Origin of the sequence: Hyphococcus lacteus (genome assembly GCF_041058985.1) — a bacterium.
GTDB lineage: Bacteria > Pseudomonadota > Alphaproteobacteria > Caulobacterales > Parvularculaceae > Hyphococcus > Hyphococcus lacteus.
The window spans coordinates 1445044-1560386 of the sequence record NZ_JBEHZE010000001.1; the positions used below are offsets into that span (position 1 = coordinate 1445044).

At 50.0% G+C, this 115343-nt stretch carries 97 protein-coding genes and 1 tRNA gene (2 of these 98 only partly in view); 64 read left to right on the forward strand and 34 right to left on the reverse strand.

What is annotated here, in order from left to right:
• The 3 genes in view from ABFZ84_RS06980 to ABFZ84_RS06990 are tightly spaced (each overlapping or abutting the next) and all read left to right on the forward strand, a layout consistent with a single transcriptional unit that may run on beyond the window.
• Window positions 1-266: the 3' portion of an ATP-dependent zinc protease family protein gene (locus ABFZ84_RS06980; RefSeq protein WP_369313246.1), read on the forward strand. The gene continues 259 nt to the left of window position 1, outside the view; the window shows 266 of its 525 coding nt (coding positions 260-525); the start codon falls outside the window, past its left edge; it ends in the stop codon at window positions 264-266.
• The gene (locus ABFZ84_RS06985) at window positions 256-1803 is read left to right on the forward strand and encodes a UUP1 family membrane protein (protein WP_369313247.1); all 1548 of its coding nucleotides are present in this window, start codon (window positions 256-258) and stop codon (window positions 1801-1803) included. The genes ABFZ84_RS06980 and ABFZ84_RS06985 overlap by 11 nt, the downstream gene beginning before the upstream one ends.
• On the forward strand, window positions 1803-2774 hold the full coding sequence (locus ABFZ84_RS06990) for an alpha-L-glutamate ligase-like protein (RefSeq protein ID WP_369313248.1): 972 nt from the start codon (window positions 1803-1805) through the stop codon (window positions 2772-2774). Before ABFZ84_RS06985 ends, ABFZ84_RS06990 begins: the two co-directional genes overlap by 1 nt.
• Here the strand turns inward: ABFZ84_RS06990 and ABFZ84_RS06995 are convergent.
• Window positions 2758-4377 (reverse strand): GMC family oxidoreductase, encoded by a 1620-nt coding sequence (locus ABFZ84_RS06995; protein WP_369313249.1) that lies wholly within the window; start codon window positions 4375-4377, stop codon window positions 2758-2760. The two genes, ABFZ84_RS06990 and ABFZ84_RS06995, sit on opposite strands and share 17 nt — an antisense overlap.
• 6 nt (window positions 4378-4383) lie before the next feature.
• Window positions 4384-5811 carry a coniferyl aldehyde dehydrogenase gene (locus ABFZ84_RS07000; RefSeq protein ID WP_407067105.1) on the reverse strand — a complete coding sequence of 476 codons (1428 nt, stop codon included), beginning with the start codon at window positions 5809-5811 and terminating at the stop codon, window positions 4384-4386.
• 285 nt (window positions 5812-6096) lie between these two features.
• On the opposite strand from ABFZ84_RS07000, the gene ABFZ84_RS07005 reads away from it, so the two are divergent.
• The 10 genes from ABFZ84_RS07005 (at window position 6097) to purH (ending at window position 15626) form a co-directional block, all read left to right on the forward strand.
• Entirely contained in the window at window positions 6097-7371 is a 1275-nt protein-coding gene (locus ABFZ84_RS07005; RefSeq protein WP_369313251.1) for an O-acetylhomoserine aminocarboxypropyltransferase/cysteine synthase family protein, read from the forward strand.
• Between the two features lie 101 nt (window positions 7372-7472).
• Window positions 7473-7868 (forward strand): hypothetical protein, encoded by a 396-nt coding sequence (locus tag ABFZ84_RS07010; protein WP_369313252.1) that lies wholly within the window; start codon window positions 7473-7475, stop codon window positions 7866-7868.
• Window positions 7869-7931: 63 nt separating this feature from the next.
• A complete protein-coding gene (locus tag ABFZ84_RS07015) occupies window positions 7932-8228 on the forward strand; it encodes a YggT family protein (protein ID WP_369313253.1) in 297 nt (98 codons plus the stop codon).
• Window positions 8229-8273: 45 nt separating this feature from the next.
• Window positions 8274-8573, forward strand: a complete 300-nt coding sequence (locus ABFZ84_RS07020; protein WP_369313254.1) for a DUF167 family protein — start codon at window positions 8274-8276, stop codon at window positions 8571-8573.
• Window positions 8557-9435: a bifunctional methylenetetrahydrofolate dehydrogenase/methenyltetrahydrofolate cyclohydrolase FolD gene (folD, locus tag ABFZ84_RS07025; RefSeq protein ID WP_369313255.1), complete on the forward strand. Its 879-nt coding sequence runs from the start codon at window positions 8557-8559 to the stop codon at window positions 9433-9435. The genes ABFZ84_RS07020 and folD overlap by 17 nt, the downstream gene beginning before the upstream one ends.
• 124 nt (window positions 9436-9559) lie before the next feature.
• Window positions 9560-9619 carry a hypothetical protein gene (locus tag ABFZ84_RS07030; protein ID WP_369314550.1) on the forward strand — a complete coding sequence of 20 codons (60 nt, stop codon included), beginning with the start codon at window positions 9560-9562 and terminating at the stop codon, window positions 9617-9619.
• Between the two features lie 752 nt (window positions 9620-10371).
• Window positions 10372-11034: a ribulose-phosphate 3-epimerase gene (rpe, locus tag ABFZ84_RS07035; RefSeq protein ID WP_369313256.1), complete on the forward strand. Its 663-nt coding sequence runs from the start codon at window positions 10372-10374 to the stop codon at window positions 11032-11034.
• A 4-nt stretch (window positions 11035-11038) separates the two neighbouring features.
• Entirely contained in the window at window positions 11039-12688 is a 1650-nt protein-coding gene (locus tag ABFZ84_RS07040; protein WP_369313257.1) for a heparinase II/III family protein, read from the forward strand.
• 78 nt (window positions 12689-12766) lie between these two features.
• Entirely contained in the window at window positions 12767-13966 is a 1200-nt protein-coding gene (locus ABFZ84_RS07045) for a UDP-N-acetylglucosamine 4,6-dehydratase family protein (RefSeq protein ID WP_369313258.1), read from the forward strand.
• A 73-nt stretch (window positions 13967-14039) separates the two neighbouring features.
• Window positions 14040-15626, forward strand: a complete 1587-nt coding sequence (gene purH / locus ABFZ84_RS07050; protein ID WP_369313259.1) for a bifunctional phosphoribosylaminoimidazolecarboxamide formyltransferase/IMP cyclohydrolase — start codon at window positions 14040-14042, stop codon at window positions 15624-15626.
• Between the two features lie 38 nt (window positions 15627-15664).
• On the opposite strand, the gene ABFZ84_RS07055 is transcribed toward purH, so the two are convergent.
• From ABFZ84_RS07055 to ahcY, 6 genes are all read right to left on the reverse strand, one after another.
• Window positions 15665-20560 carry an NAD-glutamate dehydrogenase gene (locus tag ABFZ84_RS07055; RefSeq protein ID WP_369313260.1) on the reverse strand — a complete coding sequence of 1632 codons (4896 nt, stop codon included), beginning with the start codon at window positions 20558-20560 and terminating at the stop codon, window positions 15665-15667.
• A 136-nt stretch (window positions 20561-20696) separates the two neighbouring features.
• A complete protein-coding gene (locus ABFZ84_RS07060; protein ID WP_369313261.1) occupies window positions 20697-21446 on the reverse strand; it encodes a hypothetical protein in 750 nt (249 codons plus the stop codon).
• A gap of 168 nt (window positions 21447-21614) precedes the next feature.
• Window positions 21615-22259: a tetratricopeptide repeat protein gene (locus tag ABFZ84_RS07065; RefSeq protein WP_369313262.1), complete on the reverse strand. Its 645-nt coding sequence runs from the start codon at window positions 22257-22259 to the stop codon at window positions 21615-21617.
• 72 nt (window positions 22260-22331) lie between these two features.
• Window positions 22332-25040, reverse strand: a complete 2709-nt coding sequence (locus tag ABFZ84_RS07070; RefSeq protein ID WP_369313263.1) for a sensor histidine kinase — start codon at window positions 25038-25040, stop codon at window positions 22332-22334.
• A 182-nt stretch (window positions 25041-25222) separates the two neighbouring features.
• Window positions 25223-25798: an energy transducer TonB gene (locus ABFZ84_RS07075; protein WP_369313264.1), complete on the reverse strand. Its 576-nt coding sequence runs from the start codon at window positions 25796-25798 to the stop codon at window positions 25223-25225.
• A gap of 239 nt (window positions 25799-26037) precedes the next feature.
• Window positions 26038-27444 carry an adenosylhomocysteinase gene (gene ahcY / locus ABFZ84_RS07080; protein WP_369313265.1) on the reverse strand — a complete coding sequence of 469 codons (1407 nt, stop codon included), beginning with the start codon at window positions 27442-27444 and terminating at the stop codon, window positions 26038-26040.
• A 189-nt stretch (window positions 27445-27633) separates the two neighbouring features.
• Between ahcY and ABFZ84_RS07085 the strand changes: the two genes are divergently transcribed.
• Window positions 27634-28080 (forward strand): DUF6491 family protein, encoded by a 447-nt coding sequence (locus tag ABFZ84_RS07085; protein ID WP_369313266.1) that lies wholly within the window; start codon window positions 27634-27636, stop codon window positions 28078-28080.
• On the opposite strand, the gene ABFZ84_RS07090 is transcribed toward ABFZ84_RS07085, so the two are convergent.
• The gene (locus ABFZ84_RS07090) at window positions 28077-28952 is read right to left on the reverse strand and encodes an SDR family oxidoreductase (protein ID WP_369313267.1); all 876 of its coding nucleotides are present in this window, start codon (window positions 28950-28952) and stop codon (window positions 28077-28079) included. The genes ABFZ84_RS07085 and ABFZ84_RS07090 overlap by 4 nt on opposite strands.
• 69 nt (window positions 28953-29021) lie before the next feature.
• Here ABFZ84_RS07090 and ABFZ84_RS07095 point away from each other — a divergent pair, with 69 nt between their 5' ends.
• Both ABFZ84_RS07095 and thpR read left to right on the forward strand, forming a co-directional pair.
• Window positions 29022-29543, forward strand: a complete 522-nt coding sequence (locus ABFZ84_RS07095; protein WP_369313268.1) for a redoxin domain-containing protein — start codon at window positions 29022-29024, stop codon at window positions 29541-29543.
• 37 nt (window positions 29544-29580) lie between these two features.
• Window positions 29581-30123 (forward strand): RNA 2',3'-cyclic phosphodiesterase, encoded by a 543-nt coding sequence (thpR, locus tag ABFZ84_RS07100; RefSeq protein ID WP_369313269.1) that lies wholly within the window; start codon window positions 29581-29583, stop codon window positions 30121-30123.
• Here thpR and ABFZ84_RS07105 read toward each other — a convergent pair.
• Window positions 30099-30566, reverse strand: a complete 468-nt coding sequence (locus tag ABFZ84_RS07105) for a low molecular weight protein-tyrosine-phosphatase (protein WP_369313270.1) — start codon at window positions 30564-30566, stop codon at window positions 30099-30101. The two genes, thpR and ABFZ84_RS07105, sit on opposite strands and share 25 nt — an antisense overlap.
• A gap of 162 nt (window positions 30567-30728) precedes the next feature.
• Here ABFZ84_RS07105 and ABFZ84_RS07110 point away from each other — a divergent pair, with 162 nt between their 5' ends.
• From ABFZ84_RS07110 to ABFZ84_RS07120, 3 genes are all read left to right on the forward strand, one after another.
• On the forward strand, window positions 30729-31439 hold the full coding sequence (locus tag ABFZ84_RS07110; RefSeq protein ID WP_407067077.1) for an NAD-dependent deacylase: 711 nt from the start codon (window positions 30729-30731) through the stop codon (window positions 31437-31439).
• Between the two features lie 196 nt (window positions 31440-31635).
• Window positions 31636-32325, forward strand: coding sequence for a sulfotransferase family 2 domain-containing protein (locus ABFZ84_RS07115; protein ID WP_369313271.1), 690 nt, complete (start codon window positions 31636-31638; stop codon window positions 32323-32325).
• Between the two features lie 198 nt (window positions 32326-32523).
• The gene (locus ABFZ84_RS07120; RefSeq protein WP_369313272.1) at window positions 32524-35718 is read left to right on the forward strand and encodes an amidohydrolase family protein; all 3195 of its coding nucleotides are present in this window, start codon (window positions 32524-32526) and stop codon (window positions 35716-35718) included.
• A 34-nt stretch (window positions 35719-35752) separates the two neighbouring features.
• Here the strand turns inward: ABFZ84_RS07120 and secA are convergent, their stop codons facing one another.
• Complete coding sequence (gene secA / locus ABFZ84_RS07125; protein ID WP_369313273.1) at window positions 35753-38611, reverse strand: preprotein translocase subunit SecA; 2859 nt, start codon at window positions 38609-38611, stop codon at window positions 35753-35755.
• A 168-nt stretch (window positions 38612-38779) separates the two neighbouring features.
• Here secA and ABFZ84_RS07130 point away from each other — a divergent pair, with 168 nt between their 5' ends.
• From ABFZ84_RS07130 to ABFZ84_RS07140, 3 genes are all read left to right on the forward strand, one after another.
• Window positions 38780-40039: a peptidylprolyl isomerase gene (locus ABFZ84_RS07130; protein ID WP_369313274.1), complete on the forward strand. Its 1260-nt coding sequence runs from the start codon at window positions 38780-38782 to the stop codon at window positions 40037-40039.
• Between the two features lie 94 nt (window positions 40040-40133).
• On the forward strand, window positions 40134-40535 hold the full coding sequence (locus ABFZ84_RS07135; RefSeq protein WP_369313275.1) for a (deoxy)nucleoside triphosphate pyrophosphohydrolase: 402 nt from the start codon (window positions 40134-40136) through the stop codon (window positions 40533-40535).
• Window positions 40535-40753 (forward strand): Flp family type IVb pilin, encoded by a 219-nt coding sequence (locus tag ABFZ84_RS07140; RefSeq protein ID WP_369313276.1) that lies wholly within the window; start codon window positions 40535-40537, stop codon window positions 40751-40753. Before ABFZ84_RS07135 ends, ABFZ84_RS07140 begins: the two co-directional genes overlap by 1 nt.
• A 7-nt stretch (window positions 40754-40760) precedes the next feature.
• On the opposite strand, the gene ABFZ84_RS07145 is transcribed toward ABFZ84_RS07140, so the two are convergent.
• Window positions 40761-41609, reverse strand: coding sequence for a class I SAM-dependent methyltransferase (locus ABFZ84_RS07145; protein WP_369313277.1), 849 nt, complete (start codon window positions 41607-41609; stop codon window positions 40761-40763).
• A 48-nt stretch (window positions 41610-41657) separates the two neighbouring features.
• Here ABFZ84_RS07145 and ABFZ84_RS07150 point away from each other — a divergent pair, with 48 nt between their 5' ends.
• From ABFZ84_RS07150 to ABFZ84_RS07170, 5 genes are all read left to right on the forward strand, one after another.
• Window positions 41658-42434, forward strand: a complete 777-nt coding sequence (locus ABFZ84_RS07150; protein WP_369313278.1) for a ComF family protein — start codon at window positions 41658-41660, stop codon at window positions 42432-42434.
• A 32-nt stretch (window positions 42435-42466) separates the two neighbouring features.
• Window positions 42467-42724: a glutaredoxin 3 gene (grxC, locus tag ABFZ84_RS07155; protein ID WP_369313279.1), complete on the forward strand. Its 258-nt coding sequence runs from the start codon at window positions 42467-42469 to the stop codon at window positions 42722-42724.
• Window positions 42717-43562 (forward strand): carbon-nitrogen hydrolase family protein, encoded by an 846-nt coding sequence (locus ABFZ84_RS07160; RefSeq protein WP_369313280.1) that lies wholly within the window; start codon window positions 42717-42719, stop codon window positions 43560-43562. The genes grxC and ABFZ84_RS07160 overlap by 8 nt, the downstream gene beginning before the upstream one ends.
• The gene (locus tag ABFZ84_RS07165) at window positions 43559-44041 is read left to right on the forward strand and encodes a DUF1178 family protein (protein ID WP_369313281.1); all 483 of its coding nucleotides are present in this window, start codon (window positions 43559-43561) and stop codon (window positions 44039-44041) included. The genes ABFZ84_RS07160 and ABFZ84_RS07165 overlap by 4 nt, the downstream gene beginning before the upstream one ends.
• A gap of 72 nt (window positions 44042-44113) precedes the next feature.
• A complete protein-coding gene (locus ABFZ84_RS07170; protein WP_369313282.1) occupies window positions 44114-45862 on the forward strand; it encodes a patatin-like phospholipase family protein in 1749 nt (582 codons plus the stop codon).
• On the opposite strand, the gene ubiG is transcribed toward ABFZ84_RS07170, so the two are convergent.
• Complete coding sequence (gene ubiG / locus ABFZ84_RS07175; protein ID WP_369313283.1) at window positions 45857-46639, reverse strand: bifunctional 2-polyprenyl-6-hydroxyphenol methylase/3-demethylubiquinol 3-O-methyltransferase UbiG; 783 nt, start codon at window positions 46637-46639, stop codon at window positions 45857-45859. The genes ABFZ84_RS07170 and ubiG overlap by 6 nt on opposite strands.
• Window positions 46640-46750: 111 nt before the next feature.
• On the opposite strand from ubiG, the gene ABFZ84_RS07180 reads away from it, so the two are divergent.
• The 8 genes from ABFZ84_RS07180 to ABFZ84_RS07215 all read left to right on the forward strand — a co-directional run bounded on the left by ABFZ84_RS07180 (window position 46751) and on the right by ABFZ84_RS07215 (window position 56378).
• Window positions 46751-48016, forward strand: a complete 1266-nt coding sequence (locus tag ABFZ84_RS07180) for an aspartate kinase (protein ID WP_369313284.1) — start codon at window positions 46751-46753, stop codon at window positions 48014-48016.
• A 9-nt stretch (window positions 48017-48025) separates the two neighbouring features.
• Window positions 48026-50317 (forward strand): phosphoenolpyruvate--protein phosphotransferase, encoded by a 2292-nt coding sequence (gene ptsP / locus ABFZ84_RS07185; protein ID WP_369313285.1) that lies wholly within the window; start codon window positions 48026-48028, stop codon window positions 50315-50317.
• A gap of 120 nt (window positions 50318-50437) precedes the next feature.
• On the forward strand, window positions 50438-51244 hold the full coding sequence (locus ABFZ84_RS07190; RefSeq protein ID WP_369313286.1) for a TonB family protein: 807 nt from the start codon (window positions 50438-50440) through the stop codon (window positions 51242-51244).
• Window positions 51245-51389: 145 nt separating this feature from the next.
• Window positions 51390-52520, forward strand: a complete 1131-nt coding sequence (ispG, locus tag ABFZ84_RS07195; protein ID WP_369313287.1) for a flavodoxin-dependent (E)-4-hydroxy-3-methylbut-2-enyl-diphosphate synthase — start codon at window positions 51390-51392, stop codon at window positions 52518-52520.
• Window positions 52521-52609: 89 nt separating this feature from the next.
• Window positions 52610-53683 (forward strand): peptide chain release factor 1, encoded by a 1074-nt coding sequence (gene prfA / locus ABFZ84_RS07200; protein WP_369314552.1) that lies wholly within the window; start codon window positions 52610-52612, stop codon window positions 53681-53683.
• On the forward strand, window positions 53676-54572 hold the full coding sequence (prmC, locus tag ABFZ84_RS07205) for a peptide chain release factor N(5)-glutamine methyltransferase (protein ID WP_369313289.1): 897 nt from the start codon (window positions 53676-53678) through the stop codon (window positions 54570-54572). The genes prfA and prmC overlap by 8 nt, the downstream gene beginning before the upstream one ends.
• Window positions 54573-54879: 307 nt before the next feature.
• The gene (locus ABFZ84_RS07210) at window positions 54880-55458 is read left to right on the forward strand and encodes a DUF4167 domain-containing protein (RefSeq protein WP_369313290.1); all 579 of its coding nucleotides are present in this window, start codon (window positions 54880-54882) and stop codon (window positions 55456-55458) included.
• Between the two features lie 128 nt (window positions 55459-55586).
• Entirely contained in the window at window positions 55587-56378 is a 792-nt protein-coding gene (locus ABFZ84_RS07215; protein ID WP_369313291.1) for an SDR family oxidoreductase, read from the forward strand.
• Between the two features lie 3 nt (window positions 56379-56381).
• On the opposite strand, the gene ABFZ84_RS07220 is transcribed toward ABFZ84_RS07215, so the two are convergent.
• From ABFZ84_RS07220 to ABFZ84_RS07230, 3 genes are all read right to left on the reverse strand, one after another.
• Window positions 56382-58127: an aminopeptidase P family protein gene (locus ABFZ84_RS07220; RefSeq protein ID WP_369313293.1), complete on the reverse strand. Its 1746-nt coding sequence runs from the start codon at window positions 58125-58127 to the stop codon at window positions 56382-56384.
• 175 nt (window positions 58128-58302) lie between these two features.
• Window positions 58303-59196: a 50S ribosomal protein L11 methyltransferase gene (locus tag ABFZ84_RS07225; RefSeq protein WP_369313294.1), complete on the reverse strand. Its 894-nt coding sequence runs from the start codon at window positions 59194-59196 to the stop codon at window positions 58303-58305.
• Window positions 59193-61532 carry a DUF3553 domain-containing protein gene (locus ABFZ84_RS07230; protein ID WP_407067078.1) on the reverse strand — a complete coding sequence of 780 codons (2340 nt, stop codon included), beginning with the start codon at window positions 61530-61532 and terminating at the stop codon, window positions 59193-59195. The genes ABFZ84_RS07225 and ABFZ84_RS07230 overlap by 4 nt, the downstream gene beginning before the upstream one ends.
• 133 nt (window positions 61533-61665) lie before the next feature.
• Here ABFZ84_RS07230 and ABFZ84_RS07235 point away from each other — a divergent pair, with 133 nt between their 5' ends.
• Window positions 61666-62001: a YegP family protein gene (locus ABFZ84_RS07235; protein ID WP_369313295.1), complete on the forward strand. Its 336-nt coding sequence runs from the start codon at window positions 61666-61668 to the stop codon at window positions 61999-62001.
• Between the two features lie 83 nt (window positions 62002-62084).
• A complete protein-coding gene (locus ABFZ84_RS07240; RefSeq protein WP_369313296.1) occupies window positions 62085-62633 on the forward strand; it encodes a GNAT family N-acetyltransferase in 549 nt (182 codons plus the stop codon).
• A gap of 8 nt (window positions 62634-62641) precedes the next feature.
• Here ABFZ84_RS07240 and ABFZ84_RS07245 read toward each other — a convergent pair whose 3' ends face one another.
• Together ABFZ84_RS07245 and ABFZ84_RS07250 are read right to left on the reverse strand one after the other, a co-directional pair.
• Window positions 62642-63415: a hypothetical protein gene (locus tag ABFZ84_RS07245; protein ID WP_369313297.1), complete on the reverse strand. Its 774-nt coding sequence runs from the start codon at window positions 63413-63415 to the stop codon at window positions 62642-62644.
• 334 nt (window positions 63416-63749) lie between these two features.
• Window positions 63750-64463 (reverse strand): SIMPL domain-containing protein, encoded by a 714-nt coding sequence (locus ABFZ84_RS07250; RefSeq protein ID WP_369313298.1) that lies wholly within the window; start codon window positions 64461-64463, stop codon window positions 63750-63752.
• A gap of 176 nt (window positions 64464-64639) precedes the next feature.
• Here ABFZ84_RS07250 and ABFZ84_RS07255 point away from each other — a divergent pair.
• A tRNA-Ile gene (locus tag ABFZ84_RS07255) sits at window positions 64640-64716 on the forward strand.
• A 76-nt stretch (window positions 64717-64792) separates the two neighbouring features.
• On the opposite strand, the gene ABFZ84_RS07260 is transcribed toward ABFZ84_RS07255, so the two are convergent.
• From ABFZ84_RS07260 to ABFZ84_RS07275, 4 genes are all read right to left on the reverse strand, one after another.
• Window positions 64793-67063 (reverse strand): arylsulfatase, encoded by a 2271-nt coding sequence (locus ABFZ84_RS07260; RefSeq protein ID WP_369313299.1) that lies wholly within the window; start codon window positions 67061-67063, stop codon window positions 64793-64795.
• 172 nt (window positions 67064-67235) lie between these two features.
• Window positions 67236-67622 carry a nuclear transport factor 2 family protein gene (locus ABFZ84_RS07265; protein ID WP_369313300.1) on the reverse strand — a complete coding sequence of 129 codons (387 nt, stop codon included), beginning with the start codon at window positions 67620-67622 and terminating at the stop codon, window positions 67236-67238.
• Between the two features lie 178 nt (window positions 67623-67800).
• Window positions 67801-68469, reverse strand: a complete 669-nt coding sequence (gene nfsB / locus ABFZ84_RS07270) for an oxygen-insensitive NAD(P)H nitroreductase (protein WP_369313301.1) — start codon at window positions 68467-68469, stop codon at window positions 67801-67803.
• A gap of 354 nt (window positions 68470-68823) precedes the next feature.
• Complete coding sequence (locus ABFZ84_RS07275; RefSeq protein WP_369313302.1) at window positions 68824-69738, reverse strand: LysR family transcriptional regulator; 915 nt, start codon at window positions 69736-69738, stop codon at window positions 68824-68826.
• Between the two features lie 403 nt (window positions 69739-70141).
• Between ABFZ84_RS07275 and ABFZ84_RS07280 the strand changes: the two genes are divergently transcribed.
• The 12 genes from ABFZ84_RS07280 to gabT all read left to right on the forward strand — a co-directional run bounded on the left by ABFZ84_RS07280 (window position 70142) and on the right by gabT (window position 90072).
• Entirely contained in the window at window positions 70142-72661 is a 2520-nt protein-coding gene (locus ABFZ84_RS07280) for a TonB-dependent receptor (protein ID WP_407067079.1), read from the forward strand.
• A gap of 94 nt (window positions 72662-72755) precedes the next feature.
• The gene (locus ABFZ84_RS07285; protein ID WP_369313304.1) at window positions 72756-74753 is read left to right on the forward strand and encodes a tetratricopeptide repeat-containing sulfotransferase family protein; all 1998 of its coding nucleotides are present in this window, start codon (window positions 72756-72758) and stop codon (window positions 74751-74753) included.
• Window positions 74750-76351, forward strand: a complete 1602-nt coding sequence (locus tag ABFZ84_RS07290) for a BCCT family transporter (protein WP_369313305.1) — start codon at window positions 74750-74752, stop codon at window positions 76349-76351. The genes ABFZ84_RS07285 and ABFZ84_RS07290 overlap by 4 nt, the downstream gene beginning before the upstream one ends.
• A 33-nt stretch (window positions 76352-76384) precedes the next feature.
• Window positions 76385-76870, forward strand: a complete 486-nt coding sequence (locus tag ABFZ84_RS07295) for a MarR family winged helix-turn-helix transcriptional regulator (RefSeq protein ID WP_369313306.1) — start codon at window positions 76385-76387, stop codon at window positions 76868-76870.
• Window positions 76871-76873: 3 nt separating this feature from the next.
• Window positions 76874-78745: a MocR-like pyridoxine biosynthesis transcription factor PdxR gene (pdxR, locus tag ABFZ84_RS07300; RefSeq protein WP_369313308.1), complete on the forward strand. Its 1872-nt coding sequence runs from the start codon at window positions 76874-76876 to the stop codon at window positions 78743-78745.
• 121 nt (window positions 78746-78866) lie between these two features.
• Window positions 78867-79781, forward strand: a complete 915-nt coding sequence (locus tag ABFZ84_RS07305; protein WP_369313309.1) for a carbon-nitrogen hydrolase family protein — start codon at window positions 78867-78869, stop codon at window positions 79779-79781.
• 43 nt (window positions 79782-79824) lie between these two features.
• A complete protein-coding gene (locus ABFZ84_RS07310) occupies window positions 79825-82212 on the forward strand; it encodes a TonB-dependent receptor (RefSeq protein WP_369313310.1) in 2388 nt (795 codons plus the stop codon).
• 43 nt (window positions 82213-82255) lie between these two features.
• The gene (locus ABFZ84_RS07315) at window positions 82256-83824 is read left to right on the forward strand and encodes a tetratricopeptide repeat-containing sulfotransferase family protein (protein ID WP_369313311.1); all 1569 of its coding nucleotides are present in this window, start codon (window positions 82256-82258) and stop codon (window positions 83822-83824) included.
• Window positions 83811-86006 (forward strand): serine hydrolase domain-containing protein, encoded by a 2196-nt coding sequence (locus tag ABFZ84_RS07320; protein ID WP_369313312.1) that lies wholly within the window; start codon window positions 83811-83813, stop codon window positions 86004-86006. The genes ABFZ84_RS07315 and ABFZ84_RS07320 overlap by 14 nt, the downstream gene beginning before the upstream one ends.
• Window positions 86003-87205: an MFS transporter gene (locus ABFZ84_RS07325; RefSeq protein WP_369313313.1), complete on the forward strand. Its 1203-nt coding sequence runs from the start codon at window positions 86003-86005 to the stop codon at window positions 87203-87205. Before ABFZ84_RS07320 ends, ABFZ84_RS07325 begins: the two co-directional genes overlap by 4 nt.
• A gap of 93 nt (window positions 87206-87298) precedes the next feature.
• Complete coding sequence (locus ABFZ84_RS07330; protein ID WP_369313314.1) at window positions 87299-88756, forward strand: NAD-dependent succinate-semialdehyde dehydrogenase; 1458 nt, start codon at window positions 87299-87301, stop codon at window positions 88754-88756.
• The gene (gene gabT / locus ABFZ84_RS07335; RefSeq protein WP_369313315.1) at window positions 88756-90072 is read left to right on the forward strand and encodes a 4-aminobutyrate--2-oxoglutarate transaminase; all 1317 of its coding nucleotides are present in this window, start codon (window positions 88756-88758) and stop codon (window positions 90070-90072) included. The genes ABFZ84_RS07330 and gabT overlap by 1 nt, the downstream gene beginning before the upstream one ends.
• 47 nt (window positions 90073-90119) lie before the next feature.
• On the opposite strand, the gene ureG is transcribed toward gabT, so the two are convergent.
• From ureG to ABFZ84_RS07375, 8 genes are read right to left on the reverse strand one after another with little or no spacing between them, the layout of a single operon-like run.
• Complete coding sequence (gene ureG, locus ABFZ84_RS07340) at window positions 90120-90761, reverse strand: urease accessory protein UreG (RefSeq protein WP_369314555.1); 642 nt, start codon at window positions 90759-90761, stop codon at window positions 90120-90122.
• Window positions 90755-91417 (reverse strand): urease accessory protein UreF, encoded by a 663-nt coding sequence (locus ABFZ84_RS07345; protein WP_369313317.1) that lies wholly within the window; start codon window positions 91415-91417, stop codon window positions 90755-90757. The genes ureG and ABFZ84_RS07345 overlap by 7 nt, the downstream gene beginning before the upstream one ends.
• Complete coding sequence (locus ABFZ84_RS07350) at window positions 91414-91860, reverse strand: urease accessory protein UreE (protein WP_369313318.1); 447 nt, start codon at window positions 91858-91860, stop codon at window positions 91414-91416. The genes ABFZ84_RS07345 and ABFZ84_RS07350 overlap by 4 nt, the downstream gene beginning before the upstream one ends.
• A gap of 1 nt (window position 91861) precedes the next feature.
• Window positions 91862-93571, reverse strand: coding sequence for an urease subunit alpha (gene ureC / locus ABFZ84_RS07355; protein WP_369313320.1), 1710 nt, complete (start codon window positions 93569-93571; stop codon window positions 91862-91864).
• A 1-nt stretch (window position 93572) separates the two neighbouring features.
• Entirely contained in the window at window positions 93573-93878 is a 306-nt protein-coding gene (locus ABFZ84_RS07360; RefSeq protein ID WP_369313321.1) for an urease subunit beta, read from the reverse strand.
• A complete protein-coding gene (locus ABFZ84_RS07365) occupies window positions 93875-94042 on the reverse strand; it encodes a hypothetical protein (protein ID WP_369313322.1) in 168 nt (55 codons plus the stop codon). The genes ABFZ84_RS07360 and ABFZ84_RS07365 overlap by 4 nt, the downstream gene beginning before the upstream one ends.
• Before the next feature lie 34 nt (window positions 94043-94076).
• Window positions 94077-94379, reverse strand: coding sequence for an urease subunit gamma (locus tag ABFZ84_RS07370; RefSeq protein ID WP_369313323.1), 303 nt, complete (start codon window positions 94377-94379; stop codon window positions 94077-94079).
• 23 nt (window positions 94380-94402) lie between these two features.
• Window positions 94403-95251, reverse strand: a complete 849-nt coding sequence (locus ABFZ84_RS07375; RefSeq protein WP_369313324.1) for an urease accessory protein UreD — start codon at window positions 95249-95251, stop codon at window positions 94403-94405.
• 443 nt (window positions 95252-95694) lie between these two features.
• Here ABFZ84_RS07375 and ABFZ84_RS07380 point away from each other — a divergent pair, with 443 nt between their 5' ends.
• The 7 genes from ABFZ84_RS07380 (at window position 95695) to ABFZ84_RS07410 (ending at window position 103019) form a co-directional block, all read left to right on the forward strand.
• Complete coding sequence (locus tag ABFZ84_RS07380; RefSeq protein ID WP_369313325.1) at window positions 95695-96591, forward strand: hypothetical protein; 897 nt, start codon at window positions 95695-95697, stop codon at window positions 96589-96591.
• 231 nt (window positions 96592-96822) lie between these two features.
• Complete coding sequence (locus tag ABFZ84_RS07385) at window positions 96823-97251, forward strand: nuclear transport factor 2 family protein (protein WP_369313326.1); 429 nt, start codon at window positions 96823-96825, stop codon at window positions 97249-97251.
• A gap of 10 nt (window positions 97252-97261) precedes the next feature.
• Window positions 97262-99073 carry an AMP-binding protein gene (locus ABFZ84_RS07390; RefSeq protein WP_369313327.1) on the forward strand — a complete coding sequence of 604 codons (1812 nt, stop codon included), beginning with the start codon at window positions 97262-97264 and terminating at the stop codon, window positions 99071-99073.
• Between the two features lie 5 nt (window positions 99074-99078).
• The gene (locus ABFZ84_RS07395; protein WP_369313328.1) at window positions 99079-99636 is read left to right on the forward strand and encodes a nuclear transport factor 2 family protein; all 558 of its coding nucleotides are present in this window, start codon (window positions 99079-99081) and stop codon (window positions 99634-99636) included.
• 4 nt (window positions 99637-99640) lie between these two features.
• Window positions 99641-100399: an SDR family oxidoreductase gene (locus ABFZ84_RS07400; RefSeq protein WP_369313330.1), complete on the forward strand. Its 759-nt coding sequence runs from the start codon at window positions 99641-99643 to the stop codon at window positions 100397-100399.
• Between the two features lie 11 nt (window positions 100400-100410).
• Window positions 100411-101208, forward strand: coding sequence for a DUF1295 domain-containing protein (locus ABFZ84_RS07405; RefSeq protein ID WP_369313331.1), 798 nt, complete (start codon window positions 100411-100413; stop codon window positions 101206-101208).
• A gap of 104 nt (window positions 101209-101312) precedes the next feature.
• Window positions 101313-103019 (forward strand): class I adenylate-forming enzyme family protein, encoded by a 1707-nt coding sequence (locus ABFZ84_RS07410; protein ID WP_369313332.1) that lies wholly within the window; start codon window positions 101313-101315, stop codon window positions 103017-103019.
• 24 nt (window positions 103020-103043) lie between these two features.
• Here ABFZ84_RS07410 and ABFZ84_RS07415 read toward each other — a convergent pair whose 3' ends face one another.
• Both ABFZ84_RS07415 and ABFZ84_RS07420 read right to left on the reverse strand, forming a co-directional pair.
• A complete protein-coding gene (locus ABFZ84_RS07415) occupies window positions 103044-104516 on the reverse strand; it encodes a carotenoid oxygenase family protein (RefSeq protein WP_369313333.1) in 1473 nt (490 codons plus the stop codon).
• Between the two features lie 219 nt (window positions 104517-104735).
• Entirely contained in the window at window positions 104736-106961 is a 2226-nt protein-coding gene (locus tag ABFZ84_RS07420) for a TonB-dependent receptor (RefSeq protein WP_369313334.1), read from the reverse strand.
• A gap of 231 nt (window positions 106962-107192) precedes the next feature.
• On the opposite strand from ABFZ84_RS07420, the gene ABFZ84_RS07425 reads away from it, so the two are divergent.
• A complete protein-coding gene (locus tag ABFZ84_RS07425; protein ID WP_369313335.1) occupies window positions 107193-107618 on the forward strand; it encodes a nuclear transport factor 2 family protein in 426 nt (141 codons plus the stop codon).
• 1 nt (window position 107619) lies between these two features.
• Here the strand turns inward: ABFZ84_RS07425 and ABFZ84_RS07430 are convergent, their stop codons facing one another.
• Entirely contained in the window at window positions 107620-108825 is a 1206-nt protein-coding gene (locus tag ABFZ84_RS07430; protein ID WP_369313336.1) for an acetyl-CoA C-acyltransferase, read from the reverse strand.
• 148 nt (window positions 108826-108973) lie between these two features.
• On the opposite strand from ABFZ84_RS07430, the gene ABFZ84_RS07435 reads away from it, so the two are divergent.
• The 5 genes from ABFZ84_RS07435 to ABFZ84_RS07455 all read left to right on the forward strand — a co-directional run bounded on the left by ABFZ84_RS07435 (window position 108974) and on the right by ABFZ84_RS07455 (window position 113964).
• Entirely contained in the window at window positions 108974-109489 is a 516-nt protein-coding gene (locus tag ABFZ84_RS07435; protein ID WP_369313337.1) for a limonene-1,2-epoxide hydrolase family protein, read from the forward strand.
• On the forward strand, window positions 109489-110853 hold the full coding sequence (locus ABFZ84_RS07440; RefSeq protein ID WP_369313338.1) for a spinster family MFS transporter: 1365 nt from the start codon (window positions 109489-109491) through the stop codon (window positions 110851-110853). The genes ABFZ84_RS07435 and ABFZ84_RS07440 overlap by 1 nt, the downstream gene beginning before the upstream one ends.
• Before the next feature lie 120 nt (window positions 110854-110973).
• The gene (locus ABFZ84_RS07445; protein WP_369313339.1) at window positions 110974-111930 is read left to right on the forward strand and encodes a winged helix-turn-helix transcriptional regulator; all 957 of its coding nucleotides are present in this window, start codon (window positions 110974-110976) and stop codon (window positions 111928-111930) included.
• A 67-nt stretch (window positions 111931-111997) separates the two neighbouring features.
• On the forward strand, window positions 111998-112897 hold the full coding sequence (locus ABFZ84_RS07450) for an SDR family NAD(P)-dependent oxidoreductase (protein ID WP_369313340.1): 900 nt from the start codon (window positions 111998-112000) through the stop codon (window positions 112895-112897).
• A gap of 14 nt (window positions 112898-112911) precedes the next feature.
• Window positions 112912-113964 carry an NAD(P)H-dependent amine dehydrogenase family protein gene (locus tag ABFZ84_RS07455; protein WP_369313341.1) on the forward strand — a complete coding sequence of 351 codons (1053 nt, stop codon included), beginning with the start codon at window positions 112912-112914 and terminating at the stop codon, window positions 113962-113964.
• On the opposite strand, the gene ABFZ84_RS07460 is transcribed toward ABFZ84_RS07455, so the two are convergent.
• The gene (locus ABFZ84_RS07460) at window positions 113961-114935 is read right to left on the reverse strand and encodes an NAD(P)H-dependent flavin oxidoreductase (protein WP_369313342.1); all 975 of its coding nucleotides are present in this window, start codon (window positions 114933-114935) and stop codon (window positions 113961-113963) included. The two genes, ABFZ84_RS07455 and ABFZ84_RS07460, sit on opposite strands and share 4 nt — an antisense overlap.
• 125 nt (window positions 114936-115060) lie before the next feature.
• On the opposite strand from ABFZ84_RS07460, the gene ABFZ84_RS07465 reads away from it, so the two are divergent.
• On the forward strand, window positions 115061-115343 hold the 5' end (the start) of the coding sequence (locus ABFZ84_RS07465) for an acetyl-CoA acetyltransferase (protein WP_369313343.1). It continues 947 nt past the right edge of the window; only the first 283 of its 1230 coding nucleotides appear in the window; it begins with the start codon at window positions 115061-115063; the stop codon falls past the right edge of the window.

Here is a 115343-nt window from a genome sequence, read left to right on the forward strand (position 1 = left end):
ACGGTCGTGCGATCCGCTACGACCAGAATGTCATTCGATTTGCTAATATCAAAACTAAAAGGGGCGGCGTTATTCGGCGCCCTGTAATTCACCTTCCTTTATGCGTTGGCGGCCGATGGGGGCGGGCTGAGATCAACCTCGCTGATCGCGGCGAGTTCGAATATGAAATTCTCATTGGTCGTGAGTTTTTGGCAAATCGTGTTTTGATTGATTCCAGTCGGACCTTTACGGCTGAGCAGGAGTGCGAAAGACCGAATGAAGACTAGTCTTCGCCACGCAGCGATTTTGGCGCTCGCGCTAATCGCCGTCGGTCTTGGCATCTTCTTTGTGAAGGCCATTGCCCTCCATTACCCATTGGTTCCTGGCGCACAGGCAACGCTTTGGGATTTTGAAATTTATATCGAATTTGAAGGACGTAACCAACCAGCCCGAATTGAGAGCTACATTCCGGCAGGGGATGTAGAGCGTACTTTTCCGCAAGAGGAATTTTATAATGGGTCGTTCGGGCTAAGTCTTGCGGGTGAGCCGACGACCCGGAATCGTAAAGCGGTGTGGACCTATCGTTACCCCGCTAACCGCAAGGTCGTGCGTTACGGGGCACAAACTTTGGGCGAGACACAATCTACACCGTTGCCATTATGGTTTCGCGAGTCGTTGACCAGCGTGATGCCGTTTGAAGCTGATTCAGTTAAGCGACAAGCTTTTATCGTTTGGTCGGGAAACTTAAGACAACGATCAGCCGATGATTTTTCCTTTGCTGATCTTGCCATCAAAGAGACATTCGAACAGCGCACTAATAGTGAGCAATATGCAGATGAAATTGAAGCGCTTTTAGACAATAACAGCGGCGTTATTGGACGGTTGCAACTGGCGCGACAGCTCCTTCAATCGCAAGGGATTCCAGCGCGAATTGCTGGCGGTGTTTACCTCTCAGAAGCGCGGCGCAGGGTCGAGACACGCCGGTGGTTAGAGTATCATATTGATGGCGAGGATTTTCGTTACTTTCCGGGGGGTGCGCCTGATCGCTTTTTTACGATCTGGTACGGTACGAAACCTTTGGTCGAAGCAAGGGGCGTAGACAATCTGGATGTTCAGATTGCATTGCGATCACGCGATACCGAAGCAACCTCTATTGCGCAAAATGCACCAGGACGGTTGGGCGATGTGGGGCGTGCTGTCGGTTTTAATAATTTGCCGCTGACAACCCAGCTTGTTTATGAAGTACTTCTGACAATCCCCGTCGGGATCGCGATTTTGGTATTCTTACGCCAGTTTATCGGTTTCAAAACGTTGGGTACGTTTATGCCGGTTTTGATTGGGATCGCATTTCGGGAAACTGCGCTGTTGAACGGAATATTGCTTTTCACATTGCTGATCGTTTTGGGGCTGGCGCTCAGATTTTATCTGGAACGATTACATCTTTTGTTAGTGCCAAGATTGGCGGTAGTGCTGATCTTCATTGTCATGGCGATGGCCGGTATCACGGTCCTCATGACCGGTGCGAACCAAGCAATCGGATTGTCGATTTCATTGTTCCCAATGGTTATCCTGACCATGACAATCGAACGAATGTCGATTGTTTGGGAAGAAAGCTCTGCCGGCGAGGCAATTAAACAAGGCATGGGTAGTCTTGCTGTTGCCTCGATCACTTATCTCGCGATGAGCAATGATCACGTTGAATATTTGATGTATCAATTCCCAGAGTTATTACTGGTTCTTATGGGTATCTGCGTCATGATGGGCCGCTATACTGGCTTGCGCCTTTCTGAGTTGTGGCGCTTCCGGGCCCTTGTAGGTTCGTGATGTTTAAAACGTATAGCGCGTTAAAGAAAAATGGCGTTATCGGAATTAATGAGCGCAATGTTCGGTATGTGAGCGCGCTCAACCCCCGTAAGTTCTTTTACAAAGTTGACGATAAGGAAGTCACCAAAACACTGGCCACGGCTGTCGGAATTCCGACGCCGGAGCTTTATGGCGTGATAAAAGATGCTCGCGACATGAAGCGTCTTTCCGAATTTATGGATCATCCAGACGGTTTTGTAATTAAGCCGGCCCAAGGGTCACAGGGAAAGGGAATTTTCGTCGTCGAAGGTCCTTTGAAAGGTGGTTGGCGCTTATCATCTGGGCGCCGTGTTGATCTCGATGATATTAAATTTCAGATCAACAACATGCTATCAGGAATGTATTCCCTCGGTGGTCAACCGGACAAGGCATTGATCGAATATCGGGTGAAGTTCGACGATGTATTCGGAAAGGTCTCCTATAAAGGGGTCCCTGACATTCGCGTTATCGCCCTCAAGGGAATCCCCATTTTCTCGATGGTTCGTCTGCCGACGGCTGAGTCAGACGGAAAGGCAAACCTACATAAAGGCGGCGTTGGCGTCGGCGTAAACATTGCGACTGGGTTGACCGCTAGAGCAATGCAATTTGACCGTTTGATTGAAATTCATCCGGATACGGCGCACCCACTCGAGGATATACAGGCCCCGTTTTGGGATGACATATTGCTGATGGCCGCCAAGTCGTACGACGTTACGGGACTTGGTTATATTGGCGTTGATGTCGTCCTAGATCGTGAAAAGGGGCCGTTATTGCTTGAATTAAATGCTCGCCCGGGGATCTCAATTCAAATTGCGAACCGCCGCGGTATGCGCGAGGTTCTGGAACGAGCAATGGCGCTTTCGGCAGTCAATCGGACCGCTTCAGAACGTGTGAAGGTGGCAAAAGAATTAGCCCTTGAGCTGAACCCGTTGGCCGTTAATTCGTCTTCTTAATTTCGTCAGCAATTTTTTCTGCGATCATAATTGTCGGTGCATTTGTGTTGCCCGAAATTAAAAATGGCATGACCGACGCATCAACAACACGAAGCCCACGAACGCCGCGAACTTTGAGCGACGTATCTACAACGGCGTCTTCGTCGCTTCCCATGCGACAGGTTCCAACAGGATGGTAGATGGTATCAGCGCGAGCGCGAATGTCGGCCTCTAGTGCTGCATCGTCAGCGGGCTCTTCTAGATAGAGCCGTTTTCCGCGAATGGCCTTTAGAGCCGGGGCGTCAAAGATTCGTTCGACAATACGCGCACCTTTTTTGAGACGCACAAGGTCATCATTGTCACCGAGAAAGTTCGGGTCAATCGCTGGGGCATCCTCAGCGTTTGGTGTGTTGAGGCGCACTGTCCCGCGGGATTTCGGACGCAACACACAAACGTGCCCTGATATGCCGCCACCGAAATGTTTCTTGCGACCGTGATTGTCGACGAGCGCGGGAAGAAAGTGAAGCTGAACGTCTGTCTCTGGTTCCGACGGGTCTGTTTTCAAAAAACCACCACATTCAGCTAAGTTGCTTGTGAACAAGCCATCTTTTTTATTTCTGTAGGCGGATAAAGCAGGCAGTGCCCGCATTGCCATACCAAGCGAAAGGCCGACAGAATCAGGAGATTTCGCTTTATATAACCCTGTCCAGTCGAGGTGGTCTTGAAGGTTTTCGCCGACATTTTTCCGGTCTGCGATAACGTCAATTCCATGTTCGCGTAGATGGTTACCTGGGCCGATACCCGATAGCATCAGTAATTGCGGTGATTGAAACGCTCCCGCTGATAAAATAACTTCGCGTTTGGCGTGTACGGATTTTTTTTGCTTGTTTTGTACAAACGCAACGCCTGTTGCTGTATTCTCCGTAAACAAAACCCGTTCCGCGTGGGCATCGGTTACAACTGTGACGTTCTTGCGGTCGCGTGCGGGGTGGAGATAGGCAACAGCCGCAGAGCACCGTTGTCCGTCGCGCTGCGTGACTTGATAATACCCCATGCCTTCTTGGGTTTCGCCATTGAAGTCATCATTGAATGGCAGTTGTAATTCGCGACTTGCATTCAAGAATGTATCTGAAAGTGGGTTTTTGAATCGCAATTCCGATACCGAAAGCGGTCCGCGGTCATTGTGAAATTCACTGTTACCGCGTTCGTTGTTTTCGGCTTTTAGGAAATAGGGAAAGACGTCATCCCACGACCACCCATCGGCACCATTCTCGGCCCAGTTGTTATAGTCAGCCTTTGAGCCGCGAATATAGATCATCGCGTTAATCGAGCTTGAACCACCGAGGGTACGCCCTCGGGGCTGGAGGCCGTTGCGTCCATTCAAATTTTTCTGTGGTGTCGTCTCAAAATGCCAATTTAATGGCGAGTTCTCACCAAAGAACGCAAAGCCGATTGGCGTATGGATAAACGGGTGCTTGTCTGGGCCACCTGCCTCAAGAACACAAACGCTGATATTTGGGTCTTCGCTCAACCGAGCCGCGAGTGTACAGCCCGCTGAACCAGCGCCGACAATTACATAATCAAAGCTACCGAGTTCTTCTCGGTTCTCGTTATTTTGATTCATAATGACCTATAAAATTTTCCGTACAATAGAGAGGACTTTATCTGTTTTCTCCGTATAGGGCGGATACATCACTGATGAATTCGCAAAGCGGCTTTGATAAAATATCGGTTTCATATGGGAAAATGTCTCGAATCCTGCGGTGCCGTGATATGCGCCGATGCCACTTTTGCCAACGCCGCCGAACGGTAGGTTTTCTTGGGCGACATGCCAAAGGGTGTCATTGACCGTTACGCCGCCAGAGACAGTTTTCTGTAGAACACGGTCACGGGCGGTGTCATCGTCACCATACCAATAAAGGGCCAAAGGTCTGTCGCGGTCATTAATAAAATCGAGGGCTTCAGTTTCGTTTGAGATAGAAATGATGGGCAAAATAGGGCCGAATATTTCTTCCTGCATCACGGCTGAGTCCATTGGTGGGTCTATCACCATCGTCAACGGCAGCTTACGTTGGGGGTTCAAGGCATTCGAAGAACCAACCTCAACGACGTCCGCACCTTTGTCTTTGGCATCTTCTACAAGCGACTGTAGCCGAGAAAAATGTCTGTCAGAGACAATGGATGTATAATCCTGGGTCGTATCAATTTCGGGGAACAAATTGCGAGCAGCCTCAGCAATAGCGGATACGACCTCGTCACGCCGGTCGCCGGGGGTGAGAACGTAATCAGGTGCAACGCAAGTCTGACCTGCATTCATCATTTTGCCATGAGCGATGGATTTTGCAGCTGCCGCTATGTCAGCACTTTTGTCGACAATCGCAGGGGATTTGCCGCCTAATTCCAATGTCACGGGCGTTAGGTTTTTCGCTGCTGCTTGGGCGACGCGAACGCCAACCGGCGTCGATCCGGTAAAGAGCAAGTGATCAAATGGTGTCTCCGTGAACGCCTGTCCCGTCTCAACGCCGCCCGTGACGACGGCGCAGACACTTTCGTCAAATTCGGCGGTGACAGCATTGAAAAGCGCTTCGCTTAAGTGAGGTGTTAGTTCACTTGGCTTGATCAGTACACGGTTACCCGCGGCGAGCGCCGCAGCGGCAGGGGCAAGCGCTAATTGTAGTGGATAATTCCACGGTGAAATGATTCCGATAACGCCAAGCGGTTGTGGTTCAATTCGACTTTTGGCCGGCAACATATGTAGTGGTGTAGAGACTTTACGCGGGCGCATCCATTTTTTTAGATGCTTTTTCGCGTGCTTTACCCCGGAAACAGTAACAACGATTTCCGCTATAATAGTTTCATGTCGGGCGCGATTACCAAAGTCCTCGCTTATTGCATTGACGAATTTCTCTTCATTGGCTTCGGTCAACCGAATGAGCCGATCAAGGTTTGAAATACGTTCTTCGTAAGACGGGTAAGGCGCATCTCTATGGGCTTTCTTTTGCAGCGCAAAAAGCCTCTCTAGCGAGCGTTCGCCGTCGGATTTCGTTGGGTTTTCCATATGAGCGGTATCAGCAGGCATAGTTCGCTCCTCTCAAGGACGTTCCAGATGATTATGGTGACTCTAGAACAAGCACACTGTGTGTCTACATTGTTTGGCATGTCTCGGTGGTTCTTCGCCGCAGGTTTAAACACCATCAAGGCGTGTGATCGATAGTGATATTGGCCATTGGTTTTAGACGTTTCTTCCAAACTTGGGTTTTGACCTAGAGTGCGCGTTGATATTTCGGTGCCAAAACCCTAGACGCAGGAAATTGTTTCAAAATCCTACGTCATGGAGAGCCGAATGAAAGACGCAACACTGGGAATTCACGCCGGTTATGAAACCGACCCCACCACAAAATCAGTTGCGGTTCCGATTTACCAGACGGTAGCGTATGAGTTTGATAGTGCGCAACATGGTGCAGATCTGTTTGATCTGGCCGTGCCCGGCAACATCTACACGCGCATTATGAACCCGACCAATGATGTGCTCGAACAACGCGTTGCGGCACTGGAAGGCGGGGTCGCTGGTCTCGCTCTAAGCGCCGGAAGCGCGGCCATTCACTATGCGGTTTTGACCATTGCTGAGGCTGGAACGAATATTGTCACTGTGCCACTGCTTTATGGCGGCACCTATACGATGTTCAAACATATGTTCCCAAGCTTGGGGATCGATTGCCGGTTTGCCGCTGACGATAGCGCCGCAGCGATTGATGCATTGATCGATGAAAATACGCGCGCTGTATTTTGCGAAAGCATTGGTAATCCGGCTGGCAACATTGTTGATATCGAAGCGCTGGCCGAAGTTGCCCATAAACACGGTGTTCCGCTGATTGTAGACAACACCGTTGCGACACCATGCTTAATCAAGCCGATTGAATATGGCGCAGACATAGTTGTCCATTCACTGACGAAATATATTGGCGGGCATGGTAATTCCCTTGGCGGCATGATCGTTGATAGTGGCAAGTTTGATTGGGTTGCTAACAAAAAGCGGTTTCCTATGTTGAACGAGCCAGAGCCAGCGTATCATGGCGTGGTCTACACAGAGGCTATGGGGCCAGCAGCCTTTATAGGGCGTGCACGAACAGTACCTCTTCGAAATTCGGGTTCGGCACTATCGCCAATGAATGCGTTCTTGATCTTGCAAGGGCTTGAGACTTTGGCATTGCGAATGGAACGCCATACAGAAAATGCTATGGCTGTCGCGGAATATCTTGAAAAGGATAGCCGCGTCGAATGGGTTAAATATGGCGGTCTTGAAAGTTCACCTTTTTACGATCTTGCTCAGAAATATACAGCCGGAAAGCCATCAGCACTGTTGTCGTTTGGTGTAAAGGGTGGTTTCGAGGCTGGGGTGAGGTTTTATGACGCGCTCAAAATATTCAAACGCCTCGTGAATATTGGCGATGCGAAATCACTTGCGGCGCATCCGGCATCAACAACACATCGTCAGTTATCTGAGGAAGAGTTAAAAGGCGCGGGCGTCACCCCAGAAATGATCCGCCTTTGTATTGGCATTGAGCATGTGGACGATATTCTAGAGGACTTAGATCGAGCTTTGAGCGCGGCTGTGTAATAGAAAAAGAGCATAGTAACGTCGTCTCTCGACGTGCGGGGCTGTGTTCATTTTTTCAAAGTTGGTTTAACCTCGTCTCAGCAATAATGAGGATCCGACCTATGCTGAGCTTGCTTGTCGCCGTGTTGCTTTCTTCGTCAAAATCAGTAATTCCGCCCGATAATTGGTCATGTGCCAACGATGTTGAGGTTTGGTGCGCGGTCGATGGTTGCGCGGCGAAGGCCGAGGGCGAAATCACACCCATGTCAATTTCGGCTCGTCGCGATGGCGGGTTTTCGGTCTGCGCCTATACCGGTTGTTGGGAAGGGCAGGCCGAAGTTCATGATCTAAAAGGGCGCTTGTTATGGGCGGCAAATGAGGCACCGTTTTCGACCAATCCCGACGGATCTAGCACCGACGTATCATTGCTTATTATCGAAAAAGACGGCGTAGGTTTTGTTCGTGTCGGCGGAATTGCCAGCCCGCTTTTGTGTACGCGTGAGGTTTCCGACCAATAACTTGCAACCCCGTGCGACTGCCCTTAAGTGCTGGGTGCGTCCAGATAGGAGCCTCGCGCGCCCATGATCCCTTTGCCGGTTTTTTCGCTGATTGATGCGGTTTTGTCGCTTTATTCTATGGTGGTCTTCATCATGGTCATTATGTCGTGGCTGCTTAGCTTCAACGTCATCAATCGGCATAATCAAGTCGTCGATATGATATGGCGCACAGTTTTGGCCCTTACTGAACCGGTAATGCGCCCCATCCGGAACACACTTCCGTCATTCGGCGGAATTGATATTTCGCCATTAGTCTTGCTGTTGGGTATATTCTTCTTGCGCGAAATGAACCAATGGACCGCTTTGCGGATCGGCATCTAACGGATTGCGGCGCTGACTGATTTCTTCCAGGCTTCTGAAACTGGTGTGCGACTGTTCGTGAGGGCAAGTCCGGGCGCGAAAATCAACGCAATTACTGGGCTTTGGACAAGCGCCGATGGCAACCCGCGCCTGGCAATCCGTGTTTCCGCGCCGCCCGACAAAGGCAAAGCGAACGCTGCAATCCTAAAACTCTTGGCCAAGGCGTTGGGCCTGCCAAAATCGGCACTAACGGTTGCAGCAGGGGAGACTTCGCGTTTAAAGACCATCGAAATAGCAGGCAGCGATCAATCGTTGGTTCCTGCGCTCGAAAAATTGGCCGGAGACCCAAATGACCACGATAATTGATGGAAAGGCTATCGCTGCGGATGTGCGCGCGAAAATTGCGCAAGCAGTGACAGCGATGCAAAGCCGGCATAATGTTCAGCCAGCTTTGGCGGTCGTGCTCGTAGGCGATGATCCCGCAAGTCATGTTTATGTGCGCAACAAGGGAATTGCGACCGAAAAAGCGGGCATGAAATCAATAGAGCATCGGCTCCCCGTTGATGCAGCCGAAGAAGATGTCGTTTCACTTGTTCGTGATTTGAACGCTGATGACACGGTGGATGGGATATTAGTTCAACTCCCATTGCCGGGGCATATTTCGTCATCTCGTGTAATCAACGAAATTGATCCGGACAAAGATGTTGATGGCCTGACGGAAGTCAACGCAGGGCGCTTGATTTTGGGCAAAGAGGGGCTTGTCCCTTGCACCCCGCAAGGTTCGGTCATCATGGCGAAAACAGTTCGGCCTAATCTTTCCGGGTTAAATGCGGTTGTTGTGGGGCGGTCGATCTTGGTGGGTAAGCCGCTATCAATGCTGTTACTGGCTGAAAACTGTACAGTGACGATGGCGCATTCCCGTACCGCTGATCTTCCTGCGGTTTGTCGGGAGGCAGATATTTTATGTGCGGCCGTTGGCATTCCCCGTCTTGTGAAGGGCGACTGGGTCAAAAAAGGTGCAATCGTTATTGATGTCGGTATCAACCGGATCGAAGAGCAAGGCAAAACACGGCTTGTTGGCGATGTAGATTTTGACGCCGCCAAAGAAAATGCATCGGCGATCACGCCGGTTCCCGGCGGTGTTGGTCCGATGACCATTGCTTGTTTGCTAAGGAACACAGTTGTCGCTGCCGCGCGGCGTCGCGGGCTTGGTGCAGTCGACGTCTAGCGTTTGCGCGTATAAAAGCGCAATTTTTGCGCAAAAGTTGAAATTTAGCGGGAAGTTCCCATCTTTGTTACAGAGTTTTTAGGAGCGCTGGAATGAAGCGACTTTTCGCAACCAAATCTACATTATTGGCGGCTGCGTCGGTAATCGCCGCATCAGCTGTGGTGATGCCTGCTGCGGCGGATGATTATGCGCCGGTGGCACCGATTGAAGTGGTGATCGACGAAATATCGGCTTCTGCTGCTCCCGTGGTTGATGTGGATGTTGCTGATAAAGTACCGCTGAGCGCTAAGAAATGGGCGCTCGTTATGGCAGCGGCTGGTGCTTTGGCGGGATTGGTCAAGTTGATCGGCGCGCGCCGGGTGGCTGATGCGATTGCGTCAGGCACAGTGAAAACGGCTAAAGTCGCCGCGAAAGCGGCAACGAGTACCGCAAAAGCTGTGGGTCGTACTGTTTCTTCGCCTTTGCGGTTTTTGGCGGTTTTGTTCGGTCTCGCGCTCTTTGCGCTGACAGGTATTGGAATTTTCGACGTTGAGTGGATTGGCGGACTTTTGTCCGGCGCGGCGATGACCGCCGTAGGGATGTTTGGCGTTGTTAAAATGCGCAATATTTTTCAGCCTGTTCGTGCGAAAGCTAAAAAGCCACCCTTTTCTGAAGTGAAAAATTAACCATCATTTACAATGGGTTATGACTTAATTGGGGCGGATGCGACATATTTCTGCCCCATTCGCAACCTAGGGTAGGTTTATCGAATTTGACGGCGCTGACGTTGAAACAATTTGAACTCCTGCCCTTCGCCGCTTTTCTTTGCACGCACCCCCAAACTAATAGCCCCGTCACATTTGGCGGGGCTTTTTCTTTCTATTTTTTGTGGAAACGGGGAATGATTTCAGTGTGACTGTTATTGCGCAAATGGCCCGCATCAAGATACCTGAAGGTATGAGTAAAGTTCAGGTCGCACCATCAATTTTATCTGCCGATTTCGCTCGACTGGGTGAAGAAGTTGCCGCCATCGCGGAAGCCGGGGCCGACTATATCCACGTCGATGTTATGGACGGTCATTTTGTGCCAAATCTGACGATTGGCCCGGCAGTCGTGAAAGCCATCCGATCGGTCACCGACCTTCCGTTCGATGTCCATCTGATGATCTCGCCGATCGATGCCTATATCGATGCTTTTGTTGATGCTGGTGCGGATATCCTGACGGTACATCCTGAAGCCGGTGCACATCTTCACCGAACGGTTCAGCACATCAAAAGCGCCGAGATAAAAGCCGGTGTTGCGCTCAACCCGGCCACGCCTGCAAGCGCTATCGAATTTATCCTCGATCAAGTCGACCTAATTTTGGTGATGTCTGTAAATCCCGGGTTTGGTGGTCAGAAATTTATCTCATCTCAACTGCGGAAGATTGAAACAGTTCGACAAATGATCGATCAGACCGGGCGTGATATCAGGCTCGAAGTTGACGGCGGGGTAACCCCGGAAACTGCACCGCAAGCAATCAGTGCCGGTGCAGATATGCTCGTCGCCGGGTCGGCAGTATTCAAAAACGGCCCTCAAGCTTATGCGGCAAATATTGCTGCATTGCGACCCAAGGGGTGATGGTATGGCCGATTACCCAAAAAATGCGCAACGCGCTAACGCCCGTAAAGGGTCTCGTGATGTGTTGTCAAAGGTACGCAAGGCATGGGGCGAAAGCCCATTTTATCAAGCGCAGCTAAAAGGCCCAGCACCGGACAGATTACTTTTTCAACCGGTTGATCCCTATACGCCGGATAAATCAGTTGCGACGTCCTTGGCAAAGGGACGCTTGGCTATCGGCGATGAGTCTATTGATTGCGAAGGCGAGTTAGATAAAATTTGGGATATTCCGTCGGCGGACGGCCCGCTATATGCCTACCTTCATGAATTCTCCTGGCTAAGGCATCTTTCCGCATTGGGCGACGATGGAAAGCCACCGGCGCGGACATTGATGAAATCATGGTTGGACCGTTACGAACGTTGGTCGTCTGAGAGCTGGGAGCCGTTTTTCGTCTCTGAACGTCTCATACAGCTTTGCGCGCACCATCCATTGTTATTGTCGGGGACGGACGCGTTGTGGCGTAGCCGCGTTCTGGCCTGTATGGCACGCCAGACCCGGCATTTGGCACGCACCGCCCATCGCTCGGCTACGGGGTTCGACCGTTTAATGACGGCACTTGGCTTGGGCATTGCTGGATATAGCCTTCCGGGCTGTGAGGGGCCAGCAGAGCGCGGCCTTGAAATGGCGCGCCGTGAATTGCGTATTCAATTACGACCAGATGGCGGACATGTTAGCCGCAATCCATCGAGGCAATTGAAACTCGCGTTGCGTTTGCAAGCACTCTTAAAAGCTATTGAATCGCGCGGATTTCAACCGCCGGGCTTTCTGCGCCATATCGTGCAGCGTGCAAGTGCTATGGCGAGCTTTTTTCGGTGTCCAGATGGCAGGTTGGTGGTGTTCAATGGCGGGTACGAGGATGATGCCCGCGCATTGATATCTGTACAGACGAACTCTGGTGCGGATGTCGCTTCAGTCGATTTTGCGAGGCATTCTGGTTACCATAAGATGTCATCATCGCGCGGTTTATTGATTGTTGATACTGCCGATGATTCAAATTCTGGGCATAAGAGTGCCGGGTCGTTACATTTCTCATCTGGTCGTTCGCGTATCATAACGAATTGCGGCAACGGGACTCATCGCGGTGCTGTGTGGCGCAAAGCCCTCGCGCAACGTGATGCCCATTCGGCACTTTCCTTCGAAGAAGGTGTCACGCCATTTTCGTTTCGGAATATCTCCCATAGACGTGGCGAAGAAGCCGCGGGGCAACTTCTCGAATTTGAACGCGGTATCATGACGCAACAGGGTGAAGAGGCGAGTTATTTGCGCCGTTTGTATCTGTCGGCGAATGGCGCAAACTTACGGGGCGAGGACGTTCTAGAAGGCTTGCAACAAGAAGTACTAAGCGGTGTTCTATGGCGCTTTCATATACACCCCGACGTTCGCGCCTCGCTTGCGCGGGACAAAAAGTCCGTCATTCTATTATTGCCAAACAAAGAGGGCTGGCGATTTAAATCAAATTGCCCTGATCTAGTTTTGGACAAAAGCGTCTATTGCGGTTCTGGTGGCGCGCCGACAGCATCTGAACAAATTGTCATTCGGGCGGCTTCGTATGCGTTGCGGGAAACCAATGTTTTTAGTGCGAAATGGGCATTCCAGCGTCTCGATGCGTTATAAAACCAGCGATTTCAGCTATCGCGCTGGAGCGAGTAATGTTTTATCGTCTTCGCGACGAATGCGGCACGGGGATCGGGGATGCTAAATAATTTGCGACGTTTTATGGGTGCTTCTGGTACGCAACAATCTTTGCGTTTATCCCCGCAAGCCATTGACCATGCATCGCTCTTGCCGCGTCCTCCAAGAAAAATTGACTTACGGGCCGCACGAAAGCTGGTGGCGGGTAAAAGTGTTTTGGTCACCGGCGCGGGAGGGACGATTGGCTCTGAGCTTTGTCGCCAAATTATAGGTTTTGAACCAGCTCACCTTACCATGGTCGATAATGCAGAGTTAGCACTCTATCAAATTGATATGGAGATGAAGGAAGCTGGGTATGGAAGGTTTATCACCTCTCAGCTTACTGACGTTTGTCGAATTGAACATTTGAAACGCGTTTTTGACCGCGCTCAACCGGATATCGTGCTCCACGCGGCGGCGTTTAAGCATGTTCCTATTGTTGAAGAAAATCGATGTGCTGGCGCATTGACGAATGTGCTTGGTGCAAAGAATGTTTTTGATACTGCGATAGAGCACGATGCCGAGTCGGTTGTTTTCATCTCCACGGATAAAGCGGTTAACCCCACTAGCTTCATGGGCGCAACCAAACGCATCGCAGAGCTTTATGCACAAGCACTAGACGTTGCGCAGAATGAAACACATTTTGTCACGGTTCGTTTTGGAAATGTGCTTGGGTCAACGGGCTCCGTTGCGCCATTATTTGCTAGGCAGATCAATCAAGGTGGCCCCATCACGGTTACCCATCCGGAGATTATGCGTTTCTTTATGACAACGCGCGAAGCCGTGCAGCTTGTTCTGCTGGCGTCCAGCCTTGATGTTGCTGAAGAAACGATCGTAACTCACGATGGACGCGTTTTCGTTCTCGATATGGGTGAGCCAGTGAAGATCCTGGACTTCGCAAAGCGGATGATTTCCGCCTATGGCCTGACGCCTGGTAAGGACATCGAGATAAAATTCACAGGACTGCGTCCCGGAGAAAAGCTATTTGAGGAAATTTTCTTGGATACCGATGCCTTGATCAAAACGGGTGCCGACGGCGTGTTGCTGGCTTCACCTGCGATGATTGACCTGCCTTTGCTGACACCGCGCCTGTCCGACGTTGTGGAAAATGCATTGCGAGGCGATCAGGCCTCCCTTGATGAAGCGGTACATCACTTGGTACCGGAATTCTCGGCGGCCCCGATGGCTGCAAAACACGCACGGAATCAATCGAATCGCTGAAAAAGGCTCTATGTCCCTTGCCCCCACACGACGTGAGCGCTAAGGCGGCGACTGTCGAAAAAGGGTTCTTTTAATGGTTGATCATACTCCGGCGCGCCGGGCACTAATTTCTGTCTCTGATAAAGAGGGCATTGTCGATTTCGCGAAACGGCTTGCGGCAGCGGGGGTTGAGCTGATTTCCACGGGCGGAACGGCCAAGGCATTGCGCGACGCGGGCCTTAAGGTCAGCGATGTTTCCGATATCACCGAATTTCCGGAGATGATGGATGGCCGCATCAAAACATTGCACCCACGGGTGCATGGTGGCCTGTTGGCGCTACGTGACGATGCTGGCCATAAAAAATCAATGGACGATCATAAAATCGATGGCATCGAGTTGTTGGTCGTCAATTTGTACCCTTTTGAGGAAACCGTCGCCAAAGGCGCGGAATTTGCGGATTGTATTGAAAATATAGATATTGGTGGTCCGGCGATGATCCGCGCTGCCGCTAAAAACCATCGTTTTGTGGGGGTTGTTACAGACCCATCGGATTACGAGACTGTGCTTGGCGAAATCGAGGCGAATGGGGCGTTGAAAGACGAGACAAAGCGTCAGTTGGCGGCCAAAGCATTTGCGAAAACAGCAGCCTATGACGCGGCGATTTCAAGCTGGTTTGCGGATCAGAATGGCGACACATTCCCGAAGAATTATACCCTAGCCGGTCGGCTCGATAGTGTTTTGCGTTACGGGGAGAACCCGCATCAAGACGCCGCATTTTATCATTCGGGCGTATCTGGGCGTCCGGGCGTTGCGACCGCTCGCCAGTTACAGGGTAAGGCGCTGTCTTATAATAATTTGAACGACACCGACGCGGCCTATGAATTAATTGGTGAGTTCGACCCCGCAAAACCGGCTGTGGCGATCATTAAACATGCAAATCCATGCGGTGTTGCGACGGCTGACGACATCGTGGCTGCGTATGAAGAGGCGCTCAAATGTGATCCGGTATCGGCGTTTGGCGGCATCGTTGCTCTGAACCAGAAATTGACCGGTGGATTGGCCGAGAAGATCGTAAAGGTATTTACCGAAGTTGTTATTGCACCGGATGCTGATGAAGACGCGATTGCAATATTTGCGGCAAAGAAAAATTTACGGCTCCTGGTTGCCGGTGGAATTCCAACACCAGATTCAACAGGAAAAATTATTAAACCGCTCGCTGGTGGTTTTCTTGTCCAATCACGCGATGCCAAAGTTATCGGTGTTGACGACCTTAAAGTCGTAACCAAGCGTAAGCCATCAGAGCAAGAGCTCGCGGATATGTTGTTTGCGTTTAAAGTTGCCAAGCATGTTAAATCCAATGCAATCGTTTACGCAAAAAATGGCGCTACCGTAGGCGTTGGGGCTGGGCAAATGAGCCGATTAGATTCAAGCCGTATCGCTGCCCGAAAAGCACAGGATGCCGCCGAAGCTTGGGGCGCAACGGCATCGTTGGCCGAGGCGTCCGTTGTTGCGTCTGACGCATTCTTTCCGTTTGCTGACGGCTTGCTGGCGGCGGCTGAGGCTGGCGCTACCGCGGTTATCCAGCCCGGCGGATCAATTCGTGATGACGATGTTATTGCTGCTGCTGACGAAGCTGGTCTGGCAATGGTATTTACCGGCGTTCGCCATTTCCGCCATTAAAGACCGCTCCCTAAGGGAGCGGTCCTGCGTTAGCGGCATTATGCGTCTGCGGCTAACGCATCTAGTTTGCGAATGAAGAGTGTGAACTTACCGACACTTACCGCGCCGGTTAGATCCAACTCGCCAGCACTTTCATTGAACACATCAATGGCCGTTTCGGCGGATTGCTGCCATTGCCCCATCGCTTTCGCGTTCCATTTTGCTGGTGCGCCTTTCGGTTCTGCTCCGATCGAGTTGATAACCCGTTTTGCAATTTCGAACTGCCGTGCAGTCAAGTCTTCGATGATCTGGCGAATTGCAATCTTGTCAAAATGATCGGCTGGTGGTTCGCGTCGTGCCTTTTCACGCACTGCATCAATGTTGAACATTCGACCAACAGCAAAGAAAATGCCGCCCGCGCCGGGGTTCGACCATCCCGTTTCAGCAGCAAGGTTGACTATGTCAAATGCGTATTCGAGCGCCGGAATTGCTGCCGCGTCTTTTGCGATTGCTTCTGGCGAGGACTGTTCAATCCAATATTGATAGCGTTCCTCAAGCGAGACAGCTGCATCTTGGGGAAGGATTTCAGGCAATGCTGTTTTGAATTCTGACACAGGTGCCTGATATTGCTCTATCAACGCTTTGACGCCATGGCGTTCAAGTGTCTCGCGCGCTTTTGCATTACCAAGAAGGTGGAATGTTTGTTCCCGGAGCAATGCTGATGCTTCAAGATAAAGTCCGATCTGGAGGTCAGCGGGGGCCGCAGTATCAAGCGCATCAACAGCCTCAGCAAATTCGTGCAGATTGTAAATCAATCGAACAGCTTCATATGCAAGGGCGATAATTGGGAAGTCTGCACCGCTTGTTTCGGCGGCACGTTGGACAAACCCTACACCGCACGTATCCACTATTTCATTTGAAAGCCGCGTGGCGATAATTTCTCGCCGTAATTGGTGGCTAACAACGGCACGGCTATATTTTCGTAGTGCTTCAGGGAAATACGCAAATAATTCGCGTTCGAAAATAGGGTCATTAGGTGTTTCCGAAACAGCCAATTCGTCAAACAGCCACATTTTCGCGTAAGCAAGTAGCACTGCGATATCGGGCCGAGTTGGTCCGACGCCTTGTTGGCGCATGTAGTTAATTTGCTCGGCATCAGGCAGGTTTTCAATCGCCCGATCAAGACGACCTTCGCGTTCCAGTGTCGTCATGAATCGTGCATAGACATCGAGTTCTTTCGCGGCAGAAGTTGCCATTTGCGAAATCGCGCGAGTTTGATCGTAATTGTGGCGCAATACATGCTTGGCCACATCGTCGGTCATTGATGCGAGGAGTGCGTTTCTTTCGTTGGCTTTGACTTCGCCGTGTTCAATCGCATTCGACACTAAAATCTTTATATTCACTTCGTGGTCTGATGAATCAACGCCAGCAGAGTTGTCGATCGCATCCGTGTTAATGCGGCCGCCATTTTGAGCAAACTCAATTCGGGCAAGCTGCGTTAGGCCAAGGTTTGCGCCTTCACCGATTACTTTTGCTTGAGTCTCGTTAGCATTCACGCGAACAGCATCATTGGCGCGGTCGCCCACACGCCAATTTTCTTCATCTTCGGCTTTGAAATATGTACCGATCCCGCCCATCCAGAACAGTTCAATCGGCATTCTAAGAATCGAGCGAACGAGTTCGGTAGGTGGCAATTCTTTCGCATCAACACCAAGCAATTCGCGCATTTCGTTCGTCAAGGGAATAGATTTAGCGCTTTTGGAGAAAACACCGCCGCCTTTTGAAATGAGTTTCTTATCATAATCCTGCCAAGAGCTACGCGGCGTGTTGAACAAACGCATGCGCTCTTCGTATGACGTAGCTGGATCCGGGGAGGGGTCAAAGAAAATATCGCGGTGATCGAACGCGGCGATAAGTTTTGTCTGGCGTGATAAGAGCATACCGTTGCCAAAAACGTCGCCTGACATATCGCCCACGCCAGCTGCTGTGAATGGTTCTGATTGGATATCTTTTCCCATTTCGCGGAAGTGTCGTTTAACTGCTTCCCACGCGCCGCGCGCTGTTATGCCCATAGCTTTATGGTCATAACCCACCGAACCGCCTGAGGCGAAAGCATCACCTAGCCAGAAATCATAATCGTCTGAAATCGCATTGGCAGTGTCAGAGAATTGTGCGGTTCCTTTATCAGCAGCGACAACCAGATATGGGTCAGGATCATCCCAACGGACGAGATTTGCAGGCGTCTTCATTTCGCCTTGAACAATGTTGTCGGTCAAATCCAATAAGCCCCGGATGAATTCCTTATAGGCTTCGCGGCCCTCTTCGTAAATTTCTGTGCGGTCCCCATTTGCGGGTAGTTGTTTCGGATAGAATCCGCCTTTTGAGCCAGTGGGAACAATTACTGCGTTCTTCACACGCTGTGCTTTGACGAGTCCCAGAACCTCTGTGCGGAAATCTTCTCGGCGATCAGACCAGCGCAGACCACCACGAGCGATTGGTCCAAACCGGAGATGGACACCGTCGACGCGTGGTCCTGATACAAATATTTCGCGATAGGGTTTTGGTTCCGGGATTTCCGCGACTTTGTGACTGTCAACCTTGAACGAGATATATGTCTTGGGCGAACCGTCAGCTTGTTGTTGGTAATAGTTAGTGCGCATGATCGCACCAAACAGGGCAAGAAAACGTCTGATGATGCGATCTTCATCAAGGCTCGCAACGTCATTTAGTGCATCAACGACCGTTTTTTCTGCGAGTGCCACATCTTTGATCCGGTCGTCCGCATTTGATGGACCCTTCGGATTAAACCGAGCATGGAAGGCGGCGATCAATAAGCGGGCAATAGAAGGGTTATTGGAAAGCGCTTCTTCGATATAAGATTGAGAATACGCAAACCCCGCCTGCATGTGATGTTTAGCGGTCGCGCGTAAAAGCCACGCTTCGCGCCAATTTATGCCAGCGGTAAGAACGAGTTCATTGAAGCCATCATCTTCAGTACGTCCCTCCAGAACCGCGAGCATCGTATCTTCGAAAGCCTCTTGGACTTCGTCTAGGACAACAGGCTGGCCACCGCTTTGTTCGGTTGAGAAGTCATGAACCCACATGACTTCATTCGCAGCACTATTAATGGCCGGGCTGACGCGATGAGATGTTTCTTGCATGACGCTTAGACCGAGATTTTCAATCGACGGAATTAGCGTCGAAAGCGTCATCGGGGTGCCGCGTTTATAGATTTTCAGACGAACGGTTTGATCTCCGTCGTCGGCGCGCCGATAAGCCCGAACGACGATCGGGTTGTCGCTTAGTTTTTCGAGTGCTGCGATGTCTGAAAGTGATTCAACCGCTAATGTCCGTTCACGATAGCCAGCATCGAAGGCCTTTTCATATTTTGAATAAAGGCTAGCGGGGGTCGCGCCATTATGTGCGATGCGCATCGCATCCAGCAATTCGTCATCCCATGTCCGGCAAATCTCGCGCACATGGCGCGTCATCTCCGTAAGGCTAGGCGCTTCTGGCGCACCCGGCTGGATGCCAATGATGAAATGCACCCGCACAAGAGATGCGTCGCCAAATGACGGTGCGAACGAGTGAACACGGCCTTTGAAAACGTCGGCGATATACTGGCCGACACGTTCACGTAAGTCAGAATTAAAGCGATCACGCGGAACAAACAACAGTGCTGAAACGAACCGGTCAAAACGGTCACGTCGTAGGAACAGCTTAACCCGTGGTCGTTTGTAGAGACGCAGGATTCCCAGGCAGGTTTCCGTCAGGCTGGCAACGTCAACTTGGAATAACTCGTCACGCGGATAGCTCTCGAGAATATTGATGAGCGCTTTTTCATTATGTCCACCGGGGGTGAACGATGCGAGTTCCAGCACGGCGTCTACTTTTGCGCGGATCAGGGGAATGTCACGAACCGGGCGGTTATAAGCTTCGGCTGTAAACAAGCCGACAAATAGTTCTTCGCCAATAGCAGAGCCGTCAGATGCAAAGCTTTTGACCGCAACATAATCCATATAGGCGCGGCGGTGCGTAAGCGATTTTGTGCTCGATTTTGCAATAATGATTGGCTCATTCGATGCAAAAAACGCAGCGACGGCGGGCGAAAGCTTTCCGTCCGGTTGGAAGGTTGATTTCAAGACTTCGCGGTCGGGACTACTAAGGATGCCGAGGTCTTTTTCGCGGTCGAGTTCGAGTTGAAGTTCGTCGCCGTCGCCGACAAAATTGAACCGGCGCGCACCAAGAAAAGCAAAGCGATTGTCCCATAGCCATTTTAGAAACTGTACTGACTCGCGTTGATCTTCTGCCTTGACGCCGGAAAGCCGAGACCGTTCCAGTTGGGCGATGCAAGCCCCAAGACGTGCGCGCATGGCTTCCCAATCTTCAACGGCGATCGAGACATCTGCCAATACGGCATCAAGTTCCTTTTTCAGGGACTCAACTTCATTATCGAGAACCGGTGGGTCCATTTCCACATGGATCATCGATTCACGAACACCACGCCCTGTGCTAGCTGGATCACGCTTGCCGGTTGTGGTTCGAACAACGTCTACGACTGCGTTAGAGAAAAATGTGACAGGCTTGCCAGCGTCAGAAAGCGCTGCAGAAATTGAGTCCACAAGGAAGGGTTTGTCGTCAGTGACGAGATCGAGCACCATCCGGCGCTCGGACCAGCCTTTTCCTTCTTCGATCCGCAGCGAAATTTTGCTTTCGCCCGATTTACGCGTGGCCGCGTGTTTCCAAGCATGAGTCGCGCGATTGAGGAGTGATTGAGGTTCATCCCAAATATGATCCTCGCCAGTTGCATAAAGGACCAATTGCTCCAGATAACTCTGAAAAGCAGGCAACAACGCTCCACTTTCATCATGGTCACCAGCCTTCTTTTTTTGCGCTAGCGAAACAACACGTTGTAGAATTTGTCCGTCGACGTCGGTTGAAAAGCCCTCTGGCATCTCGCTTCCTCTGTAATCTGTTGGTTTTGCCCCTCATAACTTGAAGGGTTTTAAAATGTCTAACGAATACCGCCCGTAGGGTCACGATTGTGACCTTACGTTAGATGAATTTACTGAAAGATTGAATTAAAGCGACTTAGGCCTGTAACGCTTCGGCTCCAGGCCGGTGTATTACACCGGTGCCCGTATCCCGGCGCTCGATTTCGCGTCTGATGAAGCTGGTGCGTGGGAAACGCTTAGTTGCACTTTGTTCGAGAAAACGGTTTGCCAAATAAAGTCCGGCGAGGCCCAAAACTGCGGTGGCGATTGACGCTGCGAGCAGGCCTGTATCTTGGGCACGTAAGCCCGTGAGGATCGCGAATGCGGCTCCGGGAACGGCGACAGCAGCGGCGCTGGGTAGGTGTGCTGCGAGTGCTAAGCCAACGGCGAAGCTTGCGACCACGGTTAGGGCAACGATTTGAACACCATAGGTTGCAGCTGTTTCCAGGGGCACCAAAAGAATTGGTGCACTTGCGAGAACCACGCCGAGAACGCTTAGCGATGCGGTGAATGATGAGCGCCAGCGGAATGGACGAGATGTGTGATGGCTACCAGCACGGAAATTGTCGCGTAGGCGGCGGCAAATCCATAAAGCGCTGAACATCATCAACGCCCATGCTGCTGCGCGGGCGGGGTGCGCACGACCCGCAATCACGGCAAAATAAATGGAGACACCGGCCACTAGCGCGAGGCCAGGGCCGCTCCAGCGAGAAAGTATGTCAATCAAGTGCAAGCGGGCAGCGCGTGAAAGCGCAGGTGTTTTGCGTTTTTCGCGCGCAATAGGGGTTTCTTGGGCAAGCGCCTGTAGTTCACGTACTGTCTTGTCCTGAAACGGCGCTTCGGCCATGGCGCTTAAAATCCCTCCGCTAGTCCCATAAGTTTAGTCTCTATGGGATGCCTCATTGCTTAACCATTGGTTAATTCTGAGGAAGTGGAGTGATTTTCTTTTTCCGTCGAGAGCCAAGACCGCAAAAATACCAATTTCTAATTGGCTAGGGCCATCTTTGTGGCGCCCTCATCGGTTGGGAGGGGCGAAATAGACATCGATCTTTATGCCAACCTGCGCGAGGTCTCCCCGTAATACGAGGGCGTCAATATTGGTGGGTTCAAGGCTGAGGGCTGCAACCACGTCGTCGGCAGCTCTTTCGTAGGCACCGAAAATATACCGCCCGCGACCACGCAGAACGAAGGTTTCCGCGCTGACGATTTTTGCTTTTTCTGCGGTTGTGACGGCTTCAATGACATCTTGCCAAGATTCTTCAACACCATAAATTTTCGCGGCAGTAAGCTGTAGTTCGCCACTATCAGGGACAATCTTTTGAGCTTTACCCAGCGCCGCCTTCGCTAATTCTGGTTGGTCGGCTTGAAGCCATGCAAGCGCCGCTTGATTGAGTACCTGCGCCCTCATGTAATCGTCACCAGCATCATCACGCTCGGCGATCTCTTCGAGCCTAACCGCTGCGAGCTTAGGAAAGCCCGCTTTAATATCTGCGCCGGCGAGGCAATGGCGGGCATCCGCGCCGCCGCCTTCGTTGACCCATTGTTGCGCGGCTATACGCCCAATTTCTAAATCGGCGTCCACTAATGTGACGCAATCGGCGTAACGCGGCGTGGCGGAGAGAGCGACCGAAGCCGCAGCAATAAGTGATAGAACCAACATGGCACCTTTAGAGCATGAACAGGAAAAAGGTGAAACTGAATTCCCCTTTAGCTGTTATACGTCGCCCTTGGCTTATTCCGCCGCTTGTGGCCGAGCCGATGCTGACTTTTTACTGGTTTTTTTGCGTTGAGCTGCGGTCTTTCGCGGGGTGCGCTTCTTTTTTGCAGGTTTTTCGGCGGTCTTTGACGTGGCCTCGTCGTTTTTGGGAGCCTCTTTATCCGACGGTAATAGATCAATGGTGGCCGCTTGTTCGGGAAGGAAACAGGTGACGCAAACGCCTTGCCCTTCGGTGGAATCCATCCTGACCCAACCGTTATGTAATTTTACGAAACGCTCGACCAGAGCGAGCCCAAGACCGGCACCAGCGCTTGGCCCGCGGCTTTCAAATGCATCGAATGCGCGTGCCTGATCTGTGGGCGAAAGACCGCGCCCAGTATCGGCGACCCATATTTTGATCGTGCCGTCTATGCGCCGTGCCCCAAGTGTCACCGCGCCGCCGGGGCCAGTATAGGCGAAAGCATTGGACAATAGGTTGAACAAAACCTGCTTGATGCGTTTATCGTCAATTTCACTTTCGCCGATATCTTTAGGGCAATCGACTTTGAGGGCGACTTGGGTGTCTTCCGCTTTCAGGGCCGCGAATGTTGCCGCGTTTTCAAGTAGCGCGCGGATATCTGTTTTATTGAGGGACAAATCAAGTTTGCCCGCATCAATAGCAGCAAGATCAATGATGTCATTAATCAAATCACGTAGGTGATAAGACGCTGACATGATACTGGCGATGTAATCCTTTTGACGGTCGTTCAGTACACCAAACATTTGCCCGTCTAGCATTTCGGAGAATCCGATGATGGTCGAAAGTGGTGTACGTAGTTGATAGGAGACGTGGTCAACGAATTTCGATTTCAAACGGTCTGCATTTTCGAGAATTGCATTGCGTTCTTTGAGTTCTTTTTCGCGCTCTTTGGAATCGGTGATATCCAGAAAATGTGCGAGCGTTGCACCATCAGGTAACGGCTCCGTTCCGATCGCAAGAACACGGCCATCGGCAAGGCGCGTTTCCTGGGCATTTAGTGGTTGACGATCCTCATGGGATTTCGATGCAACGCACCGGCGTAATGCGTCGAAGGAGGGATCTGCTTCGCGGGCGAGCTTTTGTAAATTTTCGACGATGATGTCGATATGCGGTTTGCTATCGAGAAGCCGTGTATCAAGGCGCCATAGTTTCTGAAATGCCTTGTTGTATAACCGCAAAGTCCCATTGCCGGAAAAGACAGCAACACCTTCAGCGAGATTGTTTAGCGTCGCTTTTTGGACTTTGATCTGGGTGTTAAATTCAGCCTCAAGCGTCACTTTTTCAGTGATGTCTTCAAAGGCAACCATGACGCCGCCCAGCGGATGACGCAGCTTTGCGACCTTTACCGTGCGTCCGTCGGGGAGGTGCCAAATCTCATCAGGGGCATCGCCTAGCCGTTCAGAGCCGGGCTCGGATAAACCATCCGTATACAGCGAGAGTTGATGTTCTTTCCAAATTTCGTAGTCAGCGGGTTCGGGAAGGTGACCTGCGAGACGCAGATTGTCGAGAATTTCGCCGTGATAAACCCGGCCAGATAGTTCGGCATCATCAAGGTCCCACAGCTTTTGAAATGCTCGGTTGTGATAAATCAGATTTTGGTTGGCGCCAAAAATCGCAACTGACGTTTGAATTTGATCGAGCGTGCGTTGGTTGGCTTCGATTTGTTGACGCAGTTCCGTTTTGGATTTGTCTAGCTCGGTCACATCGATTGCGACGCCGCCAAGGGACGCATCGCCAGAGCCATGAAGCGGCGTTTCGACAATGCGATAAACACGACGTTCGCCGCGCGAATTTATAATAGCGCGACCTTCGTTTGGTTTACGTTCTGATGCCGCCGATGCCGCGAGTTTTTTGATTGTATTGTCGAGTTCGGTCTGTTGCTTGATAACGTCGCTAACGCTCGGCGCTTCGACAATTTCGGCATAGGCGCGGTTGACCCAAACAAGCTCTAGCTTTGCGTTGCGTCGCCAAGCGGGGACAGGTGATCGCTCTAGTAATGCATGCGCACCATGAAGGTCAGTGGCGCGTTCACGGAAAGCCCCGATTACGGCACCATCTTCGGCCATGCGAACTGCTGGGTCAGTAATCCACAATGCAACCTGACCACCCGCCACTCGGCCATCAACCTCAATTGAGCGCCCGTCAGGCGTCACGATGTTACCAGAGAATGCCACGCCATGGGCGCGAAGGTTTTTGATTTTTTCGCGCAAGGTCTCCGGCGTTTCTGCCTCGTCGTCCTGAAGCGGTAGCGCGCCTAGCGCGTTCAATAATCGATCAACGGGTTGTGCTTTTTCTTGCTGGTCATCTTTTGAAAATGACAACAATGAGGCGAGGGCCGCTGGCCCACCTAAAATCTTGGGCTTGCCCCATTTCTCTTCGCTAACGCTTGCGCTGTCATCTTCCCAAACAAGAACTAGACCGGGATGTGCTGATAATACTGAATCTGATTTTTCCAGCCGCGCTTCCATCTCGGCAAGTTTTTCAGACCAATGGAGCGATTGATGACGTGTAGCGTCAGATACGCGAAATGCCCAAATGACGGCAGCAACAGCTAGCGCGATCGCACCCGCAGCCCCAGCAAGAAGTGGGTCGATACCGCCAGAGGCGGCGTCATTTGCAACTGTTTGTGCAGCCGCATTTAACGGAAATGCGCTAACACTGCTGAGGAGCAGGCTGGTCCACAAAAATTTCGCGCCTAATTTCATGCTGCTGCATCCTAAATCGCACCCGAATCGAAACACCGCAAATTACTGGGATTCGCGACATTGTGCGTCTTCGGCGTTGAATTACACAATATGTACTGTGTTCGGTCGTTGCGACTAGGCCCTTTGATGCAAAAGGAGCCGCGCGCCGAATGAACTTTTCAACAGGTGCGCGGCCCAAACCATTATTCAACTAGCTGGAAATTAAAGGTTTCTACGTAGCCATAGCGCATTCCCGCGCCAGATTTTGCAGGCGGATATTTCCACCCCGATACCGATTTTAGGACTGGTCTATTGAAGCACCGGTCAGGGGACTCGATGACTTGTGCATTGGTGACGTTTCCTTCTGGGGTGACATCAAATTGCACGATTACGACCCCAGATGCGCCGCGTGATCGGCACCCCTCTGGGTATAAAGGTGACGTCCGAATGGTTGCGGCCGAGAATATCCCAGTATCGCCCGGTGGCGTTTTTTCAATCTGCTTTGGTTCTGGCCGGAATTTTGTACCGTCGGGACGGCTGCGTTTCGGTGATAGATCTAGATTTAATGGTGGCTCTGAATCGGGAAGGGCTTTTGGTTTGTGTGTCTTCTTTTCATGGTCATCGACCGATTCATCCGCTGTGATTCTGATCTTGGGGCTTGGTTTGGGGTCGGGGTAGGGTTCGTATCGATCCTTGATGAGCTGCGCCATCATAAAGAAAAGGGCAGCTGTTACTAAGCCTGCAAACGGCAATCCAAATATCCATCTAAACAATACCATAGAAACATCCCTTCATGTATTTTCTAACGTGTAATTGCGACACGAAATGGCGTTGCTGTGATGAGTAATTATGGCACGCCCCGCGTGTTACAATAGTGGCACCGTAGCATTATGCGACATATGTAGCAACATAGATCGCGACACTATCATTCGCGGGGTGGCTGTTGCGCTCGAGTTAAAAAAAGACCCCGGCCACTAGTGGCCGGGGTCTAAAAGGTAAACTTATATAGGGGTGCCGATTAGTAGCGATATTGGTCGGTCTTGAACGGCCCCGCCACATCAACGCCGATATAGTCTGCTTGTTCTTTTGAAAGTTCAGATAGCTTCGCGCCAACTTTGTCGAGGTGCAGTTTAGCAACTTTTTCATCGAGATGCTTAGGCAAGACATAAACTTCGTTTTTGTAATTGTCGCCTTTGGTCCAAAGCTCGATTTGTGCCAATGTCTGATTGGTGAACGAAGCCGACATCACGAAACTTGGGTGTCCCGTTGCATTCCCGAGATTGAGTAGACGGCCTTGGCTAAGCAGCAGCATACGTTTCCCATCTGGGAAAGTGATCATATCGACCTGATCTTTGACATTCGCCCATTTGAAATTCTTTAGGCCTTCGACCTGAATTTCATTATCGAAATGCCCAATGTTTCCGACGATAGCCATATCTTTTAGTGAGCGCATATGATCGACGGTTAAAACGTCTTTGTTGCCCGTCGAGGTAATGACGATGTCGGCGCGCGGAGCGCCTTCTTCCATGGTCACGACTTCAAAACCATCCATCGCTGCTTGAAGCGCACAGATTGGATCGATTTCCGTGACCATTACACGGGCACCAGCACCTTGAAGCGAGGCCGCCGAACCTTTGCCCACATCGCCATAGCCGGCAACAAGAGCAACTTTGCCGGCCATCATTACGTCCGTGCCGCGACGAATGCCGTCGACGAGCGACTCTTTACAGCCATATTTATTGTCGAATTTCGACTTGGTGACAGAGTCATTGACGTTGATTGCTGGAAACGGGAGTGTGCCATTTTTCTGGCGCTGATAGAGCCGCAGCACGCCTGTTGTTGTTTCTTCGGTGACGCCTTGGATGTTGGCCTTAACTGTTGAATACCAGTTTGGTTGTTTCGCGAGGCGGCGTTTGATGGTGTCGAACAACGCCGTTTCTTCTTCGTTAGCCGGGTTATCGAGAATCGAAGGATCTTTTTCTGCATCTGCCCCGAGAAGAATGAGCAAGGTCGCATCCCCGCCATCATCGAGGATCATGTTTGCAGTTTCGCCATTTGGCCATTCAAAGATCTTGTCTGCGAGATCCCAATATTCCTCAAGTGTTTCACCCTTGAATGCGAATACTGGTGTTCCGGTGGCTGCGATGGCAGCGGCAGCATGATCTTGTGTCGAATAAATGTTGCACGAGGCCCAGCGAACGTCTGCACCAAGTGATTTCAGTGTTTCGATCAGCACCGCTGTTTGGATCGTCATGTGAAGAGATCCTGCGATGCGCGCACCTTTTAAGGGTTGTGCGCTGCCGAATTCCTCGCGGGTGGCCATTAGGCCGGGCATTTCGGTTTCGGCGATTTCAATCTCGCGGCGACCGAAATCGGCAAGGTTGATGTCCTTTACGTGGTAATCGTTTTTGTCGGTCGCTGTCATGACGGGCATTCCTTATCAGCTTGAGAAGAGTTACGCGGCATATAACAGGGGCGCACCCCGGTGCCAAGGCACATATAAAGATTTCTTTATGTCCACCATTGGCGGCGGGAACTAGCGTGATTGTGTGGTGTTTGCCTGAGAAATTCCGCTAACTTACGCTCGGGCTGGGCGGAGAAAGGAACCAAGATCATGAGACATCATGTATCGCTTGCAGTGATCGCGGGGTTTAGTGTTTTTGCATTAACATCAGCGGCAATGGCCGACCCGGACGAACCCGCAGCCACTTCTGATGACCCAAGGGTCGGCGACGAGGTCAATCAAATTTGCTTCCAGCGGAATATCAATGGTTGGCGGACGTTAAAGAAACAGGACGACGTCATTCTGTTGGAGCGTGGGGTCAATAATTGGTATCGTGTCGAGCTGTCGGGTGCCTGCCGATACAATGTTTTAAATTCTGCGATTAATATCGGCATTGATGGCGGGCGCGGGAGTAGCTGCGTTCGCCGGGGCGACGTTATCATTGTTGAAGATTCGCCGAGCTTTAATCGTCGTTGCATGATCACGAAAATGTATGAGTGGAACGATGGTGCGGCGGCACCAACGGATGACGAGCCTTCGGACGGTGGTAATAATTAAGGTCTATCTTGCTCGTTTTTTAAGATTGAGGCCAGACCTTCACGATAGGTGGGGTATTGCAACTTAATGCCAAGCGCGTCTTTCATCCGTCTGTTCGAGACGCGCTTGTTATCAGCATAGAAACTTTTTGCCATTTCGCTAAGTGCGGCTTGCTCGAGTGGGATTAGCGGTGGTGGCTCGCGTTCCAGTAATTTACAAGCGTATTCGATGACATCTTGTGGGGGGGCAGGTTCGTTATCCGCGAGATTGAATAAGTCAAACGAAAACGGTTGGTCTATATCGGCTTTTAGCGCTGCCGCGATATCGTCAACATGCATCCGTGAAAACACTTGATTGGGTTTATAGATTCGCTTGGCGGTACCTGCCCTGACGGAATCTATTGCCGACCGGCCAGGGCCATAAATTCCTGGCAAACGGAAAATTTTTAACGGAAGAGCATGAGCGACCGCGTGATTTGTCCAAAGCTTTTCTGCGTAGATGCGCCGCTTTGCGCGCGTTGAACCAGCGCGAAGCTCGCTTTGTTCTTCGACCCATTTTCCCTGATGATCGCCATACACACCGTTAGTTGACAAGTAACCAATCCAATGAAGTGTCTTGGCATTGTTGGCGATAGCTTCCCCGGCCGCTGCAAAGGCGGGGCATCCTTCTTTGGTGGGTGGCGCAGAGATAAGTATGGCAGAAGTAGCGTCTAACCACGAAGGATCAAAGGCGTTGTCGTGCCAAAGGTGCGCCGTGACCCCACAAGTTGCCATTTGGGATGCTTTTTCAGCTTTCGATGTCGTGCCCGCTACGGACCAGCCATGCCGTATCAACATTCGCGAAAGGGCGTTTGCAGTATACCCAAAGCCAATACAGAAGAGGCGTTTTTTCATCGCGATTTCCTTAGGGGGAACAATTCTCTCAGCGCGCTTGTTGGCACGGTCAGATGTAAGGAGGCCGAGATGACAAATAGCAAACCAGTGCCCGGTAAAAAAGCCCCATCGCTCGAGGTTCAAACCCAAAATGGGGTTTGGTCACTTTTTGATCAAACGCCAGATAACTTTACGGCGATTTTTTTCTATCGCGGACTTCATTGCCCAATCTGTAAAAAGCAGCTTGAGGAATTAGAAGCCAAGTGTGAAAAATTTAATGACGCTGGAACCAATGTTATAGCCCTGTCGATGGACAGCGAGGTGCGCTGGCGAAAGTCGCGATCCGATTGGGAGGTCGATGAATTGACCATCGGGCATTCGGTATCTGAACAAACCGCCCGGAATTGGGGGCTATATATATCCGAAGCTATAAAGGATGGCGAACCAGATATTTTCTCCGAACCCGGTATATTTTTGGTCAAGCCTGATGGAACGCTCTACCTTGCGTCTATTCAATCGGCACCGTTTGCACGCCCTTCTATTGATGATTTGCTAAGTGCAATCGACTTTGTGACAGAAAAAGAGTATCCGGCGAGAGGGCAAAAAACTTAAAGACCGTAAAGCGCCTGCCTGAAATTGGAGCCACTAAATGTACCGCTTGTTCGTCGGATTAGATTTATCCAGCGCAATAAAAAGTCAATTAGAAAATATACAATCAGGTGTTGAGGGGGCGCGATGGCGGCCGATTGAGAATTTTCATCTAACGCTAGCGTTTCTGGGTGCCGCAGATAGACATCAATATGCCGACGCAGTCGATGCACTAGCAAATATAAATGCGTTAGAATTTGATTTAAGGCTAATTGGCACTGGGTTCTTTGGTGATCGCAAACCGAAGGCATTATGGGCGGGTGTAGAACCATCGCGTGAGCTGAATTTACTTCAAGCAAAGGTCGAAACATCAATGCGTGATGCCGGGTTTGAATTAGAGCGCCGAAAATTCATGCCGCATATAACGTTGGCTTATCTAAAAGCGACAACCCGTGAACAGGCAATGTTATATTGCGGAGATCACGGCTTGTTTTCGACTGAGCGATTTCCGGTCACAGAATTTCACTTGTTTTCATCTCAGCTTGGTAAAACCGTCAGTGCTTATACAATAGAGGCCAGTTACGCGCTTTCGTCCTCTAAGTGATTTAAAAACCCCGCTGACCCGCGCTCTAGTAAATCGAGTACATGCTGAAACCCTTGTGGGCCACCATAATATGGGTCAGGCGTTTCGCGTTCATCACCATCAGCAAAATCCAGAAATAATCTGATATCGCATGTTCGGTTATGCGGTGCCAAATCTAACAGATCCGAATAATTTGAAAGGTCCATCGCCAGCAAATAATCAAACTGATAAAAATCCGATAGATCTACCTTGCGCGCACGCTGATATGAAATGTCGATTCCGCGGGCCGCGGCGGTTTTGATCATTCTGCTATCTGGCGGGTTACCTACATGCCATCCACCCGTGCCAGCAGAATCTATGGCTAATTCAATACCGCGTTCTTTCGCCATTGCGCGAAGCATGCCCTCTGCTGCGGGTGACCGGCAAATATTGCCAAGACATACAAATAGAATTTTCGCGGTCATCAAGCGTGTCCCTTTCGCGATGGAAATAGATAGGCCAATATTGTTTTTTGTGAAACCGTCCGACAAGGAAACTTTCGAGAGAATGTAAGTAACTGCTCTGGTGGCTATAGTGTGGGGGAGGTAAATTCTTTGCGCCAATCGTTTGGGTGAGGCAAAAATATTGTGACTAAGAAAATTGTAATTTTAACCGGCTCCGGGGTTTCCGCTGAATCTGGTGTGGCTACTTTCCGCGATCAAGGCGGAATTTGGACCCAATATGATTACCGAGATGTCGCCACGCCAGAGGGCTTTGCGTCTAACCCTGGTCTTGTGCATTCTTTTTATAATGATCGGCGAAGCGCATTGCCGAATGTGGAGCCGAATGCCGCACATATAGCGCTCGCAAAACTAGAACGCGAAGTTGAGTCATCTGGGGGAAATGTAACAATCATTACGCAGAATGTTGATGACCTCCATGAGCGCGGTGGGTCAGTGAATGTTTTGCATATGCATGGTGAGTTATCAAAATCTATATGCACAAATTGCAACGCCATTCGAAAATGTAATGTGCCAATGTCTATTGAAACGATGTGTAGTGAATGTTCACGGTCAGGATCGTTACGTCCTTATGTTGTCTGGTTCGGTGAAATGCCAAGATTTATGGACGAAGCGATGGACGCGATATTGTCGGCGGATTTTTTCGTGTCAATCGGCACGTCTGGCTCTGTTTATCCGGCCGCTGGTTTTGTTTCGCACGCGCACGCTGTTGGGGTTGCGACTATGGAGCTAAATTTGGAACCGTCAGAGAACGCGCATTTGTTCAGTGATACTCAATACGGCCCTGCGACGGAAATAGTTCCTGATTGGGTCGAGGCAGTCGTTCGCCAGATGTAAAAAATCGACTCAATGATTTCTATAAATGCACTAAGCAGCCATAGGTTTAGCGTTACGTGAAAAATTGACGTGATAACAGTGAGAGAGTAGCTGGTGCTTGAAAGAATAGTTACATCAATAGAAATAGGCTATACTTTTCAGTTAACTACATTTATTTGTTCTGTTGTGAAGAGCAAGTTATTGGTTTGATATTGAAGTGAAAAAATACGATCCCAAGAGTCCGCTTATTGTTAGTCATATTCCGAAAACAGCGGGAACATCTGTTCGAGAGCTGTTTTCTGGTTGGTACGGCCCAAACCTTTTGCTTCATTACAAAGACGGAAAGCGTCCGCCCGTTCGTGACTTAACGAATTTGCCAGAACCGGAAAAGCCGGTGGCGTTATACGGCCATTTTACACGAAACCGTGGATTCGGAATCGAGAAATACTATCCTCAGATCGATCAGTTTATCGCAATTTTTCGCGAGCCTTTAGATAGGGCGGTGTCCGGTTATTTTTTTAAAACACAGAATGAGGCGATGCGTAAGGCGTTCTGGGGGACTGCCCAATTGACTTTGGATCAGTATGTCACTCGTCGGTCAAGTCGATTTACTCGTGGCGGGCCTGAGACAGTTTTGAATTTTCTGCCAAGAGCGATCAATGAAAATAACTTTAAAGATTTTATTGAAAGTCACTTTGTTGAGGTGGGAATCACCGAACGGCTAGATACATCTATGGTTCGCATCGCGGAGAAGCTCGGATTTGAATTTGATGTCTCTCAACTACAGCATCTCAACGCAGTTAAACGTACCCATGAGGTTTCGAGCAAAACAATCGCAAAGTTTAGAGAGCATAACGAGCTAGAATATAGAATATATGATTATGTTCGGTCAAAATATGATGACTAACTCGTGAGACGATCGAACTGCTAAGATTTCTATCCTCCTGGGTAGCAAGCCGCCTTCGAGATATCCTCGCAACATAGTTCGTATTTCTTTGAGTGGGCGAAGAACAAACTTCCGGCCCCGTACCGTCCTGCGCTTGAAACATTCGACCTTCAATTCTAGGCTATCCTTAGGGAAGCTTCATTGAAAGGCGAAATACTCATGAAGAAACAAACATTTATTATCGTAGCATTAGCGATGGCGCCTGTTGCTTTTGCGCAAGAGAGCGATAAGGAGGCCAAGAGTACATGGGATGTTTCTTCACCTCCATTGCCGACACGAAACGTCGAAATTGATGTCGATGAGGGAACATGGATGAGCCTGGACGTCAGCCCTGACGGGCGGACGATTGCGTTCGATCTGTTGGGAGATATTTATGTAATTCCGGTATCGGGTGGTGAAGCTAAACCTATTGCGAGCGGCGTTGCCTGGGAAATGCAGCCACGGTTTTCGCCAGACGGAAAGAAAATTGCGTTCACGTCTGACCGTGCAGGGGGCGACAATATCTGGATCATGAATGCGGATGGTTCTGATAAACAGCAAGTCACAAAAGAGAAATTCCACCTTTTAAATAATGCGACTTGGTCGCCGGATGGCCAGTACCTTGCGGCGCGAAAGCACTTTACGACACAAAGGTCGCTCGGGGTCGGAGAGATTTGGCTATATCATATTTCTGGTGGCGATGGGGTCCGCCTAGTGAAGCGCCCAAGCGAACAACACCAAAAAGAATTAGGTGAGCCAATTTTCTCAGCAGACGGAGAATATATATACTATTCTCAGAATGTAACGCCGGGATCGACATTCATTTATGCGCAAGATTCGAATGGCGATCTGTTTAATATTAAACGTTATAATATGGCGACGGGTGAAATAGACACCGCTGTATCTGGTTTTGGTGGTTCCGTCCGGCCCGCACCTTCACCGGATGGTAAGTACATGGCGTTTGTGCGCCGCGAACGTGCTGAATCCAAGCTTTATTTGAAGAATTTAGAGACTGGCGAAGAGCGAAAACTATACGACGCGCTTGATCGAGATTTGCAAGAAATCTGGGCCATTCACGGAACATACCCGAATATGGACTGGACCGCGGATTCCAAAACCATAGTTTTTTGGGCTGGCGGTAAAATCCAGCGAATTGACGTCAACAGCGGCAACGTAGCTGAAATTCCATTTCATGTGCGTGATACCAGAGCGGTGGTTGATCCGCCGCGCCCTGACGTAGTCGTGGCCCCTGATAGTTTTAAAACCACAATGCCCCGCTTTGCCAGCGCATCGCCCGATGGTCGTCGTGCTGTTTTTGAAAGCCTCGGACGGCTTTATGTGAAGTCGCTCCCTGACGGGGCACCGCGTCCTTTAACCAATGGCGGAAATGGTTTTGAATTGTTTCCTTCGTGGTCCTACGACGGAAAGCGTATTGTTTATGTTACGTGGACTGATGATGGGCTTGGCACTATTCGTGTTACCAATGCTGGCGGGGGCGGTGGTAAAGCTATCACAAAAGAGCCTGGGCACTATCGCCGTCCGCGATTTTCACCTGATGGCCGCACAATCGTTTATGAAAAAGGGAAAGGGGGGTATCTAACCGATAGTGATTGGTCCGAAGCTTCGGGTGTTTATCGAATTTCTTCGAATGGCGGTGCCACCACGAAAATTACAGAAAATGGTGCTTACCCACATTTCGCGGTTGATAATGACCGAGTGTTTCTCTCGCGTTTTGAGGGCGTAAAGGCATTATTGGTGAGTGTCGATCTAAGCGGCGAGAAAGAACGCCTACATGCATCTGGCGACATGATTACTGAATTTCAGGTTGCGCCGACGGGTAAGCATTTGGCCTTTGTCGAAAATTACAATGCATTTGTGATGCCCATGTCCCCAGGTGCTCAGGATGTAGGAGCGGGGCGATCAGCAACTGACTTGCCGGTAACAAAGGCAAGTGCGATTGGCGCAACGTATCCAAATTGGAGACGCGATGGCCTGAATTGGAGCTTAGGCCCGACACTTTATTCCGCCTCGCTCGAGGCACTTGTGCCGGGCGGGCCATCTAAAGAAGGTGGTCCTTACGAACCGCCAACGGATGGGGCGGATTTAACGCTGACAGTTGAAGCGGATAAACCCGATGGGGTTGTGGCTTTGACAAATGCCCGAATAGTAACAATGAAAGGCATAGATGGTGGAGTGGTCGAAAACGGTACAATCCTCATCTCTGAAAATCGGATTACCGCAGTTGGTGCGTCGGATGCAGTTCGTATACCTGCTGACGCAAACCAGATTGATTTAGCTGGTAAGACTATTGTTCCGGGCTTTGTTGATGCCCACGCCCATGGTCCTCAGGGTGAGGACGATATCATTCCGCAACAAAACTGGTCAGCGATGGCGCATCTCGCCCTAGGGGTGACGACGACGCATAACCCATCAAGCCAAGCTAATCATATTTTTCCTGTTGCCGAATTTCAGCGGGCGGGGAAGATAATCGCACCCCGTACTTACTCCTCTGGTGAGGTTGTTTATGGCGCGAAAGCACCCAGTGTTTATGCTGTGATCGATAGTGCAGAGGATGCGCAAAACCACGTCACTCGGCTTAAGCGTCAGGGGGCACACTCCATCAAAAATTATAACCAACCCCGACGCGATCAACGCCAACAGATTATCGCTGCGGCCGTAAAGGAAGATATCGCAGTTGTAGCCGAGGGCGGCTCGTTGTTTCATATGGATATGGCGATGGTTGCGGATGGGAATACGTCAATCGAACATAACCTTCCCCAATCGAAGCTTTATGAAGACGTGCTATCTTTTTATAGCGCGACCAATGTTGCATATACGCCCACATTGGTTGTGACGTTCGGCGGTATCGGCGGTGATCCTTATTGGCGTCAGGCAACGGACGTTTGGTTGCACCCGTTATTGTCGAAACATGCGCCGCCCCGCCTTTTGCAAGCGCAATCGGTCCGCCGGGAAAAAGCACCTGAGGAAGACTATTCAGATCAGGTAAATGCCGCGACAGCCAAACAACTCGCTGATCGTGGCGTTATGGTCTCCATAGGCGCGCACGGTCAACAAGAAGGGCTCGCTGCGCATTGGGAAATGTGGTCATTCGTCAGGGGCGGAATGAGTCCGCTTGAAGCATTGGGGGCGGCGACGATCGTGCCTGCGACTCATCTTGGGTTTAGTAAAGACATCGGCTCCCTAGAGGTTGGAAAACTTGCGGACTTAGTCATTCTCAACGAAAATCCCTTAACCGATATTCGGAATACTGATAAAATTAGCCATGTGATGTTGAACGGTCGATTGTATGATGCGGCGACGCTGAATGAAGAAGTTACCGGAACACGAAAAAGAAAACCCTATTGGTGGGAATAAGAAAAAGGCGGCACTTGAAGGTGCCGCCTTTTTTTTAGATTGATCCGTGACAATGTTTGTATTTTTGCCCGGAACCACAGGGGCAGGGCGCATTGCGTGGTACGCGCCCCCATGTCTCGGGGTTGTTGGGGTCAACGCCAGATGCATTGGCCATGCCTTTGATGGTGCCGATCCCGGCGGACAATCTTGTTCGCGGCGCTTGAGCGGCCATCTCGTTCTCGCCAGTGGACGGGTTTACATGGGTTTCCGTCATCGGAATGTCTCGACGCTCGGGTACAGCATTTTCGGGTGCGCGAACCTGAACATTCATGAGCATCCGGGTTACGTCGCGCCGTAATCCATCGAGGAGGCCCGCAAATAGCGCAAATGATTCTGTTTTGAATTCATTGACCGGGTCACGTTGGCCATGACCACGCATCCAAATGACTGAACGTAGGTGATCAAGCATCTGAAGGTGTTCACGCCAGTTTGTGTCAAGAACATTGAGAAGGATTGCTTTTTCTATTCGGCGCATTGTATCGGGGCCGATTTCGGCGGCACGAGTGCCCGCAAGCTTGTTCGCCTCTTCAATAATGCGCTCAGCAAGTTCGGTGTCGGCGACGCCTTCTTCGCTAGCCCATTCTTTCACCGGGAACTCTTTTCCAAAGACCTCGGTCAGTTCTTTGTTCAGCCCCTCAACATCCCATTGTTCCGCATAAGACTTTGCGGGCAGGTGTGCGGCAACAAGATCGTCAACCAACTGACCACGCATATCTGAGATGATGTCGTCCACAGTTTCTGATGACATGAATTCGATGCGTTGCTCAAAAATGGCTTTACGCTGATCGTTGATGACGTCATCAAATTTGAGCACGTTTTTACGCATGTCGAAATTGCGTTGCTCAACTTTTTTCTGTGCGGTTTCAACAGCCTTCGTGAACCAGGGGTGCTCGATAGACTCGTCGGGTTGAATGCCAAACCGTTTCAACATTTTTTCCATACTATCGCCGAAGATCCGCATAAGGTCATCTTCGATTGAGAGGAAAAATTTCGTTGTACCGGGGTCACCTTGACGGCCTGACCGGCCACGTAGCTGATTGTCGATCCGGCGGCTTTCGTGACGCTCAGTGGCAAGAACAAAGAGGCCGCCGGCTTCGAGCGCTTGCTGCTTTACGGTTTCGATCTTCTTTTCGATCTCGGCCCGCTTGCGGTTGATCGTATCTTCGTCATCGTCCTCTTCGAGGACTTCCATTAGCTGAAGATCTACTGAACCACCAAGCTGAATATCCGTACCACGTCCAGCCATGTTCGTCGCAATCGTCACCGCGCCGGGCACACCTGCGCCAGCAACGATTTCGGCTTCTTGCTCGTGGTACCGGGCATTTAGAACATTATGCGGGATAGGTTCTTTTTTATCACCAAGAGAAGAAAGGTAAGTTGCCTGTTCTTCTAGGTTTTCTTTCAGCTCTGTTTCTTTGTCCTTCAATGCTGCTGCGCGTTCACGCAGTGTTTTCGCAAGGTCTTTGAAGAATTTTTTGTCGCTCAAGAGCGACGAGAGATACTCTGATTTTTCGATTGAGACTGTGCCCACAAGGACCGGCTGTCCGACCTTGTGGCACTCGGCAATTTGTTGCGCGATCGCTTTATATTTTTCTTCCGCCGTCATGTAGAGTTCGTCGTCGAAATCTTCACGCGCGATTGGTTTGTTCGTCGGAATTTCAAAAACTTTGAGTTTATAGATATCTTCGAACTCTGCTTCCTCAGTCATCGCCGTGCCCGTCATACCGGCTAGTTTGCCATAGAGACGGAAATAGTTCTGGAATGTAATCGAGGCGAGCGTTTGGTTCTCGGGCTGAATGGTCGTGCCTTCTTTGGCTTCGACAGATTGATGAAGGCCATCTGACCAGCGGCGGCCATCCATCATTCGTCCGGTAAATTCGTCGATAATGACGACTTTGTCGTTGCGGACGATATAATCTTTGTCACGCTGGAAAATTTTATGTGCCTTTAGCGCCTGATTGACGTGATGCACGACCGAGATGTTGACTGAATCATAAAGACTATCGCCTTGAAGCAATCCAGCTTCGCGTAATAGGTCTTCGATTTTTTCATTACCATCTTCGGTTAGGGTGATCGAACGTTGCTTTTCGTCGATCTCGAAATCGTCTTCTTCAAGACGCGGCATGATTTCGTTGATTTTGAGATAAAGCTCCGATTTGTCGTCGGTGGGACCGGAAATGATCAACGGCGTCCGGGCTTCATCGATCAGAATTGAGTCGACTTCATCGACAATCGCAAAGTGGTGGCCGCGCTGAACCATCTGATCGAGGGACGACTTCATGTTATCCCGAAGATAATCAAAGCCGAATTCATTGTTGGTGCCGTAAGTAATGTCCGATTGATATGCCTCGCGGCGTTCTTCATCGGAAAGACCGTGAACGATACAACCCGTGGTCAGGCCAAGCTGGGAATAGACCCGCGCCATCCATTCTGCATCGCGTTTAGCGAGGTAATCGTTCACGGTGATCACGTGAACACCGCGACCGGTGAGGGCGTTCAGATAAACCGGCAGCGTGGCGACCAGTGTTTTACCTTCGCCGGTCTTCATTTCGGCGATGTCACCAGCATGAAGGACCATCCCGCCGACAAGCTGAACGTCGTAATGGCGCTGGCCGAGCGCACGCTTTGCGCCTTCTCTCGCCGTGGCAAAGGCTTCAACCAGCAAATCGTCGAGCGATTCGCCGTCCTTGTAGCGCTGTTTTAACTTTTCTGTCTGAGCAATAAGCCCTTCGTCGGTGAGCTTTGATAACTCTTCTTCAAGAGCATTGATCGCCTCAACACGTCGGAATAAAGGCTTGAGGCGGCGATCATTAGATGAACCGAAGATTTTTTTTGCGATTCCGAGTAACGCCATAAGGACTGGGCCTTCGTGCTGCGATGGAAAAACGGTCGCGCCCTTGTAAAATCAGCGCGGGGCGCGCCTTCCATCGGCCGGGTTGGATTAATAACTACCCCGAAGGGGGCGTCGGAGAGATAGTAAGCGCCTAGGGCGCTGTCAACGAAGGCAAATATCGGGCAGGTCATGATTGAGACGCCAGACGGCAAGCAATTCGACACAGAGCAGCGGGTAAAGCCCGCCGCAGCGGTTCTGCGCGTGGTTTCTCGGGTATTTATGATTGGCCTCAAGGCCGTCGGGAAATTTTGTATAACGACGTGGCGAGTCGCCGCAGCACTTGATTCGGCGCTATGGCGGCTGACCAAACTGCTGCTGAGTCGGCTTTTGGTCGGGTTGGGCTATGTCTCAAAATTAGCAGTTGCCGCTTTCCGTGGGTTGATTGCATGGCTCCCGACCCGAACCGGTCGCGCTTATAGCGCCATGATGGGCGCATTGCTTTTGGTATTGGGCCTTTGGATGGTTGATGTGCTGCGGGCGGTGCCCTCGCTCGATGTGGCCGGGTCATCGACAATTCGCCCGCCGACCGATGATGCAGATCCAATCCTCGCGCGAATCGAGGGCCGGTATGTACATCTGTCCGAAATTGAGGCTGCCGCAAGAGCGGGTGGTTTTTTACGCCCCGGCGAAATTTTGACACCCCAGACTGCTTTTGCGCGAAATTTGGTCGAGTCCTATGTTGAGCAACGATTGCTGGCGCGTGCAGCGTTGGATGACGGAATGCAGCGGAATCCGAGTGTTTCACGCCGCGTAAATGCCGCAAGGGACCGGGTTCTTGCAGCGGCTTATATGGATGCGCAAGTGAAGAAAGCGGTGACGCCGGAAAACGTCGAGCGGCTTTATGCTACCCAAGCCGATGTCACTCGTATCGGCGAAGAAGTGAAAGCGCGCCACATTGTTGTCCAAACCAAAGAAGAAGCCGAAGAAATTGTGGCGCTTCTGAACGCTGGGGCCGACTTTGCTAAGCTAGCGCGCGAAAGGTCAATTGATCGCGCGACCGCGCCGCTGGGTGGGGAGGTTGGCTGGTTTAACAAGTCTATGATGACGCCAGTCTTTTCAAATGCAGCGTTTGCGGCGACGCCGGGTGAAATCGCGCCGCTCGTTGAGACTGAATTTGGTTGGCATATCTTAGAAGTGCTCGACCGTCGTTCTACCAGCGCAGTTCCGTTTACGCAGGTTCGGGGTTCGATTGAAAACTTCCTTCGTATGAGGACAATTGATTCGTCTTTGCGCGTTCTAGAAGAAAAAAGCCAGGTTGTTTACTTCCGCCCAGAAAATACAAGCCAGCGAAATGACGCTGTGCCGGTTTTAAGGGATGCGGCGTTTGAATTGCCGGATGGTAATTTAAAGGTTGATCAAGACGGCACCCCGGATTCTGATATCGAATAGTCTTGGTTTCTGAATGGTTAACTTATTCTATTAAAACTTCGTAGGCTGATCGAACTTCTGTTAATGAATCTCCGATTAGAATTAAGGCGAGAATATGGCAAAGCTACTTCTTGTTGCGGCATGTGCGTTGATAGATCGAGACGGACGTATATTAATGGCGCGACGGCCAGAAGGAAAAGATATGGCCGGGCTTTGGGAGTTCCCCGGGGGCAAATTAGCCGATGGGGAAACGCCAGAAGAGGCGCTGGTTCGTGAGCTAAAGGAAGAATTAGCGATTGATACAGAGGCGTCTTGTCTTGCGCCGATTGCGTTCGCTTCCGAGGCTTTAGGGGAATTTCACCTTTTGATGCCCTTATATGTCTGTAGAAAATGGCAAGGCATGCCTACCCCAGAAGAGGGGCAAGAACTAAAATGGGTCAGGCCTTCGGAATTGACCTCGATGGAAATGCCGGCTGCGGACCGACCACTCGCAGCACAATTAAGGGATATGTTGTGATGAAAACGAAAGAGAAAAAGAAGAGGTTGCGTTCTGGCGCATCTAACCTCATTCGCTCGTTTCGTCGTAATCAGGACGGAGCGACTGCAATTGAATATGGCTTAATCCTTGCGATGCTTTTCTTGGCGATCGTTGGTGCGATCCGCAGCTTTGCCACGTCAAATAGCGCGATGTACGACCGAATAGATCAAACGCTTGCAGATAGCTCAAGTAACTAGCCCTTGGTTATTCTGTGCCTTTGATTGCGTCTTTGAGCGATGCTTTGGCACTGCCGGGTTTGAGCGGTTTTTGTTGCGATGGGTCTGGCGACCAACCTGTTAGATAGATAATTTCAAACTGTTCCGTTCCGCCATTTTCAGAAAATATCTGCAATGCGCGCATAAGTACGTCACGACGTAATGGGTTGGGTCTATTCGCGAGTGCTTGAGTTTCGCCCATTCCTCTTAGGTCTCGCAACAATCTTAGCGGATCATCATATTTCACATTGATTTTATCGGCATCGACCACTGGAAGCGCGAATCCTGCACGCGATAACGCTTGCCCGTAATCCTGGATGCTTGCAAATGGGTTAATCCGTGCACTGACGCCGCCCGTGATTTCCGCTTCAGCGGTATAGAGCGATTTTCGCAATGCGATTAAGGTGTCTTCGGCAAAGACCGCAGCGATGAATAGCCCATCAGCCACTAATGCGCGTCGTATTTGGGCCAATGCACCGACCAAATCATTCGCAGTGTGAAGTGTTAAAACGCTTACAAATAGATTTTGGCTTTGGGCCGCAATCGGTAACAGTTCTTCGTCCGCGACGATTCTATTGCCGGTCGTTGGTAGCCGCTCTGGCGCGGGGTCAATATGAGTAATGCTCCCTACGCTACAAGCCGGCGTAAGTTGATCGGTTAAGTTGCCTGCCCCTGAGAACGTCGCGTTGGGGAATTCACGCATCACTGTTTCCAGCCGATCGACGATGTCATCCATAACGCGCCGATGAAGAAAATCGAACGCCCCAAAATGCGCAGCAGAACGGGTTCGGCGCTGAGCATAAAGCCTTCGGTCAAAAATGTGGGGCGGGGCATTCATTATGGTTGGGTGATTTCCTTTTTGCGGTGCTGCGTTAATCTACCTGACGTGAAACATCAATTCATCCATCAATGTCGTAAATTAGGTACGGCTGCCGCGCGTAGTACATTAGATGCGCTGATGCCGCCAAGTTGTCCTGTCACTAATGAAGAAATTGGGACATTTGGCACGCTGAGTCCAAAAGCATGGAATGCCGTGCATTTTATCGCGGCCCCATTCTGTCCCAGATGTGGTGTGCCCTTTGCGGCTGAATATGGCGAGGAAGTTGAGTGTCCGTCGTGTATTGCGTCGCCGCCAGATTTCGAACGAGCGCGGGCGGCCGTCGTTTACGATGACGCAACGCATAAGCTTATTGTTGGTTTTAAGCATTCCGACCGGACGGAACTTGCGCCAATGTTCGCAAATTGGATGGTTGTTGCAAGCCAGAATTTGGTGTCGGAGGCATCAATCCTAATGCCAATTCCGCTCCATCCCTCGCGGCGTTTTGCCCGTCGCTATAACCAGTCAGCTTTGCTGGCGCAGGGAATTGCGAAAAAAACCGGTGCTCAACTGGCTTTGAACGATTTGGTTCGGCGACGTGCCACTCCCCCCCAAAAGGACCTGTCGGCAGATGCGCGGCGGCGAAATGTGTCCGGTGCGTTTGGTTTTCGTGATTTGGCTGCACAAAACCGTTACCGGGGCGCTCATGTCGTTCTTGTGGATGATGTGTTAACCACGGGCGCAACATTGTCTGCCGCCGCCCGTGCGTTAAAGCGTGGTGGGGCCGCCCGCGTTGATGCATTGGTGCTTGCGCGGGTTGTAAAAGGTGGGATCGGTGCCATATAGCGCGTTCAATCAAAGAGGAGCCTAATGAGCGAATGAACCCTGTAGTCGTATATACAAAACCGCTCTGCCCGTATTGTTCTCGGGCTTTGTCTCTGCTTGAGAAAAAAGGTGCGATGGTGACGGATATTTCTGCGGCTTATGACAAAGATAAGCGCAACGAAATGCTGTCGAAATCTAATGGCAAAACCACTTACCCTCAGATTTTCATCGGTGACGTCCATGTCGGCGGTTATGACGATCTTAGTGCGTTGGATCGCGACGGAAAGCTGGACCCATTGTTGAATGGCTGAGCATCGAAAATTTCGAGCGGCTTGTGTGCAAATGCGATCGGGTATCGACCGCTCGCAAAACACTGATGATGCGCTGCGATTGATTGCAGAAGCTGCAAAGGGTGGCGCAAATTTTGTGACGACACCGGAAATGACAAATGTCGTTGACCGGAATCCGCGCCGGATGTTTGAAAACCTCGGAGACGAAGAAGCGCTTCAGGAAATTTCAGCCTTTGCGGGAGCCGCTAAGGAACATAACATTTGGCTTCTCGTGGGGTCGATGGCAGTTCGCGCGAGTGATGACAGGGCGGCAAATCGCGGTTTTCTTTTTGGTCCTGACGGTCAGGTCGTTGCGCGTTACGACAAGCTTCATATGTTCGATGTTGATCTACCCAACGGTGAGAGTTGGAAAGAATCAGCTGTTTATCAGCCCGGTAAGTGCCCGGTATTGGTAGAGACGGAACTCGCGAAGATCGGTCTTACGATTTGCTATGATGTTCGGTTTCCAAAACTCTATCGTACATTGGCGCAGGCAGGGGCTGAGGTTTTGTGCGTGCCGGCAGCATTCACCAAGCAGACCGGCGAAGCGCATTGGAAAACGCTGTTAACCGCGCGGGCTATTGAAAACGGTGCATTTGTAATTGCGCCTGCGCAGGGCGGAAAGCACGAAGATGGCCGCGAAACCTATGGTCATTCGCTAATTATCGATCCTTGGGGTAGGGTGCTTGCAGAAGCCCAAAATGATGAGCCGGGTGTCATTTTTTCTGAGATAGACTTGGCGCTTGCGTACGATGCGCGTCAGCGCATTCCTAATCTTACACTTGAACAATCCTTCGAAGTCTCCATTGTGAAACCATGATTAAGTACCGTTTGATTTGTGATGATGCCCATGAGTTCGAGGGATGGTTCCGCGATAGTGCCGATTATGACGCCCAAGCGGCTGATGAACTAATCGAATGTCCTGTTTGTGGATCAGAAGAAGTCCGCAAAGCAGTTATGGCACCTTCAATATCACGTAAGTCCGGATCACGTGGGGAGCGCCTCGCAGCTGTTCAGCGAGATATGGAAAAAGCGGTCGCAAGGGCGCGCGAGTATGTTGAAAAGAACTTCGACTATGTCGGTGATAAATTCCCCGAAGAAGCCCGTAAGATCCATTATGGCGAAGCAAAAGAGCGCGGCATTTTTGGCGAGGCTTCAGGAAAAGACGTTAAAGCCCTGATCGACGAAGGGGTGAAGGTCGCACCGCTACCGAATTCGAAAAGCACCGAAGCCGAGAAGAAAACGGACACGGCTGGAGCGCCGAAATTGCCCAATACCAGCACTAAGAAATTGAACTAATACATTTCCTTAGTTTTTGTCGTTTTTCCGTTCTGGCGCGTTTGCTAAAATCGCGCTACCGATTGCGGTATTATGGACGCTATTCGCAACCGCCTTCGTGATTTACCTTTTTTTTCGGAACTAGAAGCGACGACGCTCGCGGCTATTGCGTCGGTAAGTCGGTGGCAATCGCTTCCTGGTGGTTGGGAATTATTTGCTCAAGATACAAAGTCTGACGCTCTACACATCAACATTTCCGGCCGGTTGATAGTTGTCCGGACCAATCAAGATGGCGATGATGATGTCGTTGGTTATGTTCGTGCGGGTGAACCGGTTGGTGAAATGTCTGCACTCTCAGACGAGCCACATTCCGCAAGCGTATATGCGCTGCGTGATACGGAACTGCTCTCGATCAAGTTAGAGGATGTCGACCAACTCATTCGGAGCCATGGTGATTTTGCTGCGGCTTTGGCGCGTATTGTATTGGATAGAGCGCGACACCCAAAAGCAAGCTTTCAACAATCCGCACCAAGAATTTTTGCTTTTATTGCCTCATCGCCGTCTATTGATGTGAACGCTCATGTCAACGAGTTGGTCAAGCGTATTGCGAAATACCACGTTAACGTCACATCATTTTCGACAGCGGAGGAAGCACCAGATAGCCGCGCGTTTGATCTTGTCGAAAATGCCCATGACGTTGTGTTGTTGGCGGCAAAGGTTGATCACAGCCCGTGGTATCGGTTTGTGTTACGCCACGCGGACCGGTTTATGGTGTTAGCGCGGCGAGACGGGCGACCATCAAAACCGTTTCCGTTGACAGCGGATGACGGTGCGCGGGCCCGAAAGTTTCGGCTTGTTGATTTGGTCATGTTGGCGGAAGGCGCAAAAACCACGTCTGCAGCGCAATGGATGGAAGCGATTGATGCATCCAGAATTATCAATTTACGAAATGATTTCTGTATCGACCGACTGGCCCGAATCATTGCGGGAAAATCGATCGGTGTGGTCCTCTCTGGCGGTGGTGCGCGCGCCTATGCGCATATCGGGGCTATTCGCGCTATGCGGGAGGCCGGGGTACCAATAGACTTTATATGTGGGGCCTCGATGGGTGCGGTGGTGGCTGCTTCCATTTCGATGGATTGGTCCCAAGAGGATATGGAACGACGAATTATAGAGGCGTTCGTCGATTCTAACCCACTTGGTGATCATGTCCTGCCGGTTGTTGCGCTGACACGCGGGGGACGCGTTGAGACGCGGTTAGTTCAGCATTTCGGTGAAGCCCAAATTGAGGAGCTAACAACTCCTTTTTTCTGCGTTTCTTCCAATATTGTAAATGGTACGGCACGGATCCATACACGCGGGTCATTGCGTCATGCATTGAGAGCATCGATCGCGCTGCCAGGGATTTTGCCACCTGTAATTGAGGGGGATGCGCTGTTGGTGGATGGCGCTGTTGTTAATAATTTCCCTACGGATATTATGACGGCTACTCATCGTGGGATTACAATCGGCGTCGATGTGGCACGCGAAGGGGTAATTGATATTGAAGCGTTTCGCGATCCTCCGGGCTTCTTTTCATGGGTTATGCAACATGGGTTTTCGGCGGCTCCGCCGATTGTCTCGCTCTTGATGCGTACGGCGACTGCTCGCCGTGAAGACCTGAGTACCGAGCGCCCCGCAGATATTATGATTGCGCCCGATGTAAGTGGAGTAGACTTAAGAGAATGGAAAAAATTCGATCTCGCCGTCGCAGAGGGCTATAAAAGCGCAATGGCAGCGATCGAAGAAAACTGGACAACTCTTGCTCCCATCATTAAAGGGGCGAACAACAAGTCCCTATGACTTTATTGCCGTCAACATGTAATTGACGTCAGTGTCATCGCCAATTCGCCAGATATCCATAAGCGGATTGTAACTAACGCCGGCTTCGCCTGTAACGATTAAGCCTGCCCGTGATAACGCGGTCTTTGCTTCTTCGGGGCGGACGAATTTTTTCGGGTCATGGGTCCCCGCAGGTAACCAGCGCAATACATATTCGGCGCCGATCTTTGCCAACATCAACGCTTTCAGTGTGCGGTTGATTGTTGCCATAATCATAATGCCGCCGGGCTTTAACAGGGAGGCAGATGTTTCGAGAAACAAATCGACATCGGCAACATGTTCAACAACTTCAAGATTGAGAACAACGTCAAAAGACCCAGCGCCGGTTTCGGCCAGTGCCTCAACCGTGGTGGCGCGATAATCTATTTTTAGATCCTGCGGCATGGCGTGCGCCATCGCCGTTTTGATGTTGCGTTCTGCGGCGTCAATCGCGGTTACGGTCGCGCCTAGCCGATACATTGGTTCTGCGACCAATCCACCGCCGCAACCGATGTCGATCAAATGTAGCCCCTCAAGAGGGTTTTTCGCTCTCCGGTCGCGAGAAAAGTGCGCGCACACGCAATCTCTAATATAGGCCAGTCGCACAGGATTAAATTTGTGCAGGGGCTTAAATTTCCCAAATGGGTCCCACCATTCGTCTGCGATTGCGGAAAATTTGGCCACTTCCTCAGGGTCTATGGTTGTTTTTCCGGGATGGGGGGCAGTTTCAGGCGGGTTGGTTAAGCCAGGCTGCGACATAAAAAATATTTCCTCGCTTGCTTCGGCGGGCGCCGCTTTCTAGACATACCTCGACAATTACGCTTCCGATGGGCGGGAGCAATAGGGCAAGACTTCGCAGGCAAAAATTCCATGGCCCGGATAGTAATGAAATTTGGCGGAACTTCCGTCGCAAATATGGACCGCATCCGTGCGGTTTCCGCGATTGTAAAACGCGAGGTGGACGCTGGTCACTCGGTCGCCGTTGTCGTGTCGGCAATGTCAGGTGAGACTAACCGCCTTGTTGGGCTTTGTAAGGAGGCGGGAGAACCGGCTTCGTCGCTTGATGCGCGTGATGTTGAGTATGACGCTGTCGTTGCCTCGGGTGAGCAGGTGACATCTGGGCTTCTTGCGATTGTGATGCAAAGCCTCGGGTATCGTGCGCGTTCGTGGCATGGATGGCAGATCGCCCTTCGGACTGACAACGCGCACGGCAAGGCCCGGATTGAATCGGTTGATGAAGAAACCATCGGCATGGCGATTGACGGTGGCGAAGTCGCTGTGGTGGCCGGATTCCAAGGGATCGCACCGGACGGCCGTATCGCCACTTTGGGGCGTGGCGGGTCCGATACATCTGCGGTCGCGTTGGCGGCGGCCATTGGCGCTGAGCGTTGCGACATTTATACGGACGTTGACGGCGTCTATACGACTGATCCCCGGCTCACAAAACATGCCCGGCGGATTGAAAAAATTTCTTTTGAGGAAATGCTGGAAATGGCATCCCTTGGTGCCAAAGTTCTGCAGACACGTTCTGTAGAATTAGCGATGGCGTATAAGGTTCCTGTTCGGGTATTATCGAGCTTTGATCCGCCGGATGCACCAGGACCGGGAACCCTCATTTGTGACGAGGATGATATTGTGGAAAAGAATATAGTCACTACGGTTACGCCGGATTTCGACGAGGCGACGGTTACAATTTTGGCTGTGCCAGATGAGCCGGGTAGAGCAGCGGGTATTTTTGATGCGCTTGCTGCGGCGAACATTAATATCGATATGATCGTTCAAAGTTCATCGCGTGAGTCGGGCTATGCAAATATTTCTTTCACCACGAAAGAAAACGACCTTCAGCGCGCTGTGGATGTGTTGACTGGTGAGCAACCTGTTATTGGTTTTAAAGCCCTTCAATCAGATCGAAATGTTGCAAAAGTCTCGGTCATCGGTGTCGGAATGAAGAGCCATGCCGGTGTCGCCGCAACGATGTTCCGAACGCTTGCTGAAAAGGGTATAAATATTCAGAATATTTCCACATCGGAAATTAAAATCAGCGTTCTGATTAATGCTGATGCGGCAGAATATGCGGTTCGCGTGCTTCACGAAGCTTACGGACTTGATGGACCTGGCCAGTCTGCGCGAACCTGATAGGACGCGATGAGTATTGAAAAAACACGTCCACCACATGGTGGTCATGGAGATCAGGGTATTACCGTACTCCTTAAGCGCATGCGTGATGCAGTCGCTGAAGAGGTTAGTGCGCAAGATCGCCTGGATCTACTGACCAAGGTTATTGCCAGTCATGTGGTGGCGGATGTCTGTTCAATTTATCTCCGGCGACCAGACGACGTTTTGGAACTCTATTCGACGCAGGGTCTGAAGCGAGAAGCTGTTCACAATACACGATTGAACTGGGGCGAGGGGCTTGTTGGTCTCGTGGCGAAGCGCCATTCGCCAATGGTCACGTCCGAAGCACCGAAGCATCCGGCTTTCGCTTATCGCCCTGAAACGGGCGAAGACCCGTTGCATTCGTTTCTCGGCGTGCCGCTCGTTCGTTCGGGAAAAACGCTCGGCGTTTTGGTGATTCAGAATCGCGCTGCCCGCGAATATACATTCGAAGAAATTGAGGCAGTGCAGGCCGTTGCGACCCTTTTGGCGGAAATCGCGGCATCCGGTGAGTTGCTTAGTGTTGAGGAAACCGAAGCGGTTGGTGCGATGTTGCATCGCCCCGAAAAACTTAAAGGCTTTGGTATTGTTTCGGGTGTTGCTCTTGGCCGGGCTGTGTTTCTTCAGCCGCCAGCGCCGAAACACAAGGTCTTCGCTAAAGACCCGGCGGCGGAAGCGGCGCGCCTTGAAGAGGGCCTTACCGATTTGCGGCGTTCCGTTGATCAAATGATTACTTCAAATGCGTCATTGAGTGGCGTATCGCGTGAGGTCCTCGAAACATATCGTTTGTTTGCCTATGATCGCGGGTGGAAAGACCGTTTGCGCGCCGCTGTGTTTTCCGGATTAACCGCAGAGTCTGCGGTAGACCAAGTCAAAGCCGAAAACCGCGCGCGGCTATCGCAATCGCGTGATCCATATTTACGCGAAAGACTCCATGACCTCGACGATCTTTCCAACCGCCTGTTGCGCCATTTAAGTGGCGAGAAAAATGGCGGTGAGCGTGACCTGTTCGAAGAGACAATACTCTTTGCACGCACAATGGGGCCTGCGGAGTTGCTTGAATATGACCGCAAGCGGTTGAAGGGTTTGGTGCTGGGTGAGGTGTCGGCCACGTCCCATGTGGCTATCGTGGCGCGCGCATTGAAGCTTCCGATGGTTACCGGCGCGCTAGACGCAATGGAGTTGACCGAAGAGGGAGATCAGGCGGTCATTGACGGCGATGCGGGCGGAATACATATTCGCCCGCCATCAGAAGCGCTCGAATTTTATCGTGTAAAACAAACTCGTTACCACGAACTTGAAGCCATCTACGCCAGCGAGAAATCGCTTCCATCTATTACAAAAGATGGTGTAGAGATCACTATACAGATGAATGCCGGCCTCGCGCTTGATTTGCCTTTTCTTGAGGGGACTGGCGCATCGGGTGTTGGTTTGTTTCGAACGGAGTTGCAGTTTCTGATTGGCTCACAGCTTCCTTCAGTCGCGATGCAGGAGTCTTTATACAAAGAAGCGCTCGACCTCGCGGACGGAAAACCAGTTGTTTTCCGAACGGCTGATATTGGGGGCGACAAGACCGCGCCCTATATGGATCATGGTAACGAAGTGAATCCTGCCATGGGGTGGCGCGGTGTTCGTATGGCGGTGGATCGGCCGGGAATGATTCGGCCTCAACTGCGCGCATTGTTATCGGCTGCTGCCGATCAGACCTTATGGGTAATGTTTCCTTTCATTACGCTGACAGCGGAAGTTGATGAGATTAAATCATTGCTTGATCTTGAAATTGATCGTGCGCGCCGACACGGCAAAGGTCTTCCCAAAGATATAAAGATTGGTGTCATGATCGAAACGCCAGCAGCCGCATGGCGGGCAGACCTGATCGCACAAAAAGTCGATTTTCTATCTGTTGGCGGAAATGACCTTGCACAGTTTTATTTTGCGGCGGACCGAGATTCGGAACGGGTTCAGCGTCGCTATGATCCGATGAATGCAGGTTTCTTGAGTTTCCTTAAGGAAACTGTTGAAAAAGTGTCCCGGACTGGGACACCACTTTCTTATTGCGGAGAACAAACCGCCGATGCTGTGACGGCAGCGGCCTTGATCGGGGTCGGTGTGCGCCAATTCTCTCTACCGGCGGCATTTGTCGGGCCATTCCGGCGGCTTGTGCGCTCGTTGGATGCTGCGGAAATCAGTGCTTGGATGGAAAAGCACTCGGTTACACCTGAAGCGACGTTGCGTCCTAGTTTTACACAGTTTCTAAAAGACAGCGGCGCTGTGGTTGAATAAAGCCGTAGTTAACAGATTCCTGCTTTAACTCTCTAATAGATTTCATAAACGGTTATGTCCTGGGCGGCTTTTCTGTATGCTGGCCGGGCCCGGATTCGAATTAGATGAGGCGAATTGTCGATGGCAAGCGGGTCTGCAAACATTGTTGATATGGCTGATGCGCGAGCGCGGCTTGGTACCGGCGAAGTCGCCAATGTGGGTGTGCGTCTAGCATCGGTGCGCGAACGCCAAGGCATCAGCCTGCAAGAAGTTGCCGCACGAATTCACGTTAAAGAATCTCATCTTGCCGCCATCGAAAATGTAGACGCATCTGCACTGCCAGCCCGACCCTATGCGCTTGGTTTTGTTAAAACCTACGCGGAGTTCCTGGAGCTAGACCCGCGCGCAACCGTGGAGCAATTCAAGCAAGATGCTGGGTATGACGCTCCTGTTGAAATCGAAACCGAAAAATTTCGTGCTGCCGAACAAGTCGTTGAAGCCCAAGGTGGCCAGATGAGCCTACCGGCTATAACCGCCATTTTGGCATTTGTGATCTGGTGTTTATGGCAATTAAGTCTGCCCCATGAAGTAACGGAATTGGGCCAACCGGATCGTCCACAAGTGGCAAAGAAGCTGGACGTCTCGGCACCTACACCAGAATTGGTCGTTGGTGAGTTAGTTGAAGCGCGAATCGTCGAAGAAATTGCGCCGGTTTATCCGCGAAGCTGTGCTTCTTCTGCGCAAACCGTAGAGACAGTGGATGTTTCCTATACAGTTTCCGCAAGTGGCCGCATAACGGCCGAGAGAATCGCTAGTTCAACCAATGATTGTTTTAATGACGCGGCGCTAAATGCGATCCGCCGGTGGCAGTTTGAGCCCCGAACCATTGATGGGGTTCGTCGGCCCGCCTATGATCAAAGTTATCGATTTCAGTTTGATCGTCCGTAACGTACTGATTTTTCATTATAAAAATTAATGACACGACAGGTCGCGTGATTGTTTAGTGGACGCCGCTTTTCGGGACTTGACTTCGGCGCGCAGCGCGCAATCTTGGCGACACAGTAACCCACTTTCGATGCGAAAAGGGCAGACCATGTCAGTACGTCCATGGCGCGATATTGAGCGCCGCAAATCACGCCAAATTATGGTTGGCAATGTACCGGTTGGCGGCGATGCGCCGATAGCCGTACAGTCTATGACGAATACCCTGACATCAGATGCGCAGGCAACCATTCGGCAGATCAATGAGATCGCGGAGGCAGGTGCTGATATCGTGCGCGTCTCCTGTCCGGATAAGGATTCAACCGCAGCCCTGAGCGAGATTGTTAAAGGCTCGCCGATACCGATCGTTGCGGACATCCATTTCCATTACAAACGCGGCATCGAAGCCGCTGATGCCGGTGCTGCGTGTTTACGGATCAATCCGGGGAATATCGGTTCGGCTGAGCGGGTTCGTGAGGTCATTAAGGCTGCAAAAGATAATGGCTGTTCAATGCGGATCGGCGTGAATGGCGGCTCCCTAGAGAAAGACTTGCTCGATAAATATGGAGAACCCTGCCCGGAAGCGATGGTTGAAAGTGCGCTGGACCATGCGAAAATCCTGCAGGACAATGATTTTCATGAATTCAAAATTTCCGTCAAAGCGTCGGACGTATTCTTGACCGTTGCTGCCTATCATGCGTTGGCGGAGGCGATCGACTGCCCGCTGCACCTTGGTGTTACCGAGGCCGGCGGCTTGCGGATCGGATCTGTTAAATCTGCGATTGGTCTGGGGTCGCTTCTATGGGCGGGGATAGGCGATACGATTCGCGTTTCTCTTTCTGCGGACCCGGTCGAAGAAATTAAAGCCGGTTTTGATATTTTGAAATCGCTTGGTCTTCGCCATCGCGGCGTGAATGTCATTTCTTGTCCATCTTGTGCGCGCCAAGGATTTAACGTTATCGAGACAGTGGAGACATTAGAAGAACGGCTTGCTCATATTACAACGCCGATGTCGCTTTCTGTGATTGGTTGCGTGGTCAATGGGCCTGGTGAGGCACGGGAAACTGATATTGGTTTTACTGGTGGCGGCGCCGGTAAAGAGCACGGAATGATCTATCTCAATGGCGATGTTGATCATCGTGTTGATAATTCGGATTTGGTCGATCATTTGGTCGAGTTGGTCGAAAAGCGTGCCGCTGAAATTCAAGCTGAAGAAGCGAAACAATCTGTCGCTGCTGAGTAGCTAAGCTCATTGGATGAATGCGCGCGGTGTCTTTGCTCCGCGCGCATTTTTTGTACTTAAAATTGAACTTTGAAAAATGGAATGATCCGTTGATCCCGCAAGAAAAACTTGAAGCGCTAATTGCTCGATTTGAAAAAATCGAAGCTGAAATGATGTCAACGACAGGTGCAGAAGAAATAGTTCGTCTTTCGCGTGAACACGGGGAGTTAAAAGACGTTGTCGAGCAAGCCAAAGTATTAATGTCAGCACGCGAACAGTTGGGCGAGTTGAAGGAGTTATCAGAAGGCGATGACGCCGAGATGGCGAAGCTAGCCCAAGATGAACTGGCGGAGTTGAAAGAAACAATTCCGAATCTTGAACAAGATCTTCAGATCATGCTTTTGCCAAAAGATAAGGCTGATGATTCCTCGGTCATTCTTGAAGTGCGGGCGGGGACGGGTGGCGATGAAGCTGCGATTTTTGCCGGCGATTTGTATCGCATGTATCAACGTTACGCCCAGCTACAGGGCTGGAAAGTTGAAATTCTTTCTGCCTCTGAAGCTGAAATGGGCGGGTATAAAGAAATCCAAGCGAGTGTGAATGGCGATGGCGTCTTCGCCAAGATGAAGTTTGAATCGGGTGTGCATCGCGTGCAGCGTGTACCGGAGACAGAAACCCAAGGGCGTGTTCACACCTCGGCGGCGACCGTTGCGGTGCTTCCAGAGCCAGAGGAGGTTGATATTGATATACAAGATTCCGACCTCCGTGTTGATGTATTCCGAGCATCGGGGCCGGGTGGTCAGTCGGTCAACACAACAGATTCCGCGGTCCGGATTACACACATTCCCACCGGCGTTGTTGTGATTCAACAAGATGAAAAATCGCAACACAAGAACCGAGCGAAAGCCATGAAGGTTCTTCGGGCCAGGCTTTATGAGGCGGAACGTCAGCGTGTTGATGCTGAACGGGCCGCAGAACGAAAAGGTATGGTCGGGAGTGGCGATAGATCTGAGCGTATACGAACTTATAATTATCCGCAAAGCCGGGTCAGCGATCACCGGATCAATTTAACACTATATAAGTTGACTGACATTGTTGCCGGTGATGGGCTGGATGAGGTTATTGATGCGTTGATCACCCAAGACCGCGCAGACCGCCTAGCAGAAATGCAGGATAATGCCTGACGGCCAACAGGGTATTCGGGCCGATGGAAAACTGTTAATCGGCGATGCAGTTTTGTTGGCAGCGAAAATGCTGTCTACGAGCGAGACGCCATTGCTTGATGCCAGGGTTCTTTTAAAATTTGTTCTTGCAACGGATGATGCTGGGGTAATTGGTTTCGGTCGCGATTTCCTATCAGCTTCACAAGCGCATCAGTTTAATGAACTACTGTTACGGCGACGGAATGGCGAACCAGTGGCCTATCTCACTGGCCAAAAAGAGTTTTGGTCACTTGAGTTTACGGTCAGTAAAGACGTTTTGATTCCACGCGATGATTCCGAATGTTTGATCGGGGCTGTTCTTGAGCGGCGGTCAAAAAATGACCAAATGCGGATTGCTGATTTGGGGACAGGGTCCGGCTGTCTCATTTGTGCGCTGCTAACGGAATTCCCAAATGCAAAAGGGGCAGCAGTAGATATTTCAGGGCCCGCGATTTCTATTGCGCGCCAAAATGCTGAAAAACTGCGTTTAGCGAATCGAATGAGTTTTTACGAAGGTGAATGGACGGCCCCTTTGGAGGAGCAGTTTGATATTGTTATTGCAAATCCACCCTATGTGACCGAGGCTGAGCGACCTGAGCTTGCGACTGATGTCATCGATTTTGAACCGCATGATGCGCTCTTTGGCGGCGAAGACGGGCTTGATCCCTATCGGTTAATATTGAGCGAAATGGGACAAATTCTGAAGCCTGACGGATTGTTGATTTTTGAGTGTGGAACAAATCAAACGGACGAATTAGCGCAACTCGTGCGCCAATTCGATGGCAGGTATATGCCGTTTACTATATTTGACCTCGCTGGTCGCCCACGCGGCGTGGGCCTAGATCGACGAAAAGACCAAAAAAAAGATTGAAATGCCTGAAATCGTGGCTATCATGCGCCTCAAGACAGGGCTTTAATCGCCATCTAATTCATTGAGTTATTGGCGGCCCGGTTTTAAATCCGACCATCGTCTGGTTTTGACGGGATCCATTTAGGGGATCGTTACACTCGGAAACAGTCGGTTCTGGCTCTGCAGCGCAGCTGCGACAATTACAAGATACAAACATGAAGATACAGGCGATTTGATTGTACTCGCCGTAAACTGACAAACCACTTGCATCGCGAAAGGCCGATTGAACCTCCGGCTTTCCGCATGGGGAATTGTTAAAGGTAAAAATATGAAGCGTGGTCGTAACCAACGCCGCCGTCCGGGCGCTAATCCAAACAGAGCGCTCGATTCGAATGGACCCGACGTACGGATCCGTGGAACTGCTAATCAGATCTACGATAAGTATCAGGCGCTTGCGCGCGATGCACATTCCGCGGGTGACCGCGTTAAGGCTGAAAGCTACCTTCAGCACGCAGAGCACTACTTTCGACTAATTCGATCCCTTCAACCCGCTCAGCCACCTGCTAGCCAGCAAGGACAAGAAAGTGACGGGGGTCAACCGGGCGTTGATGATAATTCTGAGCAACGAGATAATAACCAGCGTGAAAACGATTCTCGCGACCGCTCTTCAACCAACCGTCGCGGAAGAAATAATAACTCTCGTAACGACACTGACGCTGTGCCTTCGGAAACTACGGCCGAGGCAAAGCCCGAGGAAAAAACACAACCGGCTGCGGCAGAAGAATCTGCTCCAGTGGAGGAGAAAAAGCCTCGCCGTAAGCGCGCGCCACGCCGCACAGCCAAAAATGCTGAGAGTGGTGATGCAGATTCCAAACCAGCGAAGCCTACGCCAGCCGCTGCTGAATAATTGGCTCAGTCGAACAGCTTGTGATTAGAATTTCGCTGATCATTCTCTCTGCATTAACTGCATAGATTGATAGGAACGGTACCTATCTTGGCTTATGAATGACGCTTTCGAAGACGGGAGTTTTGTACATGAGCGGCTTAGACACTTTATTTGATCTCAACAATAAAATTGCGATCGTGACGGGCGCATCACGCGGTATCGGCGAGGCGATTGCGCGCCGGTTGGCTCAACATGGCGCGCGTGTGATCGTATCAAGCCGAAAGCTTGATGCCTGTGAGGCCGTGGTGTCTTCGATTAACGAAGCCGAGGGCCGCGAGGCTGCATATGCAGTTGCATGTAACATTTCGCACAAAGAAGACTTACAGCGGTTGGTTGATGAGACGAAAGCGAAATGGGGACCGGCAGATATTTTGATCTCAAACGCTGCGGTTAATCCGTATTACGGACCCATGGCGGGCATGAGTGACGAGCATTTCGATAAAATTTTGACATGTAACGTGAAAGCATCGAACTGGCTGTCACAGATGGTGATCCCTGAAATGCGCGAGAAGAAAGATGGTGCGATTGTCATCATTTCATCCATCGGTGGTCTTGTGGGGTCAAGTTCAATTGGTGGTTACAACATCTCCAAAGCGGCTGATTTGCAACTCGCAAGAAACCTTGCGGTCGAATGTGGGCCAGACAACATTCGCGTGAATTGTATTTGCCCAGGTGTTGTCAAAACCCATTTTGCAGAAGCGCTATGGAAAGACCCAAAAATTGAAAAAATGATGACGCAACGTTTGCCGTTGCGCCGTTTTGGTGAGCCTGATGATATTGCCGGTGCTGTTGTGTTTATGGCGTCGCCAGCCGGGCGCTGGATGACGGGTCAATCGATGGTTATCGATGGCGGTACGTTGGTGGGCACTGGCGAAATTTAAGGGTTAAATCTGCCGGGTCGCGTTTTCGAACCAACCTTTGATGTCTGCACTGATTAATGGTCCTAGTGTTTGACGCACACGGGTATGATATTGATTGAGCCAATCTCGTTCTTCGGCGGTTAAAAGCTCAACCATCACCAGATCAAGATTTATCGGAGCGAGAGTGATGGTTTCGAATTCCATCATTTCTCGCTCACCACCCTTTACTGGGGTAGGCGGGGTGACGACAATTAAGTTCTCTATGCGGATTCCAAATTCACCCGCTTTATAGAAACCCGGCTCATTGGATAAAATCATACCTGGTTTTAACGCCTGTGAATTGGGCGCTTTGGCGATGCGTTGCGGCCCTTCGTGAACGCCCAGAAACGATCCCACGCCATGTCCAGTGCCGTGATCGTAATCAAGCCCAACATCCCACAGAGGTTTGCGGGCGATAGCATCGAGTTGATGTCCGGTTGTACCGGTTGGAAATTTCATTTGCGCGAGTGCGATGTGGCCCTTTAGAACCCGCGTAAACCGATCACACATTTCCTCACTCGCCTGTCCAATCGGAACCGTTCGAGTGATGTCAGTCGTGCCGTCATAATACTGGCCACCGGAATCAACTAGATAAAGCGTGTTTTTGCCGAGCTTAATGTTCGATTCTGTCGAAACCTTGTAGTGGCATATAGCGCCGTTTGAGCCTGCGCCAGAAATTGTGTCAAAGCTCAAGTCACGAAGATCGTCTGATTGCGAACGAATTTCTTCGAGCTTCATCGCTGCGGTGATTTCGTCGATTTCGCCGCTCTGTGCTTCGGTATCTAGCCAATATAGGAATTGAGTGACCGCCGCGCCATCGCGAATATGGGCGGATCGCGCGCCCTCTATTTCTGTTTCGTTCTTTGACGCGCGCGGTACGGCACACGGATCTGTCAACTCAACGATGGTTGCGCCGGCTTCTCTTAGGTCGTCTATATATTTTGATGGCGCTAGTGCCGGATCGACAGCAATGCTGGTTTTGCTTTTACCCAATTTCATCAGCGCGGACGTGACTTCGGCATCAGAACGAATGTCAACGTCATCACCGAGGATGCCGGGAAGTTCATTCCCGACCTTTTCGGGGGCTACAAACAATGTGGCATTGCCATCTTTGTCGAGGAGTGCGCGACCTAACGGCAATGGTGAGCGCGCAACATCGTGGCCGCGAATATTGAATAACCATGCCAGAGAAGGAGGGGCAGTAATGAGCGCGGCATCTGCGCCAGCTTTTCTTATTACGGTCGCAATTTCATGACGTTTTTCGTTAGATGACTTTCCCGCATATTTTAGATCGTGGGCTTGGATTGGCGTCTGGGGAGCACTTGGCTGGTCCGTCCATGCGAGGTCGATAGGGTTCTGAGAAACCGCAACAAGGTCGAAGCCAATTTGCGAGGCCGCCGCCTTTAATCGTTTCACACTCGTTAGTGTGTGAAGCATTGGATCATATCCAATGCGCGTCGCTTTTGATGCGTTCTCAAGCAACCATGCGTCAGGAGATGTCTCGGTAATATCCGCATAGGAAAAGAATGAAGCATCAGTTTGTTCGCGTACTTGCAAAGTGTAGCGACCATCGGTGAGCATCACCGCTTGGTCTTGCATAATGATGGCGGCACCAGCAGAGCCGGAAAAGCCAGTCGCCCACATCAATCTTTCTGCGTATGCGGGAATGTATTCGTTCTGATATTCGTCATCATGCGGAACAATAAAACCGTCAAGATTTTGTTTTTTCATTTCCTCGCGCAATAAGGGAAGGTGCTTTGATGCGAAAGACTTATCTGAAACGGGTTCAAAGGTTTGAAACATTGGGGCTGTCCTATGGGCATTTTGCCATGTGTGTATTTTGGCCTCGCGGCATTAACAACAATATTGTCCCTAGATCGCTCCCGCTCAAGTGGTCGAGAAAAATTTAGGTCTTTACAAATAGTAAGACTGGCCAAGTTGGTTGCTCCAGGCGGTTGATCAATCGAAAGCCTTCTTTTTCATAGGCGCTTACTACATTGCTTTCCTGCTCGCTCATCAATCCTGCAAGCATGACCCTGCCATTTTTCCCAATATGCTTGGCCATATCGGGCGCGAGTTCTGCGAGTGGGCCTGCAAGAATATTTGCGAAGACAAAGTCAAACGGCGCAGCAGCCGCGATATCTGGGTGGTCGAAACCCGCAGCTGTGAGTGTGGATACTTTTTCTGCGACATCATTAAATTCGGCATTCTCGGCTGCAATTATCACGGAATCTTCGTCAATGTCGCTAGCGATGATGTTACGGCCCCACATTTTTGCGGCGGCAATAGCAAGGACGGCGGACCCGCAACCAAGGTCGAAAATTGATTGTGGTGCCCATCCAGCAAAGCGGTCGAGCAGGGTCAGACAGCCAGAGGTTGTTGGGTGGTGTCCGGTTCCGAAAGCGAGGTTAGCGTCAATGCGGATTGGAATATCGCCTTCATCATTAGGTAGTTTATCGGCGTCATGAACACCATAAAGCACAAACCGGCCGCACCGCACGACGCCCAGCCCTTCGAGCGAATGGGCGACCCAGTCGACGTCGGGCAACATTTCCAATGCGCCGGCTGTTATGTTTCCATTTTCTGCCACGAGCGCATTAACCGCGTCCATCTCTGGTTCGTCTTCGAAATACGCATCTAATCGCCATGCGCTTTCGCCATCTTCAACGGTCGCATCGTTCTTTGTCAGGCTGATTGCGCCGGCGGCGGGCCATAGCAATTCAGTCAAGGCGTCGCCAGCGAGTTCAAGAGCTTCGCGTTCGCCGGTCCAAGTAATTTTGTAACTCTTTTTTTTGCTCACGCTGCCTCTACAAATGTATCAATAACTTTTTTTATGCCGGAATGGTCAAAGTTGACTGTTAGTTTTTGACCTTCAACTGACGAAATTTTTCCGTATCCAAATTTTTGATGAAAAACCCGAGTGCCAATTTTGAATTTTGATTTTCCGGTTGCGCCAATAGAAAGGGTTTTGCCGCGGCCATCAATCGTTTTGGGTTTTATCGAGCCGCGAGAAGATGCATTTCGGGCTCGTTTCCATCCCGGATTTTCGTAGTAAGCATCTTCCTTGATGTCGATATTGTCAAAGCTCGATTGCGAAGAAAATGATGTGGCGGTATTTCCATAGAGCCCTTGCTCTGAGAACACTTCAACATGTTCCTCGGGTAATTCATCGATAAATCGCGATGGCATTGCGGATTGCCATCGTCCATATATTTGCCTGTTTGCAGCAAATGAAATTCTACAACTCTCTTCCGCGCGTGTGACGCCCACATAGGCGAGGCGCCGTTCTTCTTCGAGGGCGGCATTTCCATTTTCGTCGAGTGATCGTTTAGAGGGAAAAATCTCTTCTTCCCAACCGGGTAAGAAAACAACTGGAAATTCTAGCCCTTTTGCGGCGTGTAGGGTCATTAGCCAAATCTGGCCATCACCAGTATTTTCATTGAGTTCGGACACGAGCGCCACATGGTCGAGATAGCCTTCGAGTGTCTCAAATTCCGAAACGGCCTGAATAAGTTCTTTCAAATTATCGAGTTTACCGGGGGCTTGTGGCGATTTGGAATTCTTCCACATTTCAATGTAACCCGCCTCTTCGAGAACGAGTTCGGCTAGGTCCGCCGGTGCCATGTCTTTTGCATCGCGGGCCCATCGATCAACATTGTCGACAAAGTTTAGCAATGATCGCCGCGCTGCAGCGTGTAGTTCGCTGCTTTCTAATGCGATGCGACTTGCCGCCATCAAAGGAATGCCCTGTGCGCGCGCAATTTTATGCAAGACCTGCAACGCCTTGTTGCCGAGACCCCGCTTGGGTTTGTTGACGATGCGGTCAAAGGCGAGGTCGTTGTCAGGCGACCTGATTAGCCGTAAATAGGCGAGAGCGTCGCGGTTTTCCTCGCGCTCATAAAAACGCGGTCCGCCGACGACACGATAGGCCAAACCCAAAGTGTTAAAACGTTCTTCGAAGGCCCGCATTTGAAACGAGGCGCGAACCAATACTGCCATATCGCTCAGTGAACGGCCTTTTGATTGCTCCGATTCGATATCGTCGCCGATTAGACGAGCTTCTTCATCGCCGTCCCAGACGCCGCGAACTCTTACTTTCTCGCCGTCTTCGCTTTCCGTCCAAAGGGTTTTTCCCAATCGGTCTTTGTTGGATGCAATAAGACCAGATGCGGCACCAAGTATCGCGGGCGTTGAGCGGTAATTGCGTTCAAGGCGTATGACTGCCGCACCCGGAAAATCTTTTTCAAACCGAAGAATGTTTTCAACTTCTGCGCCGCGCCAGCCGTAAATGGATTGGTCATCATCGCCGACACAGCAAATGTTCTTGTGTCTCTGTGCCAGTAGCCGAAGCCAGAGATATTGCGCGACATTGGTGTCTTGATATTCGTCTACCAGCATATAGCTGAAGCGACGTTGATACTCTGCCAGGACGTCCGGGTTGTTCTGAAAAATCACCAGATTATGGATTAGCAGATCACCAAAATCCGCAGCGTTGAGAGTGATCATTCTCGACTGATAGGCTTTATAAAGCTGAATACCCTTGCCATCGGCGAAGTGATAAGCTTCGTCGGCGGGTACTTTTTCGGGAACAAGACCGCGATTTTTCCAACCGTCAATAACCGCGGCGAGCCCGCGCCCGGTCCAGCGCTTTTCGTCAATATTCGCAGCTTCGATAACTTGCTTTGCCAAACGGACTTGATCGTCGGCATCGAGAATCGTGAAGCTTGATTTCAGCCCGACGAGTTCGGCATGGCGGCGAAGAATTTGAGCCGCAATGGAATGGAAGGTCCCGAGCCATTTCATGCCTTCGACACTGTCGCCGACGAGGGTTTGAATGCGTTCCTTCATTTCGCGCGCGGCTTTGTTCGTAAAAGTCACAGCAAGAATTTGATAGGGCTGGGCGCGCTCCGTGTGTAACAAGTGCGCCAATCGGGTCGTGAGCGCCCGGGTTTTGCCCGTTCCAGCCCCCGCAAGCATCAAAACCGGCCCGTCTGTTGTTAGAACTGCGGTTCGCTGTTCGTCATTTAGCCCCTCTAGATATGGGGCCGAATCTCCCTGATTTTGGGGTGTGCCGGGTTTTGCGGCGGCCATAGCACGCTGAGAAATGGATAATTTTTGGTCTGCTTGGGATGACATTCGTGGAGTTTACCGAAATGAGAACGATTCTGGAACATTAAGAGATATCGTTCATGACAGGAATTGCAATCCATCGCGGAATCGCGACAATTGGAAATGCGCTGGGAATTGTTTTTACAAGGAGATTTTGAATATGGCAGGTAAGTTCGAGCTATATAAAGACAAAGCGGGTGAGTTTCGGTTTCGCCTCAAGGCTGGGAATGGGGAAAACATTCTCGCGAGTGAAGGTTATAAAGACAAAAGCGGTGCTGAAAATGGCATTGCGTCTGTGCAAAAGAACGCAGCCGATAAGGCGCGGTTTGAAGTTAAAGAATCAACGAGTGGCAAACCATATTTCGTTCTAAAAGCGGCAAACCATCAGGTTATTGGCCAGTCCCAAATGTACGATTCAACATCTGGAGCCGAGGGCGGTATCCAATCGGTGATGAATAACGCACCGGATGCGAGCACTGACGATCAGACTGCATAGAGCTTTTTGCACTTACAGTATCCAAGCCGTCCCTGTTGGGGCGGCTTTTTTGATGGCATGTTTCTAGATCAAAGAGGTACCCGATGCTCGACCAATTTTCTCATCGCCTTGCGACGCGTGCCGATGAGCCCGCCATAATTGAGTTAATGCGGGCTGCGATTGCAGAAAATATGAAAGCATTTTTGTCGGCGGCAGAGATTACGGCCGCGCAAGAATCGATGGGGCTGGACAGAACACTTATTGATGACGGGACCTATTTTTTGATCGAGGCCAATACACCCGATTGCAAAACGCTCGTCGGTTGCGGTGGATGGGGCAAACGAAGGACGCTCTACGGTGGTGACCACACTAAGGGCCGAGATGATAGTTTTTCTAACCCGGCGACTGATGCAGCGCGGATCCGCGCTATGTACACTCACCCAAGGTGGACACGTCGCGGTATCGGAACATTGTTGTTGGACCTAGGCGAGGCCGCCGCAAAGTCTGCCGGATATAAAACAATAGAATTAGGGTCTACGGTTCCCGGGGAGCCACTTTATCGCGCCCGCGGGTATGTTGAATTTGAACGGGATATTGAGCGAACCGAAAATGGAGCGGTCAATACAATCATTCGAATGCGAAAGTCGCTTTAGCTCCATTATTATTGATCACCTGAAGCGATCACTTCCGCGTCATATTGTTCAGTATCTGCACTGATTGTTTCAGAATCGCTGAACTCTTTAATGACTTCGTCACAGCCATCATGGACAAAGGCGAGATCGTCAATCAAAAAGCGTAATACATCGCCGCCGGGCTGACGTTTATCGCTCACCATGCTGACGCGAATATTTTTTGCGCGCCCACCCAGATAGTACGCGCCAGCCATGTGCCGCCAACGTACAGTATTTTTTGTCCATGCAAACGAAGTGCTGGCGGGCGGCAAGGGGGTGCCCATTTCATCCTCACCTTCAATTTTTACAGTGAAGTTTTCGCCTTCTTTTCCGCCAGTTGGGTATATCGCCATTGTCACCACACAGACGGGTTTGTCGAATTCCACCAATAGCGGCGCATTCAGATAATTTACATACCCAAGCGCAAATTCACCGCTTGGTGCTGCTTCATAGGTGCACATAGAGTCATAATAAAACCGTCGCTGCCCATCACAAATTTGTCGCGTGACACCACGCCCAAAACGTACGCCGTATTTTTCGGCATAGTCGTTGCGAACAATTTCACCGTGTTTGCCTGGCGGTGGTTCAAAATTGACAACCGTATATGGTGCGTCGCCGGATGGTGGCGACGGTTCGTTGTACCGTTTTATAACCCCTGTAATGGTGGCGGGGTTCGTATCTTTATCCGGGTCAGGACCAATCCCATTTTCGTGAACCTGAGCATGAGCTGGAAAAGCCAGAAAACTGGTGGCTATAGATATCATTCTTAGTTTTGTGTGGTGCATAACGCCGTACTCCCCTTGGGTGATAATACCGCGCAGAGCATTTTTGTTCCATCGCGAAATGAAAGAGTAAAAACCACAATAAAACAATGGATTGCGTTTTTCGGTGTATTTTTGTCGGTCTAGGGAGACATAAACTTGCGACGATTGGGGAGATGCTCGGTGCAGTGGTTTTCGCTCAACGGGGCGACTGTCTGCTGAATAGCGGAACCCAGGACACGAATCGGTGACGATTTTTATGGAGATCAATTCGATACTAAAAATAAAAAACGACCCCGCATAGGTGGGGTCGTTTATCAGTTTACTTTGTGGTTTTTTATTCGATTTCGTAAATCATCGAGATGGTTGCTGATACGCTGGATTCACCCGCTTCCATAGGAACGGCGCTATCGGCGGCCATTTCCATACGTGCGCCATACATTTTCGGTGACGGCGCTTGAGAATAACCATCTTGGATAGTGATAAGGCGACCCAAACGAACGCCGGCAGCATCAGTCAGAAGTTCCGCTTTGGCTTTTGCATCGGCAACCGCATTGCGACGTGCTTTTTCATAAAGTGGTTTTGGTTCGTCGAATGAAAATGAAATGCCGTTTAGCGAATTCGCGCCGGATTGAACGGCCTGATCAATCACCGATCCAGCTTTGCTAAGGTCGCGCAATCTGACGGTGACATTGTTCGATGCCGTGAAACCGATGACTTCGGGCTGTGAGCGATTTTTCTCATAATTGTATCGTGGGTTCAGTGACAATCCTGAGGTTTGGATATCGCGATCCGCAATGCCAAGCTCTTTCAGCTTTTTGATTGTGGCGGACATATTTGATGAATTCGCGCGAAGCGCATCGGCCGCGGTGAGTGCATCGCTTTGGACACCGACATTAATGACGGTCATATCTGGTACAGCACTGGCGGTACCTTCGCCCGAAACGGTAATGGTTCTTGCGGGGGTGGATGCGTCGGCTGCGGAGGCATCTTGAGCGGCACAACCCGTGAGCAAAACGGCTAGAGCGATAGGTGCAAGTAGTGGACGCATAGAGTTTGATCTCCTCGATTTCTTGCGCGTATGAGACAGCGAAGGAAAGGCGAAATCAAGGCGGAAGGTGCGGCGGATTTGTGACGATTTAGCGAGGGAATATCTCTATTCTGGGCTTTCATGCGAATGCATTTGCTGATAATAGGGCGCACCCGATTTCGCGACATTGTCGTTTCGGGCCTGTAGCTCAATTGGTTAGAGCTGGCGGCTCATAACCGCTAGGTTGGGGGTTCGAGTCCCTCCGGGCCCACCAGCCTTTGCCTCTCGACGAATTGCGTTGCAATTCGCCTCTGCGTGCTCAACGTCGGCAATGTTTCAAGTTTTGGTCCTTAAAAGGAAACCTTGATTGATTGAACGACGCCCGGAGTACTGTAGGGGATTTGAAGATCTTCAATTAGTTCGATTGCACTTAATCGCCCAATAAAGGTTTCTACGCCGGGGTGAGCGAGTTGCGACACTTGTTGGGTTGCAATGATTTTCCCATCGATGATCAACGATAAATGGTTCATCTTATCTTCGGGCGTTCGTTCAAGTTGGACGCTGATGCTGTGATCACCGGGCGCTAGCGTATCGGGCGACGTTATGGTGATTATATCTTTTTCAAGGTGGCTTGCGCGATAGACCAATAATGGTTTTCCGTCATCTATAAATAGACCCCAACCGCCGAATCGATTCCCTCGCGTAATGATCGGGGCGCTTTCGGCCTGATTGCTCACGGTCACCTTCGCATCGACCGTCCAGTCGCTATAAAGGCTAGGAAAGGCCGTACCAGAATAGGCTGTCGTTCTTGGGTAGAACACAACCTTATCTCTGCCCTCGAATGCATTTGGGCGCTTATCGGGTGAGAAGCGTGGGAGAAACTCGTCACTGATGGGAAGGACTGAATTTTTTGTGGCAACGTCGGTGAAGTCTTTGCGCAAGCTGCTTAATTTTTTTGGCATTTCTGTTGCCAAGTTTTTATCTTGGGAAAAATCTTCGTCTACGTTGTATAGCTCCCAAGAATAGTCCTCCGAAATATAACCATAGCCGGGCAAACGGCGGGGCGTAGTTGATGCCATCCATCCGTCTTTATAGAATGCACGGTTCCCCATGATTTCAAAATACTGTTCGTTTCTTTGATCTTTCGCATCGGCGGAATTGAAAGAGTACATCATGCTGGTTCCGTCAATGGGCTGTTGCTTTACGCCCTGAACCTTTTTGGCTGGCTTGATGCCTATGGCCTCGAAAATGGTCGGCGCAATATCGGTAATGTTGTGGAACTGAGACCGCAATTCCCCTTTTGCTTTAATGTACTTTGGCCAGGATATAACCAGACCATTCCGTGTACCGCCAAAATGCGAAGCGTATTGTTTACCCCATTGAAACGGCGTATTCAAAGCCCATGCCCACCCCGTAGGCAGTACGGGTTGAGATTTAGCTGTACCGATTAAGTCTATATTTTTTTCCATGTCGATTTCACTTGTGTCGATAGACGCAAACATCGCAATTTCGTTTAGTGCGCCATCAAGTGTCTCCGTCGCAGCGCCGTTGTCCCCTTGGATGAAGATGACGAGCGTGTTGTCTAGCTCACCAGCTTGTTCTAATTCGTCGAGGATTCTGCCTATCTGCTCATCGCAATAAGCCAGCATGGCGGCATAGGCCTCCATTATGCGCGCATCGAATTTTTGTTGCTCAGGTGTTCTTGATGACCACGCAGGGATTTGCGGCGGGCGTGAAGTCAGCTTTGCGGAAGTCGGTACGTTTTTTGTTGATTGTTGCTGCGCGAATATTCTTTCGCGCATAACATCCCAGCCATCGTCAAACTGACCTCGGAAACGTTCTAACCATTCATCGGGGGCTTGGATGGGGGCGTGCGCTGTAGCGGTGGAATAATATAAAAGAAACGGCGTATCCGGAGCATAAGTGTTTTGTTGACGTAGCCAGTCTATAGCATGGTCCGCAAAATCGCGCTCAAGGCTATAATTTTTACTTGGGTGAAGTTCCACTTGGTTTCGATTTTCGATGAGCGTCGGCGCGAATTGATCCATGTAAGATAGGTTGTAACCATAGAAATAATCAAAACCTAATCCGTTTGGCCATCGATCGAATGGGCCCATTGGTGTGTTTTCCCAAACGGGTGTGTTGTGGTTCTTTCCGATCCACGCTGTGTCGTAACCATTGAGGCCAAGAATATCGCCAATCGTTGCAGCACTTTCTGGAATGACGGAAGTATAGCCGTCCCGATCGAGGCTAAGGTCGTTAATGGCACCAGTATTAACGGCATGGTGATTGCGTCCGGTCAACAACGCGGCGCGGGTGGGGGAGCACATTGCGGTCGTGTGGAAGCGATTATAACGTAATCCGTTCTTAGCCAGCCGGTCTAAGTTTGGCGTAGGGACAATTCCGCCAAAGGTGCTGCTTGCGCCGAAGCCGACATCATCGGTCATAATGATCAGGACGTTTGGCGCGTCTTTAGGCGCAGTCGGAGGAGACGGGTAGTGCTGCCATTGATGTTTTGCTTCAGGTGAACGGGCTTCTTGTTCTGCGGCCGCAGCGCTTGAGACCATAATGATGGCCGTGCTCATTAAGAATGCGAGTTTTCCGATAGAACAGCGCGACATGCCATCTCCATGGGTTAGGGATTCTTGGTCCATAGATTATGTCATGTCTTGTGCGGCCCAATTGCTCAGGAGCGCATATTACTTTGGCGAAAATATTATGCTAAGTTGTGTTTACGGCAGCGTGTTTATTGTTGGCCGGGCCGCAATTAAGCCATTGCGGCTTCTCACTAATTTAAAACATTGAATTTTTATTTTGTGCTGTTGCGGGGACGATCTGGAGAACGTCCCAGTGTTCCACAATTTTTCCGTCTTCGTTGAAACGAAAAATGTCTATTCCCGCATAGTCGTGATCTCCTGGCCATTGTTGATGGCAATGAAGGATTACATGATTGTTATCTTGAAAAGCCCTTTTGATTGTCACTCGTTTGCCCGGATATTCTGACGCCATCCGTTCGAAATACTCGACAAATGCTTCTTTCCCGTCGGCAACTTCAGGATTGTGCTGAACATATTCATCGCCGACATAATTCTCTATGGCCTCGCGAGGTGCGCATTGATTGAACATTAGGTCATAAAAGTTTTTGGCGGCCTGCGTTAGTTCATTGGAATTATTTGTCATGCCGAAACCCTCTGAAGCTGAATGCCCGCTATGGCATTATTTGAAAAAATGAACGTTACAATGTGCATAATTGATAGGCATTTCACGCCCATATATTGATATTTGGGCGTGATTGGTGCTTCTTCCGAAAAATTCGACAATATTACCGTGTACGGAGGGAGTTATGCGGTGAAGCGCGCTACACTTCTGTCAAAATTTCTTCGTATGGCAGTCTCGATTTTGGCAGTGCTGCGTTAAAATCAGTTTCCGGGTCATGATAACCAAGTGGAACGACAACTAAGCTGGAAAAGCCTTTTTCACGTAGTCCAAATTCGTCATCGAGAGCTTTGATGTCAATTCCTTCCATTGGTGTTGCGTCGATACCGAGTGTCGCGACGCCAAGAAGGAACTGGCCAATGTTCAAATAAACTTGTTTGTCCATCCAATGCTGTACGTCTTTAAAATCTTGCTTATGCAAGTTTACGAACATACTCCGTGCAGCATGCATTTGAGGTTTAAAGGTGTCTTTATCGCCGTCGAAACGTCCGTCTTTGTCTTCTTGTTCAAGCACTCGATTCAGAAAATCATCTTCGATGGCAAGGCGACTAGCGAATACGACCACATGTGATGCATTGATAATTGCATTCCGATTAAACGGATACAAACGCTCAGTGGACTTTGCGATGCGTTCTTTCCCTTCGGTGGTCGATGCGAGAATAAAGTGCCAAGGTTGAGCGTTCGTGCTTGATGGGCTGAACCGAAGTAGCTCTTTGATTTTTTCTATTGTCTCGTCAGGGATTCTTTTTGAGGGGTCATACGTTTTCGTCGCGTGACGTTTTTTGGCATAGTAAGTGATATCGTTGTCCATGATCATATCTCTCTAATTTGCATGAAGTTTAATGAGTCCGTGATGCGGACTGATTTGCGGAAAGGGTTTTGGCAGAAAGACTGACGATGCTGTGATCGAGTGTTGGAAACACGAAGGGCGTGACGTCAGATTTTGATGCCGACTGCGATTTGCGGGGATGAAAATTCTTAGACCGTTTTTGTATTTTGGCTGTGCCAACGCTGCTTTCAGCGCGGGCTATAAGGTTCATCCAATTGGTTTGTCTGTGCATCATGATACGGTCCTTTCTCTCGTGGCCCGTATCTAACAATTTTTTAAAATAGAACTATCTGTATAAAACTGAAAACATTATTCCAAAAATCAAAACAATAGGCGTCACAGTAGGGTGCCGTATTGCGCCTGGTTCGTCTCGATAATGCGGCTTTGCATGAAATCTAGAAATGCTTTGACTCTTGCTGGCATTAGTCGTCCCGGGGGGCGAACGGCCCAAATTTTGGTGTCTGGCCTGAGTTTAAATTTCGGCAGGACTTGTACCAATCGCCCAGCTTTTAGATCTGGTCCTGAATGCCATAGCGCTGTGTGTCCGATACCCATCCCGGCCAAGACCCACGCGCCGACGGCATTCCCTAAATTGACTTTGACTGGACCGGTTATCCGGGCTTCGTGAACGGTGCCGTCTTCGGCCATCAAACGCCATAGACGAGTTTCTCCTAAAGGAATGCAGATATGATCTGCTAAATCTGCGGGAGTTTCCGGCGTTCCCGAACGCGCAAGGTATTCCGGGGAGGCAACCAGAGCTTGAGGGTTGTCATCAATTTTCTGCGCTAAGAGCGTTGAAGGAACAAGTTCACCAATTCGGAAAGCGAGGTCATATCCTTGCTCAACGATATCAACGATCGAGTCCGTCAGGTTTAGATCTAGCGTAACATCACGGTACTGATCGATAAATTCGGGAATGAAGGGCACTATATGTGATCGCGCGAAAGAGGCAGATGAAGTGACGCGTATGTGACCTGCAACAGATTTCGCCGTGAGTGAAAGTGCTGATCGGGCATCCTCGACATCGTTCAGAATTCGTTTCGCGTGCTCCAGGAAGATTTCTCCATCTGGTGTCAGTGAGATCGCACGTGTTGTCCGATTGAACAATTTCACACCAAGTTCAGCTTCAAGTGCTTGAATGCGTTGAGTTGCATTGGTCGGTGATAGCTTAAATTCCGTGCCCGCTCGTCCGATGGCACCTAGCGCTGCGACACGGACAAATAGCTCAAGGTTTTTTACATCGAAGGACAATTTTAATTCTCGCTAGGTGACTGGTGCCGTGGTCTTTCTTTGGGTGGGGCAAGGTTGCACCGAGCGACGTCGTCAATAAAGCCAAAAGCGAAAGCTAAAGAGGGTCGAGTTTATAGGCGCGGGTTGTTGGAAATCCGGAATTTTCGAAAATCGAATAAATTTCCTATATTTTGCATTCTGGTACTGTGTTGATTATGCAACAATGCGTGAGAAAACAAATACTTAAGGGCATTTCTGATTTTATCTGCTCATATATCTTTCGTTTTTCGAATTACCCCCTATAACACGAACGTCACCATTATCCGTCGGCATGACCAGATCTGATGCGCGAGAGCGCGTCGTTGCGTCCCGACGTCACTAGGCCCTCCGGTTGGGGCGGGCCCAAGAATCCGAGGATTACTCTGTGAAACACTTTTTGACCGGCGCATCTCTGATCGCCGTTTCTTCCGTTATGTCCAGCGCGGCTTTGGCGCAGGTTGATGAAATTGTGGTTACAGCCACCAAGCGGAGCGAAAGCGCGCAAGATATCCCAATTGCTGTACAGGCGTTGGGGGAAAAATCCCTTGATGAACTCGATGTTGATGTGTTCTCGGATTATCTTCAGCAGCTTCCCGGCGTTACCGCCGGCGGCAGCGGACCCGGTCAGGGTACAATTTATGTGCGTGGCGTAGCCTCTTCTACGCCGACGCTAACAGTTGCGGGTGTGGCTGGCCTTGCGCCGAATGTGGCTCTCTATCTGGATGAGCAACCGGTGACACAAGTTGGCCGAAATCTCGACGTGTATGCGGTTGATTTAGAGCGTGTAGAGGTGCTTTCGGGGCCGCAAGGCACATTGTTTGGATCAAGCTCTCAGGCGGGAACGATCCGTTTGATTACAAACAAGCCAAATCTGGATGGTTTTTCTGCAACCTTGAGCGGCGGTGTTTCGTTCACTGAAGGTGGCGAAATGTCGAATAAAGTTGAGGGTGTAGTAAACATTCCGGCTACGGACCGCCTTGCGTTTCGCGGTGTGATTTATTCTGATCAGCGCGGCGGATATATTGATAATGTTCAAGGCACGCGTGATGCCTCTGAGTCTGGACGGTTTAGACCAGCCGGTACTGTGCGTCGGAATGGCGTCGTTGTTGATTCATCTCAGAATGGATTTCAGGCTGGGGCCGATCTGTCGGGCGTAAATTTCATCGAAGCCAACAATTCGAGCCTCGTCGAAGAAAACTTCAATGATACCGATTATCTTGGTTTCCGTTTGGGGGCTTTGTATGAGGTGAATGACGACTGGCGTGTTTACGTAAATCATTCGCGCCAGCGGATCGAATCTGATGGTGTCTTCTTTTATGATCCAGAGCTTCCTGATCCAGATCAGCTATCCATTCAGCGATATTCAAATGATGAATTAGAAGATAGCTATGGCTCCACGTCGTGGACAGTTGAAGGGCGTCTTGGCGCGTTGGAAGCGCTTTACACGGGTGCATATCTCGATCGCAAATCACAGCAAACTATTGACTATACTGATTACCTCTTTGTTGGTCAGTATCTTCCATATTATATTTGTGATGGTTCGGTGAGCTATCCGGGCGCATCGGACCCAAGTGGTAATTGTCAGGCACCGAATTTGTTTGTGAATTCGTTGACCAATACGACAGTCTTTACTCAGGAGTTGCGTTTCAATACGCCAAAAGACAAACGCGTTTATGCGACTATCGGTGGGTATTATAGCGATCAAAAAATTGAAGAGCGGAATGATTTCACCTATCCCGGTTCAATGTTCGCTGAAAGCTTTACGCCAGGTGTATTCGGGTTTGCACCGAACTTTCCGCTCCCGGGTGCGCTAACGACTGACCCTGGGCCGGCACCCGACGGTGTGATATTTAGAAATGATATTACCCGTACAGATGAACAGATCGCGTTGTTTGGCGAGGTTACAGTTGATGTCGTACCGGAACTGATTTCTGTTACCGGTGGTGTTCGCTGGTACGATATTAGCGTTGATCTCGAAGGATCTGCGAATTCGTCATTCGGAAACTTTGGACAAACTGAAGATCAGCAAGTTTTTGGTGCCAATCTGACTACGCTTTATAATGGCTCCAGTTCGGTTGTTATTGGTGGCGAAACGGTGGATCTGCCGGATCAGGCAACGACGGATGGATTTATCTTTAAGGGGAATTTGACGTTTACCCCGACAGATAATTTGCTCTTCTATGTAACTTACTCTGAAGGTTTCCGTTCGCCGCTGCTTAATCGTCCTGCGGGTGCTGGCGGAATTGTTCCAGGTATGGTCGATACTGATGAATTGACCAACTATGAAGCCGGTTGGAAAATGAGTCTCTTTGAAAATACGTTACAGATCAATGGTAACGCGTTCATCATGGATATCGACCGTTTGCAGACAACAATTTTTGATCCAAATATTGTCAATCTTTTCTTCTCAGATAACGCGGCCAATGCACAAGTAAAAGGCATTGAGGGCGATGTTATTTGGGCACCTTATCAAGTCGAAGGCTTAACGGTAGCTGGTGCATTTTCGGTGCTTGATACCGAAATTAAAGAAATCCTTACGGCGACGACGGCGATTGCTCCTGTGGGTAGCGATCTCGCACATGCGCCAACATTCCAGGGCAACCTTCGGGTTCGCTATGAATGGAATGTCGGCGACGATATGACTGCGCATGTGATGCCGCAAGTGACGTATTCCGGTTCATCATGGAGCGATATCGTTGCGATCAACCGCGCAAAACAAGATGCGTATATGTTGATGAATGTTTCCGCAGGTATTGCCAAAGATAATTGGCGGCTTGATTTGTTCGCAGATAACCTGACGAATAAGCGTGCAGACCTGAATAACTTTTTTGGTTATGACCGGAACCGGATCACAATTAATCGGCCACGCACATATGGTATGCGTGTGACGGTGGACTTTAACTAGACCGGTACAATAATCACAGCGAATAGTAATAGGCACTCCTTGTGGGTGCCTATTACTTCTTTAAGGGCTAGATAAGTGATAGTGTTAGGGCCTTATGGCGCAAACTGACCAGAAAAAATCCGACGCAATTATCGCCGCACAGAAACTAATCACTCAAGGAAACCTGAGTGAAGCGCACGAATTGTTGAAAGATGTTTTACTGTCGTCGCCTGACAACCCTGACGCACTTTATATGAGTGCGGTATGTGCTCGTTATGCGAAAAATATTGATGGCGCATTCGGGTTTCTGAAAAGACTGCAAGAAACTGTTCCTGATTTTGGGCGTGGTTTACAAGAGCAGGGGCATTTGTATCGGGGAATCGGTGCAATCGATAAAGCGCTAAATGCATATGCCCGCGCAACTCAAGCAAATCCCGGACTGGATGCAAGTTGGCGCGCGCAGAGCGAAATTTTGAAAGAACTAGGGCGCGAGCGTGAAGCTGAACAAGCTGCACAACAAGCAGAGCGATTAAAACAGCTACCGCGTGAATTGTTAGGGGTTTTGAATTTTCTGCACGAAGGAAAATTATTGAAGGCAGAAAAATTATGCCGCCATTTCCTTCAGCATCATCCACACCATATCGAAGCAATGCGTTTGCTTGCGGATATTGGCACTCGATTAGGGGTTTTGGACGAGGCAGACTTTCTGCTGGAAAGCGCCATTGCGTTTGAACCCGATAATATCCAGCTTCGTCTCGATTATATTCAGTTGCTGCGAAAACGACAAAAATTTGAGGCGGCATTAACGCAAGCCAAAGCGCTTTATGACCGCGAACCAGAAAATCCGTTATTCCAGTCCCATTATGCAATTGAGAGTCTACAGACGGGTGATTTTGAACGTGCACTTGAGCTTTTTGATTCGGTCCTGGAAATGTTGCCGAATGATCCAGCCACACTCACGTCTCGTGGGCATGCATTAAAAACTTGGGGTCACCAAAAAGAGGCAATAGCCTCTTACCGGATGGCCTATCATGCGAAACCGAACCATGGCGACGCATATTACGGACTTGCCAATCTAAAGACCTATCGGTTTACGGATGAAGAGATCAGGTCGATGCGTGCCGCAGAGGCGGCCGATGAAACACCATTCCGCGATCGCTTTCATTTGAGTTTTGCTTTGGGCAAGGCATATGAAGATCGTAGCGATTATGAAACCGCGTTTGAATATTATGCCCGCGGTAACGAGCTAAAAAGGCTTCAAAGCTCGTATAATGTCGATGACATGGACGCAGAACTCAAAAGGCAATCTGAGGTTTGCACCACAGAGTTGTTCGAGAAGTTTCAAAATGCAGGTCATGATGCGCCGGACCCGATATTCGTGGTCGGGTTACCACGGGCAGGATCGACATTGCTTGAGCAGATACTGGCATCTCATTCACAAGTAGACGGAACTTTAGAGCTTCCGAATATTCTATCTCTTTCACAAAGCCTTCGAGGCAAAAAACGAATGAGCGACGAAGCGGAATATCCTGCCGTTTTACATAAGTTGACGCCGGACCATCTGGCGCAAATGGGACAGGCGTATATTGAAGACACGCGTATCCATCGCCAATCTGCGCCATTTTTTATTGATAAGATGCCAAATAATTTTCGGCATATTGGATTAATTCACCTTATCTTGCCCAATGCCAAAATTATTGATGCTCGCCGCGAACCGATGGCGTGTTGCTTCAGCGGCTTTAAACAGCTCTTTGCCGAGGGGCAAGAATTCACTTATGGGCTTGAACAAATTGGGCGCTATTATCGAGGGTATACGGAACTTATGCGTCATTGGGACGTTACCCTGCCGGGGAAAATTCTGCGCGTGCAACATGAAGACGTTGTAGGTGATCTCGAAGGACAAGTTCGGCGTATGCTTGAGTTCTGCGGATTGCCGTTCGAGCAGGCCTGCGTTGATTTTCACACGACGGAACGATCAGTGAGAACAGCCAGTTCCGAGCAGGTTCGCCAGCCGATTAGCCGTTCTGGCATTGACCAATGGCGTAAATTTGAACCCTATCTGGGCACATTAAAAGAAGCATTAGGCCCAGCATTGACGGAGTATCGTGCGTGACGATTGAATCTGAAGAATTGTTACCGGAAGAATTAGCGCCGGCTGAATCTATCTATGACACTGATTACGAAACTGGGCAGGACAACATTGAGGTCTACGGCCTCGATATTCATAACCCGGTATTTTTTATTAGTGCTGTTTTGATTCTCGTATTCTCTGGATCTGTACTCATATTTCCGGACAGTGCGGGCACGGCGCTGACCGGGGCTCGCGATTGGACGCTGAATACATTTGACTGGTTTTTTGTCCTGGCGACGAATCTCGTTTTTCTATTTTGCTTGTTTATTTGGTTTTCACCATTCGGCAAAATCCGGTTTGGTGGTGCCGATGCAAAACCAGACTTCGGGATATTGTCGTGGCTTTCTATGCTGTTCTCAGCGGGTGTCGGCATTGGGCTTTTGTTCTATGGGGCGGCAGAACCAACTGCATATTACACAGATTGGTTTGGTACACCGCTAGACGCAGCTGCACGGACACCGGAGGCCGAAAGGCTTGCGTTCAGCGCAACCATCTTTCACTGGGGCGTAACGCCGTGGGCAATCTATGCGGTTGTCGGTATGTCGCTCGCTTTTTTCACGTTCAATAAAGGGCTACCGCTGACCATTCGTTCAGCATTTTACCCACTGTTTGGCGAGCGGGTATGGGGGTGGCCGGGCCATATCATCGACCTTTTAGCCGTGGTGGCGACGTTGTTCGGCCTTGCAACATCCCTGGGGCTGGGGGCAAAGCAAGCCGCAAGTGGGCTCGAATTTTTGTTCGGAATTGATAATGGGCTTGGAACGCAGATAATTCTAATCAGTGGCATCACAGCCATGGCTATCATTTCAGTCGTACGCGGACTGGACGGTGGTGTACGTTTATTGAGCAACATAAATATTGTTCTTGCTTTAATGCTGCTGGTTTTTGTGGTGTTAGCCGGGCCAACACTTGCGATCCTGAAAAGCTTTGGCGCGAATGCATTCTATTATGTAGCGGACAGCCTGCGGCTGAGTAATTGGATCGATCGTGAAGATACAGAGTGGTTTCACGGTTGGACGATATTTTATTGGGCGTGGTGGGTTTCTTGGTCACCCTTCGTTGGTAGTTTTATCGCGCGCATTTCACGTGGTCGAACCATTCGTCAGTTTCTTTCTGCCGTGCTGGTCATGCCTGTTGTTGTCGCGATCGTTTGGTTTAGTGCATTTGGCGTCACGGCAATTGAACAAGTAAAATCTGGTATTGGCGAATTGCCTGCGGGTATTTCAGACGTCTCGCTGGTGCTTTTTCAGATGCTTGAGAACTTGCCTCTTCATGAGATTTCATCCTTTGTTGCAATCGTTTTGTTGATTGTGTTCTTCGTCACCTCTTCTGACTCTGGGTCGCTCGTGATCGATAGTATTACTGCTGGCGGTAAGTTGCATGCGCCAATTCCACAACGCGTTTTCTGGGCGACGATGGAAGGGCTCGTTGCGATTGTTCTGCTGGTGGGCGGTGGGGCCGCGGCGCTGACCTCGTTACAAGCGGGCGCAATTACAGCCGGATTACCATTTACGGTTGTGTTGCTTGCTTGTTGTGTCAGCCTCTATCTCGGTCTACGGGAGGAGAGAGCTGGCAAGTAATTGTCGGCATCGCCTGAACGCGAGTGATTGCCAATGACCAGCCGACTAGACCATGCTTTGATTGCGCTACGCCAAATTTTGCGTGCCACTGAGATTAGCTCGCGGGCATTAGCGAAGCAGTGCGGCCTGACGCCGTCACAATTGATACTGATGGAAGTGATTGCCAAAGTTGGGGCGGCAACGCCGACCGTTCTGGCGCGCGAAGTTTCCCTCAGCCAAGCAACGGTTTCGGCCCTACTTGATAAGCTTGAGCAACGCGGGTTCGTGCAACGAAAACCCGATGCAAAAGACAGGCGTCGTGTGAGTGTCGTTTTGACCGAGGAAGGTGTCTCTATTTTGGAGAATGCACCAAGTATCTTGCAACAAAGATTTGAGCATGGTTTCGATAAGCTACAAGATTGGGAGCAGTCATTTCTCGTTGCTGGGCTGGAGCGTACCGTTATGCTTCTCGATGCGGAAGAACTCGATGCAGCGCCAGTTCTCGATGTGGGTGTGATTGGCAATACATCGGAAGGATGATGTATGAGCGAGAAAGCTGCCAGGCCGAGAAAGGCAAAATCGATAGCGCCTCTGTTGCGGCTCGATAACACGAGCAGTCGATCGTTACAGGCCCAATTACGCTCACGTATTTTTGAGGCGATCAGCAACGGAATTTTCCCACCCGGACAAAAACTTCCGTCATCACGTAAACTTGCTGATGAATTAGGCGTTGCACGGAACACTGTGTCGCTAGCATATCAACAATTGATATCAGAAGGGCATTTGGAATCGCGTGAACGTAGCGGCGTGTTCGTGGCGAAGCGGTCAATCAGAGCGCTCGCATCGAGTGATTTGGTGGTTGGTAAACACACAGCTATTCAAAGCTCGATCGCGCGCGATAAGATTGTCCTCCCTGCGTTGGGGCATAGTCGTTTTCAGTGTCCGCCCGATTGGCAACAATATAAATACCCGTTTCTTGAAGGACGCTATGATCGGTCATTGTTCCCAGTTGCCGAATGGCGTGAAGCGAGCCGACTGGCTTTGGGCGTCAATGAAGTTGCCGATTGGTCAACTGATATTGGTGATGTCGATGATGAAATGCTTATTGATGAAATCCGTACCAAACTTTTACCACGACGTGGGATCGCCGCTGGGCGCGATGAAATTTTGATAACTGTTGGCGAGCAACAGGCGCTATCGCTTGTGGCGGAACTGTTTGTGAAGCCGGGTGTCCGGGTGGGCGTTGAGGAGCCAGGGCTTCCCGAAATGCGAGAATTATTGTCGTTACGCGGTGCGCAAACTTCATTTCACCCTATCGATGACGAGGGGCTTATTGTCGATGATCAACTCGGTGGTCGTGATTTGGTTCATGTTACCCCCAGCCGACAGCGCCCGACCGGGGTTACACTCTCGATTGAACGCCGGAAAAAATTACTACAGATCGCGAAAGCCGATAATTTCTTGATTATAGAAGACGACTTCGAATGCGAGATGAACTACCTACAAGATGCGCTTCCAGCTATTCGTAGTTTGGATCAAGATGGACGAGTCCTCTATGTTGCTTCGTTATCTAAGGTTCTTGCGCCGGGGTTACGGTTGGGTTTTTTGGTTGCGCCACCAGATGTCATTGCGGCGGCAAGAAAATTACGGAACTTGACGACGCGTCGGCCCTCGCCAAATAATCAGCGTACGGCAGCGTTTTTCCTTTCGTTAGGTCATTATGACACCATGCTAACGCGTCACGCAAAGATATATGAAGAACGTCTTATTGCGCTGCGCGATGCATTAAATCATTATAGGCCTCTTTCTATTGCCATTCCTGCTGTTGCGGGTGGTACGTCCTATTGGGTTCGAGGCCCCGGTTCGCTCGATGGAGATAATCTTTTAAAAGAAGCTGAAGCCCACGGAATTCTAATTGAGCCGGCGCGGGATTATTTTTCGACTGTGCACGGACGTTCTAATATGTTCCGGATGGGCGTGACGAGTATTCCAGCGGAAAATATAAGGTCAGGCGTTCAGCAGCTCTCTGCGTTGATGCGAAACCTTGAGGAAAAGAAGTTATCGCCATCGGGGCAGGCAATAGAAAAGCGGCTGACTGGCAAAGAGATCAAGCGCTGTCTTTCTGATGTAACTCTCCGATACAAGACCGTGTATGGCGAGCCATGTAACATCATTTTATCAAATGACGGAAAGATGGATGGTCGTGCGGGCTACGCTAATGAAGACCGGGATGCCGGTGAATGGTGGGTCGAGGGCGAGCGTTGGTATCGTCAATGGGCGCGTTGGGCCTATGGCGAAGTTGCGGGCTTTTACGTTGAACTCGTTGGTGACAGAATATTCTGGCTGGACGACGGTGGAAATCGTGTTGATCATGCGGTTATCGTCCGCGACGGGAATGACACAGCGGAGCGCTAAACCTTTCTGGCTCCATTAATCATCAAAAACTGGACCTAATAGAGCGGCAACAACTTTGTCAGCTTACCTGCACGGAATTTGATCTGCGGCGATGATGGGCTGCGGAGCTGTAGGAGCATGCATGTCAAAACTTGGGATAGCCGCAATTCAGCTAGCAGGCGATAAAAATAATAATTTTGATCTTTTTGAGCGCGAAGTTCGCGCGATAGCGCGGCGGTTTCCATGGGTTAGTTTGGTCACGGTTGGTGAGTTGGCGCTACATGGCGCGAGCATCGACGCCGCTGAGGAGGCAAACGGTCCGACGGAAACACGGCTTAAAGCGCTCGCTGCGGAGCTAGGGTTGTGGCTTGTGCCGGGGTCAATATACGAAAAGCGCGAGGGCAAGATTTATAACGTGACTCCGGTGATTAATCCGGAAGGTGAGATAATCGCACGTCACGATAAAATGTATCCATTTTTGCCCTACGAAAAAGGCGTAGCAACAGGATCGACATATTGTGTGTTTGATGTTCCCGGCGTGGGGCGGCTTGGCGTCGCGATTTGTTACGATATGTGGTTCCCCGAAGTTATCAGAACGCTAGCCGGGATGGGAGCTGAGGCAATTTTACTCCCGACAATGACGAATACCATTGATCGTGATGTCGAAGTCGCTATCGCACGGGCAAATGCCGCGATTAATCAATGCTATTTTATCGATGTGAATGTCGCCGGTGCCCAAGGAAATGGGCGGTCAGTGTTTTATGGGCCTGGCGGCGAGCTATTACACGAATGCGGTAGCGGTCGCGATATTGTAACTCTGGAGTTGAACTTTGAGCAGGTACGCAATGCCCGCGAACGCGGTTGGCATGGATTAGGACAGGTTCTGAAGAGCTTTCGTGACACACCAATTGAGTTTCCGTTTCATAGCTCCCACGGGCAACGGAGTCAGGAAATGGCGCATCTAGGGCCATTAGAGCTTCCAACAGCGAGCTCGCTTTCTGGAAAAGGTGAAATGAATTTTGGCGGGGAAAAACACAAACTGAAGGTAGTTGAATAGCGGGTCGAGAACGACACCTATTCTGAACGAAGAGGGGTATAGCATGAAGAGTATAAAAAATATGCAACGTAAAAACGTTATGGTGATGTCGCTACTGTGTGGCACTGCGCTATCGACATTACCAGTCGGCGTGATGGCACAAAGTTCAACCGATAACGCAACACCGCGCGTTCGTGACGAAATTACGGTCACGGCGACGCGTCGGGAACAAAGTGTAACCGATGTTCCTTACAACATTTCGGCTGTTAGCGGTGCCGCTATCGACGCGGCTAAAACCTATGACAGTGCTGAATTGCTCCGGTCAATACCGGGGGTTGGTGTGGTCGATCGCGGTGCGCGAAACTCTGGTACATTAAACCAAGTTCGAATTCGCGGTTTGAGCGTTGATGGGAATGCGCTCGGCGATTATGCAGTGTCGTCTGTCGCCTCTGTCTCAACTTATGTAAATGAAACACCAATCTTTGCTAACTTCTTGTTACGCGATCTTGAACGCGTCGAAGTTCTGCGAGGGCCACAAGGCACGTTGTATGGTTCGGGTTCACTTGGTGGAACGATCCGTTACATCACACGGGACCCACAGTTGGGCGAGTTTAGCGGGTCCGCCAGCGGATCGCTTTCTCATGCTGAAGGTTCGGGAAGTGCGGGCTATACGGTCGATGGCGTTCTGAATGTTCCGCTGTTTGCTGATGCTGCTCTTCGTGTCGTGGGAAGTTGGGCTGACTATCCGGGCATAACCGATTATGTGAATTTATATGAGCTTGATGCAGGCGGCATCCCGGTTGCCCCAAACGGAATACTAGACCCTGCGGCAACCTACCGCGAGCAAAAGGATGCAGACTATCTTGAACAATGGATGCTTCGTGCAACGTTGTTGTGGGAGCCAACGGATGCGATCAGCATTAAAGCAATGCATGCGCGTCAGTCCGATGATGTCGGCGGTCGTCGCCAACAAACAGTCAATAGCGATGGATTTGGACGTCCGTACCAAGAGTATGAAAATGGATCGATCCAGCTGGAGCCTTCTAGCCGAGATCTAAACACATCTTCGTTAGAGGTGAATGTTGACCTCGGCTTTGCAACCCTCACATCGTCAACATCGCATTATGATCATAATGGCGAAAGCACCAGTGAAAATACTGGCTTTTATGCACAGGCTGGGTTTTTGGGTTTCTATTATAACTACCCGCGCCCAATGGCATCCGCAGTTCGCTCCTATGCGGACGAAGCAGTCGTTCAGGAAATTCGTCTAGTTTCCGATACGCAGTCGACATTTGATTATGTGATTGGTGGATTCTATCGGAAGCAACAAATTGAATCGACACAACAAAGCTACTTGCGCGGGTTTAAATCCTGGTGGGATACGTTGCTACCGTTTGCTTCCGGCGCGGTTACCGGTGATCAAGATTTTGATTATGGGCGCGTGGAAAACTTTGAAGAGCTTGCTGCATTTGGTGAGCTAACATGGCACATAACACCCGACGTCGACTTAACCGGCGGCATTCGGTATTTTGATAACACTTCTGAGAATACAACCTTTATCGATCTACCGCTTTATACAGGGGTGTTTACGCCGACGACGGCATTTTTTGAAACCAGCGAAGATGACGTGTTGTTTAAAGGCAACTTGTCTTGGCGTTACACCGATAGCGACATGATCTACGCAACTGTTTCCGAAGGTTACCGTCGTGGTGGTTCAAATGCGGTTCCATTGACGGGTACATTTGCGGAAGACCCGGGTTGGCAGCGATACGATGCGGACTCTGTCGTGAACTATGAGGCCGGCCTTAAGGGCAACCGTAATGGTTTAATCTATGACCTCAGCGTCTTTTACATCGACTGGAGCGATCCACAGTTGAATACATCTACAACCAACTGGGGTTTCTTCGCCGTTCAAAATGGTGGTTCGGCCCGCACAATGGGTGTCGAGGCGCATGTGGATGGTTATTTCGCCGAAGATTTCCATTATTCACTCGGCTACACTTATGTGGATGCGGAGCTGACGGAAGATTTCTTCGCACCTGACAACGCGGTTACGCCATTTGCGCTTGATGGTGCTCGATTGCCGGGTGCTCCTGAGCACATGTTGAACTGGGCGGTGGACTATACGCATGACCTATCGACAGATTGGTCGCTTTTTGCGCGCGTTGACGGCTTCTATCAATCAGAGTCTCGCAATAGTGTAGGGACATCGCCAACATTCAACGTCCCGCTTGAAGGGTTTCAAATCTGGAACAGCACGTTGACCCTTTCAAATGGTCCCGTAAGTGCGTCGCTCTGGGTTAAGAATATTTTCAACGAAGAAGGTGTGACTGGCGTCTTCACAGAGGCTTATATGGGTACATCTCCTAGCCAAGGTTATTTTGGTAATGCCAACAAGGAAATGATATCCTTGCCGAGAACCGTCGGCATTTCGGCGACATACTCATTTTAATAAGGGTTATGGCTGGCGCTATTGCGCCAGCCATACAAACTATATGACACAACCACCGTCGCAACTCGCCAAATTGAGAGAAGCCGACGGATTGCTACGTCAACGGAAAGCGACTGAAGCAGCCGCAATTTGCTCTACGCTTTTAGACGATGATCCAGATAACACCGCAGCACTTTTAATCCGTGCAAGGTCTAGCCAAATGCGCAATGATTTGAATGCGATGCTGGCAGATGTTCAGACTGTTCTCAGGATTACGCCCGATCATCGGGACGCCGCATTGATGGAAATAGAAGGCCTTATCGCTAAAGGGCAAATTTCCAAGGCAAAATCAAGAATTGAGATTGGGGTGGAGAATGCGGGTAACGACGCTGTATATATTGCGCGGTTGGCCGAAATGCAGACTTTGGTCGGTGACTTTCAATCGGCGGCAATGTCTCTTCGCAAAGCTTTTTCGATAGAACCGGATAATGCCGCGATCATTTATAATCTTGCCAATGCGGAGCTGTCGGTTGGTGCGTTTACGGCAGCCGAACAATGTTACGATCATTTGATAGGGCTGCGACCTAATGATTACGATGCATATTACAATCGCGCGACATTGCGGCGACAGAGCAAAGACAACAATCATATCGAAGAATTAAAACGCGCATTAGAAAGCGCGCGAGGCAATGTGAATGGAGTTGTACAAGTTTGTTATGCTCTGGCTAAAGAGCATGAAGATCTTGAACAATATGCAGAAGGTTTTGACTATTTAAAACGTGGCGCGGATACACGAAAACAAAATCTAAGTTACCGTGTTGAGGACGATATTGAGACGATCCGCTTGCTGTCGGATCGTTTTAACAAAGATTATTTTTCAAAAACGCAAGACGGGTACAAAGATTTTTCACCTATCTTTATCGTCGGCCTCCCCCGTTCAGGGACCACGCTAACCGACCGTATTTTAAGTAGTCATCCCCGTATAGATAGCGTTGGGGAGGTTAATGATTTTGCGTTGGCAATGACGCGCCTTTGCGGTGCTGTTTCATCAAAAATGGAATTGGTACAGCGTTCGACCGAGATTTCAATGCAGGACCTGGGGCAAGCTTATGCGACGGCGCTCCGTAATCGTACGGCTGATGCTGATTTCATCATTGATAAGACACCGCTCAATTTTCTCTATATCGGGTTGATTGCGAAGGCCCTGCCGAACGCCAAAATAATTCATGTCATGCGTGATAATATGGATGTTGGTTTTGCAATGTACAAAACCCTTTTCCGGATGGGGTATCCGTTTTCGTATGACCTGACAGATATTGCCCGATATATTCTTGCGAAGGACGCCATGATGGATCATTGGCGGGCCGTTCTTTCGGGCCGCATCATTGATGTTGGCTATGAAGACTTAGTTGCAAGACAAGAAGAAGAGAGTAGGCGATTGATTGCCGAAATTGGCATTGATTGGGACCCAGCGTGTCTTGAGTTCGATAAAAACAAAACGGCGACCGCAACCGCTAGTGCTGCTCAGGTTAGAAGCCCCGTATACAACTCATCTGTTGGAAAGTGGAAACATTACGAAGAGCAATTACAACCGTTAGCCCTAGCATTGGGGATTGCGAATGAAACAAAATAGAATAATCGACAGTATGCGTTTTAATATGAATCCACTGGAAAAATATTCTTGGTTGATCGCAGTATTCGTCGCGTTGGTACTTTCCGGCATGACGCCGGCATCTGCGAGAGTGGTTTTCGAAGATGATTTTCAGGATGGGAATGCTGACGGCTGGGCAGGGAATGCTGGCCGAGGGGACCTTCGGCTGACGACTTTTGCGGGCAATGTTTCTGTTCGTCTTACGCGGGACGCCTCCATAGTTCGGCGTATTGAAGTTAACGAAAGTAGCACCCTGGATGTTTCGGTCGACATTGCGGCGACAGGACTAGAAAAGAACGATATCTGCAAAGTCGAGGTGTCAACGGACGCGAAAAATTGGCAGTTGCTGGGGGTTATCGGTGACGGCAAAGATGACGGAACAACATTGCATAATGTTCGTGGCAGCATCGACGCTGAAAAGGGGATAGAGTATCTCCTTGTTGGCCTTCGCGTCGATGGGAATGCCGAGAACGATATCTGTTGGTTTGATAACATTAATGTTACAAGCCAGCTTGATTTTGGTTTGCTCCAACACGAATTACCGCATGCCGTATATTGGAGTAGCGAGAATATATCTGGCGCGTTCTCAACAGCCGTTTTTGAAACACAGAAAAATGCTGGTATTCCCAAAAAGAATTATTCCGGCACCTTGAATCTAAAAGGCGGCCCCGTAGAGCATTTTGAAGTTTATAACGATGCGTTTGAATACTATCCCGAAAATCCATCCATCAAAACGCTCCCGTCACTGAGCATAAGTTTCGTTCAAAATGGTAGCGCCGTTATCCCGGTAACGCGGGGGGCGATTAAAAGTGACCACCCTGATTGGGAATGGATAATAGAGCCGGGCAACATTTGGTTGCGTGACGACGGTGAGGTTCAAATATCTCTTCCTTTTGCGTTGATGGAACGAAACGCAAATTGTGTTCACAATGGTCTGTTGACTTTCCGTATAAACCAGAAAGGACAAACCTCTTCGGCGATATACCAGATAGGTGCGGAGACTTGCGCGTATTTGCAATTTGATTTGTGGGGTACAACGTCGGTTGACTATGCTGTTCACGAAGTTGAGCAATTCCGTTCTATCAACGATGCTTACACCGAAGAGCTGTCTGCTCGTCTAGAAACAAAACCAATCGAAAATTTGCCGAATGCCAAGGAGTATGGCGCATCCGATGAAGTCGCGCCATCGTCGATGACTCTGTATGGGTATGTGGATGGACCGACCCATTATGTCGGCGGCTGTGAAACCCGGTTTGGATCCTATCCATTTTGTGACGTGATGGACGTACCATCATACTCATGGGCTAAATCTCTTGTGGGTGGCGTAGGCCTGATGCGCCTGGAAAAAATTTATCCGAATGTAAAAAATGCGTTGGTATCGGACTATGTTCCTGCCTGTACTACGGATGATTGGGCTGGGGTTCGTTTCGAAGATCTGCTGGATATGGCAAGCGGCGTCTATAATTCGGATGTTTACGACGAAGATGAAAGCTCAGCTGAGATGAGAGCTTTTTTTGTCGCGCCATCACATACCGAGAAAATAGAAATTGCTTGTAAGGGGTTTGCGCGTCAGCAGGAACCAGGAAAACGATTCGTTTATCGTACTGCTGATACGTATATTCTGGGCGTCGCTATGAACGCATTTCTTCGAGTTAAAACCGAGGATATCGAAGCGGATTTCTACGATGATTTAATTGTTCCAATTTGGAATCAGTTGGGCCTTAGTCCGCTAGTAAATAAGACGAGGCGTACTTACGATCACGAACGTCAGCCTTTTACTGGGTGGGGGCTTGTCCTTCATCGAAATGACATTGCGTTGATTTCCAACTTTCTACAGCGAGGTGGAAGAATTGAAGGCGAGCCAGTTCTGGATGAGGAAATGCTGTCGGCTGCGTTTCAGCAAAATCCGGACGATCGTGGATTGCCCGCGGTTATCGATGAGCAGCGTTATCAAAATGGCTTTTGGGCATGGAATGCTGGTCCGTCGCTAAGGTGCGAGGGCGATGAATGGATTCCGGCAATGTCCGGATATGGCGGGTTGTCGGCTGCTTTTATGCCTAATGGTTCAACCTACTATTATATCAGTGATGGATACGCATTTGCGTGGCGGCGCGCAGCGATCGCATCCAACAAACAGAAACCATTTTGTGAGGGAACGGAGTGAACATATCTGTTGAAGATGCCACGGCACAAAAGAGCATTTTTCCTCTGGCGAAGCCAGACGGATATTTGGCGGGCTTTCTATTATCGTTTCTTGCGACTGCGGGTCTTTTTTACGTCAACATTATGGCTGCGATTGTTGACGGCCTCGTGTCGGGGCTTGGACTAACCGATAGCGAAGCGGGGAACATTGGTTCCGCGAATATATACGGCGCGGCTTTAGGCGCTTTAGTTGTTATTTTTTTGGTCAAGAGAATCCCGTGGAGACTGGCCGCATTGATTGCGCTTGTCACATTGATTTTGATTGATTTGATATCGACGGTCATTACAGCGCCCGAAGTTTTAATTGTCATTAGACTGATTCACGGAATTGTCGGCGGAATGCTTGTTGGCGTATCTTATGCGGTCATCGCGCGCACGGGAAAGGCCGATCGTACGTTTGGGATTTTGCTTTTCGTTCAATTTGGCTTGGGCGGCTTAGGGGTTATGACGCTGCCAAAGCTTGTCCCTATTTATGGGGCACAATCACTATTTTTCGCTTTGGCATTGTTCAGTTTTGTCACATTGTTGATGCTTCCATTCCTTGACCATTATCCCGCAAAGAAAGCTGATAAACAGGTAACAACGACGCAGGTCGAGTGGTCGCCATTGGTGTTGACTTTACTTGCGATATTTCTGTTTCAGGCGGCCAATATGGCGTTGTTGGCATATATAATCCGTTTGGGAATGGATTATGGATTATCCCGAAGTTATGTGTCGACAGCGCTTGGTTTAGCGACATGGGTTGCATTGGCAGGACCAGGGCTGGTGATGTTTATGGGGGTTCGCTTTGGGCGTTTCTGGCCTTTGGCGTTGGTGATGATACTCACGCTTATGGGCACGGTTGCATTCCATTTTAGCGGCGAACCATGGGTTTATCTGGTGGCGAATTGCGGCACGGGAATAACATGGGGCATGGTGATGGCATATTTGCTCGGTATGGCGGCGCAATTCGATGCTGCGGGCCGTACAGCAGCCGCCGCAGGGTTTATTTCGAAACTTGGTCTTGCGTCAGGCCCAATGATCGCAGGCCAACTATTGGCAAACGGTGCAGGATTTCCAGCACTCATAAACTTCGCTTTTGTGGCGCTCTTGCTGAGTATGGTCGTAATGCTTTTCCCGGCTTTTCGCCTCGATAGGAACCGCAAAACAGGCCAGCATTAGCGCTGAAACTGGCATCATTTTATCGGCAGATCTGGACCTATAGCGTAGAGGCTGTTTACGCGACAGGTCAATGAGCAGTGGTGAGTGTAGAACATGACATTTGAAAATTTGGATCTTTTGAAAACCCAAGCCTTCATCGGTGGCGATTGGATTGATGCAACGAGTGGGGCAAGTTTTGTTGTATCAAACCCTGCGACGGGCGGTGCTATTGCAACTGTTACTAATTGTGACATCGAGGATACCAAAAAGGCAATCAAGGCTGCGGATGCTGCATTTAAATCATGGGCATCGTGGACCGCAGCGCAGCGTGCCCAAATTCTAATGCGTTGGCGCGCGCTACTTTTGGAAAACGCGCAGGCGTTAGCGGAAATTCTAACGGCAGAAATGGGAAAGCCGATCGCAGAGGCCATCGGTGAAATCAATTATGGTGCTTCGTATCTCGAGTGGTATGCGGAGGAAGCGAAGCGAGCCTATGGTGATGTTATTCCGTCAACCTCGCCATCATCACGGGCGATTGTAATCAAGCAGCCTGTCGGTGTTTGCGCTGCTATCACGCCATGGAATTTTCCGAATGCAATGCTTATGCGGAAAGCGGCTGCTGCGTTGGCCGCCGGTTGCACGATGGTGGCTAAACCCGCTGAAGATACACCGTTGTCAGCATTAGCTTTGGCCGTCTTGGCGGAAAAGGCCGGGCTTCCTGCGGGCGTTCTAAATATTGTACCAACCACCAAAGCCGCAGATGTAGGGCTTGAATTGACGACTAACCCTCTCGTGCGAAAAGTGTCATTTACGGGGTCAACGGGGGTTGGTAAGGTATTGCTTCAGCAAGCTGCATCCACCGTAAAAAAAGTGTCGATGGAATTAGGCGGTAACGCGCCGTTTATTGTATTTGATGACGCAGATATTGACGCCGCCGTCACGGGCGCTCTCGCATCGAAATATCGTAATGCCGGCCAAACTTGCGTTTGTGCAAATCGCTTCTTTGTTCACCGTTCAGTGCACGATGAGTTTATTTCCAAGCTATCCGATAAAGTTGCTGAGTTTACAGTTGGGCGAGGTGACATAGAGGGAAACAATGTTGGCCCGTTGATCAATGAAGCGGCACTGAAAAAAGTCGAATTGCTTCTCGCAAGCGCGCTTCGAGACGGTGCATCGGTGTTGGTCGGCGGAAAGAAACACATTGCTGGGGCATTGTTCTTTGAACCAACAATCGTCACCGGAGTTCGTGCGGAAATGGAAATTGCAAGTTCCGAAATTTTTGGCCCCATTGCGCCAGTTATTGTTTTTGATGATGAAGACGATGTAATCGCGGATGCGAACAACACACCATATGGCTTGGCCGCATATGTCTATACCCAAAATTTGAGTCGCGCATGGCGTGTTGGGGAGGCGCTCGATTTCGGCATGGTCGGTATTAACGAAGGCATTATTTCATCTGTGTCAGCACCATTTGGTGGCGTTAAGCAATCTGGTATGGGCCGAGAAGGTTCAAAATATGGCCTCGAAGACTATTTGGAAGTTAAATATCTCTGCATGGGAGGAGTGCGATAATGTCGAGCGCTGCGAATGAAAATATGACTGTATCTGAATACACAAATGCTGCTTGGCAAACGCGAAAAAATGCAGCAATGGCACGTGGCGAGGGGAATATAGCGCAAGTTTTTGTTGATCGCGCCCTTGGTTCAGAAGTTTGGGATGTCGAAGGCAACCGCTATATCGATTTCGGAACTGGAATTGCGGTCTGTAACACAGGGCATCTCCACCCAAAAGTTCATGCGGCGGTGACTGCACAACTCGAACGTTTCAGCCATACATGTGTAATGGTGACGCCTTATGACAGTGCGGTTGAGCTGGCCGAGCAACTAAACGTTTTGACGCCCGGACCGTCACCGAAAAAAACCATGTTTGTTACCACGGGTGCCGAAGCTGTAGAGAACTGTATCAAAATTGCGCGCGCTCACACTGGGCGGCGTGGGGTTATCGCCTTTGATGGCGGTTACCACGGACGTACATTGATGACACTTGGCCTTACAGGCAAAACAGCGCCCTATAAGACAAAATTTGGTCCGTTTCCCGGCGATATCTATCGTGGGCAGTTCCCGGTACCGTATCATGGTGTCAGTGTTGACGATGCGAAGCGGTCACTGGCGATGCTATTCAAAACTGATGTTGACCCAAGTGATTGCGCGGCAATTATTATAGAGCCGGTTCAGGGAGAGGGCGGATTCTATCCGGTCCCTGACGAATTTATGCAGCATTTACGCGAAGTTTGTGATGCCCATGGAATTGTCTTGGTGTTGGATGAAATTCAAACCGGTTTTGGCCGGACGGGAAAGTTTTTCGCCAGTGAATATTCAGGCATTGAACCAGATTTAATGACCTTCGCAAAGGGTGTTGCTGGTGGCTTTCCGCTCGCTGGTGTTACTGGTAAGGCTGAGATTATGGATGCGCCTGCACCCGGTGGTTTGGGTGGTACCTATGCTGGCTCGCCAATTGGGTGCGCCGCGGCATTGGCGGTGATAGACGTTATCAAATCTGAAAAACTCGTTGAACGGTCAAAAGAGATCGGTGCAATATTTAAAAAACGCCTGACTGCGTTACAGGAAAGACATCCCTCACTCGTTGGCGACATACGGGCTGAGCGAGGTGCGATGGTCGCGCTTGAGTTGATGAACGAAGATGGTTCGCCAAACCCAGTGCTGACAAAGACGCTTCTCGAAGAGTGTTATCGGAACGGTCTAATCGTTCTCACGTGTGGTATGTATGGGAATGTTTTTCGGTTTTTACCAGCATTGACAATGAGTGATGAAATTCTCACTGAAGGCTTAGACCTTTTTGAAGCTAGTTTTGAAAAAGTTATTCAGTAGCGATACAGCCTTATGGGCACTGATACAGATTAAAACGCCCTGAACGACTATACCGGTTCAGGGCGTTTTTGTGTTGAGTAAAGCGCGCCGTGTTTTTCAATAAATCGAGTGATATCAGCAACGCCTTGCTGTCGGTGTAGGTCGGTAAACACGAATGGGTTTTTACCGCGCGATGTGCTGGCGTCTGTTTTCATGACGTCTATATCTACATTAACATGTGGCGCAAGATCGACCTTGTTGATGATGAGTAAATCTGAACGCGTAATCGCCGGTCCACCTTTTCGCGGAATGTCACCACCCTGACAAACCGATATTACGTAAAGCGTCAGATCGACTAATTGTGGTGAGAATGTCGCCGCTAAATTATCGCCACCAGATTCTATGAATATTATATCAAGGTCTTTATGGCGCTTATTCAATTCGTCAATCGCGCGTAGATTTATTGAGGCGTCTTCACGAATTGCCGTATGCGGACAACCACCAGTTTCAACGCCATATATTCTGTCTGCGGGTAGGGCCTGTAACCGTACCAACGCTTCGGCATCTTCTCTAGTGTATATATCGTTGGTGATTACACCGATTGAGTAATGATCGCGCATGGCGCGGCATAAAGCTGCCGTTAACGTCGTTTTCCCGGTTCCTACGGGGCCGCCGATTCCAATTCGAAATGGTCCGTTTTTGCTCATGATCGGAATATCCTTGGTTCTGTCGTTTCGTGTCGTAGTGTCATTAAATCTGCAAAAAGTGTGGCGGAGCCAAGGTCATCTATAGTTGATTGTGCTGCGGCTTCTGCCGCAAGAATATGATCCCCCTCGAGGGCGGCCATAATTTCGACGCCTTGTGTTTGTCCAAGATATCCCATTCGCAGGACTGCTTGCACTAAGCTATTGGTCTGGGCGTGTGCGAAGATAGGCAACAGCATCTCGACTGGAATTTGTGACGACCGTGCAACAGCACCGACCGCAATCGGTAGCGGGCAAGTCGTCTCTGAAATGATATTTGCAACCCACGGTTTCGCCGCATTCAGAAACGCATGACCTTGTTCTATCGTTTCTTGGTATCGCTCATTGCCAGGGGATAGGGCCGATGCGAATGCACATAGCGCGTTAAAATCTTCGTCATTCCGATGGCTGGCCGCGCATAAAACAAGGTCATTCCAAACACTTCCACGTAATAATGTGTTTCGAATCCAATCTTCTAAATCTGATTGTGAGTTGATTAGTCCGTCAGCATAAACCGCCTCGAGGCCGCCAGAATAGCTATATGACCCAGTTGGAAACGCGGGGGATAACCACGTAACAAGCCGAAGAAGGGCAATGGGACTATCGCCTGATTGCTTTTTCATGAATGTTTATGAGCGTGGCCAGTATGTTGATCATATGCGCCTGTTTGCGGATCGAACGGTGCTTCCACTTCTTCGACGTTAGCTCCTAATCCGATTACCATTTCTTTTATTACATGATCTCGCCGTATGAATATTCGGCCATCAAAGATTTGTGCTTGCAAATGGCGGTTTCCTAACTGCCAAGCGAGCGCTGCAAAAGCCTGAGGGTCCTTTGTGGTTAGCTCATAAAGAGGCTCGGGTTCTGCGCGGACCTCTATGATTCGTCCGTCTTCTAGTTCTAGTCCCTCGCCATGGCGAATTAGTCGGCTGGTGGGCAAGTCAAGAGTAAATGAGATGCCGCCATCGGTCGTCATTTGAAATCGTCTTCGCGTGCGACCTTGTTCATCAAGGGTAATGCTATCGTCGAAAGAAAAGGGTGGGGATACGATTTTGATTGCGCGCATATCAGTAAAGAAAATACCGGTGGGCCATTGGCAAAACCTTCGCAGGTTCACAGGAGATTAAGTCCCCATCGCAACGGACTTCGTAAGTTTCGGGGTCAACTTCGATCGTGGGAAGGGCGTCGTTTAGAATGAGATTAGATTTATTGATGTCGCGCGTTTTCGATACCGCAATAAATGATTTCGCGACGTCTAGTTTTTTGTCCAAGCCATCTTCTATGGCAGCATTTGAAACGAATGTTACTGATGAATTGGTTAGTGACCTACCATAGGCACCGAACATTGGGCGCATGTGGACAGGTTGTGGCGTTGGAATTGATGCGTTGGGATCACCCATGGGGGCCGCCGCGATTGTGCCGCCGATTACTACCATCTCTGGCTTTACGCCAAAAAAAGCTGGCGACCACATCACTAGGTCTGCGCGTTTGCCGACTTCGACACTACCAACGTGATCGGCAATGCCGTGCGCGATCGCGGGGTTGATTGTGTATTTTGCGATATAGCGACGTGCACGGAAATTGTCATTATCTCCTGTTTCTTCATCCAATGAACCACGTTGCCGTTTCATTTTGTCGGCTGTTTGCCATGTGCGAATGATCATTTCACCGATGCGCCCCATCGCTTGGCTGTCGGACGCGATCATTGAAAAAGCCCCGAGGTCATGAAGAATGTCTTCGGCGGCAATAGTCTCTTTTCGAATACGGCTCTCTGCAAAAGCTATATCTTCGGGAATGGAAGGATCGAGATGGTGACACACCATGAGCATATCCAGGTGTTCGGCGATAGTGTTGACCGTATAGGGCCTTGTTGGGTTTGTGGATGACGGCAATATGTTAGAAAGACCGCACACTTTTATAATGTCGGGTGCATGGCCACCACCAGCCCCTTCGGTGTGAAAGGCGTGAATGGTCCGGCCGTCTATTGCATCTATGGTCGATTCCACAAATCCAGATTCGTTCAGAGTATCCGTATGGATCATAGTTTGAACATCGAATTGGTCTGCGACGGATAGGCAACAGTCAATGGCCGCGGGTGTGGTGCCCCAATCTTCGTGTAGCTTTAGGGCAATTGCGCCGCCAAGCACCATTTCTTCTAGCGCGGCGGGTTCTGATGCATTGCCCTTTCCGGCAAAGCCCAGATTCATAGGGAATGCGTCGGCGGATTCTATCATCCGTTGTATATGCCAAGGTCCGGGTGTGCACGTGGTCGCGAGGGTTCCGTGCGCAGGCCCCGTGCCACCTCCCAACATAGTGGTCACGCCGCTCATCAAAGCTTCTTCTATTTGTTGCGGGCAGATAAAATGTATATGCGCGTCAATTCCGCCTGCTGTAATAATTCGTCCCTCACTTGCGATTATTTCCGTACCGGGACCAATAATAATGTCGACACTTGGTTGGGTGTCGGGGTTTCCGGCTTTGCCAATAGCTGCGATGATGCCGTCTTTAAGGCCAATATCCGCTTTGAAAATTCCGGTATGATCGAGGATAAGCGCATTGGTGATGACCGTATCAACGGCACCCTCGGCGCGTGATATTTGGCTCTGGCCCATGCCGTCGCGAATAACTTTTCCGCCACCGAATTTGACTTCTTCGCCATATTTGGTGAAGTCTTTTTCAACCTCAATAAATAAGTCTGTATCCGCCAATCTTACTTTGTCACCGGTGGTGGGACCGAACATGTTGGCATATGAAAACCTGCTTATCCGATGTGACACGTTAAAGCTCTCCCATCACGCCTTTGCGAAACCCGATAATGCGACGTAATCCGGAGAGCGGTATGAGTGAAATGTCGCGACTCTGGCCGGGTTCAAACCGAACGGCAGTTCCCGCAGGAATGTCCAATCGCATACCGCGCGCGGCAGTCCGATCAAATTTCAACGCGGGGTTGGTTTCAAAAAAATGGTAATGTGACCCGACCTGTATGGGTCTGTCTCCAGCATTCGAGACCTTAAGGTGAATGGCTTTTGCATCAGCGTTCAGAACAATGTCACCGTCAGCGGGTATGATTTCACCAGGGATCATTTATTGCGTCGTCCGATAGCGTGAATTGCAATCGCCAACCCAATGACGGCGAAAATCATGATGCCCCAAATAGCGACGTCTTGATGCATATGCGGAACGGGTTCTGCATGTGCCAAGGCTGGGGCTGAGATGAATGCTAATACCGTTGCAAAGAGGAATCGCATTGTTAAAAATTCTCCGTGGATAAAGTTAAACTGTTTATCGGATCGGCTCATGAACGGTGACGAGTTTAACACCGTCTGTGAACGTTGCTTCTACTTGGACTTCTGGGATCATTTCTGCGATGCCTTCCATGACTTGGTCTCTTCGCAGAACTTCACCACCCTCGGTCATTAATTCCGCGACGGACTTTCCGTCACGTGCGCCCTCGATTACAAAATCGCAGATTAATGCGATGGCTTCGGGGTGGTTTAATTTTACCCCTCGATCAAGTCGCCTTTGGGCGACTATGGCGGCCATGGAAATTAGTAGCTTGTCTTTTTCACGCGGTAGTAAATGCATCGGCTATTTTCCTATGTTCGCTACTAAGTTAGCCACAATGTCGGTGGGTGATCTTCGTTGGAAAGTAACGCAATCATTGCGCTTAGCCCTTTTCGTAACTGATAGCCGTCAACTGCGGCCATTCGAATCGTTAGCTTGTCACAATCATTGACGGCCCAGAACGAACTTGCTCCCCAGAAATTCTGTTTTGGATTTTGCAACGATTGCAGCAGAGCGTTTACTGGTTTGGAATATTCAACCGAATTTGGGCTTACTAGTAATATGGTTGCGAAGGCCGTTAGGCCGTTGGCTGTTGCCGATTGGCTAAGCCAGTGATTCTTTTCTGTATCGATTTTGATTTGTTCGGCGTGAACTAGGGTTGTGCCAGAAAATACTCTCCAACAATCTTCTAATTTTGCTGACGGGTTTGTTTCACCAAATTCTCGGCGCCCAAAGATAATAGATTCTACGATTAGTGCGGTCGCATTTTCGCCAAGTTTCAATGACAGTTTTCGTTTCAGATAGCTGCCATCGTAAAGAATGGTTTCTTGCGGCAGCCAATGTAAATGCGCATCGGCCTCGACGGATAGGTCAATTGAAATTTCAGCATATCCATCGCCCGCGCGATATATTTTTTCGCAGGCCTGTGTGGATACAGAAAGTGAGGACTGAGATCGCGCGGCGATTGACCATTCAAATTTGTCGCCGCCGGTCATGCCGCCTGCGGTGTTGATCAGCACTCCGGTGAGCGGTGTCGGGGTCGATTGTTTGGGGAAGCGAATTTTTGCAGCGCCGGTTTGGGACAAGCGGGATACGGATGTTTTTGCTCCTGAATATTGAGCGACGAGTTCTCCGTGGCCTGTTGTTCGTTGTAGGTCCGCATTGCACTGCATAAGGCAACATAGGATTGAAACGATCTATCAGCAATTTTCAAACGCAGTTAGGCAATGTTTTGTGCGGATTTAATAAAGGTTTTGCGTTTGGCGAAATGTTGCGAGTATACGAATAGTGTTTTGGGCTTCAACAAAAGTGACATCGACTTCGGGTAGAGTGTTTTCCGCTCAAGGTGTCGGGTCTTTATTCGGCTGGTGATCGGTTATATTTTGTGTGGGTGAATGCGTTCGAGCGATTCGACAAAATTTGACGGATGTATTTTGCGGGGTGAAGGTGTTACATGATGAGGGTGAAATTCGGGGGCGATCAGTTCAATTAGACGTTTGGTTTACGGACTTCGGTGGTTCTTTGGCCGCAACCGGAGACATATTGCTTTGTGAACATTCAAAGGCCTTTTGATAAGGCATTGAAAGTTTGATGGGTAAATTTATTGGAGGGTGGAGTGATAAGTATAAAGAGTATCGTGTCGGCAGCTGCGATGTTGATCGCTGTTGCGGCGTCTGGCGGCGCATGGGCGCAAATGAACGATTCCAATATTGTGAATGTTTGCAACAAAGGGAATGTAGATGTCAGTTATTTGTCTTTTTCAACGAAGAGTTCGTTTTTTGGGGGCGAGGAAGCCAAGGTGTCGGGGTGGTATAAAATTCGACCGGGCCGATGCCAAGATGTCAATATGCCATATTACGATACCGTAGCGGTTGGTTTCTTGCAAAAAAACAATCAAGGCGTGCGGGGAAATCCCGTTTATAGCGTGCGAAATGCTGACCGCCCGGGCGGTGGTAAATGGTCACCAACGTCAATTTGTGTGCCGCCTGAGAAGGCCGTGACATATAAAAATACCTATGCGGCGGTTAAAAAGAAATTCTATCCACCGTGTACGAATGGAGATGTGGAGCTGAGAATGTCATTTGCAGTCATGCCGAATGATGTATTCCCCAAAATCACGATCAGGCCACGGCGAAATGACCAATTAATAGCTTGGCCACGCGCTAAGAGTAATGCGCGGACACAATCGACGAAACGGCAATCATCGAATAGCAATGCTGAAATTGCATTGAAGATTGCGGCTGGGATTGCGAAGGGATTGGAAGACGCCAAAATTAGTAAGATGGCGGCCGGTTGTGAAAAGAGTATTCTTGTTATGGCGTTTGCCTTTAGCAAGGAGGGGCCAGTTAAAGCCTGTAAATGTTTCGCGACGGAAATTGTACGTGGAGAAAACACGGCTCTGACCAAAAGCATGGTCGAGCGCATTGAGGGCGGTCAGGATTTCGATGAAGAAATCGAACGAATCGCGCAGCCAAAAATTGAACAGTATTTGGAGCGATGTATTTCCTCTTAAGCGCGAGGTTGTTACCCACTGTAGCTGATTGTTGACTTTTTCTGCTGATATATAATCGGTATGCGGTACAATGATTGTGGGTAACGCCTACCGGAGGCACAGCTGACATTTCTGCATTACCCCATTGCTCCTCAATGGATAAGCTTGTATAACCGAACCAACTAAACGAGTTTGCGCCGCGCGGTCGAGAATGTCGATGCGAGCGTGATCCATAGCATGGTGAGGAAATAAATGGCCAACAATATCAATGTACTACGTGCGATTATAGCGGCTTGGGCGCGCCAAGATGTTGAAGGCGTGCTGGAGCACCTGCACGAGGATATTACTTGGAATAACTCTGGCGGTGTACGTAAGCCTGTCCAAGGTAAGGCTGCGATGCGCAAGGCCCTCGAAAGTATGAAGGGGACGATCAAAGAGTCTAACTGGCGACTTTTTGGTTGGGCCGAGGTTGGTAATACTGTCTGGATGGAAGGCGCGGATGAGTTTATGCGCAATGATGGTATTCGGATCGCCGTGCCTTATGCGGGGACTCTCGAATTCGAAGATGGTGTAGTTCGAATTTGGCGCGAATATTTCGACGGACGCCTCCAAGAAAAGCAACTTGCTGGCGAGCCGGTGTCCGAGCACGTCGAGGCTATGTTAGACCGCCCAACTGCCTGAGGATCAGGTCATGAAAAATCTGTCTTCCGATCAGAACGTTGATTTTCGATCAGCGCCGTTCCGTGACGCAAAGCTTTTGCCTGTCGATCTTGATGTCGTCCGTCGAGATGACGGTTGCGTTCTTGTCCGATCTCGGATTCCGCTGCGCGATTACGAAGCCAATATTGCAGCGGACTTTGCGCGCAAAGCGAAAGAAATGGGTGATGCGCCTGCATTGAAGAAGCGCGTCTCGTTGGGCGAGGGCGAATGGGAAACGACGACCTACCGTGAGTTAAAAGACCAAGTTGATGCCGCTGCACAATGGCTGTTAGATAATGCGCCAAAAGGGCGTCCGCTATTGTTGATGTCGGACAATACACCATCATTTTCCGTTATTACATTTGCGGCATGGTCAGCCGGAATTCCTGTTTGTCCGGTGAGCATGGTTTATGGGGCACTCGGCGGTGACTTTGGGCGATTGAAGCATGTTATCGGCAAGATCAAACCCGGTGTTATTTTTTCTGAGAACACCGAAGCGGCTGCGTCAGCATTAGAAGCGCTTGATTTGGGAGACGCTTTGGTCATCACGGGTCAACCCGACGTGATTTCAAAGCCAGCAATAGCGTATAACAACATTCTGAATACGGTGCCGACGGATGCGGTGCAGCAATCGATTTCTGCACTGAAGTTGACCGATACGGCGGCGTATATGTTGACCTCTGGTTCAACGGGATTGCCCAAATTGGTGGTCATCACCTTTGATAATCTTGCGGCGAATAGTGCGCAATGTCAGCAGACGGTAGGTAAAGCCGCCGGGTGGGATGATGTGATGCTCGATTGGCTTCCATGGCATCACGCTGCGGGTGCGTTTGTCATGCGGGCTGTATTGCTTGAGGGCGGAACGCTTTATATCGACGATGGCAAGCCGACCCCTGCATTGTTCAAAGAATCAATTCGCAATCTACGCGAGGTTGCGGTGTGTTATTACAATAATGTTCCGCTCGGTTATGGAATGCTTGCCGATGCGATTGAGAGTGACCCGGTTCTGTCAAAGAAGTTCTTTTCGCGCATGCGTTTGATGCTTTACGGTGGTGCCGGATTGTCACAGCCGGTTTATGATCGAATTCAAAAAGCGGCGGTAAAAGAAACTGGACACAGAATTACCTTCACGAGCGGTTATGGCGCAACAGAGACTGTTTCCGCGTTCATGTTAATCCACTTTGAGACTGATGATGTTGGAATTGGCCTTCCAACGCCTGGTGCGGAAATAAAACTTGTTCCGCAAGGGGATCGTTATGAATTACGAGTTAAAGGACCAAATGTAACATCGGGATATCTCGATGAACCCGAAAAAACGGCAGCATCTTTCGATGAAGAGGGTTACTATAAAACCGGTGATTTAGCTGTTTTTCATGACGAAGATCATCCGGAGAAAGGTCTGGCCTTTGCTGGACGAGCGGTTGAAGAGTTTAAGCTCGCGAGTGGTGGTTGGGTTTACGGTGGAGCGCTTCGTGACAAGTTGCTGAAGGCGCTTGCGCCGGATGTTATGGACGTGGTTCTATGCGATGAGAATCGTCCGTACTTAGCGCTGTTGATGTGGACGACCCGGGAGACATCCGCCGAAAGTCTGCGTGATAGATTGCGCGAATTCAATAAAACCCAAAAAGGTGGATCGTCTCGTATTGTCCGCGCGTTGGTCTTGACCGACCCGCCTGATCCGAATGCGCACGAAATGTCGGACAAAGGAACGGTTAATCGCCGCGCGGTTATTGACCGGCGAGCGAGCGATGTCGAGCGACTTTTCGTCGACACACCTGATGCTGAAATCATAATTGTCGAGTGAGAAAAATGACAAAAACAGAGAATTCTACGAGCACCCCAAACAGAGATCCTGCGTTACAGGCTTTGCTTGATAAGCAAGAAATTACTGATGTGCTTAATTTATATTTGCGCGGTGCAGACCGTGCCGATACGGATCTGATTGCTGCTGCCTACCACCCCGATGCTATTGAAGAGCACGGTGGTCTATATATGGGGCCGGCGGATGCCTATGTGGCAATGATGGACGAGCAATTACCTCATGCGAAATACATGAATCATTTGTGCACGAACATAATTATCGAATTGGATGGCGACAAAGCTCATGTGGAATCATACATCCTCGCTTATTCGCGCATGAAGAAAGACGGCGAGAAATTTGACAGCCTTACTTTAGCGCGCGCGGTCGATAGGTTCGAGCGCCGCGATGGGGCGTGGAAAATCGCTAAGCGTCAACTTATCTGGGAATGGAATAATGACATGCCGTGCGCCGAAACCTGGGGGCGGGGGCTTATCACGAACGACCCATCGAAATTGATTAGGGGTAAGAAAAAGCCCGACGACTTAGTCTATGCGGCGAAGGGGTAGGGTGATGGAATTAAAAGGTTCAGTCGCAATCGTTACAGGCGGAAACCGAGGCATTGGTGAAGCTTTCGTGCGCGCGTTTGTGGCCGCTGGCGCAAAACGCGTCTATGTTGGTACACGTACATTGAGTAACGCAGAGCATTTGGTGGCGGAAGCGCCAGACCATGTTGTTGCTGTCGAATTAGATGTTTCAAAGTTGAAACAAATTGAGGCAGCAGCAAAGAAATGCACTGACGTTTCTGTGGTTGTTAATAATGCGGGAGCGTTTCACAATAAACGCTTGATCGGCGCATCAGATATTTCAGCGGCAACTGACGAAATGAACGTAAATTATTTCGGGCTGTTGAATATGTGTCGTGCATTTGCGCCAACGTTAAAATCTAATGGTGGCGGTGCCGTTGTGAATGTACTTTCTGGTGGTGGGTTAGCAGCCGTTCCAGCTATGGGTGGTTATAGTCCGTCTAAGTTTGCTGCGCGCGCGGCGTCAACGTGTATTCGCGCGGAGTTAGCACCACAAAACACTCATGTTAGTTCGCTTATTGTTGGTTCCGTTGATACACGCATGGCGTCACATGTTGCTGGTCTTAAAGAACAGCCATCCGATATCGCTAAGGTCGGATTGCGAGCGATTAAACACAGTATTGACGAGGTCGATACCGACCGAATGGCTGTCGAACTTCGTGCAAATTTAGCGCGTGATCCCAAAGCGGTTGAACGTGCGCTGGCCCGTATGCTCGATGCTGAAAAAATATCAACGGGCCGTTAAGGGGTAAGCCAATGGAAATTTTGAAGGTTCTTGCGATAAATGTCGCCGTTGTTACGGTCGCTTTCTTATCACTATGGGCGATTTGTCTGAAATTAAAAGATGTGACTGTGGTCGATTCCTACTGGGCATTCGGGATGGGTATTCTTGCGGTTTCAACATTTCTACAGTTCCCTGAACATACGCCACGGCGCTGGCTATTGATGGGGCTTTGTGTTGCTTGGGCATTGCGACTAGGTGGCTATTTATTTTGGCGCTGGCGCGACCATGGTCCGGATCGTCGTTATGTTCGCATGATGGAAAAAGCGAAAGAACAGCGTGGCTGGGGTTTTGCAAAAGCAACATTACTCTTAGTATTTGTAACGCAAGCACCATTACAATTTGCCATTGCTCTACCGGTTCAGCTAGGTCAAATCTCCGCAGAACCAGCCACGTTGGGTTTGCTTGGATATGCTGGTGCTGCTTTGGCGATATTCGGAATTCTGTATGAATCGATTGCCGATTATCAGCTTACGGCTTTTCGAAAAAACCCGGATAATGCGGGGAAAGTTCTGAGCTCAGGCTTGTGGGCATGGTCACGCCATCCAAACTATTTTGGTGAAGCTTGTGTGTGGTGGGGCATATATCTTGTTGCTGCCGAAACGACGATTGGTATGGCATCGATTTTTGGACCACTTTTGCTCACTTGGATTTTGATCAAGTGGAGTGGCACGCCGACACTCGAATACCGGATGCGAAAGACAAAGCCGGGTTATGTTGAATATATCGAACGAACTTCTGAGTTCTTTCCGCTTCCGCCTAAAAAAGCTTGATGAGTTAAGTTGGACCTCGGTGAGAAAGCTGAGGTCCATTTTCTAGATTTATCCGCTATCAAGAGGTCTGCTTCCAAGGGGCCTGTGTTTATAAGGATTGCTCCATGTTTCTAACACCAAAAGAACGCGTAAAAGAGTACACAGAAAAAGGTTGGTGGGGCGATATCGTCGTTGATGATTTGCTACAGCGGAACCGTGATGCAAAGCCGGATCAAATGGCGCTTGTGGACCCTTCGAACCGCGAGATGTTTGATGGATGCAAGCCACGGAGATTAACGTGGGCGGAACTTGGTGAAGAAGTTGACAGAATGGCGGCCATTTTCCTTGATAATGGTTTGGTCAAAGATGATATTATTACCTATCAACTTCCGAATACGATTGAGACAGTCATCGTCGCTCTCGCGGCGGCGCGTATTGGGCTAATTATTAGCCCGGTGGTGATGCCTTATCGGAAGCATGAGTTAGACTACATTCTAGGAATCGTAGAGCCAAAGGCAATCGTTACCGTCGCGACCTTTGCAAAACATGATCATGCAAAGATGGCATTAGAGCTTGATTGGCATGGGAAAGAACCAAAAGTATTTGTACTTGGTGGAAATGCGCCAGAAGGTACTATTGATACTGACAAAGTGATGAGTGACGCCGGTCCAGAAAAAGCGGTCGCATACAGAGCTGAAAATCCCATTGATCCGGCAGAAGTGTTCACAATTTTTTGGACGTCTGGAACAGAAGCACGTCCAAAGGGTGTTCCGCGCGATCATAATCTATGGATCGTCAATGCAAAGATGGTTACTGAGTTAGCAGATCTGCGTGAAGGGGAGACGTTACTGAATCCTTTCCCGCTTGTGAATATTGCTTCGTTCGGAATGGTCATGCCGTGGTTGTGGCGTTGTGGTACGATGGTGCTGCATCACCCATTTGATTTAAGCGTCTTCCTAAATCAGATCGTTGAAGAGCGCGTGAACTACACAATCGCCGCGCCAGCAATCTTAGCCTCTATTTTAAAGTCAGATGAATTACTCAAAACAATAGACCTATCTTCGGTCAGGGCAATTGGTTCAGGGTCCGCTCCTTTAGCGCCTTGGACAATCGAAGGGTTTGCCAATAAATTTGGGATTGAAATTTGCAATCTCTATGGTTCGAACGAAGGTGCGACGTTGTTCAGCAACCAACGCGCCGTCCCTGATCATGAAGACCGTGCACGGTATTTCCCTCGCTTTGGCGTTGAGGGGCTAGACTGGAAGGGCGATGTTGCGTCGATGGTCGTGACGCGTCTGGTGGATCCCGATACGAATGAAGAAATTACAGAGATCGGAGTACCGGGTGAGCTTCGCTTTCAGGGTGCGCATACTTTTACGGGATATTATAAACTTCCCGAAGTCACGAAAAATGCATTTGACGATCAGGGTTTTTACTGTACGGGCGATCTTTTCGAAATTGCGGGTGAGGGGCCAAATCCGAGATTCTATCGGTTTGTTGGGCGCTGCAAAGATATCATCGTTCGTGGAGGGATGAATATCTCGCCTGCGGAGATTGACGACCTGCTAGCTGGTCATCCTTCTTTCATTGAGGCTGCTGTGGTTGGTGTACCGGATGACGCACTTGGCGAGCGTATGTGTGCCGCGGTTGTTCCAAAAGGAACCGATATCCCCGACATTAAAGAACTGACGCAATGGCTTAAAGATCGTGGAGTTGCTGTTTTTAAATTGCCTGAGAGTATGGAAGTCGTTGATGCATTACCGCGAAATCCGATGAATAAGGTTTTGCGTAAAGACTTGCTTGCAAAAGTTCTAAAGCAGCGAGGGGCGTGATTAATCACGCCCCACTTCAATGAGTTAGGCTTTTACGCCGTTACGAATGAAGTTGCGGTCTGCCCAACAAGAATGGGTCCCGCTTGATAGCTTGTGCGGTAGTGCAATGCGTACTACCGGACCTGCCGCAATATCTTTTGCGTCGATGAGTACGCATTCGGACTTGCCGCGATTTTCATCAATCAAAAAGCTAACCAAATAACCGTCATCTTCATCAATGCCGCCGATCCGCGGAGCGAAAGGTGATTCGCTAGCGTACACTCCTTCGGGGAGTTCGAACGTGGTTGATGCGCCGGTTTCTAAATCATGTTTGATATAGCCGTTGAACAGAAACCAACCGGGTTTCGTTGTGGTGCTATATATGTAGCGATAGGGCTTTGCGGCGTAATTCTGATTGATCATGCCAAACTCGACGACGCGATCGTCGAGTGTTTCTTCAACGGTTTCGCCTGTTTTCAAATTAAAACGCCAACGATGAAGCTCCGGACGGAAACTATGCTCGTCGATAAACGCCATCATTTGTTCGAATCCACGCGGACCTTCTTTGAGTGGTTCGGGTGTCGGCTCGCGTTGGAAGTACCCATCCATGATGATTTCGTCACCATCTTCATAGGCGTTCATGAAATGTAGGACGTAACAGGGCTTTGCTTCGAACCAGCGAATGTCGTCCTGAGAGCCATAACGCGGAATAATAGCAAAGCGAGAGGGAAGGTCGTGTGGCCTTACTGCGTGAATATCCCTCGCCAAAAGGTTTTCATCCCAAAAAACTGGGAGATCATTTAGGATGGAATAATTCTCTGAAAATGCCATGTCATGAGGCAACCGCGGTCCCGGCAAGGGGACGGGCGTGTAATGTGTAAGTTTTCCGTGACGATCGACAACGCCATAATGCATATATGGAGCGTGTTTGGAGTAATTGAAGAATAGCAATTCTCCAGTCCGCTCGTCCACTTTACAATGTGCGGAAACGCCGTCCAAAGGTCCCCACGGGGCGACGCCTTCTTGCTCTAAGGTTTCGGCATCTAACATGTAGGCTTCGCCACATTGATAGAAAGTTGAAAGAATTTTACCGTTGTGAACGACTACGTCAGTGCTCGATGAGTCTTTCAATGCGCCTTGCGCACCAAAGCCCGGCCGTTTAGCGAGTGAGGTCGGGTCAGCGAGACCACCCCAGAGGGATGCATTGGCTTCTTGCTCGGCATAAAAACAACGAGTTCGGACAAAACGATTTTTATATGAAGCCTTCCCGCCGGAAAAGCTAATCTGATGGATCATACCGTCGGCGTCAAATGGATGGTGACGTCCTAATGGTTGATGCAACTGGTTTTCTGTGTTTCGGACATAAATGCCATCAATGTCAGTGGGTATTGTACCCTCAATGACCTCAAGGTTTTCGGCATCGACTTCTTCATGGAGAGGTGTCCACGCTCCGTTGAGGTAGGGGTGGTTACTTGGTTGTAAGGAACTTTTTACGGGTGGGAGTTTGTTAACTTTCATTCAAGCGCTCCGGCATTCTGGTTAGTCGTTACACAGATACTAATAATGTTGTGGTGCGGATTAAAGTAACAATAGCAGTTAGCGGTAATTGTTCATCCACAAAATAAATGCGGCAAATCGAGGGTGGCTCGATTTGCCGCAAGCTTGCCTTCGTTGCGATTAATTCCATTGGGAGAAGGGAAAATCAAAAGCAACGAAGGATAGATCAAGGTCTATAAATTAGAAGCTTGATGCGAATTTAACGCCATATGTTCTCGGTGTTCCAAATGCAGAGAACTCGTCCCCTGCAAAGGGAATAACACTCACGCGGTAAAGTTTATCAGTCATGTTTCTACCGTAGAACTGAAGTGACCAAGAACCATCAGCTGCAGCGATCCCGGCCCGGAGATCGAGCAGGCCGTAACCTGGTTCCAGATTGGTGTTATCTGGCCCATAAAACATCTTCGCCTGATATCCGTAATCAGCATTACCAACCAAGTTCAGGCTACCCGAGACGGGCATTTCAAAATTCGCGCCGACGTTGAATTGGTATTCCGGCGTACGCTGAATTTGATTGCCGCTATAATCAATACCGCGTAGCGGATCGATATAGTTTTTATATTCGGCATCAAGATATGAACCAGAAGCAAAGAATGTTACATAGTCGTGAGGTTTTGCTTGGAATTCAGCCTCGACACCTTTGATGGTTGCGTCAGCAGCGTTGGCTACGACCAAAGTTAGATTGACATCATCGAGCAGTTCAACCTGGAGGTCTTTGAAGTCCGTGTAGAATGCCGCGATGTTAAAGCGGACGCGGTTATCTAATAGGTCGGTTTTTAGGCCGGCCTCATATGTCCAGGCTGTTTCTGGCTGGTAAGCCGTCTCTGCGCCAATTTTATTGCCAGCAGCACCTTGCCAGCCACCGCCTTTGAACCCTTTAGCAGCTGAGAGGTACGCGATTTTCCCGTCGCCAAAGCTCCAATCGACGGTCACTTTCGGTGTGAACTCCGACCATTTGTTATTCGTAGAAACTTCGTATGGGCCTAAGAGTGGTGCGGTTGATAGGATATTATCCATTCCAGCCGGGCCTAAGCTGTATTCGACGGCTTGAACGTCCCAGGTCTTTTTGTCGATTGTGTAACGACCACCGGCTGTAACCGTCAGATCGTCCGTAATGTCGTAAGCAACTTCGCCAAATGCGGCGTAGTTTTTCGAAACGCCAACTTGGAAGAATTCATTGTCGCCATCGAGAATATCGCGCGTGCTTCCGGCGCCGCCTGGCAAGAAAGACGTCGCGAAGTTACGTGACTGGCGACGTGTATTATCGTCAAGATAATACAGTCCGGCGAGCCAACGGAGGCGTTGATCTTGCTCAGAGGCAAAGCGAATTTCTTGAGTTATGCCAGTGTGACGCTCGATCCGCGTAAGTGTAGAATCGGTCAGCGATGGCGGGGAACCGGCACCTGCTTGTGTCCAACGCCCGTCGGCATCACCCTTGCGGAAAGCGCCAAGGTAAGTGGCTGTGACAGGGCCCATGTCCCATTCGAAACGCGCGGTGAAGCCTGCAGTCTCTTTTCGTGCATATTGTTCATATGGGGACTCGTTGGTACGCGGATCTTGTGAAATCAAATTTGGTGTAACCGGACCAAAACCAGGAACAAATGGATTGTCGACGGAGTGACGTGATGGGCCACCACCCTCGTCAGTGCTGGCATCTGCGCTGAGGTTTAGCGTCATATTGTCGTTTAGGTTCCACAGTAACGACAAGCGCGCGGCGTAGGATTCGAGGTCTTCAAGTTCCTCGTTGCGAACAATATTTTCTGCGTATCCATCGTGACGGTTTTGGTAAAGTGCCAAGCGAATAGCAATATTTTCAGTGACAGGGCCGGTTATATGGCCAGACGCGTGAATGGTGTTGTAGTTGCCGTAAGAGACATAACCTGAGCCGCCAAACTCAAATTTTGGTTTCGCTGTCACGAGGCTAAGTGCACCACCAACAACGTTTTTGCCAAACAGCGTGCCTTGTGGGCCGCGTAATACTTCGAGGCGCTCTAGGTCAAAAACCGGGGGAGTGGCAGAGCCACGACGACCAATATAAATTTCGTCAATGAATGTACCAACCGATGCGTCAGCAGTTGCACCGTTGAGGCGTACGGAACCAACGCCACGAATGAAGATTTCAGATTCCATGGTGTCTTGCGACTGGTATGTGAAGCTTGGTACACGCCCAGCGATTTGAGAAATATCAGTGATTTGACTTTCTTTAAGCTGTTCACCGCCGAGTGCCGTGACCGATATCGGCACGTCTTGCAAGTTTTCTTCAACTTTTCGCGCAGTGACGACGATTGTGTCTAGTCCAGCGCGTGCGCTTGGTTCTGATGTTTGTGCGTGCGCTGCGCCGGAGAGCAGTGCGGCTAATGCGGAGGCCTGCAATAGCGCTGTTTTAGCGTGACGGTTACCGATCATGATTCCTACCCTGTTTATATTTTAGACCTAAGTAGGTCCTATTACGCAAGTTAATGATAAAGTGCCCAGTTTTGTCAATATTTAGTTCTCACTCCTGATGATATCGGTGTTTCCGGCTTGACATTTTAGCAACATATTGCACCCCTGTGCTTGCGTAACAGTACGCATAACCGGATCGAAAACACGATTTAGCTCAATAAAATCAACGAAAAATATGAGGAAAACAGCGGAATGACAGCAAAAAGTCTAAATGATGCACAAAAGCTTGCAGTGGCAAAAGTGATGGCTGATGCGTGGCGCGATAAGGATTGGCGAAAAGTTGGTGATCTGTTTGCGGAAGATGGCGTTCTTCACTCGATGATGGTTGATCCAGTTAAGGGGCGCGAAGAGATATATACGCGAATCGCTGCTATGGGTGCAGGGATCGAGCAAATCCTGTTGGATATCGAGCATATCGGTGTGATCGACGGTCGCGTTTATATCGAGCGCGTCGATCGTTTTGTTTATAACGGCCACACGGGCAACCTGCCGGTCGTCGGTGTCATAGTATACAATGACGACGGTTTAATTTCTGAATGGCGCGAATATTATGATCGTACAGAGCTATTAAAAGAGATGGGCGTTGCGGGTGATTTTGACCATGAGACGCGCAATTAAATTATAGACGTTCAACGATTGCGGCGGCGCCGACACCAACGCCGCCGGTAGCGACGACAATGCCCATTTTACCGTCTAATCGATCTAGCGAATCGAGCAGCGCCCCAAATAGAATCGCACCGGTGGCACCCATGGGGTGCCCCATCGCAAGGTGCCCACCATTTATGTTTACCTTATCTATGTCGGGATTGTAGTCGCGCATAAACTTAACTGGCGTGACGGCAAACGCTTCCATGAACTCGATGGCGTCCATATCATCTAAGGTTAGTTTCGCATTTTTTAGCACGCGATCCATAGCCCGAAATCCTGCGGTTAATTGCAGTAGGTGATCATCTGCGGCTTCGGCCACTGCAACAATTCTAGCAATGGGTTTCAGGTCATATCGCTCACCTGTTTCACGGTTGCCCAATAATACAAGCCCGGCTCCGTCAGCGATGGGAGGGCAGTGGGCGACGGTGTGGCGATGTTCAATGCTTTGTAATTCAGGCATTTTTGAACGGATTATGTCATCAAATCCAGCGTCCCCAAACTGTTGAAAGACGGGTTCGAGTTGGGCAAGCTTTGATCCATCGCCGTTGTCGCGAATATTTTCGTCCGCATTGAGGGCTACTGATCCGTCTTCGTGGTGAATAGGTATAACCCGCTTTTTATAAAATCCGTTTGCCCATGCCTTCGCCGCTAATTCGTTGGATCGTACGGTGAAGAAATCCATATCGGCGCGCGAAATATCTTCAGTTACTGCAAGTAAATCCGCGCCGACACCAACGGGTGCCCAGCCCATCCGATCAGCCAGCGCCATATCAGTGTAATAACTTGCATTGTCGGTTAAAAATCCGACCTGGGACATCGATTCGACACCACCCGCGAGCGCAACATCATTTTCACCACAAGCGATTCGTCGTGCCGCTGCTGCGACAGCACTCAGACCACCCACGCAAAAGTTATTAAGACTGAGGGGAGCTACTGTTTCGGGCAGATCCGAAAGTAATTTTGATGCGACGGCAATATGACCGCCTTGCGCTCCGGTTTGGGTAACACAGCTTAATGTCAGCGAATCGGTGTTCTCGACGAGTGTACCAGCATTTCTCTTGCGGAAGGCGTCAATCAGTTGACTGACGAGAATCGGCGGGGTGACTTCTGCGAGAGAGCCATCGGAGCGACCACGACCACGCGGACTTCGCACCGCGTCAAAAACTAAAACTTCCATCAAATGCGAATCCTGACTCTGAAAAATGCAATGTGCATTTGCGGTATAATTATTGCGCAAACCCTATTCGAAAAAAGAGGGCTTGACCGCCCGGTGCTTTCTCTATCGTATAGCTTGCATTGTCATACCTATCAAGGAGGGAACTTAAATGAACATAACAATACGTCGCCCAGCCCGTGCTTTGGGTCTTTCTCTAGCAGCGTCTTTGGCGCTTGTTGGCTGCTCAGCGGCAGGTGATGTTAAAGCCGCATCCTCTGATGGCGCAGGCGAAGAAGAGATCGCCGTTGTCATGGATATGGTTGACGCATGGAACAACACCGATTGGGAAAAGGTTGTAGATCTTTTTGCCGATGACGGTGTTTTGCATTCGATGATGATTGATCCAATTACCGGCAAGGAATCAATTCGTGCCCGCATTAATCACATGGGTGAAGGTCTGGAATCAATCACTCTGCACATTAAAAATATTGGCGTTGGTGGCAATGTGGTTTTCATCGAGCGTGTCGATGAGTTCGTTTATAACGGCCATGCGGGCGAAGTGCCTGTTGCGGGCGTCATCGAAATTGTCGATGGCAAAGTTAAAGTTTGGCGTGAATATTATGACCGTGATGAATTGCTCTCTGAGATGGGCGTAGCGGTCGATTTTGATTCTGAGGCTCGTTAATGCAATCAGGAATCGCAAGTCCGACTAGTGCAACAATAAACAACCCTGATTACCCGAAACCAACAATTGCTTGGTTTACGGTTGCTGTGTTGTTTATCGCCTACATTTTTTCGTTCATCGATCGGATGATTATTGGCTTGTTAGTTGAGCCAATGAAGGCGGACTTGCAGATTTCTGATACGGAAATCAGCCTGTTACAGGGTATGGCCTTTGCGGTCTTTTATACGATTGCGGGAATTCCTATAGGCAGGCTGATTGATCGTTCCTCACGTATAAAGATCATTACTGTGGGGGTTTGCCTATGGAGCTTCATGACGATGGTCTGCGGTTTTGCGGGGCAATATTGGCAGTTGTTCTTGGCGCGGATGGGGGTTGGGGTCGGCGAGGCAACGCTTTCACCCGCCGCTTATTCGATTATTTCAGATAGCTTTGCGCCTAACCGGCTTGGCATGGCAATGGGTGTTTATGGGCTTGGGTCCGCTGTCGGGGCTGGGTTGGCATTTATTATTGGGGCTGCGGTTATTTCGCTTGTCGCGAGCACTGGCGATGTCAGTCTACCAATCGTTGGTGATGTACGCGCGTGGCAGGCGGCATTCCTTATTGTAGGGGCACCGGGTTTTCTCGTCGCCGCTGTTCTTATGTTTTTACCAGAACCGGCACGACGTTCAACCACTGGCCAGCCTGTGACGACGGCACCTTCAAGTGAAGTTCTTGCGTTTGCCAAAAGCCGCAAGGGTGTGTTGCTTGGAATTTTCTTTGGCGTTGGGTTTGTCAATTTATCTGTTTTTGCAGCAGTTTCTTGGTTGCCCGTTCTCTATATGCGTACTTACGAACTTGGTTTATCCGAGGCTGGATATATTGCCGGCGGCGCAATGGTTTTTGCTGGCTTTGTTGGTCTGCTTGGTGGTGGTTGGGTCTGCGATAAGTTGGGCGGCCAAGCGCATCATCGAATGATGGTTTCCGCAGTTGCAGGTGTTGGCGGCATTATTGGTGGGTTTTTGTTTCCGCTAATGCCCGGGCCTATTGGCGCAACGATATTGTTCATTATATTCTTTATTGCATGCACTACCCCCGTCGGTGCAGCGATTTCTGCACTTCAACAGATATCCCCAAATACAATGCGCGCGACATTATCTGCCGCGTACCTATTTGTAGTGAACATCGTCGGGATGGCGCTCGGCCCTACGGCGACCGCGCTTATCGGCGATACATTCTTCCCGCAGGCTGAGGGAATCCGTTATGCGATGGCAATTGTCGCAGGCTTTGGCTTTGTTGGTGCGGTTACGTTGTTTTATATGACTGCGCGGCGATTAAAGTCAGATGCCGAGGGGGCTGTTACGCCGGCAAATGCCGCTAGTGCCTAAACCCTTTGCACCTTCCGGGCGAATCCTGGCGCTGACATATGACGTTGTTTGAGCTTGGGAAAAGAATAGACTAAGACTAATAGGAGTGGCGACTACAATAAACATAAGTATGGGCAATAAATGAACCAGCCGAAACTGATAAGAACCTGCTCAATATGGCGGGCACTGGAGGTGATTGGAGATACTTCGGTGCTTCTTATCCTTGAGTCTATTTGGTTGGGGGCGCATCGATTTGATGAAATTCGTGGCCGAACCGGTCTTCTGAAAGCCCTGCTGAGTGACCGTCTTAAGCGCCTAGTCGCCGCCCAGGTCCTTGAAAAACGACTCTATAACCATAACCCACCAAGATACGAATATGTGGCAACACAAAAAGGTCGTGACCTTTATTGGACAGCGCTGATGCTACTTCGTTGGGAGCGAAACTGGGGTACAAAAGACGGTAAAATTAAAATCGTCCTAAAGCATAAAAAGTGTGGTCATGAATTTGATCCAACACCGCTCTGCGGAACCTGCAAAGGACCAGCGTTAGCTCGGGAGGTGACCTGGAAAGAAGGACCCGGCGTTGGTTTGATGTCTCCGAAATATAGTCGACGTCGGCAACATCGAGAAGTGGGTAACGATGAATCTGATGCGACCACATTGATGGAAGATTCAGCTCAACTCATGGGTGATCGTTGGGCGGGGCTTGTCTTACGGTCTATTTTCACAGGGCTGCGACGCTTTGAAGAAATTCGTAAAGATACGGCCATCGCGACGAATATTCTTTCGGAACGGCTGGCTTGGTTGCTTGAAAAAGACATCATCACGCAGCATCAGTATTCGGATGTACCGGTCCGTTATGAATATCGCCTTAGCGAAAAAGGGTTGGACTATTACCCAGCGCTATTGATGCTTCTTCAGTGGGGAGATAAATATTATGTTTCCCCCGAAGGCCCTCCGCTTTTGTTGACGCATAAGGCATGTGACAAAAAGCTTGATGCAATCGTTGCTTGCTCTCATTGCCATGAGGCAATAGCGGCCGAGGATGTTGAGTTTGAGGTTCAAGAATCTAAGAAGGCAACAAAGAAAACCGCTTAGATATACTTTCGTTATCATACCAACTCGATTAAGATAGCCTCGTTCAATGAACAAAGGGGCTTGTTGAATGAGCGAAACCAAATCCACGGATCAAGGCCGGGTTGCTATTGTTACTGGTGCTGGGAAAAGTCTTGGTGCTGCCTATGCTCATGCGCTGGGTGCGCGTGGACTGAAGCTTGTTGTCAATAACCGCTGCCGCGAAGGCGAATCGCCATCCGCTGATAAGGTCGTAGCGGAGCTTCGAGCAAAAGGCGTAGACGCCGTCGCGGAATATTCGGACATCGCTGAGCCGGGCGCTGCGCAAGCTATCGTCCAAAAAGCAATAGACCATTTTGGACGTCTTGATGTCGTCGTGTTTAATGCGGGGATTGTTGGTGACGCTGGGTGGTTTGGAAAGTTCGATATCGATAGTTTTCGGTCGGTGATGGAAATAAACTATTTTGCGAATGTCGCTATCGCGCTTGCAGCATTGCCACATTTAAAAAAATCCGGATCAGGACGATGTATTTTTGTATCTTCTGCAGCCGGGCAATATGGCGCGCGTGGCCTTGCTCCTTATGCCGGGACGAAAGGAGCATTGACGTCATTTGCCCTGACATTAAGCGACGAACTCAAGCGTTATGGTGTCGGTGTAAATGTGTTAACGCCATTTGCAGTTACCCAGATGACTGCAAATGATTTTGGTGATGACGGGGCATACGCAAAGCCAGAACATACGGCGCCAGCGGTTGCATGGATGGCGAGTGCAGATAACCCGATGACCGGTCAGGTTTGGGTTGCTGCCGGTGGACATTATCGTAGAGCAATGTCGGTTGAAACGCTTGGGGGCAATGGCGAAAACACGCCGGAATGGTTGTCCGAAAATGCGGATGCCATGTCTTCTTTGGATGACCTTAAAACCTTTCCGGGAGCGCAAGAGGCATTCTACGATATTTTTTCGGAAGTAATCAGTAAAAAGAATAAATAATAGGAAATTCAGCTATGACATATAAAGTCGTACAGTGGGCTACGGGCGCGATGGGAAAAACTTGTATGCGCGGTGTAATCGATCGGCCTGATCTCGAACTGGTCGGGGTTTATGTCTATGGCGACCGAAAAAATGGCCAAGATGTCGGTTCGTTTTTGCGCCGCGAAGATGTCGGCGTGACAGCAACGAACAATATTGACGAAATTCTCGCGCTTGAGGCGGATGTTGTCATTCATGCCGCGCGCGTTCAGCCGCCTTACGACAGTCATGATGCCGATATCTGTCGTTTGCTGGAGGCAGGCATGAATGTGATCTCGATCAATGGCAATACCTTTCCGGGGCATTGGCCGGACGAGCGCCGCCAGCGCATTGAGATTGCGGGCCGAAAAGGCAATGCAAGTTTCATGGGCGCGGGCTTGAATCCTGGGTTTGCCATCGAAAAATTAACGGCTGCGGCATCGGGGATTTGTCTTGATGTCACCGGCATTACATTATCAGAGACAGTGCTTTGCCATGAAATGCGTAGCCCGGAATATGTTTTTGATCTTCTGGGTTTTGGATCTGAACCGGGCGAGATTGATCCCAACGGAGAAGGTTGGGCACCTGGCGCATTGCTAAATGATATGTTCGAAGAAGTTGTTGCTTGCGTCGCGGATCGGCTAGGTATTGAGCTTGACAGTATTCGGCGCGATCACCGCATGTTGCCAGCGAAGCAAGACTTGAGCATCGCAGCGGGTAAAATTTCAAAAGGCAAAGTGAGTCACCTTGATTGGCGCTGGCGCGGCATTGTGGATGATAGAGCCGTTATCAATCTTGAAATTGCGTGGGTGATGGATGGTGAACACCTAAAACTCTCACCGGATGATTTATGGCGTATAAAAATAGATGGTACACCGACAGTCAATTTGGCGCTGGGCCTTGAAGCAGCTAAGGGCTATACAGGCCGTACATCGGTCGAGCAATTGGCCGTTGCGGGGGGCGTTCTAAATGCGATCCCCTATGTGGTTGACGCTGCGCCGGGACCGGTCGCAACGCCATTATCCACACCGTGGCGAAAGCCAGCCTAGCTGGCTGGCCAATTTTTATTTCTTAATTGGCATTGCTGACTGGCCTCTACGGCCAGGTCGTATTGGGTTTTCAATTCAGTAACGATGTCGCGCGCGGGACGGATCTCTCTGACCGCGCCAACACCGTGCCCCGCAGACCAGAGGTCGCGCCAAGCTTTGATGTCTTTTTGGGATTCTGCAAAGTCGGGCTTTCCGCGCCCTGCGACAGCCTCCAGGTCAACACCAGCGCGTTCAAGGCTGGCTTTTAAGTAATAAGCGTTTGCGCCGGTAATCGCACTTGATGCTACGAGGTCTCTAAACTCTGCTGCGACGACAAACTTTCGGTAATCGGGATGTGCCACAGTTTCGTCGGCACCCAGAAAATGTGTACCGACATAGGCCAAATCGGCACCTAACACTTCTACGGCGCGAATGGCCTGACCGGTGTTTATACCGCCGCCCAAAACGATGATGCCGTCAAAGAATTCCCGCACTGCGGCCACAAAGGCGAATGCACCCATCTCGCCGGTGTGCCCGCCTGCGCCTGCGCTCACCAAGACCAGCCCGTCGACGCCGGCATCCGCAGCTTTACGGGCATAATCAACGGAATTGACATCGGCGAATACCAAGCCGCCATAATTATGAACGGTGGGTAATACTGGTTTCGGTCCTCCGAGAGCCGTGATTACGATTTCGGGTTTGTATTTCTCCAGCAATTCAATTTCTGCGTTCATGCGGTCATAGGACGAGTGTGTGATCATGTTGGCAGCAAATGGCGCAAGCCCATCGGTGTCCGTGAATGTCGCGCCTAGCCATTCATCGAGCATTTCGATGGTTCTTGCCAAAGGGAATGGGAATGACCCCATAATGCCTTCGCGGCGGACCGCACGTGCCAGATCGGGGCCGGAAACCAGAAACATTGGTGCGACAATAACGGGAAGTGCTAATCTGCCGTCGAAGCGTGAAAGCAGCGCTCTCGATCTGTTTGTCATATAGTCGGCCCCTTTGGGTTGGCTGCAACAGTAGCTTGCATTAACGTACCTAAGGGGATACCAAAGTTTTAACATCAAAGCCAGACCCGGTGTCTGTCCTAGCCTCACTCAAAGGAGAATTATCAATGACAGCAAAGACTTTTGTTCTCGGTGGCCATCAGACAGATTTTAGCCGGAATTGGGCGCGCGAGGAAAAGTCGCTGTTTGATATGTTCAAGGAAACTCTAGAAGGTGGTTTGTCGTCCACTGGGTTGGAGCCTCAACAAATTCAAGCTGCCCATGTGGGCAACTTCACTTCAGAGATTTTTTGTAATCAGGGGCATTTGGGCGGTTTTTTCACGGCAACCGATTGGGGCTTTGACGGGATGCCTGCACAGCGCCATGAAGCGGCATGTGCGTCAGGTAGTA

Excerpts from the sequence above, each read along its gene's own strand:
- ABFZ84_RS06985 (WP_369313247.1), top strand. The coding sequence starts at position 256 with ATGAAGACTAGTCTTCGCCACGCAGCGATTTTGGCGCTCGCGCTAATC.
- ABFZ84_RS06990 (WP_369313248.1), top strand. The coding sequence starts at position 1,803 with ATGTTTAAAACGTATAGCGCGTTAAAGAAAAATGGCGTTATCGGAATT.
- ABFZ84_RS06995 (WP_369313249.1), bottom strand. The coding sequence starts at position 4,377 with ATGAATCAAAATAACGAGAACCGAGAAGAACTCGGTAGCTTTGATTAT.
- ABFZ84_RS07000 (WP_407067105.1), bottom strand. The coding sequence starts at position 5,811 with ATGGAAAACCCAACGAAATCCGACGGCGAACGCTCGCTAGAGAGGCTT.
- ABFZ84_RS07005 (WP_369313251.1), top strand. The coding sequence starts at position 6,097 with ATGAAAGACGCAACACTGGGAATTCACGCCGGTTATGAAACCGACCCC.
- ABFZ84_RS07010 (WP_369313252.1), top strand. The coding sequence starts at position 7,473 with ATGCTGAGCTTGCTTGTCGCCGTGTTGCTTTCTTCGTCAAAATCAGTA.
- ABFZ84_RS07015 (WP_369313253.1), top strand. The coding sequence starts at position 7,932 with ATGATCCCTTTGCCGGTTTTTTCGCTGATTGATGCGGTTTTGTCGCTT.
- folD (WP_369313255.1), top strand. The coding sequence starts at position 8,557 with ATGACCACGATAATTGATGGAAAGGCTATCGCTGCGGATGTGCGCGCG.
- rpe (WP_369313256.1), top strand. The coding sequence starts at position 10,372 with ATGAGTAAAGTTCAGGTCGCACCATCAATTTTATCTGCCGATTTCGCT.
- ABFZ84_RS07040 (WP_369313257.1), top strand. The coding sequence starts at position 11,039 with ATGGCCGATTACCCAAAAAATGCGCAACGCGCTAACGCCCGTAAAGGG.
- ABFZ84_RS07045 (WP_369313258.1), top strand. The coding sequence starts at position 12,767 with ATGCTAAATAATTTGCGACGTTTTATGGGTGCTTCTGGTACGCAACAA.
- purH (WP_369313259.1), top strand. The coding sequence starts at position 14,040 with ATGGTTGATCATACTCCGGCGCGCCGGGCACTAATTTCTGTCTCTGAT.
- ABFZ84_RS07055 (WP_369313260.1), bottom strand. The coding sequence starts at position 20,560 with ATGCCAGAGGGCTTTTCAACCGACGTCGACGGACAAATTCTACAACGT.
- ABFZ84_RS07060 (WP_369313261.1), bottom strand. The coding sequence starts at position 21,446 with ATGGCCGAAGCGCCGTTTCAGGACAAGACAGTACGTGAACTACAGGCG.
- ABFZ84_RS07065 (WP_369313262.1), bottom strand. The coding sequence starts at position 22,259 with ATGTTGGTTCTATCACTTATTGCTGCGGCTTCGGTCGCTCTCTCCGCC.
- ABFZ84_RS07070 (WP_369313263.1), bottom strand. The coding sequence starts at position 25,040 with ATGAAATTAGGCGCGAAATTTTTGTGGACCAGCCTGCTCCTCAGCAGT.
- ABFZ84_RS07075 (WP_369313264.1), bottom strand. The coding sequence starts at position 25,798 with ATGGTATTGTTTAGATGGATATTTGGATTGCCGTTTGCAGGCTTAGTA.
- ahcY (WP_369313265.1), bottom strand. The coding sequence starts at position 27,444 with ATGACAGCGACCGACAAAAACGATTACCACGTAAAGGACATCAACCTT.
- ABFZ84_RS07085 (WP_369313266.1), top strand. The coding sequence starts at position 27,634 with ATGAGACATCATGTATCGCTTGCAGTGATCGCGGGGTTTAGTGTTTTT.
- ABFZ84_RS07090 (WP_369313267.1), bottom strand. The coding sequence starts at position 28,952 with ATGAAAAAACGCCTCTTCTGTATTGGCTTTGGGTATACTGCAAACGCC.
- ABFZ84_RS07095 (WP_369313268.1), top strand. The coding sequence starts at position 29,022 with ATGACAAATAGCAAACCAGTGCCCGGTAAAAAAGCCCCATCGCTCGAG.
- thpR (WP_369313269.1), top strand. The coding sequence starts at position 29,581 with ATGTACCGCTTGTTCGTCGGATTAGATTTATCCAGCGCAATAAAAAGT.
- ABFZ84_RS07105 (WP_369313270.1), bottom strand. The coding sequence starts at position 30,566 with ATGACCGCGAAAATTCTATTTGTATGTCTTGGCAATATTTGCCGGTCA.
- ABFZ84_RS07120 (WP_369313272.1), top strand. The coding sequence starts at position 32,524 with ATGAAGAAACAAACATTTATTATCGTAGCATTAGCGATGGCGCCTGTT.
- secA (WP_369313273.1), bottom strand. The coding sequence starts at position 38,611 with ATGGCGTTACTCGGAATCGCAAAAAAAATCTTCGGTTCATCTAATGAT.
- ABFZ84_RS07130 (WP_369313274.1), top strand. The coding sequence starts at position 38,780 with ATGATTGAGACGCCAGACGGCAAGCAATTCGACACAGAGCAGCGGGTA.
- ABFZ84_RS07135 (WP_369313275.1), top strand. The coding sequence starts at position 40,134 with ATGGCAAAGCTACTTCTTGTTGCGGCATGTGCGTTGATAGATCGAGAC.
- ABFZ84_RS07140 (WP_369313276.1), top strand. The coding sequence starts at position 40,535 with ATGAAAACGAAAGAGAAAAAGAAGAGGTTGCGTTCTGGCGCATCTAAC.
- ABFZ84_RS07145 (WP_369313277.1), bottom strand. The coding sequence starts at position 41,609 with ATGAATGCCCCGCCCCACATTTTTGACCGAAGGCTTTATGCTCAGCGC.
- grxC (WP_369313279.1), top strand. The coding sequence starts at position 42,467 with ATGAACCCTGTAGTCGTATATACAAAACCGCTCTGCCCGTATTGTTCT.
- ABFZ84_RS07160 (WP_369313280.1), top strand. The coding sequence starts at position 42,717 with ATGGCTGAGCATCGAAAATTTCGAGCGGCTTGTGTGCAAATGCGATCG.
- ABFZ84_RS07165 (WP_369313281.1), top strand. The coding sequence starts at position 43,559 with ATGATTAAGTACCGTTTGATTTGTGATGATGCCCATGAGTTCGAGGGA.
- ABFZ84_RS07170 (WP_369313282.1), top strand. The coding sequence starts at position 44,114 with ATGGACGCTATTCGCAACCGCCTTCGTGATTTACCTTTTTTTTCGGAA.
- ubiG (WP_369313283.1), bottom strand. The coding sequence starts at position 46,639 with ATGTCGCAGCCTGGCTTAACCAACCCGCCTGAAACTGCCCCCCATCCC.
- ABFZ84_RS07180 (WP_369313284.1), top strand. The coding sequence starts at position 46,751 with ATGGCCCGGATAGTAATGAAATTTGGCGGAACTTCCGTCGCAAATATG.
- ptsP (WP_369313285.1), top strand. The coding sequence starts at position 48,026 with ATGAGTATTGAAAAAACACGTCCACCACATGGTGGTCATGGAGATCAG.
- ABFZ84_RS07190 (WP_369313286.1), top strand. The coding sequence starts at position 50,438 with ATGGCAAGCGGGTCTGCAAACATTGTTGATATGGCTGATGCGCGAGCG.
- ispG (WP_369313287.1), top strand. The coding sequence starts at position 51,390 with ATGTCAGTACGTCCATGGCGCGATATTGAGCGCCGCAAATCACGCCAA.
- prmC (WP_369313289.1), top strand. The coding sequence starts at position 53,676 with ATGCCTGACGGCCAACAGGGTATTCGGGCCGATGGAAAACTGTTAATC.
- ABFZ84_RS07210 (WP_369313290.1), top strand. The coding sequence starts at position 54,880 with ATGAAGCGTGGTCGTAACCAACGCCGCCGTCCGGGCGCTAATCCAAAC.
- ABFZ84_RS07215 (WP_369313291.1), top strand. The coding sequence starts at position 55,587 with ATGAGCGGCTTAGACACTTTATTTGATCTCAACAATAAAATTGCGATC.
- ABFZ84_RS07220 (WP_369313293.1), bottom strand. The coding sequence starts at position 58,127 with ATGAAAAAACAAAATCTTGACGGTTTTATTGTTCCGCATGATGACGAA.
- ABFZ84_RS07230 (WP_407067078.1), bottom strand. The coding sequence starts at position 61,532 with ATGTCATCCCAAGCAGACCAAAAATTATCCATTTCTCAGCGTGCTATG.
- ABFZ84_RS07235 (WP_369313295.1), top strand. The coding sequence starts at position 61,666 with ATGGCAGGTAAGTTCGAGCTATATAAAGACAAAGCGGGTGAGTTTCGG.
- ABFZ84_RS07240 (WP_369313296.1), top strand. The coding sequence starts at position 62,085 with ATGCTCGACCAATTTTCTCATCGCCTTGCGACGCGTGCCGATGAGCCC.
- ABFZ84_RS07245 (WP_369313297.1), bottom strand. The coding sequence starts at position 63,415 with ATGATATCTATAGCCACCAGTTTTCTGGCTTTTCCAGCTCATGCTCAG.
- ABFZ84_RS07250 (WP_369313298.1), bottom strand. The coding sequence starts at position 64,463 with ATGCGTCCACTACTTGCACCTATCGCTCTAGCCGTTTTGCTCACGGGT.
- ABFZ84_RS07260 (WP_369313299.1), bottom strand. The coding sequence starts at position 67,063 with ATGTCGCGCTGTTCTATCGGAAAACTCGCATTCTTAATGAGCACGGCC.
- ABFZ84_RS07265 (WP_369313300.1), bottom strand. The coding sequence starts at position 67,622 with ATGACAAATAATTCCAATGAACTAACGCAGGCCGCCAAAAACTTTTAT.
- nfsB (WP_369313301.1), bottom strand. The coding sequence starts at position 68,469 with ATGGACAACGATATCACTTACTATGCCAAAAAACGTCACGCGACGAAA.
- ABFZ84_RS07285 (WP_369313304.1), top strand. The coding sequence starts at position 72,756 with ATGGCGCAAACTGACCAGAAAAAATCCGACGCAATTATCGCCGCACAG.
- ABFZ84_RS07295 (WP_369313306.1), top strand. The coding sequence starts at position 76,385 with ATGACCAGCCGACTAGACCATGCTTTGATTGCGCTACGCCAAATTTTG.
- pdxR (WP_369313308.1), top strand. The coding sequence starts at position 76,874 with ATGAGCGAGAAAGCTGCCAGGCCGAGAAAGGCAAAATCGATAGCGCCT.
- ABFZ84_RS07305 (WP_369313309.1), top strand. The coding sequence starts at position 78,867 with ATGTCAAAACTTGGGATAGCCGCAATTCAGCTAGCAGGCGATAAAAAT.
- ABFZ84_RS07310 (WP_369313310.1), top strand. The coding sequence starts at position 79,825 with ATGAAGAGTATAAAAAATATGCAACGTAAAAACGTTATGGTGATGTCG.
- ABFZ84_RS07315 (WP_369313311.1), top strand. The coding sequence starts at position 82,256 with ATGACACAACCACCGTCGCAACTCGCCAAATTGAGAGAAGCCGACGGA.
- ABFZ84_RS07320 (WP_369313312.1), top strand. The coding sequence starts at position 83,811 with ATGAAACAAAATAGAATAATCGACAGTATGCGTTTTAATATGAATCCA.
- ABFZ84_RS07330 (WP_369313314.1), top strand. The coding sequence starts at position 87,299 with ATGACATTTGAAAATTTGGATCTTTTGAAAACCCAAGCCTTCATCGGT.
- gabT (WP_369313315.1), top strand. The coding sequence starts at position 88,756 with ATGTCGAGCGCTGCGAATGAAAATATGACTGTATCTGAATACACAAAT.
- ABFZ84_RS07345 (WP_369313317.1), bottom strand. The coding sequence starts at position 91,417 with ATGAAAAAGCAATCAGGCGATAGTCCCATTGCCCTTCTTCGGCTTGTT.
- ABFZ84_RS07350 (WP_369313318.1), bottom strand. The coding sequence starts at position 91,860 with ATGCGCGCAATCAAAATCGTATCCCCACCCTTTTCTTTCGACGATAGC.
- ABFZ84_RS07360 (WP_369313321.1), bottom strand. The coding sequence starts at position 93,878 with ATGATCCCTGGTGAAATCATACCCGCTGACGGTGACATTGTTCTGAAC.
- ABFZ84_RS07365 (WP_369313322.1), bottom strand. The coding sequence starts at position 94,042 with ATGCGATTCCTCTTTGCAACGGTATTAGCATTCATCTCAGCCCCAGCC.
- ABFZ84_RS07370 (WP_369313323.1), bottom strand. The coding sequence starts at position 94,379 with ATGCATTTACTACCGCGTGAAAAAGACAAGCTACTAATTTCCATGGCC.
- ABFZ84_RS07375 (WP_369313324.1), bottom strand. The coding sequence starts at position 95,251 with ATGCAGTGCAATGCGGACCTACAACGAACAACAGGCCACGGAGAACTC.
- ABFZ84_RS07385 (WP_369313326.1), top strand. The coding sequence starts at position 96,823 with ATGGCCAACAATATCAATGTACTACGTGCGATTATAGCGGCTTGGGCG.
- ABFZ84_RS07390 (WP_369313327.1), top strand. The coding sequence starts at position 97,262 with ATGAAAAATCTGTCTTCCGATCAGAACGTTGATTTTCGATCAGCGCCG.
- ABFZ84_RS07395 (WP_369313328.1), top strand. The coding sequence starts at position 99,079 with ATGACAAAAACAGAGAATTCTACGAGCACCCCAAACAGAGATCCTGCG.
- ABFZ84_RS07400 (WP_369313330.1), top strand. The coding sequence starts at position 99,641 with ATGGAATTAAAAGGTTCAGTCGCAATCGTTACAGGCGGAAACCGAGGC.
- ABFZ84_RS07405 (WP_369313331.1), top strand. The coding sequence starts at position 100,411 with ATGGAAATTTTGAAGGTTCTTGCGATAAATGTCGCCGTTGTTACGGTC.
- ABFZ84_RS07410 (WP_369313332.1), top strand. The coding sequence starts at position 101,313 with ATGTTTCTAACACCAAAAGAACGCGTAAAAGAGTACACAGAAAAAGGT.
- ABFZ84_RS07415 (WP_369313333.1), bottom strand. The coding sequence starts at position 104,516 with ATGAAAGTTAACAAACTCCCACCCGTAAAAAGTTCCTTACAACCAAGT.
- ABFZ84_RS07420 (WP_369313334.1), bottom strand. The coding sequence starts at position 106,961 with ATGATCGGTAACCGTCACGCTAAAACAGCGCTATTGCAGGCCTCCGCA.
- ABFZ84_RS07425 (WP_369313335.1), top strand. The coding sequence starts at position 107,193 with ATGACAGCAAAAAGTCTAAATGATGCACAAAAGCTTGCAGTGGCAAAA.
- ABFZ84_RS07430 (WP_369313336.1), bottom strand. The coding sequence starts at position 108,825 with ATGGAAGTTTTAGTTTTTGACGCGGTGCGAAGTCCGCGTGGTCGTGGT.
- ABFZ84_RS07435 (WP_369313337.1), top strand. The coding sequence starts at position 108,974 with ATGAACATAACAATACGTCGCCCAGCCCGTGCTTTGGGTCTTTCTCTA.
- ABFZ84_RS07440 (WP_369313338.1), top strand. The coding sequence starts at position 109,489 with ATGCAATCAGGAATCGCAAGTCCGACTAGTGCAACAATAAACAACCCT.
- ABFZ84_RS07445 (WP_369313339.1), top strand. The coding sequence starts at position 110,974 with ATGAACCAGCCGAAACTGATAAGAACCTGCTCAATATGGCGGGCACTG.
- ABFZ84_RS07450 (WP_369313340.1), top strand. The coding sequence starts at position 111,998 with ATGAGCGAAACCAAATCCACGGATCAAGGCCGGGTTGCTATTGTTACT.
- ABFZ84_RS07455 (WP_369313341.1), top strand. The coding sequence starts at position 112,912 with ATGACATATAAAGTCGTACAGTGGGCTACGGGCGCGATGGGAAAAACT.
- ABFZ84_RS07460 (WP_369313342.1), bottom strand. The coding sequence starts at position 114,935 with ATGACAAACAGATCGAGAGCGCTGCTTTCACGCTTCGACGGCAGATTA.